The following is a 115,343-nucleotide window of genomic DNA, read 5'->3' as shown; positions in this document are numbered from 1 at the left end:
CTGGTGCCCGAGCCGTCCGAACGGTGAACAACCGCGATCGCGGTGGCCGGCAGGTCGACATTGGGGTTGAGCTTCTTGATCGCTTCGTCGTTCCAGGTCGTGATCTTGCCCTGGAAGATGTCAGCCAGCGTCTGGCCGTCGAGCGTGATGTCGCCCGGCTTGATGCCCGGGAGATTGATGATCGGAACGACGCCGCCGATGACGGTCGGGAACTGGACCAGACCGGCCTTCTCGAGCTCTTCCGGCTTCAGCGGGGCATCGGACGCGCCGAAGGTCACCGTCTTGGCCTTGATCTGCTTGATGCCACCGCCCGAACCGATGGACTGGTAGTTGAGACCGATGCCGGTCTCCTTCTTGTAGGTGTCAGCCCACTTTGCATAGATCGGATACGGGAAGGTCGCGCCCGCTCCGGAGATATCGGCCGCCTGGGCCGAGCCGAAGCCGATAGCGGCAGCGACAAGACCTGCCGCCATGACGATATTCGAGAGTCTCACCTGACATCTCCCTGTTGAGGGTTCCGCGACTTAAATTTCGCCTGCGACGACCCTTCCGGATCAAGCCGCGTGCGGAACCTAGAGGCTGCAGGTAATGCTTCTATGACACATGGGCCACAGTTTTATGACAACGTAACCTATTGTCAGGTCTTGTCGTTTTTCTCTTCGACCGGATTGGAGATCAAAGCCGGCGCCGGAAACTCGACATTGAAGGATGCGCCCTCGCCCGTCGTGCTCTCGATGCGCAATCTGGCCTTGTGGCGATTGACGATGTGCTTGACAATCGCGAGGCCGAGGCCGGTTCCGCGCTGGTTGCGGCTTTGGCTGACATCGGCACGATAAAACCGCTCCGTCAGCCGTGGCAAGTGCTCGGCCGCGATTCCAGGGCCGAAATCGCGCACCGAGACCGTGATCACCTCGCGTGAGGCGGAGCTTGCCAGCGTCACCACCACACGCTTGCCGGACTGTCCATATTTGCAGGCGTTCTCGACGAGGTTCTGGAAGACCTGAACGAGTTCGTCGCGATCGCCCTTCACGATGACGGGCGCATCCGGCAGTTGCAGCTCGATCGTCACGCCGAGATCGCGGGCGAGCGGCTCCAGCGCATCGACGACGCCGCGCAGCACAGCAACGAGGTCGACCGGGTCCTCCGGGCGCATGTGGGCCTTCATCTCGATGCGAGAGAGCGAGAGCAGATCGTCGATGAGACGGCTCATGCGTGTCGCCTGCTCGTGCATGATGCCGAGGAAGCGCTCACGCGCCGCGGCATCCTCGCGCGCCGGCCCCTGCAGCGTCTCGATGAAGCCGGCGAGCGAGGCGAGCGGCGTGCGCAGCTCGTGGCTGGCATTGGCGACGAAATCGACGCGGATTTTCTCGCTGCGCCGCCGTTCCGTCATGTCGGAGAAGATCAGCACCACGAAGCCAGAACGGTCCTCGCCGTCGCGGGGCTGCATCGTCGCAAACCAGGCGCTGTACCAGCGCTCCGTCGGGACGCGCTCGAGAAAGTCCACGCGCTCCGGCCGCCCGCCGGCCGCCACGCGCTCGAACGCGGCGACGAAATCGGGCGCTCGCAGCCGGAATGTGAGGGGATCGCCCGGCCGTGTCGGAAAGGTGGCTTCGGCGAGCGCATTCGCATAGCGCACGACGCCGCGGCGATCGAGGATGATGCAGGGCTCCGGCAGCGCGTCCGCCATGCGCTTGACGCCGGTGTCAGGCCAGACGGAAGGCGGCTGTCGGCGCGCGAGACGAGCCGGTGCATCGCCATGGACGCGCGGGAACAGGCCGCTCAGCACGGCAATGACGACCCAGAGCCCCAGCGCCGGCCCGGCCGCGATCAGCCGCAGCAGGCAGAAGAGCAACAAAACGGCCGCGACGGCGAGCAGAAGCCCCCGCGCATCGGCCAGGCGGGCGACGAAGCCGGGCGGGCCAGCCGGCGCATCGTCATCATTCGTCTTCTGCTCAACGTCATCCATATCGCCGTCCAGGATGGATCCTCATGCGTGCTTCGCCATCGTACCGACTAAATCCTGAAGGGATGATCGTATGCGAAGCGGGACAAATCGATGACGTCTGTGACAGAATCGCCCGTTCATAGAAAGACCATGCGAGGGAGCGGGACGCTCATGGCCCAGTCGGAGAAGAAGAAGGCGAAGGCGGAAGCCAAGGCCGCGGCCGGCGCGACGTCCGAAAGCGCGCCCGCGAGCACGGCAACGTCGAAGCCCGAAGGGACCGCTGGCGGGCCCGTTGCCCCGGCCACCCCTGAGCCTCAGCCGCCCTCGAACACGCTGCCCAAGCAATTGCAGCCGACCGTCGATGCGGCGCCGATCGACACCAAGCTCGGCAGCTTCGATCTCGACGACCCCGTCCTGCCGGCCTGGATCGAGGAAAGCGCCTTCAAATCGGGCGGCTATCCCTATGACAAGCCGCTGAAAAGCAGCAAATATGACGAGGATCTCCAGGCACTGCAGATCGAGCTCGTGAAGCTTCAGCATCACGTGATCGAGAAGGGACTGAAGCTCGTCCTCGTCTTCGAAGGCCGCGACGCGGCCGGCAAGGGTGGCGCGATCTTCGCCTTCCGCCAGTATCTCAATCCGCGCGTCGCGCGCGACGTGGCATTGCCGAAGCCGACCGAGACCGAGCGCGGCCAATGGTATTTCCAGCGCTATGTCGCCGAACTGCCGACTGCGGGCGAGATCGTGACGTTCGATCGCTCCTGGTACAATCGCGCCGGCGTCGAGCCGGTGATGGGCTTCTGCACGCCGGAGGAGAACAAGCAGTTCCTGAGCCAGGCGCCGCGCTTTGAAAGCCTGCTCGTCGAAAGCGGTACGATCCTGTTCAAGTTCTGGCTCGATATCGGGCAAGAAATGCAGATGAAGCGTTTTCATGAGCGACGGCACAATCCGCTCAAGATCTGGAAATTGTCGCCGATGGATTACGCGGCGATCGGCAAGTGGAAGGAGTACTCCAAGGCGCGCGATACGATGCTGGAAGCCTGCCATCACCAGGCGGCGCCGTGGACCATCGTGCTCGCCAACGACAAGAAGCGCGCGCGGCTCAATCTCATTCGCCACGTTCTTGATCGAGTTGACTATCCCGGCCGTGACCGTGATGTCATCGGCAAGCCGGACCCGCTCGTGGTCGGCCAAGGCCTGCCGTTCCTGAAGCGGAATTGAATGCGGCTCCGCCATATGTTGCGGTTTCGTCCTGAATGCTATGCATAGGCGCAAATTCGACGCCCTGCCCTTGACCCGGATCTCATGTCGCAACTAGACGCGGTTCTGCGCCGATCGATCGCGCATCTCGACCCCGCCGATCGCAGCGGGCGCGAACGCGTCTTTGCAAGCGCGCGCGACGCCATGCGCCGCCTGCTGCTCTCCTATGATCCACCGCTGTCACCGGACGATATCGACCGCAAGACGGCCGAGTTCGAGGTGATCGTCGATCTGATCGAGGCCGAGCTGCGGCGATCCCACAGCGCGGCCTCCCGCCTGCTGGCCGACCGGCCCAGCCTGCTTTCGACCGCCGCGAAAGGGACACCCCCGCTCACCTCCCCGCTCCTGGCCCCCCTCGCCAAGCCTATTCCGACGAAGCCCCTTCCCACCGAGCCCCTGCCGGTCAAGGAGGAAGAGGTGGCGGTGGATGAGGATGAGCCGGAGGAGGACGGCGATTATGCCGATGATCCGGACTACGCCTATGACGAAGAAGGCGATGACCGGGACATCGATGCCGCGCCGTTCGAGGATGAGGACGACGGCTATGATGATGACGACTATGACGAGCTGGAGCCACGCCCCGGCCTGATGGGCTGGCTGGATGGCCATCGCGCCCAGGCTATCGGCATCGCCGCCGCCATCGGCGCGCTCGTGCTGGTTCTTGTGGTGGGGGGCTTCTACCTGCATGGCCGCTCGATGACCACGGCGACAGCACCCGCGCCCAGCGTGGCTGAGGCCGTAACGCCGCCCGCTGAGCCGGCAGCACCGTCGCCCGCAGCCGCGCCGTCACCATCCCCCGCAGCCAGTACGCCGTCCGAACCCGCCACGGCCGCCCCGCCGTCCGCGGCGCCGGCAGCCCCCGCCGAGCCGGCGCAGCCGGTTGCTTCCGGTGCCCTGGCGCTCGAGACGATCGTGCTCTTCGACGGCCGCGACCCGAGCGTTTTCCAGTCGGCACCCGACAATCCCGTGCATTTCGAGGGCGACACGACCGGCGGCTATGCGCAGATTTCGTCTTCGACCGGCTCGACGGGCGCACGCCTTCTGGTCGGGCGCGGCGTCTATGAGCGCATTGCGGGCCGGACGATCCGCATCGTGCTCGTCGCCCGCGCCGCCAAGGACGCCCCGGCCACCACGCTGCGCTTTTCCTACCAGAACGGCCGCAATGTGAGCCCCTGGACGGACCTCACGCTCAGCCCGGACTATGCGCCGCTCTCCTTCGAATGGACCGTGCCGAAGGTGCGCGGCGGCCCCGAAAGCGACGCGCTCTTCATCGAGCCCGGCATTCCCGGCGACCAGACGGCCGCCGACATACGCTCGGCGCGGATCGAGATCCTGAAATAGCCCTTCCGCAGGAGGCCCGCGCGTCGTGAGGCCCGCGCGTCGTCAGGCGGCTGAATAGCCGCGCTCGATCAGATAGTCGACGATCCGGTCCGCCTGCGCCTCGGCGTCGCCAATCGACGTATCGAGGCGGATATCGGGCGTCAGCGGCGCTTCATAGGGGCTGTCTATGCCCGTGAAGTTCTTGATCTTGCCCTCGCGCGCCTTCTTGTAGAGCCCCTTGACGTCACGCGCCTCGGCAACCTCCAGCGGCGTATCGACGAAGATCTCCACGAACTCGCCCTCGGCCACCAGATCGCGCGCAAGCTGCCGCTCCGCCCGAAACGGCGAGATGAACGAGACCAGCACGATCAGGCCGGCATCGACGAAGAGCTTCGCGGTCTCGGCCACGCGGCGGATGTTTTCGACACGGTCGGCATCGGTGAAGCCGAGGTCACGGTTGAGGCCATGGCGGACATTGTCGCCATCGAGCAGATAGGTGTGCCGCCCCATCAGGTGCAGCTTCTTCTCGACCAGATTGGCGATGGTCGATTTGCCAGAGCCCGACAGGCCGGTGAACCAGAGCACGGCCGGCTTCTGCCCCTTGGCGCCGGCCCGCGCCGCCTTGTCGACGTCGAGCGCCTGGCGATGGATATTCGTCGCCCGGCTGAGGCCGAAGCGGATCATTCCAGCGGCGACCGTCGCATTGGTGAAGCGGTCGATCAGGATGAACGCGCCCGTCGTGCGATTATCTTCATAGCTGTCGAAGGCGATCGGCTCGGCGAGCGACAAATTGGCGAAGCCGATATCATTGAGCGCCAGCGTCTTGGCCGCGAGCGGCTTCAGCGTCTCGATCTCGACCTTGTGCTTGAGCTCGGTGATCGCGGCGCCGACCGTGCGCGTCCCGATCTTCATCAGATAGGGGCGACCGGGCAGCATGGCCTCGTCCGCCATCCAGATCAGATGGGCGGCGAACTGGTCGGAGACATCGGGCCGCGCCGCGGGCGTTGCGAGGATGTCGCCGCGCGAGAGGTCGATCTCGCGGTCGAGCGTCAACGTCACCGCCTCGTCGGCCGAGGCGGAGCGGACGTCGCCATCATAGGTCACGATGCGCGATACGGTCGCCTGCTGGCCCGTACGCGCCACGACGATGTCGTCGCCCGCGCGGATCGTGCCGGCCGCAATGGTGCCGGCATAGCCGCGGAAGGTCAGGTCCGGCCGGTTGACCCATTGCACCGGGAAACGGAACGGGCGCGACGCCGTCACGTCGACGCTGAGATCGATCCCTTCCAGATGCTCCAGCAGCGTCGGGCCGCGATACCAGGGCATGGATTCGCTGCGCTCGCCGACATTATCGCCATGGCGGGCGGAAATCGGGATCGCGACGCGGCTCGCAAAACCGTAGTGGCTCGCATCGGCATCGAAGGCGGCCACGATGCGGTCGTAGACGACGCGGTCATAATCGACGAGATCGATCTTGTTGATCGCCAGCACGACATGGCGGATGCCGAGCATCGCGGCGATCGTCGCGTGACGGCGCGTCTGGTTCAGTATGCCCTTGCGCGCATCGATCAAAAGAACCGCGAGGTCCGCCGTCGAGGCGCCCGTCGCCATGTTGCGGGTATATTGCTCATGGCCGGGCGTGTCCGCGACGATGAACTTGCGCTTCTCCGTCGCGAAGAAGCGATAGGCGACATCGATCGTGATGCCCTGCTCGCGCTCGGCCTCCAGCCCGTCGACCAGGAGGGCGAGGTCCATGTCGTCGCCGACCGTGCCGAAACGGCGCGAGTCCTTTTCGAGCGAGGCGAGTTGGTCGTCGAACAGTTTCTTGGTGTCGAGGAGCAGACGGCCGATCAGCGTCGACTTGCCGTCATCGACGCTGCCGCAGGTCAGGAAGCGGAGAATGCCCTTGTCGGTCTCGACCGGAACCGGCCGGGCGGCGTCATCGTGCGGGCGGAGGGCAACGATCTCGGCCATCAGAAATATCCCTCGCGCTTCTTCTTCTCCATCGAGCCGGATTCATCGTGATCAATGAGCCGGCCCTGGCGCTCCGATGTCGTGGCGAGGAACATTTCCTCGACGATGGCATCCAGCGTATCGGCATCGGACTCCACCGCCGCGGTGAGCGGATAGCAGCCGAGCGTGCGGAAGCGGACGCGGCGCATCTCGACTTTCTCGCCCGGCAGCAGGCGCATGCGCTGGTCGTCGGCCATGATCAGCTGGCCGTTCCGCGCCACGACCGGCCGTTCGGCGGCGAAATAGAGCGGCACGATCGGAATGTTCTCGGCGGCGATATATTGCCAGATGTCGAGCTCGGTCCAGTTCGAGAGCGGGAACACGCGGATCGTCTCGCCCGTCCTGATCCGCGTGTTATAGAGCGACCAGAGCTCGGGGCGCTGGTTCTTCGGGTCCCAGCCATGATGGGCCGAGCGGAACGAGAACACGCGCTCCTTGGCGCGGCTCTTCTCCTCGTCGCGGCGCGCGCCGCCAAAGGCCGCGTCATAGCCGCCGGCATCGAGCGCCTGCTTCAGCGCCTCGGTCTTCATCACCTGGGTATAGTTGGACGAGCCGTGATCGAACGGATTGATGCCGGCCGCCTTGCCCTCCTGATTGGTGTGCACCTTGATGTCGAGGCCGAGCCGCTTCACCGTCTCGTCCCGGAACGCGATCATCTCGCGGAATTTCCATGTCGTATCGACATGCAGGAGCGGGAAAGGCGGCTTCGCCGGATGGAAGGCCTTCATCGCCAGATGAAGCATCACCGAAGAATCCTTGCCGATCGAATAGAGCATGACAGGATTTTCGAAATTCGCGACGACTTCACGCATGATGAAGATCGCCTCGGCTTCGAGGCGGCGAAGATGCGGGGGCAGTTGTGCGGGCATGGAAAACTCCGAGGACAGGGGGAAACTAGTCCTCGGCGCCGAGCCATACCAAGCATGGGCGTCGCGTTTATCAGCCTCGTTTTTCGGAAGCTTCGCGCAATATCGTCATTTCCCGAAACTTGATTTCAGAAAATTCGATCAACTTACTCGTGATTAAGCCATCACAGCAAATTGGTTGCTGCCGCGGGCAACGAACCAGGGATTGGCATAGGCCATAAGGCCCGGCACATCGCGCGGGCCATAGACGAGGGGATCGCCATCCACGGTCGAAACCAGGCCACCGGCGGCGCGCAGCACGGCATCGCCCGCCGCCGTATCCCATTGCATGGTCGGTCCCATGCGCGGGTAGAGGTCGGCCTCGCCCGCCGCCATCAGGCAGAATTTGAGCGAAGAGCCGGCCGAGACCAGCGAAGCGCCGGGATAGCGGCCGATGAAATGATCCGTCTCGGCCGTACGGTGCGACCGACTGCAGATGATGCGCGGCGGTATCTCGGGCGGAGCGGCGACGTGGATCGGCCGGCGCGCCTCGATCACGCCATGCGCGATCGAAAGCCGCTCCGCGCCATGACCCAGGCGGCCGACGAACAGGCAGCCATGGACGGGCGCATAGACGATGCCGAGCACGGGGAGGCCGGCGCGGATCAGCGCGATGTTGACCGTGAAATCGCCATTGCGGCAGATGAATTCGCGCGTGCCATCGACGGGATCGACAAGGAAGAACTCGTCGTGAACCGCCGGGATGCGTCCGGCGCAGCAGGATTCCTCGGCGATGACGGGAACACCCGGCGCCAGCTTGCGCAGCTCGGCGAGGATGATCTCCTCCGCCTGCCTGTCCGCCTCGGTTACCGGCGAGGCATCCGCCTTCTCGTCGACGGAGAAATTCTGGCGGTAGACGTTCATCACGGCGACGCCGGCGGCCATGGCTGTCGCAATCAGCCCGTCCTGCAGCGAAGCGTCGTTCTCGATCGGCATATGAGCCTCGTACGGGCGTTGGCCCGTCCCTTAAAGCACGAGGACCGGCCACGCCGGTCCTCTTTCATGAAGCGTCCTTGGACCTATCGATATACCACCGACAAGCCCGAACACCAGACCTCAGGCTGCAACGCTGGTCGCCGGATCCGCAAAGGCGATGCCGAGGCTTTCGGCGACGGCACGATGCGTGATGCGGCCGCGATGCACGTTGAGGCCATTCCTCAGATGGGGATCGCGGGCCACCGCCGCCAGCCCGTAATCAGCAAGCGCCAGACCGAAGGGCAGCGTCGCATGGTTGAGCGCATGGCTCGATGTCAGCGCGACGGCACCCGGCATGTTGGCGACGCAATAGTGGATGACGCCGTCGACCACATAGGTCGGGTCGGCATGCGTGGTCGCATGCGAGGTCTCGAAGCAGCCGCCCTGGTCGATCGCGACATCGACCATGACCGCGCCACGCTTCATCTTCGGCAGCATGGCGCGGGTGACGAGCTTCGGTGCCGAAGCGCCGGGGATGAGCACGGCGCCGATCACGGCATCGGCGGAGAGCACTTCCTTTTCCAGCGTGTCGAGGGTCGAGAACAGAGTCCGGACACGGCCGCCGAACTGCTCGTCGAGCTGGCGCAGGCGCGGGATCGAGCGATCGAGGATCGAGACCTCGGCGCCGAGGCCGGCCGCCATGCGCGCGGCATGCATGCCGACGACACCGCCGCCAATGACGACGACCTTGGCCGGCGCCACGCCCGGCACGCCGCCGAGCAGGATGCCGCGGCCGCCATGCGGCTTTTCCAGCGCCGTCGCGGCGGCCTGGATCGAGAGACGGCCGGCGACCTCGCTCATCGGCGCCAGCAGCGGCAGGCCGCCATGGGCGTCCGTCACAGTCTCATAGGCGACAGCCGTGACGCCCGAGGCCATCAGGCCACGCGCCTGATCGGGATCGGGAGCGAGATGGAGATAGGTGAAGAGGATCTGGCCCTCGCGAAGCTGCGCCCATTCGGAGGGCTGCGGCTCCTTGACCTTCACGATCATGCCGGCTTTGGCGAAGATTTCGCCGGCCGTGGCGACGATCGTGGCGCCCGAGGCGATATAGGCCGCATCGGGCGCGTCGATGCCGTCGCCGGCACCGGTCTCGATCATGACCTGATGGCCGTGGGCCACATATTCGCGCACCGCAGCCGGCGTGAGGCCGACGCGGAATTCATTGTTCTTGATCTCTTTCGGAACGCCGACGAGCATGATGAAATTCCCCTGGGTTTTTGCTTATCGCGGGAGAATAATGCCGCTCAAAGTCCATTTTCTTGCGATTTCATGTTCGCCATTCGGAATCTCTGCATTGATCATGCGTCATGGCTGCTTTGGGAGCATATTTCGTGCAACTCGATGAATTCGATCGCAAGATCGTCGGCCATCTCGCCCGGGAAGGCAGGCTTTCCGCCGTCGAACTGGCCGATCGCATCGGCCTTTCGCCGTCGGCCGCGACGCGACGGCTCCAGCGGCTCGAGGCCGAACGCGTCATCAACGGCTATCGCGCCGTGATCGATCCCGGAGCGATCGGGCTCGGCATCACGGCCTTCGTAGAGATATCGCTCGACCGGCAGAATGACGAGGCGCTGAAAGCCTTCGAGGCGGCGGCGCGCAAATGCCCGAACATCCTTTCGCTCTATCTGATGTCGGGCACGAGCGACTATCTGCTCAGGATCGTCGCCCGCGACCTGCCGGATTTCGAGCGCCTGCACGCCAATGTCCTCGGCCACCTGCCGGGGGTGGCGCGGATCGAATCCAAATTCGCGCTGCGCGAGGCGATCGAACGCCCGCTTGTGCCCATCGGCTGAACCATCCTCTTCGTCGCATCGACGCTGGGCGAACGGCGTGCGATCTTCGATTTGATCATCGCCCGAGGGTTTCCGATTGCCGCGATACGACGTCGTCATCATCGGTGGTGCCGTTCATGGCGCCTCCGCCGCCTATCATCTCGCATCCCATCCCGGCTTCACCGGCAGCATTCTTCTCGCCGAGAAGGACCCTTCCTTCCAGCAGGCGGCAAGCGCGCTCTCGGCGGCCTCGATCCGGCAGCAATTCTCCTCGCCCGTGAATATCCAGATGTCGCTCTTCGGCATCGAGTTCCTGCGCGGGATCGGCGACACGCTGGAGGTCGATGGCGATCGGCCCTTCATCAGCCTCGTCGAGGGCGGCTATCTCTTCCTGGCGACCGAGGCCGGCGTGCCGACGCTGACCGAGAACCATGCTCTGCAATCCGAACTCGGCGCCGATATCGCCTTCTTCAATCCCTCCGAAATCGCCGAGCGCTTCCCCTATCTTGCCCTCGACGACATCGTGGCCGGCGCGTGGGGAGCGACGGGCGAAGGCTGGTTCGATGGCTATGGGCTGATGCAGGCGTTCCGCAAGAAGGCACGCGCCTTGGGCGTCGAGGCGGCGAGCCGGACGGCGGTGGAAATCATCGCGGATCGTGGCCGGGCGACCGGCGTGCGCTTCGCTGACGGCGAGATCGTCGAGGCCGGCACGGTGATCGTCGCGGCCGGTACGGGCGCGCGGGCGCTGATCGAGCCGCTCGGCTCGCCGCTGCCCGTCGAGGCGCGCAAGCGCTGCATCTTCACCTTCGCCTGCAAGGACAAGCTGCCGGCCTTCCCGATGCTGATCGACCCGACCGGCGTCTATTGCCGCCCCGAAGGCGAGCTCTTCCTCTGCGGCTCGGCGCCGGAGGAGTCGAACGACCCGCTGGCGACCGATTTCGACGTCGATTACAGCCTGTTCGAGGAGATGATCTGGCCGATCCTCGCGAGTCGTGTTCCGGCTTTCGAGGCGATCCGGCAGGCCCGCGCCTGGGCCGGCCATTACGACATGAACCTCTTCGACCACAATGCGATTGTCGGCCGTGTGCCGGGCTTCGACAACCTCCTGATTGCCAACGGCTTCTCCGGACATGGCCTGCAGCAATCGCCCGCCGTAGGACGCGGCCTGTCGGAACTCGTCGTCGATGGCGAATACCGCACGCTCGACCTCTCGCCGCTCGGCTATGAGCGCATCCTCGAAAACCGGCCGCTGATCGAGAAGAACATCGTGTGAGCTTGCGCGATCGGCCCGCCAGGATTATAGGCGGCAGTGGGTCAGCAGTTCACCCAGGCGTCACCGTCTCCGCAAGGAGAAGCTAAACCTGCATCGGAAAGATGAAGCGACACAGCCCTCGTGCCGGGTCGAAGACGGTGACCACGACAATCCCTTGGATCGGCACAGCGAGGATTGGTCATGACCCGTATTCCTGTTCCCTTCGCCGTCGACGACATCTCGACCTTCGCGAAAACACTGCGCAAGCAGTTCGAGGCGCGCGATGCGCCTCCAAGCCACGTCGAATTGCTCAACATGCTCGCGCGATCCGTCGGGCATCGCAATTTCCAGCAGTTGCGTGCGCGCGCCAAGATCGAGCCGACCGATCCGGCACCACCGTCACCCGAGCCTCAGGCCGATCTTGCGCGCGTCGAGCGCGTGTTGCGCCATTTCGATGGCGAGGGGCGATTATTGCGATGGCCGTCGCGCCGCAGCCATCAGGAATTCGCGCTCTGGGCGCTCTGGAGCCGGTTCCCGGCCAGTGTCAGCCTGGATGATGCTGCGGTGAAGGCCTTCCTCGCGACCCGGCACGCATTCGGCGACCACGCGCTGCTGCGCCGCGAGCTCGTCGATGCGGGCCTCGTGATCCGGACCGCCGACGGTCGCGACTACAGGCGCGTCGAGCGTCGGCCGCCGCCTGACGCGCTTGCTCTGATCGCCCGGATTGCGACCCGTTCCGAGGCGGTCTCGGCCGAACACCAGCCATCCTGAAACGAAGAAGCCGGGCGCACGCCGCCCGGCTTCCACTTCGACAATGCGCGTCGACAGCCTTACTTCAGGCCGGCCGCGTCGGTGACGGCATGCGTCCAGGCGCCCGTGGGCTCCTTGGTGATGACGGGCGTCTCGCCGCCGGCCGAGAGCAGCGTGGTGACGGTGCGCTTGTAATCCGCCTCGTCGAGCACGCCGTTCGAGCCTTCGGTGAGCTTGTTGACTTCGCCGATCATGAACTTCTGGTGCGCTTCGGTCTGCGCGCCGGTCTCGTCATTGTCGAGGACGATCTTGGCGGCTTCGTCCGGATTGGCGCGGGCATAGTCCCAGCCCTTCTCCGAGGCCTTGACGAACTTCGCCATCTTCTCGACGAAGGCCGGATCCTTCAGCTTCTCCTCCATGACGTAGAGGCCGTCTTCCAGCGTCGCGACGCCCTGGTCCTCATATTTGAAGACGACCAGTTCGCTCTCCGGAATGCCGGCATCCAGCACCTGGCCGAACTCGTTATAGGTCATGGTCGAGATGCAATCGGCCTGCTTCTGGATCAGCGGGTCGACATTGAAGCCCTGCTTCAGCACGGTGACGCCATCCGGGCCGCCATCGGTCTTGAGGCCGAGCTTGGCCATCCAGGCGAGGAAGGGATATTCGTTGCCGTAGAACCAGACGCCGAGCGTCTTGCCCTTGAAATCGGCGGGAGACGAAATGCCGGTCTCCTTGCGGCAGGTCAGCATCAGGCCGGACTTCTTGAAAGGCTGGGCGATGTTGACGAGCGGAACGCCCTTTTCGCGCGAGGCGAGCGCCGCCGGCATCCAGGTCGTGATCACATCGGCACCGCCGCCGGCGATGACCTGCTCGGGAGCGATATCCGGGCCGCCCGGCTTGATCGTGACGTCGAGGCCTTCCTCGTCGTAGAAACCCTTGGCCTTGGCCACATAGTAACCGGCGAACTGGGCCTGGGTGACCCATTTCAGCTGGAACGTTATCGGATCGGCCGCGAAGGCCGAGGCGCTGGTCATGAGCCCAGCCGCGAGCGCGAGCGCGCCGATCATCAGTTTCTTCATTGACCCCTCCGTTCGGGTTCTTTTCCGTCCTCAGGTGCGGAAGGACGGATGCCAGAAAGTCGCGGCGCGCTCGATGAGCGCCACCACGCCGTAGAACACGGAGCCGGCGAGCGCCGCCACCGCGATTTCAGCCCACACCATGTCGATGTTCATGCGACCGACTTCGGTGGAAATACGGAATCCCATGCCCACGATCGGCGTGCCGAAGAATTCAGCCACGATGGCAGCAATCAGGGCGAGAGTCGAATTGATCTTGAGCGCGTTGAAGATGAAGGGCATCGCTTCCGGCAGGCGAAGCTTGAAGAGCGTCTGCCAATAGTTCGCCGCGTAAGTGCGCATCAGGTCGCGGCTCATCGGTTGCGAGGCGGCGAGGCCCGTCACCGTGTTGACCAGCATGGGAAAGAAGGTCGAGACCACGACGACGGCCGCCTTGGACGGCCAGTCGAAACCGAACCACATCACCATGATCGGCGCGATGCCGACGATCGGCAGCGCCGAGACGAGATTGCCGATCGGCAGCAGCCCGCGCTGCAGGAAAGGCACGCGGTCGATCAGGATCGCGACCAGGAAACCGGATGCACAGCCGATCGCATAGCCGGCGATGACCGCCTTCAGGAACGTCTGGCGAAAATCGGCGGCGAGGATCGGGATCGAGGTGATGAGCTTGGCGCCGATCGCCGAAGGCGGCGGGATCAGCACGAAAGGCACCTTGAAGGCGAGGACGATCACCTCCCAGATGATCAGAAGCCAGACGCCGAAAATGAGCGGCACGACGATCCTGAGGAAGGCGCCATCGAAGCCGGTCTGACGCGGGATCGCCGCCAGCACCGAAACCAGGCACCAGGCGAGCAGCCAGGATGTGAGGAACAGCGCCCAAAAGGCCGGACCGGCATGACCGGCGACGCTCGGCAGCAACTGCAGCGTGAACCAGCCGCCCAGGGCGGCGGCAATCGCGAGCAGGACGCCGGCGAGGCCGCTCCGCTCGGCGCGGATGACCGCCACGAGCGCTGCCGCCATCGCGACGATGACGACCCAGGCGAGTGGCCCTTCACGGGGCAGCATGCGCTCGGGGTCAAGGCTGTCCAGGGGCAGGCTGACGGCCGCGAAAAGCCCGATGAAGGCGAGCCATGGCTGGAGGAGACCGCGAGCGTTCATCGCGCCATCCCCATCCGCTTGACCACGGCACGGCCGCCGAGGCTGACCATCCAGACGAGCAGCGCGGCGAGGATCGAGGCGGCGAGCAGCGCCGCCCAGATCTGTACCGTCTGCCCGTAATAGGAGCCGGCGAGCAGCCGCGCCCCGATGCCGGCCGAAGCACCGGTCGGCAACTCGCCGACGATCGCGCCGACGAGGCTGATCGCGATCGCCACCTGCATGGAGGTGAAGAGATAGGGCATCGCCGCCGGCAGGCGCAGCTTCCAGAAGGTCTGGGCCCGCGAGGCTGAATAGGTCCGCATCAGGTCGAGATGGATCGGATCGGGCGAGCGAAGCCCTTTGACGAGGCCGACCGTGACCGGGAAGAAAGAGAGATAAGTCGAGATCATCGCCTTGGCGATGAAGCGCGACAGATCGGTCGACAGCCCCATCTGTCCGTTCATGAGGTTATAGCCGACGACGACGATCATCGGCGCGATGGCGACGATCGGGATCGTCTGCGAGGCGACGATCCAGGGCATCAGGCTCTTGTCGAGGCTCGAGACATGCACGATGCCGATCGCGAGCAGGATGCCGAGCAGCGTGCCGCTGACGAAGCCGGCGAGCGTCGAGGAGAGCGTGATCCAGCTGTGATAGACGAGGCTGCGCTTGGAGGTCACGGACTGGTCGACCGTCGTCTTCCAGAGTTCGACGGCGACCTGGTGCGGCGCCGGCAGCAGCGGCCGATCCATCGCCCAGGTGGCAGCGACGAGTTCCTGCGCCGTCGGCTCCTTCTTCTGCCGCGCGAACTGGTCGCGGGCGAGCTGGGCATTCAGGAAATAGGCGCCGACATACCAGACCGCCAACAAGGCGAGCGAGACGATCAGCACCGGAAAGAGAATGCCAGGCTTCTTGAGGGAGCGGGGTTTCCTGAGAGCGGGGGACTTGGCGGCGATCGCGGTCATGACGGCCTCTCCCCTTGCCGCACGAGCGCGCCGCGCCTGCGCTGGAATTTGCCGCGGGGGCCTGTCATGCTCGGAGCGGCATCTCGGGAGGATCCACCATGACCACGACAGAAATGGCTACCTGCCGCCTCGTCCGGCCCAGCAGCACCTATGCCGGCAAGCAGGGCTTCGACTATATCGAGGGCATCACGGCGGAATCGGTCGGTGCGAGCGCCATCTGCATGATGGTCCTCACAATCCCGCCCGGCGGTCGCGCCAAGGCTCACATGCATGCCAACCACGAGACCGCGATCTACGCCGTCTCCGGCGAGACGCAGTGCTGGTACGGCGAGAAGCTGGAAAACCACGTCGTCGTCCGCGCCGGCGACATGTTTTATATCCCCGCCGGTGTACCGCATCTGCCAACCAATCTCGGCCCGGAAACCGCGGTCGCGATCATCGCGCGCACCGACCCGAACGAGCAGGAAAGCGTCGTGCTGCTGCCGGAACTGGAGCAATACGTGCCGCGCTGAGGTGGCTTCATGGCGACGGCCGTTCGGGTCTCTCCTGAAAGACAGAGCCCTACGCCGCCCCCTCCCTAGCCCTCCCCCCAGCGGGGAGAGGGAACGGGGCGGTGTGATTGCGCAAGCTTCGATGAAAACCTCGGCCGGCCCTCTCTCCCCGAAGGGGCGAGAGTTGGAGAGGGGGTTCCGGCCGCGAGCGTGTTCGCGCTTGCCAGATAGAACCTGACGCCGCCCCCTCCCTAGCCCTCCCCCCTGCGGGGAGAGGGAACGGGTCAGCGTGATCGCGCAAGCCGTGATGAAGACCTCGGCGGGCCCTCTCTCCCCGAAGGGGGGAGAGTTGGAGAGGGGGTTCCGGCCGCGAGCGTGTTCGCGCTTGCCAGATAGAACCTGACGACGCCCCCTCCCTAGCCCTCCCCCCTGCGGGGAGAGGGGACGGGTCAGCGTGATCGCGCAAGCCTTGATGAAAACCTCGGCCGGCCCTCTCTCCCCGAAGGGGGGAGAGTTGGAGAGGGGGTTCCGGCCGCCAGCGTGTTCGCGCTTGCCAGATAGAGCCTGACGACGCCCCCTCCCTAGCCCTCCCCCCTGCGGGGAGAGGGAACAGGCCCGCGCTTCATGAACAACACAGCGCGCGCTAGTCCTCATAGGAGTGCCCTGCCCTCAGGCCATGGCGCACGCGCGCGGCGATCTCGAGGAATTCCGGCGTCTCGCGGATGTCGAGCGTGCGATCGCGCGGAAAGCCGCATTCGATGATGTCGGTGACGCGGCCCGGTCGCGGCGACATCACCACGATCTTGGTCGAGAGGAACACGGCCTCGGGAATCGAATGGGTGACGAAGACGACTGTCTTCTGCGTCTGCGCCCAGAGCTTCAGGAGCTGTTCGTTCAGATGGTCGCGGACGATCTCGTCCAGCGCGCCGAAGGGCTCGTCCATCAGCAGCAGGTCCGGCTCGACCGCAAGCGCGCGAGCGATCGAGGCGCGCTGCTGCATGCCGCCGGAAAGCTGCCAGGGGAATTTCTGCTCGAAGCCGGCGAGGTTCACCAGCGCGAGGTTCTCCGCGATGCGCTTCTCGCGCTCTGCCCTGGAGAGGCCCATGATCTCCAGCGGCAGGGCGACGTTCTTGGCGATGGTCCGCCAGGGATAGAGCGCCGCCGCCTGGAACACATAGCCATAGGCCCGCGCTAGCCGCGCTTCTTCCGGCGAGACGCCATTCACCGTGATCGAGCCGCCGGTTGGCTGCTCGAGATCGGCGATGACGCGCAGAAGCGTGGTCTTGCCGCAGCCGGACGGGCCGATGAACGAGACGAACTCGCCCCGCTGCACGTTCAGATCGATGTTGGACAGGGCCTGAACCGGCCCGTCATTGGTCTCGAAGGTGAGCGAGAGACCGCGAATGTCGATCGCGGTCCCTTCCTTCGTGCTGGCGTGAGCTGCCTCCCCGTCGCTCATGCGCTGATCACACGCCGATCGGCATATGTTCGGCCGAGCGCGTCACGGCGCGCGGCGCGGTCAGCTCCTTCCACTTGGAAAGGGCAGCGTTCGCAGCCGGGAAGGGCTTGCGCTTGATGAACTTGCCACGGCCCGGCTGCGGCTGCGAGTTCTGCCCGTCGGCCCAGACCACCTCGCCCCGCGAGAGCGTGTAGCGCGGCAGACCGTTGACCTTGAAGCCCTCGAACACGTTGTAGTCGATGATCGACTTCTGGTTCGAGGCCGAGATGGTCTTGGAGAGCTTCGGATCCCACACGACGAGATCGGCGTCGGAGCCCGGCAGGATCGCGCCCTTCTGCGGATAGATGTTCAGGATCTGTGCGATATTGGTCGATGTCACGGCGACGAACTCGTTCGGCGTGAGCCGGCCCGTCTCGACGCCCCTGGTCCAGAGCACGGACAGGCGGTCCTCGATGCCGCCGGTGCCGTTCGGGATCTTGCGGAAATCGCCGAGGCCCATGCGCTTCTGTTCAGTCGTGAAGGCGCAATGGTCGGTTGCGACCACCTGCAGCGAGCCGGCGGCGAGGCCTGCCCAGAGGCTGTCCTGATGGCTCTTGTTGCGGAAGGGCGGCGACATCACGCGGCGGGCGGCATAGTCCCAGTCGCGATTGAAATATTCGCCCTCGTCGAGCGTCAGGTGCTGGATCAGCGGCTCGCCATAGACCCGCATGCCCTTCTGGCGGGCGCGGCGGATCGCTTCATGCGACTGCTCGCAGGAGGTATGAACGATATAGACCGGGACGCCGGCCGCATCGGCGATCATGATCGCCCGGTTCGTCGCCTCACCCTCGACTTCCGGCGGGCGCGAATAGGCATGCGCCTCGGGGCCGGACGTGCCGTCGGCCATGTATTTCTGCTGCAGAGCCGCGACGATATCGCCGTTCTCGGCATGGACGAGCGGCAGCGCGCCGAGCGCCGCGCAACGCTGGAACGACGCGAACATCTCGTCGTCATTCACCATCAGCGCGCCCTTATAGGCCATGAAATGCTTGAAGGTGTTGATGCCGCGCGCGACGACCTTCGGCATCTCGTCGAAATGCCTCTCCGACCAACCGGTGACGCACATGTGGTAGGAATAGTCGCCCGAAGCCTGCCGCGTCGCCTTGGATTCCCATGCGTCCATCGCGGCCAGCATGCCGTCTTCGCCCGGAATGACGAAATCGACCACCATGGTCGTCCCGCCGGCAAGGCCGGCAAAGGTCCCGCTCTCCCAGGTCTCTGCCGCCGTCGTGCCCATGAAGGGCATTTCCAGATGGGTGTGCGGGTCGATGCCGCCCGGCATGATATAGGCGCCGGACGCGTCGACGACCGTGTCGCCCTTGAGATCCGGCCCGATCGCCTTGATCGTCTCGCCCTCGATCAGGATATCCGCCTCGTAGCTGCGGTCGGCCGCTACGATCGTTCCGCCTTTGATCACCGTCGACATTGCAATTTCCCTCTGGTCTGTTGGCCGGCTTCAGTCGGCGATTTCGGCCGTTTCCAGAACGGCATGAAGAAGAACATCGGCGCCCGCCGCCGCCCACTCCGGCGTGATGGTCTCGTCCTCATTATGGCTGAGGCCGTCGACGCAGGGGCACATGATCATCGTGGTCGGCGCAACCTTCGCCGTCCAGCACGCGTCGTGGCCCGCGCCTGAGATGATGTCCATATGGCTGTAGCCGAGCCGCTCGGCAGCGGTGCGCACGCTCGTCACCAGCTTCGGATCGAAGGTGACCGGATCGAAATGGCCGACAGCCTCGATGGCGCAGCCGACGCCGAGGGCCGCGGCGATCACCGGCGCCTGTTCCTCGATCTGCGCGCGCATGCCGTTCAGCTTGTCGAGATCGGGGCTGCGGATGTCGATGGTGAAGACCACCTTGCCCGGCAGCACATTGCGCGAGTTCGGCGTGAAGAACACCTGACCCACGCCGCCGACGGCACCCGGCTGGTGCTCCATCGCCACGGCCTGCACCATCTCGATGATGCGGCTCATGGCGAGGCCGGCATTGACGCGCATATTCATCGGCGTGGAGCCGGTATGCGCTTCCTTGCCGGTCAGGGTGACTTCGAGCCACCACAAGCCCTGGCAATGGGTGACGACGCCGATCTGCTTTTCCTCGGCCTCGAGGATCGGGCCCTGCTCGATGTGATACTCGAAATAGGCGTGCATCTTGCGCGCGCCGACCTCCTCGTCGCCGAGCCAGCCGATCCGCCTCAGCTCCTCGCCATAGGTCTTGCCCTCGGGATCCTTGCGGCCATAGGCGTAATCGAGCGTCAGTTCGCCGGCGAAGACGCCGGAGGCGAGCATGGCGGGCGCAAAGCGCGCGCCCTCCTCGTTCGCCCAATTGGTGACGACGATCGGGTGCTTCGTCCGGATGCCGAGATCGTTCATGGTGCGCACGGCTTCGAGGGCGGCGAGGACGCCGAGCACGCCGTCATACTTGCCGCCGGTCGGCTGCGTATCGAGATGGCTGCCCATATAGACCGGCAGCGCGGTCGGGTCGGTGCCGGGACGGGTCGCGAACATCGTGCCCATCTTGTCGACGCCGACGCTCATGCCCGCCGCCTCGCACCACGTCTTGAAGAGGCTGCGCCCCTCGGCATCGGCGTCGGTGAGCGTCTGCCGGTTATTGCCGCCCCGAAGGCCCGGCCCGATCTTGGCCATGTCCATCAGGCTGTCCCACAGCCTTTCGCCATTGATACGGAGATTGTCGGTCGGGGCGGTCATTTGGGTTCTCTCAATTGTCAGATATGGCCGTCATCCCGGGCGGAGCGAAGCGGAGACCCGGGACCCATTCGACCATGAATTATCCTGGTTGGATGGGTCCCCGCTTGCGCGGGGACGACGGGGCCTTGAACGTCACGAAAACAGGAAACTCACATCGTCGGGAAGTTGAACACCGCTCCCGACTTGATGCCGTCCGGCCAGCGACTGGTGACCGTCTTGATGCGGGTATAGAAGCGCACGCCTTCCGGCCCGTAGATCGCGTGATCGCCGAAAATCGACCGCTTCCAGCCACCGAAGGAATGGTAGGCGACCGGAACGGGGATCGGCACGTTGATACCGACCATGCCGGCCTCGACCTTGTCCGCGAACGAGCGCGCGGCGTCGCCATCGCGCGTGAAGATCGCGGTGCCGTTGCCGAATTCGTGGGCATTGATGAGCTTGAGTGCTTCGTCATAAGTCGGGGCGCGCAAGACCGAGAGGACAGGACCGAAGATCTCCTCACGGTAGATCGTCATTTCCTTGTCCACTTGATCAAAAAGCGTGCCACCTACGAAATAGCCGCCCTCATAGCCCTGCAGCTTGAAGCCGCGGCCGTCGACGACCAGCTTCGCGCCTTCGGCCACGCCCTTGTCGATATAGCCGACCACCTTGTCGTAATGCGCCTTGGAGACGAGCGGCCCCATCTCGGCGTCGCGATCCGTCGCCGGGCCGATCTTGAGCGCACGCACGCGCGGCGCCAGCGTCTCGATCAGCGCATCGGCCGTCTTCTGGCCGACGGGAACCGCGACCGAGACCGCCATGCAGCGCTCGCCGGCCGAGCCGTAGCCCGCGCCCATCAGCGCATCGGCGACCTTGTCCATGTCGGCATCGGGCATGACGACCATGTGGTTCTTGGCGCCGCCCAGAGCCTGAACGCGCTTTCCGGCTGCCGTGCCGGTCGCATAGACGTAAGACGCGATCGGGGTCGAGCCCACGAAGGAGACGGCCTTGATGTCGGGGTGATGCAGGATCGCGTCGACGACCTCCTTGTCGCCATGCACGACATTGAGCACGCCGGGCGGCAGGCCGGCCTCCCAGAGCAGTTCGGCGACGACCATGGCGGCCGTCGGGTCCTTCTCGGAAGGCTTCAGGATGAAGGTGTTGCCGCAGGCGATCGCCACCGGATACATCCAGAGCGGCACCATGCAGGGGAAGTTGAACGGCGTGATGCCGGCGACGACGCCGAGCGCCTGACGATCGGAATAGGTGTCGATCGACGGGCCGACATTCTTCGAATATTCGCCCTTCAGCAGATGGGGAATGCCGCAGGCGAATTCGACCACCTCGAGCCCGCGCTGGACTTCGCCGAGCGCGTCGTCATGCGTCTTGCCGTGCTCGAGCGAGATCGCCTTGGCGATCCGGTCGGCGTTCTTCTCCAGCAGATCCTTGAAGCGGAACATGACGCGCGCACGCTTCAGCGGCGGGGTATCGGCCCAGGCCGGGAAGGCCGCCTTGGCGACGGCGACCGCCGCATCGAGCTCGGCGGCGGTCGAGAGCGGCAGGTCGGCCGTCTTCTCGCCCGTCGCGGGATTGTAGATCGGCGCCGTGCGCGTCGAAGCCGAGGGGACGGGCTTGCCGCCGATGAGATTGGTAATCGTGGTCATGGACGTTTCCTCTGGCCTCAGTCGATCTGCTTCAGGACGTTCGCGAGCGTGCCGAAGAGCTGGTCGATGTGGCTCTTTTCGATGATGAGCGGCGGCGAGAGCGCAATGATGTCGCCGGTCGTGCGGATCATCACATTGCTCTCGAACGCCTTAAGGAAGGCCGAAAAGGCCCGCTTGGTCGGGGCACCGGGGATCGATTCCAGTTCGATCGCGCCGATCAGACCGAGATTGCGCAGGTCGATTACATGCGGCAGCCCCTTGAGGCTGTGCACCGCGTCTTCCCAATAGGAGGAGAGTTCGGCCGCGCGGGTGAGCAGGCCTTCTTCCTCATAGGTGTCGAGCGTCGCGAGCGAGGCGGCGCAGGCGACCGGATGGGCCGAATAGGTATAGCCGTGGAACAGCTCGATCATGTTCTCCGGGCCGGACATGAACGTCTCGTAGATCTTCGACGAGGCGAAGACGGCGCCCATCGGGATCGTGCCGTTGGTGATGCCCTTGGCGGTGCAGACGAGATCCGGCACGACGCCGAAATAATCGACCGCGAACGGCGTGCCGAGACGGCCAAAGCCGGTGATGACTTCGTCGAAGATCAGCAGGATATCGTGCTTGTCGCAGATCTCGCGCAGGCGCTTCAGATAGCCCTTCGGCGGGATCAGGACACCCGTCGAACCCGCGACCGGCTCGACGATCAGCGCGGCGATGGTCGATGCGTCATGGAGAGCGATCACGCGCTCCATCTCATCGGCGAATTCGGCGCCATATTCCGGCTCGCCCCGGGTGAAGGCGTTGCGCGACAGATCGTGGGTGTGGCGGATATGATCGACGCCGGTCAGCATCGTGCCGAAAGTCTTGCGGTTGCCGGAAATGCCGCCGACGGAGATGCCGCCGAAGCCGACGCCGTGATAGCCGCGCTCGCGGCCGATCAGGCGATATTTCTCGCCCTTGCCGCGTGCCCGCTGATAGGCGAGCGCGATCTTGAGCGCGGTATCGACCGATTCCGAGCCGGAATTGGTGAAGAACACATAATCGAGCGGCGTCGGCATCATCGCCGAAAGGCGCGAAGCGAGCTCGAAGGCCTTGGGATGGCCCATCTGGAAGGCCGGAGCATAGTCGAGTTCGGCGACCTGCTTCGACACGGCCTCAATGATCTTCGGCCGCGCATGGCCGGCATTGACGCACCACAGTCCCGCGCTGCCATCGAGCACGTCGCGGCCATCGGCGGTCTTGTAATACATGCCCTCTGCGCCGACGAGGAGACGGGGATTCTCCTTGAACTGGCGGTTCGCCGTGAACGGCATCCAGAAGGCGTCGAGATTGTTCGGACGAGGCGAAACGGTCATGTCGTGAAAGGTCCCTGTTCCGTTGGCTGTTTTGTCCAACCGGTCATTTTTCTGAACGTATCCCCGCGCTATAGGCCGGTCAATTCGTTGCCCGCGTTAAGAATGTTCTTTATGTTGAACACATGAACGCTAGAAATTTTGATCTGGACGTCGGCGCCAGGCTCCGCGAACTGAGAGTTCGCGAGGGGCTCTCGCAGCGCGCCCTCGCCAAGCGCGCGGGCGTATCCAATGCCACCATCTCGATGGTCGAGGCGAACCGCATCAGCCCGTCGGTCTCGGGCCTGCGCCAGATCCTTTCCGGCATTCCGCTCAGTCTGTCCGAGTTCTTCGCGGAGGCCAAGGGGGAGGCCGACAAGGTGGTCTTTCGCGCCGGCGAGCTGAAGGAAATCGCAGGCGGCCCGATCTCGTTCCGTCAGGTCGGCACCAATCTGGAGGGCCGATCACTGCAGATGATGCATGAGCGCTACCAGGCGGGCGCGGTCTCCGGCAAGGCGATGCTGTCGCATCAGGGCGAAGAAGCCGGTCTCGTCATTCGCGGCCGCATGCTGCTCGAGGTCGACGGATCACGCTACGAACTCTCCGCCGGCGACGCCTATTTCTTCGACAGCCGCAAGCCGCACGCGTTCAAGAATATCGGCGAGGGCGAACTCGAACTCGTCTCGGCCTGCACGCCGCCCACCTTCTAAGCCGGAGGGGCCGCAAGCTCCTGCCGCATTGAGCTTGCCCGCAAATTGGTCAAAACTGTCGACTGAATGGTCAAGAAATTGCTTGGCCATTTGGACATTGCCGGACACGACGTACACGTGGACCGACGATAAATATCGAGAACTGGAAGGCCTGCCCCCCGCAATGACCCCCGTCGATACCGCTCGCGCGCGCCAGACGAAGAAGCGCACGCGCATCCAGGAAGAAAACGAGGAGCGTATTCTCGATGCGGCGCTCGAGATCTTCTCGAGCTATGGCTTTCGCGGCGCCACTGTCGACCAGATTGCCCAAAGCGCCGGCATGACCAAGCCGAACCTGCTCTACTATTTCCGCCGCAAGGACGACATCTATCTCGCCGTGCTGCGCCGGACGCTGGAAGACTGGCTGCAGCCTCTGGAGGCGCTCGGCGCCAGCGACGATCCGGCCGAGGAGATCAAGGCCTATATCGATCGCAAGCTGGAGCTTTCGCGCGAGAATCCGAAGGCCTCCCGGCTCTATGCCATGGAGATCATGCAGGGCGCGCCCGTCATCGGGACGGTGCTCAACACGCGGCTCAAGATGCTGGTCGACGAGAAGACCAGCGTGATCACCCGCTGGATCGCCGAGGGGCGGCTCGCTCCGGTCGATCCCTACCATCTCATCTTCATGATCTGGGCGACCACGCAGCATTATGCCGATTTCGATGTTCAGGTCCGCGCCATGCTGGGCGACGAGACCGCCGATAACGGGCATTTCGCGATCGCGACGCGGACGCTGGAGGATGTCTTCCTGAAGGGTCTGCTGCCGGACCGATAGCCCCGCCTGCCCGCCATTGGCGCACGACGCGCGGTGGCTCGCGAATTGCATGCAATTTGCCGTGCAATATCGTGGGGGTGTCCATGTTGTCGAGCAGTCCGAGCGCCATCGATCCGTACGCCCAGCCATCCGGTTCCGACGGACTGGTCGCCGATTACCTCGCTGAACTGCATTTCCGCATCAGCCGCCTCTCCGGTGGCAATGTCGCGACGTATATCCCCGAACTCGCCAAGGCCGATCCGAAGCTCTGCGGCATCGCCATCGCCACCATCGACGGCAAGACCTATACGGCCGGCGACGCCGATTACGAATTCACCATCCAGTCGGTATCGAAACCCTTCGCCTATGGCTATGCGCTGGAGCGCTATGGCCGCGAGGCCGTGCTGCAACGGGTGGGCGTCGAACCAACGGGCGAAGCGTTCAACTCCATCATCCTCGACGAGGTGCATAACCGCCCGTTCAATCCGATGGTCAATGCGGGCGCGATCGCCATTGCCGAGACGATCAAGGGCGCGACCGGCGAGGAACGGGCCGAGACCATGCTCACGCTGTTCTCGCGTCTCGCCGGGCGGCGCCTCAGCATCGACGAGGCCGTCTTTCGTTCCGAACAGCAGACCGGCCATCGCAACCGCGCCATCGCCTATATGATGCTGAATTCCGGCATGATCCGCGGCGTGCCGGAAGACATACTCGACGTCTATTTCCGCCAGTGCTCCGTGCGCGTCACCTGCCGGGACCTCGCCGTCATGGCGGCGACGCTGGCCAATGACGGCGTCAATCCGCTGACGGGCGAACGCGCCATCGCGGCCGAATTCGTCGCCGACGTGCTGACCGTCATGAACACCTGCGGCATGTATAATTATGCCGGCCAATGGTCCTACGATGTCGGCATTCCCGCGAAGAGCGGCGTCGCCGGCTCGATCCTCGCGGTGATTCCGGGCCAGCTCGGCATCGCCGTCTTCTCGCCGCCGATCGACCAGCACGGCAACAGCGTGCGCGGCGTCGCCGCCTGCAAGGAGATCGCGCAGGACTTTCGCCTCAACATCTTCCGCAGCCATGTCTCGACGGCCACGGCGATCCGCCGCGAGCTCCATGGCGACGTCATTCATTCGAAGCGCGCGCGCAACCCGCCGGAGCGCAAGCTGCTCAAGGAAACGGGCCGCCGCATCTGCCTGGTCGAGGTTCAGGGGCCGCTCTTCTTCGGCTCGGCCGAGAGGCTCATTCGCCGGATCGGCGAGATCGACCCTCGACCGAGCCACATGATCCTCGATTTCCGCCGCGTGCCCTATGCCGACGAAGCGGCGTGCAAGCTGCTCGCGCGGCTCGCGACCTCCTTCGTCGAGGAGGGGCGTCGGCTTCTGGTGACGCATCTCGGCCAGGATTCATCGCTCGCGCCGCTGCGCGCGACCTTCGAGGACATCCTGCCGGGGCAGATCTTCGATCATCGCGACGCCGCGCTCGAACTCTGCGAAAACGCGATCATCGCCGAGGCCGGCATCAGCTATGACGCGACGCGCTTCGCGCTCGCCGAGCTCGACATCTTCAAGGGGCTGGCGCGCGAGGATCTGAAGCTGCTCGAAATGCTGGCCCGGCCGATGGTGTTCGAGGCCGGCGACCGGATCATTCGTGCCGGCGATCCGGCGCTGCTCTTCTTCGTCGTCGCACGCGGCACCGTGACGGTCGAACTCCCCGACAGGGGCACGGGCCAGACGCTCCGGCTCGCTTCGATGGGACCCGGCCTCACCTTCGGCGAAATGGCGCTGCTCGATGGTGGCCGCCGCTCGGCCGACGTGGTCGCGAGCGAGCGGGTCGTCTGCTACGGCTTCTCCGTCGAGGCGATCCACGATCTCGGCCGCACAGCTCCGCATATATTGACGACGATCTACGCCAACATGATGCGCGACTTCTCCGAGCGGCTGCGCCGGGCCAATGAGGAAATCCGCGCGCTCGAACATTGAGCGCCGGGTCTGCAGCCGGGCCGCCGGCGCGGGCATGGTTCCTTCAGACGTCGCATCCTACATAGGCCGTTCGGACACGAAACGGGCGAGGCATCATGGAAGGCTCAGGCGAGGCGGCGGCGGAGCAATCCGTCGCGAGCGGCAACGACATTACGCCGACCCGCAATCCGAACGTCGCGGTCAAGGTCGATATCGTCGTCATCGGCGCCGGACAGGCCGGGCTCTCCTCGGCCTATCATCTGAAGAAGCTCGGCATTGCCCCGCAGACCGGCTTCCTCGTGCTCGACCATGCGGCGCAAGCGGGCGGCGCCTGGCAATATCGCTGGCCGACGCTGACGCTCTCCACCGTCAACCGCATCCACGACCTGCCCGGCATGCGCTTTTCCGACGCCGTCGATACGAGCGCGGGCCAGGTCCAGGCATCGGTCGCCGTGCCGGAATATTTCGCCGCCTATGAGAAGGCCTTCGCGCTGCCGATCTACAGGCCCGTCAACGTCAAGGTCGTGTGCGATCGCGGAGAACGCCTCCGCATCGAGACGGACCGGGTCAATTTCGCCGCGCGCGGTCTGATCAATGCGACGGGCACGTGGGAAACGCCCTATATTCCGGACTATCCTGGCGCTGCGCGTTTCAAGGGGCGCCAGCTCCACACGCGCGACTATCGCACTGCCGCCGAATTTGCCGGCCAGCGCGTCGTGATCGTCGGCGGCGGCATTTCGGCGCTGCAGCTTCTCGACGAGATCTCGCATGTCGCGACGACGATCTGGGTCACGCGCCGGCCGCCGGAATTCCGTGAGGGGCCCTTCAATGACGAGGCCGGCCACGCCGCTGTCGCTCTGGTGGAAGAGCGCGTGCGGCGGGGCGAACCGCCGACCTCCGTCGTATCCGTGACCGGGCTGCCGGTGACACCGGCAATAATCGCCATGCGCGAGCGCGGTGTGCTGAAACGCCTGCCGATGTTTGCCGAGATCACCGAACAGGGCGTGCGCTGGGCCGACGGCAGCGAGCAGCAGGCCGACGTCATTCTCTGGTGCACCGGCTTTCGCAGCGCGCTCGACCATCTGGCGCCGCTGCAACTGCGCGAGGCCCCGGGCGGTGGCATCAAGATGACCGGGCGCCTCGCAACCCAGGTAGCGAAGGACCCGCGCATCCATCTGGTCGGCTACGGCCCCTCCGCCTCGACGATCGGCGCCAACCGCGCCGGCGCAGCGGCGGCGCGGGAGCTCGCTCCGTTCCTGGGACTGCTGAGGTAGAGGAGCCTGCCAGCGATACAGCGCCCCGCATTTTCTTGGTAAACGATGCGTAGAACTACTCCTGTTTGATGGAGGGCTGATACGAACTGCGGGAAAAGGCGCTCGAACGATAGCCAACTGCGATTTGCGCCATTGACGTAAGGTCATTTTCTTACGCAGTATTACTCAATTGTTGAAATAGGGGACCGCGAGTGGCCGAAAACTATGAGATAGACGACCTCACCACCGAAGAAGAAAATGAGGAGACTCCATTTGTCGAATTCGATATCTCGGTTTCTCCGTCTGATCCTACGCTTGAGCTTCTCGCTTCCCAAGTACAGCGCGGTGACATTATCATCCCCTTCTACCAACGCAGGTATGTTTGGAAAATCGAGCAAGCTTCTAAGCTGATTGAGTCTTTTCTTATGGGACTGCCGGTCCCACAGGTTTTTCTTTATGTAAATATTGAGGATCAACTTGAAGTTATTGATGGGCAACAGCGCATCATGTCAGTTAAGTATTTTCTAGACGGCTTTTTCGGTGAGCCTGACAACCAAAATCGTAGACAGATATTCAAGCTAAAGGGTTTGTCGGAACGCTCCGAATACAACGGAAAGACGTTTTTGGAGCTTTCGCAAAGAGATCAGCGCAAGCTGCGGAATTCGACACTGCGTGCAATAAATATAAAGCAGCTAAAACCAAGCCTTCGAAACGACAGCGTTTTTCATATTTTTGAGCGCCTTAATACAGGCGGCACACAGTTGAAGCCGCAGGAAATTCGCAACGCAGTATATAGAGGAAAAATCGTTGATGAGCTCAAGGCGCTCAATCTTACACCAGGATGGCACAAAATCCTTGGAATCAAGAAGCCCGACAAGAACCAAAAAGACATCGAGCTCATACTAAGGTTATTCGGACTATTCGAGGTTTGGGCCGACTATGAAAAGCCAATGTTACAGTACCTGAATGGCCAAATGGACTCGAACCGTGATTTTTCTTCTGAGCGCGCCGCGCGATTTAAGAATACATTTCCACTTATCGTCAATAAAGTTAACAACGCCTTGGATAACCCATTCCGGCCAAAGCGCGTAATTAATGCCGCAGTCTTGGAATCCGTAATGGTAACTCTATTGGAAAATAGTTACATATCAGCAGATGACCTTAGATCGCGATATACCGAACTTCTACGGGATTCATCGTTTACAGAGCACATAAGCGGCGGAACGACAGATACCTTGGTCTTGCGGTCTCGGCTCGAAGCAGCACGGAAAATTCTGACCCATGCCTAGAGCCGATTTGGACAGACACTTCAATCGTATCGAGCAGTTGGTCAGCGAGATTCGACAACATGTACCCGTCGATCGAATCGACGCGGGGCAGCTTCGCGCCGATCTGGCCGGCCTCTTGGTTGTTTCAATAGCGGCTTCCTACGAAACCTGCGTTAAGGAGACGCTATTCAACTACGCAAATAAACATCACGCCGCATTCGGAAATTTCACCTTCAATAATTTCAAGAAACTGAACAGTAGAATTTCCATACCGGACTTATATAAATACACTGAGACTTTTGATTCTGACGTGAATATCAGGTTCAAGTCATTGATTTCTAAGCGAAGAAAGAATATTGATAAAAAGATTGGTAAAAATATTGAGTCCAATTATACGCAAATATTGAATTGGCGACACGCATTTGCTCATGCCTGGGCCAGAAATACGACAATAGAAGAAGCTATAGTTACGCATCGCCTAGCTAAGCGTGTATTATACTCCTTCGATGAAGCCTTCAACGGAAGGTGATGCGGCGAGCTGCCATCTATAGACCGCTTACAGCGCAAATGACGGTCAAGTCTAGCACACAGAGCCTCTCACATTATGACCCAAATCGCCCGCGCTAATCATCTTGAGGGCCGGCCAAAACCTCATCGTGGTTTTGAAGAGGGGGGGGGTCCTGCGTCTCAGGATACAACTAAGTCAGGCGTAATTACCTGCCCCCCCGAAACGCACACGCGTTTTTTTCTACCTTCCTTGGGGGGAGTGTTGAGGACAAGCGGCGCGGGCGCCCCCCCCCTACTCCGCCGGCTCCGCCACGACAGCCACGGGCTTTGCCATCGGATTATTGGGATGGGTCGTCCAGTTGGCGTATTCGTTCGAGATCGGGAAGCCGGTGCGCGGATCGGTGCCCGAGGTCATCGGCTCCATCGTGATGCAGTTCTCGATCGGGCAGACATTGACGCAGAGATTGCAGCCGACGCATTCCGCGTCGATGACCTCGAAATGGCGCTTGCCGTCGAGCATCGACGTGATCGCCTGGTGCGAGGTGTCCTCGCAGGCGATGTGGCAGCGGCCGCACTTGATGCAGAGATCCTGGTCTATCTTGGCCTTGGCGACATAGTTCAGGTTCAGATACTGCCAGTCCGTGACATTGCCGACCGCACGGCCGACGATCTCGTCGACGGACGAGAAGCCGTGCTTGTCCATATATTCGGAAAGGCCAGTGATCATGTCCTGCACGATGCGGAAGCCATAGGTCATGGCCGCCGTGCAGACCTGCACATTGCCGGCGCCGAGAGCCATGTACTCGACCGCGTCGCGCCAGGTGGTGATGCCGCCAATGCCGGAGATCGGCAGGCCGTGCGTTTCGCGGTCGCGGGCGATTTCCGCCACCATGTTGAGCGCGATCGGCTTGACCGCCGGGCCGCAATAGCCGCCATGGCTGCCCTTGCCGTCGACGGTGGGGATCGGGGCGAAATTGTCGATGTCGACGCCGATGATCGAATTGATCGTGTTGATCAGCGATACGGCATCGGCGCCGCCGCGCATCGCGGCGCGGGCCGGCTGGCGGACATCGGAGATGTTCGGCGTCAGCTTGACGATGACGGGCATGCGCGAATGCTGCTTGCACCAGCGCGTGACCATCTCGACATATTCCGGCACCTGGCCGACGGCAGCGCCCATGCCGCGCTCGCTCATGCCGTGCGGACAGCCGAAATTGAGCTCGACGCCATCGGCCTCGGTTTCCTCGACCTTGGCGAGGATGTCCTTCCAGTAGTGCTCCTCGCAGGGGACCATCAGCGAGACGACCAGCGCCCGATCAGGCCAGTCGCGCTTCACCTGCTTGATTTCCTGGAGGTTGATGTCCAGCGGACGATCGGTGATCAGCTCGATATTGTTCAGGCCGATCAGGCGCCGGTCATTCGAATGGATCGCGCCATAGCGCGGGCCCGAAACGTTGACGACGGGCGGATCGGTGCCGAGCGTCTTCCAGACGACGCCGCCCCAGCCATCCTTGAAAGCGCGGACGACATTATAGGCCTTGTCCGTCGGCGGCGCCGAAGCGAGCCAGAACGGGTTGGGCGATTTGATACCGATGAAATTGGACGCGAGATTGGCCATGGGAACGTCCTTCCTCAGGCTGCGGTGAGCGCGCGATGAATGGACTCGGCCGCAATGCGGCCGTCGGCGACGGCGGCGACCGTCAGATCCTCGCCGGTGGCGGCGCAATCGCCGCCCGCCCAGACGCCGGAGATCGATGTCCGCCGCTCCTCGTCGACCTTGATCTTACCACGATCGAGCGCGATCGCATCGGCCGCGCCGTTGAGCGCCCCCGGCACGAAGGTCTGGCCGATCGCCTTGAAGACCATGTCGGCGGACAGATCGAAGGTCTCGCCCGTCCCGACGAGCCGGCCATCCTGGTCGGCGGTCTTCTCGAAGGTCATGCCGATGACGCGGCCATCCTCGACCTTGAGGGCGGCGGGCTTGGCATGGTGGCGGATGACGACGCCGCTGGTGGCTGCCAGTTCCTGCTCGTAGAGCGAGGCGCCCATCTTGTCCTGGCCGCGACGATAGACGATCGTCACCTCGTCGGCGCCGAGCCGCTTCGACTGCACGGCGACGTCGATCGCCGTCATGCCGCCGCCGACGACGACAATTTTGCCGGCTACGGGAAGACTGCCGAGATCCTTCGCCTGGCGCAGCTCTGCGATGTAGTCGACCGCATCCGCGACACCGGGCAGCGCTTCCTCCGCGAGGCCGAGCGCATTGACGCCGGCAAGGCCCATGCCGAGGAAGACGGCGTCATAGGACTGCTTCAGCTCTCCGAGCGTGATGTCGCGGCCAAGCGCCTTGCCATGCTCGACGGTGATGCCGCCGATCGAAAGCACGAAATCCACCTCGGCCTGCGCGAAATTGTCGGGCGCCTTATAGGCGGCGATGCCGTATTCGTTGAGCCCGCCCGCCTTCTCGCGCGCATCGTAAATGACCACGTCATGGCCATGGCGGGCGAGGCGGTGGGCGGCGGAGAGGCCGGCCGGGCCGCCGCCAATGACCGCGACGCGCTTGCCGGTCGAGGGCGCGCGCTCGAAGGGCTGCTCGCCCTCTTCTTCCATCAGCGTATCGGTGGCGTAGCGCTGCAGCAGGCCGATCTTCACCGGCTTGCCCTCGGCTTCCTCGCGCACGCAGGCTTCTTCGCAGAGCGTCTCGGTCGGGCAGACGCGGGCGCACATGCCACCCAGAATGTTCTGCTCGAAGATCGTCTCGGCGGAGCCGATCGGATTATGCGTCAGGATCTGGCGGATGAAGAGCGGGATGTCGATCGATGTCGGGCACGCCTTCACGCAGGGCGCATCATAGCAGAAATAGCAGCGATCCGCCTCGACCAAGGCCTGGTGCTGGTCGAGCGGCGGATGGATGTCGTTGAAATTGGCGGCATATTCGGCAGGCGACAGGCGACCTGCGGCAATATCGGGAGCGCTCGACGGCATGCTCTCTCCTCCCTCGCGGCCGAAACGGCCCTGGGTCGATGACGAGACCATGCCCATGCGCCCGCAAGAGACGCGGCGTCGGACACGGCCCCCGTTTCCGTGGCACGCCGCCCTCTGGTTTTTCAGGCTTTCGGCGCGCCGTCGGAAAACTCTTGATCATTTGGACAAATTCTTGAACGAGCGTCAAGACGGTCCTTTGAGCAATTCCAATCTACTCTTGCACAAATCGGGAGCATGCAGCGCGGAAATGCAGGGCGGCCAATCAGGTACGGCCGCCCGCGCGCTTCAACGCGCCGGCGCAGCGACGATGGCGGCAACCAGACAACGCACCAGAGGCAGGATCATGAGCAGCACGGGAAAGGCGATGAACCAGGACAGTAGCCAGGCCGAGCCCCAACGACTGAGGAAATCCGGTGTGAGACCGAATCCCCTCAGGGTCGACACAGCCGAAACCATGCCGCACATGAAGATGGAGAGAATGAACGGGAAAGCGACCGCATGATAGCGCGCGGGCAGCTTGCCGAACGAACGATTGGACGAAGATGACGTCATGATAGTTTCCGTGAAACAGGCCGTGCGCTCGCCTCAAGAGGCGGGACCCACGGCTTATGGTGGGTCTTGTGAGCGCGTTGGTTCACGGTAACGCTTACGGCTCTCGACACAGTCGGTGTCGGAACGACGCTTTCTATCGCGAAGGGCGGCTCCGCGGCAAGCCCTCCCTGTGGCGCAGCGCTATTTCTCGCGCAGGCTCAGTATGTCGGCGAGCGAGACCGGCGCGGCGCTTCGTTCCGTCAGGTCGAGGCCATCGACCAGATCGGCGATGTGCTCGGCCATCAGAGTGGACGCCTCCGTCGCATTGCCGGCGGCGAGCGCGGCGATCAGGGCGCCATGGGCCGGCGTCGCGCAGGTCGCCTCGCGGCGGCGCCAATAGAGCGACAGGATCAGCGCCGAGCGGACCACGAGCTCACGTACGAAGCCGGCGAAGATCGGCTGTCCGGCAATCGCGGCGATCGAATTGTGAAAGTCGCCGGAGAGAACGATCGCGCGGCGATGGTCGCCCGAATGGAGCGCGGCATGCTCCTCGTCGACCTGCTGCCGCAGCATGGCAACATCGGCCGCGCTCGCGCGCAGCGCCGCCGTCGCGGCGACGCGCGGCTCGATCAGCTGCCGCGCCTCGAAGATCGAGCGCGCCTCGGCGACGGTCGGATGAGCCACCATCGCGCCGCGGTTCGGCTCGATATTGACGACACCCTCATGCGACAGCGCCTCGAGCGCCGAGCGCACGATCGTCCGGCTCGCACCATAGACCGCGCCGACCTCGTCCTCGGGCAGGCGCGTCCCGGGCGCGAGACGATGATCGACGATCGCCGCCAGCAGCTCGCGATAAATCGTCGTGGCGCGCGCGCTGCGAAGCGGCGTGCGACTGCTGATGACGGAAGGCGCGGCATCGGCGGCCGCGCGGGCTGGTCCTGGCATTCTCGCAATATCCACGGGGCGGACGCGGCCGGAAAATGCCGGCGGCGCGAACCACCGAAGCCCAGACTAGCCCACGGCCCAAACGAAGCAAGACCAGGATCGTATACAAAAATATGCAGACATTGTGCTCGCGCGATTAAACTTTGTGCATCCGAAATTGGCAGCCCCTCCATGACCCGAAAAGTGGCATAGCGATCTTTCATCAATTATTTCAAACCGTTAACTTGCCCTCCCCTGCTGCAGCTCCTGTTGGCACATGAATTGCGATCATCGTTCTGGTCCACACGGAGACGACGATGGCACGAGCAGCCGATCTGGAACTGGCTTCCGTCACCAAGCGCTACGGCGACACGACCGCGGTCGATGCGATCGACCTGAAGATCAAGGCGGGAACCTATTGCTGCCTGCTCGGCCCATCGGGCTGCGGCAAATCCTCGACGCTGCGCATGATCGCAGGCCATGAGAGCGTCTCGGATGGCGACATCGTGCTGGGCAATGACGTCGTGAACGACCTGCCGCCGGCCAAGCGCGGCACGGCGATGATGTTCCAGTCCTATGCGCTGTTTCCCCATCTCTCGGTTCGCGACAATGTCGCCTTCTCGCTCAAGATGAAGGGCGTCAACAAGGTCGAGCGTTCGATCAAGGCGACCGAGACGCTGAAGACGGTCGACATGGAGCGCTATGCCGAGCGCCTGCCGAGCCAGCTTTCCGGCGGCCAGCAGCAGCGCGTGGCCCTCGCCCGCGCGCTCGTCACCGATCCACAGATCCTGCTCCTCGACGAGCCACTTTCCGCGCTCGATCCGTTCCTGAAGATCCGCGTGCGCGCCGAATTGAAGCGCTTCCAGCGCGAACTCGGCATCTCCTTCATCCATGTGACGCACAGTCAGGAAGAAGCGATGGCGCTCGCCGACCTGATCATCATCATGAACAACGGCAAGATCGAGCAGCAGGGCAATCCGCGCGACATCTTCAACGCGCCGGCGACCGAATTCGTCGCCCGCTTCATCGGCGGCCACAATGTGATGCCGATCGACGGGCGCAAGATCTCCGTCCGCTCCGACCGGCTTTCGGTTGGCCCGGGCGGAACCGCCGGCACGCCGGCGACCGTCCGCGACGTCGAATATCAGGGCACCGCCGTCTATGTCAGCCTCGCCACCGAGAGCGGGCTGGACATGATGGCGATCGTGCCCGAGCGCACCTTCTATGCCCGGCCGTTCGAGACCGGCGAGACCGTCAGCGTCTCATGGGACCCAGCGGACATCCACGAACTGGCCGCCTGAATCCAGTCACCTTCCGATAATGCCACCAGAGGAGAGTTCAGCCATGACCAAGACCACGACCGGCGGTATTTCCCGCCGCACCCTGCTGAAGGGGTCGGCCATCACCGCCGGCTTCATCGGCACCACGGCCGTGACCGGCTTCCCGGCGGTCCATGCGGACGAGCCGATCACGCTGCGCTATCTCTCGACGGCGACCAACCAGTCGCCCGCCATCGCCGCCAAGGCGAAGGAAGTCACCGGCATCAACGTCGAATATGTGACCGTCACCACCGACGACGTCACCAAGCGCATCATCACCCAGCCCGACTCGTTCGACCTCGTCGACAGCGAATATGCGAGCCTTCCCAACCTGATCCCGTCGGGCAACCTGATGGGCATCGACGCCAAGAAGGTGAAGCTCGTCGACAAGCTCGCCACCGTCATGACCAAGGGCGAGATCAACGGCAAGAAGATCGGCGACCAGGGCACGGCGCCGCACAAGGTGTTCTATCTCGAGAAGCAGCGCGGCAAGGAGTTCGCCAAGGAGCAGACCGAGTGGATCACCCTGATCCCGACGACCTACAATGCCGATACGCTCGGCATTCGCCCCGACCTGATCAAGCGCCCGATCGAGAGCTGGGCCGAGCTGCTCAATCCTGAGTTCAAGGGCAAGGCCGCCATCCTGAACATCCCGTCGATCGGCATCATGGACGCCGCGATGGTCAACGAAGCCATGGGCCTCGTGAAGTATGGCGACAAGGGCAACATGACCAAGGAGGAGATCGACAAGACGATCGCCACCCTGATCGAAGCCAAGAAGGCCGGCCAGTTCCGCGCCTTCTGGACCGACTTCAACGAGAGCGTCAACCTGATGGCCTCGGGCGAGACCGTCATCCAGTCCATGTGGTCGCCGGCCGTGACGGCCGTCCGCCTCAAGGGCATCCCCTGCACCTTCCAGCCGCTGAAGGAAGGCTATCGCGCCTGGGCCTCGGGCTTCGGCCTGCCCAAGACGCTGAAGGGCAAGAAGCTCGACGCCGCCTACGAATTCATCAACTGGTTCCTCGACGGCTGGGCCGGCGCCTATCTGAACCGCCAGGGCTATTACGCGGCGGTGCTGGAGACGGCCAAGGAGAATATGGAGCCCTATGAGTGGGCGTTCTGGATGGAAGGCAAGCCGGCCGAGAAGGACATTCATGGTCCGGACGGCGGCCTGCTCGAGAAGGCCGGCACGGTCCGCGACGGCGGCTCCTACGACACCCGCATGGGCGCCGTCGCCTGCTGGAACTCGACCATGAAGGAGAACGCCTACATGGTCCAGAAGTGGAACGAGTTCATCGCCGCCTGATCGGCCGGCGAAGCTCGCGCATCAATGCCCGCCGGCCCGGAAAGTGCTGCTTTCCGGGCCGGCGACGGCCTTCTCCCGATCCTGAACCCGGAAACCGCCGAACGGAGCCTGCCAGCCCATGTTGGAAGCGAAATCGCGTTGGACGCCCTATTGGCAAGCCGCTCCACTGGCACTGGTCTTCCTGATCTTCTTCATCCTGCCGCTGCTCGTGACCTTCATCGTGTCCTTCTGGACCTATACGGGCTATTCAATCGCGCCGGCCTTCGTCAGCGACAACTACCTGACCGCCTTCGACAAGTGCTTCTCGTCGCTGCCAGACCTCTGCACGACGTTCCGCACCTATCTCTCGACGCTGAAATTCTGCTTCCTGGTCTGGCTGATCACGCTCGTGCTCGGCTTCACCATCGCCTATTACCTGACCTTCGAGATCAAGACGCCGACGATGCGCATCGTGCTGGCGCTGCTGACGACGATCCCGTTCTGGACGTCGAACGTCATCCGCATGATCTCGTGGATCCCGCTGCTCGGCCGCAACGGCCTCGTCAACCAGGCGCTGATGGGCGCCGGCATTACGAGCCAGCCGATCGACTGGCTGCTCTATTCGAGCTTTTCCGTCACGCTCTCTCTGGTGCACATCAACACGGTCTTCATGATCGTGCCGATCCTGAACTCCATGTCGCGCATCGACCGCTCGCTGATCGAGGCCGCCTATGACAATGGCGCCAGCGCCTGGCAGACGCTCTGGAACGTCATCATCCCGCTCACCAAGACCGGCATCGCCATCGGCTCGATCTTCGTGATCACCGTCGTGATGGGCGACTTCATCTCCGTCGGCCTGATGGGCGGCCAGCAGATCGCCTCGGCCGGCAAGGTCATCGAAACGCAGATCACCGCGCTGCAATTCCCGATCGCGGCCGCGAACGCCATCGTGCTGCTCGCCGTCGTGCTGATGATCATCTGGACGATGCTGCGCTTCGTCGACATCCGCAAGGAGCTCTGAGGGTCATGACGGAAGGCCGCACCAAGACATTCTACGTCCTGACCCTGATCTTCGCGCTCTATGTGCTCTTTCTCTACGGGCCGACCATCACCATCCTCGTGCTGTCGTTCCAGGGACCGAGCGGCGGCATGACCTTCCCGATGAACGGGGTCTCGCTGCACTGGTTCCACAATCTGTGGAACGGCATCGGCGTGCCCAATGTCGTCGACGCGCTGATCAACTCGCTCAAGCTCGGCATCGTCGTCACGATCGTGACCGTCGTCATCTCGATCATGGCCGGCTATGCGTTCCGCAAGCGCTTCCGCGGCTCCAACCTGCTGTTCTTCACCGCGATCGCCAGCCTGATCCTGCCCTCGATCGTCGTCTCGCTCGGCATCGCGCTCGAATTCCAGCTCGTGAACCAGACGATCACCGGCTGGGGCGACACGCTGGTCGAGAACTATGTCGACATCGAAAACCCGACCGCCTGGACCAATTTCCTCGGCTGGATCGGCACCTCGATCCAGGACAATTACCAGACCCTGATGGGCCTGTTCACATCGGGCCTCGGCGCGCATCTGACCTGGACGCTGCCCTTCGGCCTTCTGATCATGTTCGCCGTCTTCAACCGCTTCAATCCGGCCTATGAAGAGGCGGCGCGCGATCTCGGCGCCTCGCCCTGGCAGACCTTCCGCTATGTGGTGCTGCCGATGATCCTGCCCTCGCTGGTCGGCGTCGCCCTTTTCGGCTTCACGCTCTCCTGGGACGAGATCGCCCGTTCGAGCCAGGCGGTCGGCTCGGCCAATACGCTGCCGCTGACCTTGCGCGGCCTGACGACCACGGTGACGACGCCGGTGATCTATGCGCTTGGAACCGTGACGACCGCGGTCTCCTTCGCCGTGATCCTGACCGCCTTCATCGCGGTGCTGATCGTCCAGGCGCGGCGCCGCCGCCATGGATCCGATGCCGGCAAGGGCGTGGTCTGAGACGTCTGGAGAATCTGATGCGTATCCTGGTGGTCAATCCGAACACGACGGCGAGCATGACGGCGAAGATCGCGGCTGCAGCGCGCTCCGTCGCAGCACCCGGGACGACGATCATCGCCGCGCAACCCGACGAAGGGCCCGTCTCGATCGAGGGCTATTTCGACGAGGCGCTGTCCGTGCCGGGCATGCTGGAGGAGATCGCGCGCGAGGATGGCGAGGATCTCGCCGGCCACGTCATCGCCTGCTTCGACGATACCGGCCTCGATGCCGCGCGCTCGCTTGCGCGCGCCCCGGTGGTCGGGATCGGCGAGGCCGCCTATCACATGGCTTCCCTGGTCGCCGGTCGCTTCAGCGTCGTGACGACGCTTTCCCGCTCAATCCCCGCACTCGAACATAATCTCCATCGCTATGGCCTCGCCTCGCGCTGCGGACGGGTCCGCGCCGCCGAAGTGCCCGTGCTGGCGCTGGAAGACCCGCATTCGGCCGCGCGCGACCGCGTTTCGAGCGAAATCGACCGTGCGATCCGCGAGGACCGCGCCGAGGCGATCGTGCTCGGCTGCGCCGGCATGGCCGATCTCGCCCGCTCGCTCTCGGGCGAGCACGGCTTGCCGGTGATCGAGGGCGTTTCGGCCGCCGTCAAGCTGATCGAGAACCTCGCCACCCTCGGCCTCTCCACCTCGAAGGTCGGCGGCTGGGCGACGCCACGGCGCAAGCCGCTTTCCGGCCGCTACGCCGTCTTTTCGGGCCTTGGCGGGGCCTGATTCCCGCGCTTCGCACGATTCCAGGGCCCCAAAGGATCGTTGCGCCCGCATCGCGCGGGCGTTCTGCGTCGCACCCCTGCCGTCTCTCGCGCCCCAGGCGGAACCAAGCTCCCATTCCGGCCGTTGCATCGCAGACGGAACAGGGGGTTGGTTAAACTGGGAAATACGCAATTATGAGTGTCTTAGCGTTTCACGATCAAGGCTATGCCGGGTTCAAGGCGCCGTCGGATGTCGTATCCGACACGGCGCTGTCAGTGGAGCAGAAGATCGAAACCCTTCGACACTGGCAACGGACCATCATGCGGCTGGCACGCCTTGCTCCGCCGAGCGAAAGGGAGGCATTCGAGTATCTGATCATTGAACTCGCCGTCTCGATCGACGCGATCGACAGGGCTTCCATTGATCAGGCTCAAGACCGCCCGCTGTCGTAAGCGATAGTCTAGTATAATCAGAGTGCGCCACCGAGGACGCCGAAAGGAGACTAAAATGTCGGGTAAGACCACGGATGGTTTGGATCTTTCTGAACAGGTCAAGGCCATCCAGGCTGAGTTGCTCGGCCTGACCGAGACGATCCGCTCGTTCACCAGCCAGAAGGCCGAGGCGGGTGCCGACGCGTTTCGCGATGCAGCCCATGCCGCGAGCGAGACGGTGCGCTCGTCTGCCGAGGATGCGCGTCGCCGTGGCGAGCATCTGGCCGAGGACATCGAAGGCCGCATCACGGCCAATCCGGTTCCCTCCGTGCTGATCGCCGCGGGCATCGGCCTCGTCATCGGCGCGCTGATAGGTCGCCGATGAGCGGGTTGCTGGAAGCGCTCGCCAGCATAGCGACAGCGACGGCGGCCCAGGCGACGGTGCGCACATTGCGCCACTTCGCCTGGAGCGCCCTTGCGGCGCTGTTCATACTGGTCGGCATCGGCTTTACGGCCTCCGCCGGCTTCGAGGCCCTGGTCATGGTCTATGGGTCGCTCGCGGCCAAGCTGATCGTGGCTGCCGTCTTCCTGATCATCGGCCTCGTGATCTTCATCGCCATGGCGATCAGCAAAAACCAGCGACGTCGCCAGGCCCCCGCCTCCAGCGACGCCACAGCATCAGCGATCGCCTTCGCGATCGGGCTGATGGGCGGCATGGGGCGCAGGCGCTGAGGTCGGACGCACCGGCCCCAGCCTCGGCACGATCTCAGGCCTTCACATGGCTTGCCGGGATATCGATGTTGCAGACGACGCCGGACGGCCGGAAGTCGAGTTCGACGGTGCCGTCCAGCGCCTGCCCGACGGTGCGCTCCAGCAGCGTGACGCCAAATCCCGTGCGTTGAGGCTTGCGTGCCTCCGGCCCGCCCTGCTCTTCCCAATGCAGGCGGAAGAGCCCGCCGTCCCGGATCGACCAGGACAGCAGAATGCGGCCGCCAGGGCTCGAGAGCGCGCCATATTTCGACGCATTGGTCGTCAGCTCATGCAGCGCCAGACCGATATTCTGCGCCGCATCGGGCTTGAGGCTCAGATCCGGACCCGTGATCGCAACCTGTCCCGAGCCCGGCTCCACCGCCTGGGCCAACTGAGCCTCGACGAGTTCGCGCAGGCTCGCCCCGTGCCATTCCTGCGCGACGAGCAGGTCCTGCGACGCCGCCATGGCGCGCAGCCGGGCTGAGAAGCGGATGACAAAGGTCTCGGGATCATCCGAGCGCGCCGCCGTCTGGCGCGCCATGGCCTGAATGACCGCGAGCAGGTTCTTCGAGCGGTGGGTCAGCTCGCGCATGACGAGCCGCAGATGCGCTTCCTGCCGATGCGCTTCCGTCGTGTCGACGGCCACGCCGGCGAGCCCGATCGGCTCATGGTCGGTGCCGAGGATCGGTTCGACCCGCACCTTGAAATGATGCTCGCTGCCACCGATCGGCAGCACAACGTCTCCTGTTCGCACTTCGCCTGATGAGAGCGCACCCTGCTTGATCGCGAGGAGCGGCGATACCTCGGGACCGTCCCACATGTCGCTGTCGCTCTTGCCGATCAGCTCATCGGCGCTGAGGCCGACCGGGGGATTGTAGACCCAGTTGTAGCGCAGCTCCGTATCCTGGCTGAAGACGGAGATGCTGGAGCCGCGCAGAGCCAGATCGAAGCGCGCATTGGCTTGAGCGAGGCTCGATGTCAGCGCGGAGAGCCGTGTCTCGTAGTCATGGCGCTCCGTGAGGTCGACCACCGCCGAGGTCAGCCCGATCGTCTCGCCCTCGGCGTCGCGCAGCGGCTCGATCGACAGGCGCAGATATTGGAGATCGCCATCCTCGGACGGGACGGCGACATTGATCGACGCGCCATGGCCCGTTTCGACCACGCCGCGCTTGGCCGACGCCACTTCGGCCGCAACGGGGGGCGGGAAGACGGCGTCGTCCGTCTTGCCGACGACATCGCCGAAGAGGCGGCCGAGGCGCGGATCATAGGCCCATGTGAAGATGAGATCGCGATCCTGCGTGAAGACGGCGATATCCGAGCCGGTCAACGCCGCCTCGAAACGCTGATTGGTCTGGGTCAGTTCGCTGGTCCGGCGGGCGACCTTCTCCTCGAGCTCGTTGCGGACATCGGTGAGCTGCCGCATTGTGTCGATATGGGCCTGGATCTCCGACTTCAGGTGCTGGTTGGCCCGCTCCATCTGCCGTGCCGATGGCAAAGCGAGCAGTTCCGGCACGACGAAGCGCGCGAGGATGGCGGCCGTGAGCGCGAGCAGCGCCGCCGCCATGGCGATGAGCCCCATCCCGCCCGAAAGCGGCAGCAGGGGATGGAGAAAGGCGGTCAGGCTCCGGATCGCCACGGCAATCAGCAGCAGAATGATCGCCAGGCCAGCCCGGCGATAAGGCGCCGGCAGATCGCCACGGCGTCGCCGGAAGCGGATCGCGGCGACCGCGATCACGATCGCGCAGATCGCGATGAGCAGATCCGGCCAGCCATAGAGCAGCGCATCTGTCCACGATACGGGATCCGGCGGCAACGGCCTGCCGGGTCCAAACAGAAACCCAAGTATCGCGCTCATCTCACTCTCCTCGGGTTCGTCGGGGCCGGCGCACGCTTCTCGTCATCCCTGATGGCGCGATCATCGCCTGCCTCCGGACAGGGACGATCGCTGGCCGATCAGGGGATGAAGAGATGACGTTCGGCGAGCACGCATGCACGAAAGGGTCGAAAGCGAAACGCGTTCGCTTTCGACCCGAAAACAGGTTCGTCGGTGCCGAATCTGGCAATTGGCGGCGTCAGGCCGCCAGCGAGGCAGCCGAATTGAAGAACAGGACCTGGCTGATCGCGGCCTTGACGGTGCGCGGATCGAACGGCTTGGTGAGAAGGAAGGTCGGCTCGGGCCGTTCGCCGGTCAGAAGGCGCTGCGGGAAGGCGGTGATGAAGATCACCGGCACGCTGAAGCCCGACAGGATATCCTTGACGGCATCAATGCCGGAGGAGCCATCGGCGAGCTGGATATCGGCGAGGACGAGCCCCGGCTGCTCCTGCCCGGCGGCGCGGACCGCCTCCATGCGCGTCCGGGCGACCGCGGCCACCTCGTGCCCGAGTTCCTGGACGATGCTGGCGAGATCCATCGAGATCATCGGCTCATCCTCGATGATGAGGACGCGGGTGCGCGTCTGCCGCTCGACTTCCGACAGCGCCTCTGTGACGAGCGCCTGGATGGAACTTTCGGGGACCTGCATGACCAGCGCAGCATCGGCTTCCGAGAAGCCCTCCATCGCCGTCAGGAGCAGGGCCTGCCGGCTCTCCGGCGTCATGGCGGCGAGGCGCTGCTGCGCCGTCGATTCCTGGCGGCTCAGACCCTCGATGGTTTCGTCGGCGCCAACCTGCGTTCCGGACCAGATCGCATGGAAGAGCCGATAGAGGGCGACCTTGGGGTGCAGGTCGCGGTCGATCACCGAAGGCTCGTTGACGATGGCCTGAAGACAGGCCCGGACATAGGCATCACCACTCTTCTGTCCACCCGTGAGCGCGCGCGCGTAACGGCGGAGGAACGGCAGGTGCGGCGCCAGGGCCTGCGATAGACCATCGGACATAGAGATTCCCTTCCTGAAGCGGTCAGTCTTTCAACCTAGAATGCCGAACCTCGAAATCGGTTCCATGCGATGGGAACCGATTTGTCATCATTGCATTAAGAAGCATCAGCCGCGTGCCCAAGCAAGGTGGGGCGTGACATTGGCCTAGGTCGGGACGAATGCAGTGAGCAATGACGATAAGGATACGAAGGGGCTGAGGGCCCCGCACTCTTTGGCTGTGGCCGATAGCCAGGGCAAGAAGGAAGACTGGATCGGCCGCCAGCTGCGCCGCGTGTTTGACGATGCCCTGAACGAGCCGCTCCCCGACGACATCATGTCGTTGCTCGAGCGCATCGACGAGGAAACCTCCGATCCGTCGAAGCCCGCACCCGGCGCTGCCTGACGTCCGTCCCATGCCCCAAGGCGTCTGATCGCCAAGGAGACAGCCATGAAGAACGAATTGGTCGAGGCCTTGCCCATGTTGCGCGCTTTCGCGCGCTCGCTCTCGGGCAATCGCGACCGCGCCGACGATCTCGTCCAGGAGACCGTGATGCGCGCACTCGCCAATCGCGACAAGTTCCAGGAGGGCACCAATCTTCACGCCTGGCTGGTGACCATCCTGCGTAACCAGTATTATTCGGAAGGCCGCAAGCGTCGCCGCGAAGTCGAGGATGCGGAAGGCCTGCATGCAGCGCGCCTTTCGGAGGGCGCCGCCCAGTCGGGCCATCTCGAGCTCGACGACTTCCTGCGCGCCATGCAGCTTCTGCCAGATGAACAGCGCGAGGCGCTGGTCCTGATCGGCGCCAGCGGTTTCTCCTATGAAGAAGCAGCCGAGATCTGCGGCGTCCGGGTCGGCACCGTCAAGAGCCGCGTCTCGCGCGCTCGCGCCCGCCTGCAATCGGTGATGGACGGGGCCGAGCCGCTGCCGCCCGAGGAGAGCGCCAAGAGCTCGATCGAGGAAATCCGTCAGGCGATGTCGATCCGCGCCTGACATCCGGCCCGGTCGTTTCCGGCCTGAAGACACAAAAAAACCCCGCCTCGATGAGGCGGGGTTTTTTGTTGAAGCCGATCAGGCTCTTCGCATCAGGTGCATGACACCGGAGATCAGGAAGAGAACGATCGCAACGATAAAGATGATCTTGGCGATGCCGATCGCCGTGCCGGCGATACCGCCAAATCCGAGAACAGCTGCGACAAGCGCCACAACCAAAAAGAAAATCGCCCAGCTCAGCATCCTGGCCTCCTTCAGCCTCATGCGGTTTCGTCCGCTGGAGGAGCAATGCGGATGGCCCCGGCACGGTTCCGTTACCGGCAAAGAAGCCCCGGCCGAACGGTTCGCCGTTCGGCCGGGTCAGTGCCCGGGGAGGACGGGCGGGAGGATCAGGCGAGTTCGGGCACCCAGCCCTTATGCGCGTCGATCAGGTCGTCGACGAGATTGGCGATGTCTTCGAGCGGCAGCTCGGCCGCCGTGTGCGGATCGAGCATCGCCGCCTGCTTGACGTGATCGCGCCGCCCGGTCGCCAGCGCTTCGACCGTCAATGCCTGCACGTTGATGTTGGTCTGCATCATCGCGGCGAGCTCGACCGGCAGCTTGCCGACCTTGATCGGCTGGATGCCGTTATGGTCGACCAGGCACGGCACCTCGACGCAAGCACCCTGCGGCAGGTTGTCGATCAGGCCATTGTTCGGGACATTGCCGTTGATCACGGTCGGCACGCCGGTGATCTCGGCCATGATGATGCGCGCCGCATATTCATGGCTGCGCTTCACCTTGATGGCGCCGCCGGCGAGCAGTTCCTTCTCCTCGTCGTTCCAGCGCGCGATCTGCACCTCGCAACGGCGAATATATTCGTCGAGCGGGATGTTGAACTTCTCGATCAGCTCCGGCCGGTTCCGCTTGATGAACCAGGGCGTATATTCGGAGAAATGCTCGGAGCTCTCGGTGACGAAATAGCCGAAATGCTTCAGCACCTCGTAGCGGACGCGGTTCCAGTCCGGCACGCGACCCTCGGCATAGACGCGGTTGATCGCGGGATAGAGGTCCTCGATCGTGCCGTCGGGCTTGTGATGCTCGAACTTCAGGTAGAAGGCCATGTGGTTGATGCCGGCCGCCATGTAGCGGATCTCGTCGATCGGCACGCCGATATCTTCCGAGAGCTCCTTCGCCGTGCCCTGCACCGAATGGCAGAGGCCGACGGTGCGGATCTCAGGCACGAAGCGCGACAGCGCCCAGCAATTGATCGCCATCGGGTTGACGTATTGGAGCATCAGCGCGTTGGGGCAGAGCTCCTTCATGTCGCGGGCGATATCGACCAGAACGGGCGCGGTCCTGAGGCCGCGCATGATGCCGCCGACGCCGAGCGTATCGGCGATGGTCTGGCGCAGGCCGTATTTCTTCGGCACCTCGAAATCCGTCACGGTGCCGGGCTTGTAGCCGGCGACCTGGATCATCAGCACGACATAGTCGGCGCCGTCGAGCGCGGCGCGACGATCCGTCGTCGCCTCGATCGTCGGCGATGCACCGACCGCCTCGGCAATGCCCTGCGCCACCTTCTTCGAGGTTTCGAGCCGCTGCTCGTTGATATCCATCAGCGCGATGGTGGAGGTGGCGAGCCTTTCCTCGGACAGGATGTCACCGAGGAGGTTCTTCATGAATACCGTGGAGCCGGCGCCGATCATGGCGATCTTGGTCATGGCAAGTCTCTGGCAGGTGGGAGGTTTCGGGTTTCGTTACTCAGGCGTCGACCTCGAGGGCCGCTCGGATCAGGCGTTTCGTATAGTCCTCGCGCGGCGCGTCCATCACCTGGTCGGTCGTCCCGGCTTCGACGACCTTGCCGCCGGACATGACGATGACCTTGTGACAGAGCGCTCGCACGACCTTCAGATCATGCGAGATGAAGAGGTAGGTGAGGCCGCGCCGGCGCTGCAGATCGCGCAGCAGGTCGATCACCTGCGCCTGCACGGAGAGATCGAGCGCCGAGGTCGGCTCGTCGAGCAGCATGAATTCCGGGTTGAGGATCAGCGCGCGGGCGATCGCGATGCGCTGGCGCTGGCCGCCGGAAAACTCATGCGGAAATCGGTTCAACGCGTTGGAATCGAGGCCGACCTCCTCCAGCGTCCTGCGCACCTGCGCGTCGCGCTCCTTGGCCGAGCCCCCGAGCCCGTTCACGATCAATCCCTCCTCGACGATCTGGCGTACGGAGAGGCGCGGATTGAGCGAGGAGAACGGGTCCTGGAACACGATCTGCATATGCGGGCGGAAGCGGCGCATCTCGACCTTGGTCTTGGCGTCGATGCGCTCGCCCTTGAAGGTGACTTCGCCGCCATCGAGATGGACGAGGCGGAGGATCGCCTTGCCGAGCGTCGATTTGCCCGATCCGCTCTCCCCCACCACGCCGAGCGTCTCGCCCGTGCGCAGCTTCAGGCTGACATCGTCGACCGCGACCAGCGTGCGCGTCTTCTTGCTGAAGATGCCGCCCCAGTTCAGCTGGTACTGCACGCGGACCTTCTCGGCATCGAGCAGGATGGGCCGATCGTCGGCAACCGGGTTCGGCCGCCCCTTCGGCTCAGAGGCGATGAGCTTCTTCGTATAGGGATGCTGCGGGCGGGCGAAGATCTCGGGCGTATCACCCGTCTCGACCAATTGCCCGAGCCGCATGACGGCGACACGATCACTGACTTTCTGCACGATCGTCAGATCATGGGTGATCAGGATGACGCCCATGCGATAATTCGCCTGGATCTGGCGGATGAGCTTCAGGATTTCCGCCTGCACGGTGACGTCGAGCGCGGTGGTCGGCTCATCGGCGATCAGCAGCTCGGGATTGTTGGCGATGGCAATCGCGATCATGACGCGCTGGCGCTGGCCGCCCGAGAGCTGGTGCGGATATTGTTCCAGCCGCGCCTCGGGATCGGGAATGCGCACTTCCTTCAGCAGGTCGAGCGCGCGCGCCAGCGCCTGCCTCTTCGAAAGACCCTGGTGCAGCTGCAGCGTTTCCGCGATCTGGTCACCGATCCTGTAGACCGGGTTCAGCGACGACATCGGCTCCTGGAAGATCATGGCGATGCCGTTGCCACGGATCGCCCGCATCGGCCCGCTCGCCAGATTGTCGATCCGCGCGCCCTGGAAGAGGATCCGCGTTTGCGGCGCGACGGTCGCGTTCTTCGGCAGGAGCTGCATGATCGCGCGCGCAGTCACCGACTTGCCCGAGCCGCTTTCGCCGACGATCGCCAGCGTCTCGCCGCGATCGACATGGAACGAGGTTCCCTTCACCGCATGGACCTTGGCTGCGTCGAGCTTGAAGCGGACATCGAGGTCGGAGACTTCGAGGAGGTGCCGGCTTTCGGTGGTCGAAGACATGGCTTGGGCCTCCTCAGTTCTGATACGGGTCGATGGCGTCGCGCAGGCCATCGCCGAACATGTTGAAGCCCATCACGGTGACCAGGATCGCGCCGACGGGCGCCAGAACCCAGGGGTAGGAGCCGAGATTCTGCAGGTCGCTCGCCGCGTTCAGAAGCAGGCCCCAGCTCACCAGCGGCGGACGGACGCCAATGCCGAGGAAGGAGAGGAAGCTCTCCAGCAGCACCACCGAAGGGATCATCAGCGTGGTCGCGACGACGACATGGCTCATGACGTTCGGCAGGATGTGCTTGGTGACGATGCGCGGCGTGCGCGCGCCGATCGCCTCGGCGGCGGTGATGTAGTCGAGCTGCGCGATCGACATGGTCTTGCCGCGGATCTCGCGAGCGAGCTGCGCCCATTTCAGGCAGGCGAGAATGCCGACCAGCATGAGGAAGACCTGGAACGGATCGGCATTCCTCGGGATGATCGCGACGAGCGCGAAATAGAACGGCAGTTCCGGCAGCGCCAGGATGAACTCGACGCAGCGCTGGATCCAGTGATCGGTCGAGCCGCCGAGATAGCCCGAGACGATGCCGACGATGGTGCCGATCATCACCGAGACGGCGACGACGAAGCCCGCCATCAGCAGCGTCAGCTTTCCGCCCGTCAGGAGGCGCGAGAGCATGTCGCGGCCATCGCGATCCGTGCCGACGAGATGGAACGGGCAATCGGCCGCCGGCGTCAGCAGGTGGCGCTCCATCGGAATGCCGAGAAAGGTATATTTCCAGCCCTTGCCGAGGAATTCCGGCGTGCAGGCCTTCGTCGTGTCCTCGATCGGCTTCAGCGCGAAGGTGTCCGGGTCCATGTCGATCGTGATCGGATGGGTGAAGGGCACGATCTGGAAGCCATCCGTGCCGAAGAAATGCATCGCCTGCGGCGGCAGGTAGATGCTTTCGCGGTTGCGGGCGGTCGGATCATAAGGCGACAGGAAGCTCGAGAAGATCGTGACGAGCAGCAGCGCGGAGACCAGGATGAGGCCGATCATGCCGACGCGGTTGCGCCGGAAGCGGCGCCAGATCAGGCTCGAATAGCTGGCCGAGCGCGTCGCCGGGCCGAGCGAGGCGGCGAGCAGGCCGTCCTCGTCGACGATCGCCGGGGCTTCCAGATGCGGCTCGACAGTCGGGATCATGCTCATCGGCCGGCTCCGTGGCGAATGCGCGGATCGATCAGCGCGAGCAGCATGTCGGCCAGGAAGTTGCCGACGATCAGTATGACCGAGAGCAGCATGAAGATCGTGGCCGTGACGTAGATATCGTCGGAAATCAGGGATTTGAGCATCAGCGGGCCGATGGTTGGGATCGACAGGATAATCGCCGCCTCGAGCTCGCCCGAGATCATGTAGGGCATGATGACGCCCTGATACATGATCAGCGGATGCACGGCGTTCGGCACCGCATGCTTGAAGATCACCTTGCGCTCGGGCAGGCCCTTGGCGCGCGCCGCCTCGATGAAGGGCTGGCGCAGCACGTCGAGCAGGTTGCCGCGCATGACGCGCAGATTATAGGCGAGCCCGCCAAAGGCCGCGATCAGGATCACCGGCCAGATATGCTTGATCAGGTCGATGAAGCGGTCGATCGACCAGGGCGCGAGCACGTAATTGGCCGAGAAGAGCGAGCCGATATAGGGCGACTGCACGACGAAGGCGAGGATGTAGAGGATGACCAGCGCCATGAAGAAGCGCGGAATGGTCATGCCGAGGAAGGCGAAGACGGTTGCGGCCGTATCGCCCCAGCGATGCTGGTTGACGGCGGCGAAGATGCCGAGGCCGATGCCGAAGAAGGTCGCCAGTATGTGGCAGGTGATGGCGATGCCGAGCGTCCACCAGATGCGCTCGCCGATCACCGTCATAGCCGGCTTGTTCTGCAGGAAGGACGGCCCGAAATCGCCACGGGTGACGATGCCGCCGATCCAGCTCAGATATTGCAGCGGCAGCGGCTTGTCGAGGCCGAGGCGGATGCGCGCATCCTGCGCCATCTTCTCGGCATCGATCTCGCTCATGCCGCCACGGCTCATGGCCGTCGATTTCAGCGTGTCGCCATAGTCGCCGGGCGGCGCCTGGATGAGGACGAAGGACACGATGCTGACGACCAGGATCAGGCCAATGGCCGATATGAGCCGTCTGAACAGGAAATAGGCCATCACGGTTTCCTTGTGGTGGCGGACAACGACGTCTGGGGCCGCTCCCCGAGAATGATCGACCAGGCGGCACCACCCCCAGCGAGGGCCGTCATCCCCGCGAAAGCGGGGACCCATTCAGCCTGGGGCGACCGGATAGCCGGCGCTCTGGCTGCATGGATCCCGGGTCTTCGCTTCGCTCCGCCCGGGATGACGGAGAGGGGAATACTTCGCAGAACAATCCCGCGGGATCGGCAGTGCCCCTCTCCCATCCTGCGACGGGAGAGGGTTTTCACACGGCTCTAGTTGATGCCGGGCAGGGTCTTCGGCGCCAGCTCGGGCACCTGGCCCTGCAGGTCGGTCGGGACCCAGAAGCGCTCGCGCATCGAACCTTCCTCACCCCAGGCATAGGAGAGGATCGGCGTGCCGGGCGGCACATTGTTGAAGCGCTTGTTGACGATGATCGCGCCGGGAACCTCGATCAGACCGATCGAGTAGATGTTCTCGGTCGAGATCTTGTTGTATTCGCGGAACAATTCGCTGCGCTTGGCCGGATCGGGCTCGGTGCGCACCTTGGCGACGATGGCGAGCAGGTCCTTCTCGAAGGGGAGCAGGTTCTGCGGCGTCGTCGACGTGCCGAGATGGCGATACGGAGCACCCCAGGCGACGGGCGCAAGCTGCTCGAGATTGAGCACGGGCGCCTGGAAGGTCTTGTCGTCGCGATGCAGCCACCAATCCCAGCCACAGGACTGCACGACCGGCAGCACTTCGGCCGAGTTCGGCTGCAGCACGAGGTTGACACCGGCCTCGCGGAACATCGTCACCAGCGATTGGGCGATGTTCTGATCGGTGGTGTAGAGCGTCGTGTAGAGCAGGTTGATGTCGAGGTTCTTGCCGGCGAGCGGGCCGCCTGCGGGCCAGTTCACGATGCCGTCGCCATCCGTATCCTTGAAGCCCATCTTGGCGAGAGCCGCCTTGGCGCCTTCAATGTCATAGGGATAGTAGACGACCATTTCCGGCTTGCCGAAATCGGTCTCCTGATGCATGCCGCCGGCATAGGGCGTGATGAAGGGTCCACGGACCAGCGACTGGCCGAGCGCCTCGCGATCGACGACCTGCGTCATGATGCGACGGAAATCGACATTGCGGTTCAGTTCGCGCATCGCCTTGTCGCGATCGGAATTGACGCCGCAGACGTCGGAGAGGTTCAGGTCGATCTTCCAGTCGAGTGCGCGGGCGCCCCAGATGATCTTGTTCGGGAAATCGGGCTTCTGCGCCTGCTTCAGCGATTCCAGATAGATCGACGGATCTTCCATGTTGGCGTAGTCGGCGGAGCCGGCCACGGTCTGGATCGTGCGATCTTCCCAGGTCGAGAGCTTGTACTGGATCTCGTCCAGGTACGGCAGCTGATTGCCCTTCTCGTCGACCTCGTAGAAATAGGGATTGCGGCGCATGACCATGATCTGGTCGGGCTTGTAATCCGTGACCGTCCACGGTCCCATCGAGACCCACGGGGTCTTCTCGGGCTTCAGCGCGTTGATGTAGCTGTCATAGGTCGCATCCTTGTTATACTTCGGATGCAGCGGCTTCAGGATATGGGCCGGGCCGGGGCAGAGCTTCTGGTAGCCCATCTGGTAGAGGGTCGCGGCCGGGAAGGCATCCTTGAAGTGCCAGCGGACCGTGTTGTCGTCGACCTTCTCCAGCGTCGTGCCGACGCCGAACGCATCCGGGCGGCCCCAGGCGGGAACCTTCGGATCGGAGATGTTGTCGTCCCACATGAACATGACGTCGTCGGCCGAGAAGGGCTGGCCGTCGGACCATTTCGCACCCTCGATCAGATGCATCGTCAGTGCATGACCGTCGGCGGACCATTCCCAGGACTTGGCAAGCTGCGGCAGCGGCTCGCTCTTCTCGCCCTTCAGCATCCAGATCGGGCCGACGCGGACGAGGCACTGGTCGACGATTTCCTCGACGCCGCCCCAGGCCATGACATTGCCGGCCATCCAGTTCCAGCCCTGCGGCCGCGCACCGGAGACATGGCGCAGCACGCCGCCATAGACGCCCGTGCCTTCGACCGAAGCGGTATCGACGACGAGCGGCACCGGCGGCAGGCGATCCTTGATCGGCGGCAGCTTGCCGGCGGTGACGAGATCGGTGACCCAGGCCGGCTCGCTATAGGAAGGCAGCGCCTTCCACTGCATCAGCTTGTCATATTCGATCTGCGTCCGGTCGCCCTTCTGCAGCGACTTGCCGACCGGTACCGGCTCGGCGGGCTTCAATCCCGACGTGACGTCGTCGGCCCGTGCCGCACCAAGCGGCATCAGCCCGACGAGCGCCGCGAGGGCGGTCGTTCTCATCCAGGAATTCATCGTGTCCTCTCCTCCCAGAGTGATACGGCCGGCGCCTCTCCGCCCAGCCGTTCGCATGAGGCCGCCAGTCCTCCGTGGCGGCCTCGATCCCTTGTCGCGTTTCCTTCACGCGAACCTTCGTCCGCTTCGCTCGGAAACGCCCCAGTCAGCGACCAGGCGCCCTGATCAGGCGCCCGGCTTGAGGCCGAGCGCGGCCTCCTTCTTCTTTGCCGTCTCGCTGCGGACTTCGTCGACCGAGCGGATCTCGCGCCGCGCCGCGCCGGACCAATCCCTGGTCGCGACCGTCGACTTCGACATGCGGCGCTTGGCTTCCGGAATGGCGTGGGCGTATTGCGGCAGCCACTCGGCCTGAGCGACCAGCATCTCGTCGACCATCGCCCAGACCTCGTCGGGCGAGCAGATCGCGCCGACCAGCGGATCGTGCAGCACGGCGAGCTTCAGCAGATCGACATCGCCCGTCATCGCGGCATGGACCGACATGCGCTGGACGTTGATCGACGACATGCAGGTCGCAGCACAAGCCTCCGGCAGCGTGATGCCCGAGACCATGTTCAGGCCGAAGCGATCGACGAAGCCGGTCGATTCGATGATCGCATCGCTCGGCAGGTTGGTGATGATGCCGTTGTTCTTGACGTTGAAATGGCCGCGATAGGTCCGCCCTGTCTCGAGGCCCTCCAGGATCCAGCTCGCATGCTCGTCGGTGCGCTTCGCAACGTCGATCGGCTTGCCGGCCTCTTCGAGGAAGACCGGAAAGTCGGTCTCGAACCAGTTGCGGCTCTCGGTCGAATAGCGCAGGTAGCCGCCGGTCTCGCCATGGATCCACTCGGAGAGATCGATCCACTTCATGATCTCGCCCGGCCGCTTGCGGTACCAGGGCAGGTATTCCGAGAGATGGCCGTTCGACTCGGTCGAGTAGTAGCCGAAGCGTTTCAGCACATCGATGCGGACCTTTTCCTGCTTCGAATAGACAGGATGGCGCTCGAACGCCTCGACCAGCTCGTCCTTCTCGACCTTGCGGCCGTTCCAGCGCAGGTCGAGATACCAGGTCTGATGGTTGATGCCGGAGCAGATGAAGTCGATCTCGGACTGGTGCGCCGCGCCGAGCGCCTGGGCGATCTGGCGCCAGCCGTTCTGGACACCGTGGCAGAGGCCGATCGTATCGACCTTGCCATATTCGATGGCCGCCCATGTATTCATGGCCATCGGGTTCGAATAGTTGAGCAGCTTGGCGCCGGGCTCCGCGAAATCGCGGATATCGCGGCAGAAATCGAGGATGACCGGAATGTTGCGCTGGCCGTAGAGAATGCCGCCGGCGCAGATCGTGTCGCCGACGCACTGGTCGACGCCATATTTCAGCGGAACCTCGATATCGGACTTGTAAGCCTCGAGGCCGCCGATGCGAGTGCAGTTTATGATGTAGCGCGCGCCGTCGAGCGCCTGGCGGCGATCCGTCGTGGCGGTGACCTTGGTCGGCAGATTGTTGACCGAGACGATGCGCTCGATCAGCTGCCGGCCCATGTCGAGATTATGCGCGTTGATGTCGGTCAGCGCGAACTCGATATCCTGCAACTCCGGCACGCAGAGAATGTCGGTGACCAGCTTCTTGGTGAAGCCGATGCTGCCTGCACCGATGATGGCGATCTTCAGTTTCGACGACACGGCGTCCTCTCCCTCTTCGGGCCGGCAAGGCGGCCCCAAACTCTGGCGAGTCTCGTCCCGCGCGCCACGACAGGCGCCCGCCGGCCGCTGCCGGATTTTCGGTACGAATGGCCTTCTGACCGCGACCGGGTGATTTCCGCTCGCGCCTCCACTGTCTCGGAGGCTAGTATGCTGTTCGGATCGCCGGACCCTAGAGAGAATTTGTGCTGATATGGGTAATTCTGTGCTCTCGCAAATGAAGAGCCGCTCCCCGATCATGAAGACGGTTTCGCTGTCGCGCGGCCGTCATACGCTGCACACCATGCCGACCAGCACGGGCTATGAGACAACATCGAGCCCTGCCTATTCATGGAACGGGATGAAGCGTGGCGAGACACCGTTCACCGTGCTCCAGCATACCGTCGCCGGACGCGGCCAGCTTCTCTACGAGCGGCGCCATCATATACTTGGCGCCGGCGAAACCATGCTCGTGATCGTACCGCACAGCCATCGCTATTGGGTCGAGCCCGGCGACGAGTGGGAGTATTTCTGGATCTCGATGTATGGTCAGGAGGCGCTGCGTATCCACCGCACCATCCTGGCGCTGGCCGGTCCCGTCTTCCGCCTCCGCCCCGATACCGTCGAACGCATCGCGGCCTGCTGCCTGGCCCTGATCGACGGCCGTGGCGAGACCCCCGGCAAGGCGTCCGCCCTCGCCTATGAGGCGGCGATGGCGCTTTATGACGACGTGCTCGGGCCGCACGCCTTCGGCCGGGACCCCGCCCATGGCGACGTCATCGCGGGCATTGTCGGCCATATCCGCGCCAATCTCGACGGCGATCTCGATGTCGACCGGCTGGCGCGGCTCGCGGGCTTCAGCCGGGCGCATTTCTCGCGGCTCTTCGCGGCATCGGAGGGTCTTTCGCCGGCTGAATTCGTGACGGCGCAGCGCATGCGCCGCGCGGCTCGCCTGCTCGAGCTCGGGGAGCTTTCGATCAAGGCGATCTCGCTCGCCTGCGGCTTCCAGGACCCCAACTATTTCGCCAAGGCCTTTCGCCGCGCCTATGGCACCAGTCCGACCGAATTCCGGACGACGGGCATGTACACCGTCCAGCGCAATGGTCCCCATGACGATGTGGCGGCGCCCCGGCGGGATTGATCCGCCCCCTGGCCAACGAGCGCCCGATCAAATCGCGGTGCGGCGTCCGGCACGCTCTGGCCTAAAGCCGCAAACCTGCTTTTATGGCGGTGGCAACCGGCCGGAGAACAGGCCGCGTCCGAAAATCGACTGGGAGGTCCTCAATGCGTCTTTTGATCCTGGGAACGGGAGGCATGGCCAATCAACATGCCAAGAACTTTGCCGCGATAGACGGCGTCAGCGTCGTGGGCGGCGTCGATGTCGTTCCCGAGCGGCTGGCGGCATTCTGCGCCGAGCACACCATCGAGAAGCAGTTTTCGAGCCTCGACGAGGCGCTCGCCTGGGGCGAATTCGATGCCGTCGCCAATGTCACGCCCGATCGCATCCATTACCCCACCACCATGCAGGCGATCGCCGCCGGCAAGCATGTGTTCTGCGAAAAGCCGCTCGCGACCGATGCGAAGCTCGCGCTGGAAATGACCGAGGCGATCGAGGCCTCCGGCAAGGTCGGCATGGTGAACTTCACCTATCGCAATTCGCCCGCGCTCCAGAAGGGCCGCCAGATGGTGCTCGCCGGCGATATCGGCGCCGTGCGCCATGTCGAGGCGACGCATCTGCAGAGCTGGCTCGTATCGAAGGCCTGGGGCGACTGGAAGAGCGAGAGCAAATGGCTCTGGCGCCTTTCGAAAAAGCACGGTTCCAACGGCGCGCTCGGCGATATCGGCATCCATATCGTCGATTTCACGTCCTATGGCGCCGGTCTCGACGTCGCCCATGTGTTCGCGCGGCTGAAGACGTTCGACAAGGCGCCGCCGGAGAACCGGATCGGCGAATATGACCTCGACGCCAATGACAGCTTCACGATGAATGTCGATTTCAGCAATGGCGCGGTCGGCACCATCCAGGCGACCCGCACGGCACCGGGCCAGTTCGACCAGCTGCGGCTGCGCGTCTATGGCGACAAGGGCGCGATCGAGATGATCTACGATACGGGCGTGTCGAGCCTGCGCGCCTGCATCGGCGCGGACGTGGATACCGCGACGTGGCGCGATATCGCCTTCGAGCCGGTCGAGACCAACTACCAGCGCTTCGTCGCGGCCGTCCGCGCCGGCAAGACGCAGGAGCCGTCCTTCCGCCGCGCCGCGAACATCCAGAAGGTGCTCGACGCGGCGCAGCGCTCGGATCGCGAGCACAAGGACGAAGCGATCGTGTGACGACGATCGTCGCCTGTCCCCTCGCCCGCCTCGCGGGAGTTTGGGAACATCGCGACACTCTCGGCCCGCCCTCTCTCCCGCGAAGCGGGGGAGAGTGGGCGGGCCACGCCTTGGCGGCGGGGAAAATTCGCGATCCCGAGACCTCGGCAGCGAGCCCCCTCTCGGCCTCCCCCGCAAGCGGGAGAGGGGAAGAAAGGCCCTCTCCCACTGCGTGGGCGAGGGCGCGGTCTCAGCCTATTCCGGCTCCGGCCTTGATTATTCCGCCGTCTCGCGGCCGGTGATCTCGATGCCGAAGCCCTGCAGGCCGACATATTGCCGTTCCTGCGAGGTCAGGAGGCGGATCGAGCGCACCCTCAGGTCGCGCAGGATCTGCGCGCCGACGCCGACTTCGCGCCAGCGTTCCTTCCGCTGGCGAGCCGACATGTGCTTCTCCTCGCCATCGCCGGCGACCGAGCCATCGGGACGCACCACGGCCGGATCGCGGATCATGACGAAGACGCCGCGATCGGCGGTGCCGACCTTGCGCAGCGTCGTCTCGAGCCAGCTCTTCGAATCCGGCCCGCGCGAGACCAGATCGCTGATCGGATTGGCGCGGTGGATGCGCACGAGCACATCGGACTGCTCGGCAACGTCGCCGAAGACGATGGCGAGATGCTGCATGGGATCGAACGGCGTCTCGTAGACATGCGCTAGCGCGGTGCGGCCGCCGACCGGCGTCTGGAAACTGTCGACTTCCTTGACGAAGCTCTCGTTCCGGGCGCGATAGGCGATCAGGTCTTCGATCGAGACGATCTTGAGATTATGCTCGGCCGCAAATTCCAGCAGCTGCGGCAAGCGCTTGACCGTGCCGTCATCATTGACGACCTCGGCGAGCACGCCGGCCTGTTCGAGCCCGGCCAGGCGGGCGAGGTCGGTCGCCGCTTCGGTATGGCCGGAGCGGATCAGCACGCCGCCATCGCGCGAGATCAACGGGAAGATATGGCCCGGACGCAGGAAGTCGGTCGCCGTGCAATTGTCGTTCGAAAGCGCCTGGATCGTATTGGCGCGCTCTTCGGCCGAAATGCCGGTGGTGAGCCCGACCTTGTAATCGACGGTGACGGTGAAGGCGGTGCGCATCGGGTCGCGATTGTTGGCGACCATGGGCGGCAGGTGAAGCTGCTCGGCGCGCTCCTGCGTCACCGGCACGCAGATGATGCCGCTGGTGTGGCGGATCATGAAGGCGACCTTCTCGGCCGTCGCCTTGGACGCCGCCATGATCAGGTCGCCCTCATTCTCCCGGTCGGTGTCATCGACGACGACGACGAGTTCTCCGGCCGCTATGGCGGCAATGGCTTCTTCGATGGAATTGAGGGCCATAGGGCATCCGTTCGGCAAGACGATGGGTCGAACTTCTTATAGGTCATCGCGGGGCCGATACCAGTCAAAGCTATGCTCAAATTGGGTTGTCGCGCGGCGGTCCTGTGCTTACGAATGATGCATTCGGGAGGAACCGTGCCCACGGCACGGAACGGGAAAAGAGCAGAAGAATGGTTGATCTGACACGGTTTTCGGGGCGCGGCGCGGTGATCACCGGCGGCGCCTCCGGCATTGGCCTCAGGACGGCCGAGCGCATCGTCTCCGAGGGGGGAACAGTGTGTCTCTGGGATATAGACCCGAGCAGGATCGACGAGGCGAAGGAAAAGCTCGGTCCGAAGGCCCATGGAATCGCGCTCGACATCGCCGATCCGGCCGCGGTGGCGGCGGCGGCGCCGCAGGCGGCGGAGCATCTCGGCAAGATCGACATCCTGATCTGCTCGGCCGGCATCGCCGGCAAGAACGCCCTCGTCGTCGATTATCCGATCGAGGAATGGCAGCGCGTCTTCGCGATCAATGTGCATGGCCTCTTCTACTGCAACCGCTTCATCGTGCCCTTCATGAAGACGAACGGCTATGGCCGGATCGTCAATGTCGCCTCGATCGCGGGCAAGGAGGGCAACCCGACTGCATCCGCCTATTCGGCGGCCAAGGCGGCGGTGATCGGGCTCACCAAATCGCTCGGCAAGGAACTCGCCAAGGACAACATCACCGTCAACGCGATCACGCCGGCAACCGTCGACACGCCGATCCTGGCGCAGGTCAGCCAGGCGCATATCGACTACATGCTGTCGAAGATTCCCATGGGCCGCTTCGGCACCGTGGATGAAATCGCCTCGATCATCACCTGGCTGGCGAGCCCGGAATGCTCGTTCACGACCGGCGCCGTCTTCGACGTTTCGGGCGGCCGCGCGACATACTGATCCAGCACGAATGACGCCAGCCCGTGGCCCGCAGCTTGGCGCCACGGGCTGAGCCGGCTTAGCGTCCGGACCATGGCGGGGCGGTCTGCGGCACGGAAACTCTGGACTTTCCGGGCGGGTCAGCGGAGTTTACGGCCCGTCACCCAGCCTGCTTCGTCGCTTCGAGCGCATCGTGCCGCCCCCATGACCCTCGAAATCCTCTTTCACATCGGCAATGCGCTTGCCCTGATCGCCTTTCTCTTCCGCGACCAGATCTATCTGCGCATCGCCACGATCGTCAGCATGGCGCTGCAGGCGCTCTATTACCTGCTGATCCTGAACACGCCGCAATTCGATCCGCTGGTGTGGAAGGTGCTGACCATCATGCTCAATCTGGGCATGATCGCGCTCATCATCCGCGACCGGTTCGGCTATGGCATAGACAGCCATATCCGCCCGCTGTTCAACGCCATCCGCGTGCTCACCCCCGGCCAGTTCCGGCGGCTCGTCAAGGGAACGCATCGGATCGAGGGACCTGTGCCGATCCTGAAGCGCGGCGAAAAGCCGGCCGAACTGTTCTATCTCCTCTCCGGCGAGGCGGAAGTTTCCAAGGACGGCCGCCGGCTTGTCGTGCAGGCGGGCACGTTCCTGGGCGAGATCGCCTTTCTCTCCGGCGGCACCGCCACGGCGGACGTGGCGCTGATGGCGGGAGCTTCTGCCCTCTCCTGGCAGGTGGTGGGCCTCAAGGCGCTGATGGCGCGCGAGAGCGACATCGACATTGCGCTGCGCGGCCTCTTGAACCACGACCTCGCCGCGAAGACGGCACAGAGCCATCTGCCGGTTTCCGAGCCGGCCTGAGCGTTTCGTTTCGGGGAATTCACGGCGGATGGCGCGCGCGCCGGGGCAAGGCCACGTCGCCCGAGATGGCCGGATGGCCGCATGCCTCTTCGTAAAGTTTTGTAACGCCACCGCCATCGCCCTTGATTCGGGCGCAATTGATGCGCAGTTGGAGAGAGCGAACGTTCATTCGCACTTTGTCCACGCGCGAGGGCTCATGGCAGCGATCGTACAGCCAGAACAGGGCGAGGCCGGGAGCCGGGAGGCGACGCATGATGCGCGCCGCCACCAGATTCTCGATGCGGCGCGGCTGTGCTTCGCCCAGTCAGGCTTTCGCGGCGCCTCGATGCAGGAGATCTGCGCCGAGGCGAAGATGAGCCCCGGCGCGCTCTATCGCTATTTCCCGTCCAAGGAAGCCATCGTCGAGGCGATAGCGCAGGAACAGCATTGCGACGCCGCCGCGATGGTCGAGACGATGCGCGGGCCGGGTCCGGTGCTCGACCGGATGGTGGATTGCGCCGTGGGCTATTTCGCCTTCATGCGCGACCCCGAGGCTTCGGGCCTGATGGCGGAGATCACCGCCGAGAGCCTGCGCAATTCGGCGATCGGCCAGCGCTTCGCCCAGATCGACGAAGGGGTGCGCGACACCATCCGCACTGTCCTCACCGAGGCCATCGCCGAGGGCGAATTGCCGCCGATCGACGACATGGACGCGACGATCAGCATGACGATGGCCGCCGTGGACGGCATCGCGCTCCGACAGATCTACGATCCCGACCTTACGCCAGACCGCGTCGCGCCGATCCTGCGTCGGATGCTCGCGGGGGTCGTGCAGTTTCAATCCGAGAAGGCATGAGTGCGGCGTCAGATCGCCCGTGCCGCGTTCGAAGCTTTTTGAGGGGACGGCCGCCAGGCGGCCGACAGGACAGATGAATCGTTTGACCCGAATGGCGGCCTCGTCCGCCTTTGTGCTCGCCGTGGCCGGCATGGGCCTCGTGCTGCCCGAGACATTGTTTTCCGCAACCGCCGAGGAAGCGCCAAAGCCCGCCGTCACGGCCAAGGCGCCGGCGATCACCGTCGTGCCGGCGGCCGAGCGCGAGATCGTGCAGACCGCGATCGTGGTCGGCTCGCTGGTGCCGCGCGAGGAAGTGCTGGTCGGCGTCGATCTCGACGGCTACCGCCTGACCGAGCTTCTCGCCGAAGAGGGCGACGTGGTGAAGGCCGGGCAGGTGCTGGCGCGGCTTTCGACCGATACGCTGGAAATCCTGCTCGCGCAGAACACCTCCTCACTCGCCCGCAACGACGCCGCCATCGCGCAGGCGAAGAGCCAGATCGCCGAGGCGATCGCGACCGAGACGCAGGCGAAATCCGCGCTCGATCGCGGTGAATCGCTCAAAACCAAGGGCTTCGTGGCGCAGGACGTGCTGGACCAGCGCCAGTCGAGCGCGCAGACGGCAGTGGCGCGGCGCCAGTCGGCCGAGCAGGGCCTGACGCTCGCCGAGGCCGACAAGACGCTTACCGAGGCGCTGCGGCGCGAACTGGAACTGCGTCTCTCCAAGACCGAGATCAAGGCGCCGGCGGACGGCATCATCCTGTCGCGTTCGGCCCGTGTCGGCGCGATCGTCTCCGGCGCCGGCGAGCCGCTGTTCCGCCTCGCCCGCGACGGCTCCATCGAGCTCGAGGCGCAGGTTCCCGAAACCTCGCTCGCCCAGATCGTCGTCGGCCAGACGGTGCTGGTCATGGCGCCGGGCCATGCCACGCCGATCAAGGGCACGGTCCGCCTCGTCTCGCCGAAGATCGACGACGTGACGCGGCTCGGCAAGGTGCGCGTCGCGCTGCCCGCCGATGCGCGCGTCACCAGCGGCTCGTTTGCGCGCGGCACGGTCGAGATCGCTCGCGAGACCGGCATCGCGCTGCCCGTCTCCGCCATCGTCACCGCCAGCGGCTCACCGACGACGCAGGTCGTGGTCGACGGCAAGATCCAGACGCGCACGCTCAAGACCGGCATTTCGGGCGCGGGCTATATCGAGGTCCTGTCCGGCGTCGAACCCGGCGAGATGGTGGTCGCGCGCGCCGGCTCCTTCGTGCGCGACGGCGACGCCGTGACCCCGGTCGCCGCCGCGAGCCCGGAAATCGGGCTGAGCCAGGGAGCGAAGGGATGAACTGGAACTTCTCCTCCTGGGCGATCCGCAATCCGGTTCCGCCCATCCTGCTCTTCGTCGTGCTCTGCGCCTTCGGCATCGTCGCCTTCATGGGCCTGCCGATCACGCGCTTCCCCAATATCGACGTGCCGATCGTCTCGGTCACGGTGACCGATAGCGGCACTGCGCCGGCCGAGCTCGAGACCCAGGTCACCAAAAAGGTCGAGGACGCCGTCGCCGCCATTTCCGGCGTCAAGCACATCACCTCGACCATCACCGACGGTTCTTCCAACACGGCGATCGAGTTCCGCCTCGAGGTCAACACCGACCGCGCGCTCAACGACGTCAAGGATGCGATCGCCAAGATCCGTGGCGACCTGCCCCGCACCGTCGACGAGCCCATCGTCCAGCGCATCGATGTCGAGGGCCAGTCGATCATGACCTATGGCGCCTCGGCGCCGGCCATGTCGCCGGAAGAGCTCTCCTGGTTCATCGACGACACCGCGATCCGCGCGCTGCAGGCGCTGAAGGGCGTCGGCCGCGTCGAGCGGATGGGCGGCGTCACGCGCGAAATCGACATTCGCCTCGACCCCGACCGGCTGATGGCGCTCGGCGTCACGGCGGCCGACGTCAATCGCCAGCTCCAGATCACCAATGTCGACCTGTCCGGCGGCAAGGGCGAGGTCGGCAGCCAGGAGCAGACGATCCGCACGCTCGCCGGCGCCAAGACGCTCGACGATCTCGCCAATACGCGTATCGCGCTCTCCGGCGGGCGCGAGGTTCGGCTCGCCGAGCTCGGCACGGTGGAGGATCACTGGCAGGAGCCGAAATCCTTCGCCCGCCTCGACGGCCGCCCGGCCGTCGCCATGTCGATCTACCGCGCCAAGGGCGCCTCCGACGCCTCGGTCGCCGAACTGGTCCGCGCCAAGATCGCCGAACTCGGCCGCGAGCATCCCGACGTCACCTTCTCGCAGATCGACGACACGGTCACCTACACCTATGGCAACTACCAGAGCGCGATGGACACGCTCTATGAGGGCGCGGCGCTCGCGATCCTCGTCGTGCTGCTGTTCCTGCGCGACTGGCGGGCGACGCTCGTCGCCGCCGTTGCCCTGCCGCTCTCGGCGATCCCCACCTTCTGGGCGATCTCCATGCTCGGCTTCTCGCTCAACCTGGTCAGCCTGCTCGGCATCACGCTGGTGACAGGCATCCTGGTCGATGATGCGATCGTCGAGATCGAGAACATCGTCCGCCATACCAGGATGGGCAAGAAGCCCTATCGCGCGGCGATCGAGGCGGCCGACGAAATCGGCCTCGCCGTTATCGCCATCTCGATGACGATCATCGCGATCTTCGCGCCGGTGTCGTTCATGAGCGGCATTGCCGGGCAGTATTTCCGGCAGTTCGGCCTGACGGTGGCGGTGGCGGTGTTCTTCTCGCTGCTCGTCGCCCGCCTGATCACGCCGATGATGGCCGCCTATTTCATGCGCGTGCCCTATGTCGGCGACGGTTCGGATGGACGCCCGGTCTATACCGGCTTCCGCGCCGATGCGTGGCGCCGTCTGCGCCGGATCGTTCCCGTGGGCGCCGTGATCGGCCTCGCCGCGCTGGTGCTGCAGCTCTCCGCCGACGGGCTCGCCGGCGTGCCGCTTCTGGGCACCCTCGCCGAGCGCGTCACAGCGATCGGCTGGATCCGCATCGCCGGCTTCGCGGTCGGCGGTGCCGCCTTCCTCGCGCTATTCGGCGCCTGGCTCGGCCAGCCCCATCCGGAAGAAGAGCATGACGGCTGGATCATGCGATCCTACACCGCGCTGCTGCGCGGGACGCTCAGGCCCGGCATGCGCTGGGTGACGCTCGGCATCGGCATCGCCACCTTCGTCGTCGCGATCCAGGCCATGGGCATGCTGCCGTCGGAGTTCATCCCCGAGGCCGATGAGAGCCGTCTCGTCGTCTCGATCGAGCTGCCGCCGGGCACCCCGCTCGACGACACTGCCGTCACCACCGACGCGATCGCCGAGCGGCTGAGGGCTTTGCCCGAGATCCAGAACGTCTTCGTCATGGGCGGCACCTCGCCGACCGGCACGCTGGAGCCGCGCCGCGCCGCGCTGATCCTGACGCTGACGCCGAAAGAGGACCGCACCCGCTCGCAGAAGGAGATGAAGCCGATCATCGCCGATGCGCTGGCCGACATTCCGGACATCCGCTTCTATGTCGTGAACGATCGCGGCGACCGCGAAACCACCGTGGCCGTCATCGGCCGCGACGGCGAGGCGGTCGTGAAAGCGGCCTCGGACCTCGAGGCGGCGATGAAGTCCGACCCGATGTTCTCCAACCCCGTGGCGCTCGCCTCCTTCGCACGGCCGGAAATCCGCATCGTGCCGAAGCTCGACGAGGCGAGCGATCTCGGCCTTGCGCCAGACCGCATCTCGGAGACGATCCGCGTCGCGACCAGCGGCGATGCCGATTCCAACCTCGCCAAGTTCACGGTCGACGGCCGGCAGATCCCGATCCGCGTCCAGCTCGACGACAAGGCGCGCCAGGACCTTTCCGTGCTGGCGGCGCTTCGCGTGCCGCTCACCGCGGGCGGCTCCGTCCCGCTCGCCTCGGTCGCCGATATCGGCTTCGGCGAAGGTCCGGCGACGATCGAGCGCTATGACCGCGAGCGGCTGGTGAAGGTCGGCACCGACATGGCCAAGGGCTTCACCTCGGGCCAGGGCGGCGATCGCATCAAGACGATGGATGTGGTCAAGAGCTTCCCGGCCGGCGTCCATCTGCAGGATACGGGCGATGCCGAGGCGCAGGCCGAGGTGTTCTCCGCCTTCGGCGTGGCGATGGGCTCGGGCATCATGCTCGTCTTCGTCGTGCTCATCATCCTGTTCAACAATGTGTTCCAGCCGATCACCATCCTCGCCTCGCTGCCGCTTTCGATCGGCGGCGTGGTCGCGGCGCTGCTGCTCACCAACAATGCCTTCTCCATGCCCGTCATCATCGGTGTGCTCATGCTGATGGGCATCGTGACCAAGAACGCGATCATGCTGGTCGATTTCGCGGTCGAGCGGGAGAAGCACGGCATGGACCGCAAGGAGGCCATCATCGACGCCGGCCGCAAGCGCGCCCGGCCGATCGTGATGACCACCATCGCCATGGCGGCCGGCATGGTTCCGGCGGCGCTGGCGCTCGGCCAGGGCGGCGAATTCCGCTCGCCCATGGCAATCGCCGTGATGGGCGGACTGCTGGTCTCGACCGTGCTGTCGTTGGTCTTCATCCCCTCGGTCTACACGATCATGGATGATTTCTCGGCGCTGGTCGGCAGGGTCTTCGGCTGGGCGTTCAAGCCCAACACATCGGATGAGCGCGAAGACGAAGACCAGCATGGCGAGCCCCCGCGCGCTGTCGGGACACCCGCTATGCGGATCGCTGCCGAATAGGCCAAGGCGAGCGAGGGCCGGGTTTCGCCCCTTTGCTCGCCCTCTCCTTCCCCTCGCCCCGAGCGGGCGAGGGGCGACGCCTCAGGGCCGGCCGCCGGCCGTCACGCCCCCTCCTCGCATCATCCATCTCCCCCCAGTTCCGTCATCCCCGCGAAAACGGGAACCGATTCAGCGATGGCGTTCGCGCTCGGAGCGCCGCGGCTGAATGGGGTCCGGACTTCGGGAAATCGCCCGGCATCACCGTATCCGGACGACTTGCCCCGGCCCGGTTCATGCGTCTCGGTTGGATCGTTCCAATTCATATGACGATTTCACCCTGTTGATTTCGCCGCTCGATCTGCTTGACGCCGCCATTTCGCCTCTCTATGAATTGGAACGTTCCAAATTCGAGAGCGCCACAAGGCACCGATGAACACCAGGGAAACGCCAGGACCCGGACCACGCGTCACGATGATCGACATCGCCCGTCATGCCGGCGTGTCGAAGTCGACGGTGTCGCTCGTCCTGCAGGCGAGCCCGCTGGTGAAGGCGGAGACGCGCGAGAAGGTCGTCGCGTCGATCGAACAGCTCGGCTACGTCTATAATCGCGGCGCCGCCAATTTGAGGAGCGCCCGCTCCAACATTGTCGGCATGGTGATCAACGATCTCGCGAACCCGTTCTTCGCCGAGCTCGCCGTCGGCATGGAACATGTGTTCCACACCGCCGGCTATATTCCCTTCATCGCCAATACGACCGAGAACCCGAAGCGCCAGGCCGAGGTGCTGCGCTCCATGTCGGAGCACGATATTGCCGGCCTGATCATCTGCCCGGCGCGCGGGACCAAGCCGGCCGACATCGAATCCCTCGCCGGCCTCAGCGTGCCGATCGTGCTCGCCATGCGCCGCCTCGCCGGTCGCAAGTTCTCATCCGTGACGCCGGACAATCTGCGCGGCGCGCGGCGGGCGACGGAGCATCTGATCGCGCTCGGCCACAAGCGCATCGCCTTCTTCGGCGGCTATTCCGACATGATCGCGCAGAATGATCGCTGCGGCGGCTTTCAGGCGGCCTTGATCGCCGCCGGCCTGCCGATCGAGCCCGATCTCATCATCGAGGGGCCGCCGAACCGCGAATGCGGCCTCAATGCCGTCGGCCGCGTGCTCGACAGGGCCGAGCCTGCCACGGCCGCGCTCTGCTTCAACGACGTCGTCGCCTTTGGCGCGCTTTCCGGCCTCGAACGGCGCGGCCTCACCGCCGGACGCGATTTCGCGCTGGTCGGCTTCGACGATGTTTCGGAGGCGCGCCACACCAATCCGCCGCTCACCACGGTTCATGTCGATACCGCAGCGCTCGGCGAGCGCGCCGCGCATCAGGTGCTGCGCATGATCCATGGCGATACACGGCCGGAAGAGTTCGTTTCGGATGTCGACCTCGTCGTCAGGGCGAGTTGCGGCGCCGAGGGAGGGAGAAGACAATGACGATACGCTGGGGCCTGATCGGCGCCTCCAATATCGCACGCGAATATGTGATCAACGCGATCCGCCACAATGATGGCGAGACGGTCGCGGTCATGAGCGCCAGTGCTGACCGCGCCCGGGACTATGCCGCCGCCAACGGCATTCCCAACGCCACCGACGATCTCGACGCGCTGCTGGCGCGGCCCGACATCGACGCCGTCTATATCTCGACCACCAACGAGCTGCATCGCGACCAGGCGATCGCCGCGGCCAAGGCCGGCAAGCACATTCTCTGCGAGAAGCCGCTGGCGCTGACGCTCGCCGACGCCCATGCGGCCGTCAATGCCGCCAAGGCGGCGGGCGTCGTATTCGCCACCAATCATCATCTGAGGAATGCGGGCGCGCACCGCGCCATGCGCCATGCGATCCAGGACGGACGGATCGGCCGGCCGCTCGCCGCGCGCGTGTTCCACGCCGTCTATCTGCCGCCGAGCCTGCAGGGCTGGCGCATCAACGCGCCGGCGGCCGGCGGCGGCGTCATCCTCGACATTGCCGTGCACGACGCCGATACGCTGCGCTTCGTGCTCGACGACGAGCCGGAGAGCGTCGTCGCCATCACGCAGTCGTCCGGCATGGCGAGCGCCGGGCTGGAAGACGCCGTCATGACGAGCGTCACCTTCCGCTCTGGCCTGATCGCGCAGACGCATGATGCCTTCACCGCCCAATATGCCGGCACCGGCTTCGAGGTGCACGGCACGGAGGGCTCGCTGATCGCGCATGATGTGATGACGCAGAAGCCGATCGGCTCGGTCATGCTGCGCAACAAGGACGGCGAACATCCGCTGCCCTTCGACCATAACGACCTCTATGTCCGCGCGCTCGGCGCCTTCCATGCCGCCATTCGCGGCGAGGGCCAGCCGGCCGCGACCGGCGAGGACGGTATCCGCTCGCTCGCCTTCGGGCTGGCGGTCGCGGAGGCCGCGCGCACCGGCATGGCGGTCAAGGTGGAGACCGGGCTGTGATGAGCGCTCTGTCTTCAATGCTTGGGCAAAAATTGGAACGTTCCAACGAATTCGGCCTTCCTCGCTCGGAAAGAGGCGACGCGGCTGAACTGCTTCACTGGACGGTGTCGGCATGAAATCGAAAGTCATCACCGCGCTCGAGGCTGCGGCACTCATTCCCGATAATGCGATCGTCACCGTCTCCTCGGCGAGCGCGCTCGGCTGCCCGGACGCGACCCTCGCCGGCATCGGCGCCCATTTCGCGACGACCGGCCATCCGAAGAACCTGACGATGCTGCATCCAATCGCCGCCGGCGACATGTATGGCGTCAAGGGCATCGACCATATCGCCAGGCCTGGCCTGCTCGGCAAGATCCTCGCTGGTTCCTACCCCTCCGGCCCCTCCTCGTCGGAGCCGCCGGAAATCTGGAAGATGATCGGCGCGAATGCGATTCCCGCCTACAACATCCCTTCCGGCATCCTGTTCGACATGCACCGCGAGGCGGCGGCCAAGCGCCCCGGCGTCATCACCAAGGTCGGGCTCGACACCTTCGCCGATCCCGATCGCCAGGGCTGCGCCATGAACGACGCCGCCGCGGCCGAGCCCGTCGTGGAGAAGATCCAGTTTCGCGGCGAGGAATGGCTGTTCTTCCCGTCCGTGATCCCCAATGTGGCGATCATCCGCGCCACCACGGCCGACGAGCGCGGCAACCTCACCTTCGAGCATGAGGGCGCCTATCTCGGTCCGATGGACCAGGCGCTTTCGGTCCGCAACAATGGCGGCATCGTCATCGCCCAGGTGAAGCGCATCACCGAAGCCGGCACGCTGAAGCCGCTCGACGTGCATGTGCCGGGCATCCTCGTCGACCATATCGTCGTCGCGCCCGACCAGTGGCAGACCTGCCAGACGCCTTACGAGCCGGCGATTTCGGGCGAGATCTTCCGCCCGATGTCGAGCTTCGAGGTGCCCGCCTTCGACATTGCCAAGGTGATCGCGCGCCGCGTCGCGCTCGAACTGCACCAGGGCTGGGCGGTCAATATCGGCTTCGGCATCTCGGCCAATGTGCCGCGCATCCTGATCGAGGAAGGGCGGCACGGCGACGTCACCTGGATGATCGAGCAGGGTGCAGTCGGCGGCGTGCCGCTGCTGGATTTCCAGTTCGGCTGCGCCTCCAACGCCGAGGCGATCGTGCCCTCCCCGCACCAGTTCGTCTATTTCCAGGGCGGCGGCTTCGATTGCTCGCTGCTCTCCTTCCTGCAGATCGATCAATCCGGCTCGGTCAATGTCTCCCGTCTCGCGGCACGTCCCCATGTGACCGCCGGCGCCGGCGGCTTCGTCGACATCACGGCGCGGGCCAGGCGGATCGTCTTCTCAGGCTATTTCAATGCCGGCGCGAAGTTCTCGATCGAGGACGGCGCGGTCGCGATCGAGAAGGAGGGCAAGGTCAAGAAGCTGGTGCCCGAGGTCGAGCACGTCTCCTTCTCCGGCCGTCGCGCCATCCAGCAGGGGCAGGACGTCACCTATGTGACCGAGCGCTGCGTGATGAAGCTGACGCCCGAAGGCGTCATGGTCACCGAGATCGCGCCGGGCTTCGACCTCGAGCGCGATATTCTCGGCCAGTCGGAATTCCCGCTTCTGGTCGCGAAGGATCTGAAGACCTCGCCCGCCCGCCTCTACCAGCCGGGTCTGATCGGCCTCAAGCTCGATCGGGTGGTCCATGGCTGAGACTCGTATCCGCTCCACGATCGAAGGCCCGGTCGCGATCCTGACGCTCGATCGGCCCGAAAAGCTGAACGCGCTCGACCAGGACATGATCGGGGCAATCGAAGACTGGGCTGAGGCAACGGAACGCAACAAGAGCATCCGTGTTGCCATCATCACAGGCAACGGCGAGAAGGCGTTTTCGGCCGGCGGCGACATCGCCGCCTGGGCGGGACTCGATCCGATCAGCTTCATGCGCGACTGGATCCGCACCGGCCACCGCGTCTTCGACCGCCTCGCCAGGCTGCGCCAGCCGCTGATCGCGGCGCTGAACGGCCATGCCTTTGGCGGCGGACTGGAACTCGCCGCCACCGCCGACATCATCATTCTGGAGGAGCATGGCCGGATGGGCCTGCCCGAGACGGGCCTCGCCATGGTGCCGGGCTGGTCGGGTACGCAGCGCCTCGTGCGCCGCTTCGGACCCCGCCTGGTCAAGCGCATGACGCTGACCGGCGAGATGTTCTCCGCCGCCGACGCGCTGGCAAAAGGCATGGTCGACCAGATTGTCCCGAAGGGGCAGTCGCTCGGCGAAGCCCTTCGAATCGCCGAGAAAATCGCTGCGCGCGGGCCCGTTGCCGTGCAGGTCGCCAAGCAGCTCGTCAATGCCGCCGAGGGCGAGGAGCAAGCGACCGCGCTCGAAGCGATCGCCGGCGCGCTCGTCGCCTATACCGATGATCTCAAGGAGGGTGCCGCGAGCTTTCGCGAAAAGCGCCCTGCTCTCTATGAGGACCGCTGACATGACGCTTCATATCGATCCGGCCTCGATCGCCGAGGCCAGGAATGGACCCACCCGCTACCAGATGCTGATCGGCGGCGAATGGGTCGACGGCGCGATCGGCCTCGAAGGCGAGCGCGTCAGCCCCGGGCACGGCGTCGTGGTGAGCCGCTATGCCTTTGGTTCCGAACAGGATGTCGAGCGCGCCGTAGTTGCCGCCCGCCGTGCCTTTCATCGTGGACCCTGGCCGAAAATGAAGGCCTCGGAGCGTGCCGCCGTGCTGCTCAGGACCGCCGATCTGATCGAGGCGAATCTGGAGCGGATCGCCCGGCTCGATGCGATCGAGAGCGGCAAGCCGATCCGGCAGGCCCGCGGCGAAATCGCCGGCGCCGCCGATATCTGGCGCTACGCCGCCTCGCTCGCCCGCACGCTGCACGGCGAGAGCTACGCCAATCTCGGTGATACCATGCTCGGCGTGGTGCTGCGCGAGCCGATCGGCGTCGTCTCGATCATCACGCCATGGAACTTCCCGTTCCTGATCGTTGCGCAAAAGCTGCCTTTCGCGCTCGCTGCCGGTTGCACGGCGGTGGTGAAGCCGAGCGAGATGACGTCGGCCTCGACCGTCGTTCTCGGTGAGCTGCTGATCGAGGCCGGCATCCCCGAGGGCGTGGTCAACATCGTGCTCGGCACCGGCCCCGAGGTCGGCGCCCATATGGTCGCGCACCCTTCCGTCGACATGGTCTCCTTCACCGGCTCGACGCGGGTCGGCAAGGCGACAGTGGAAGCCGCCGCCAAGACCTTGAAGAAGGTCTCGATGGAGCTCGGCGGCAAGAACGCGCAGATCGTCTTCCCCGACGCCGATCTCGAGGCGGCCGTCGACGCGGCGGTGTTCGGCGCCTTCTTCAATGCCGGCGAATGCTGCAATGCCGGCAGCCGGCTGGTGATCCACCAGGACATAGCCAAGGACTTCCTGGCTGCCTTCGCCGAGCGCGCGAAGCGGGTCAAGGTCGGCGATCCGCTGGACGAGGCGACCGATGTCGGCGCGATCATCACGCCGGCCCATCTCGCCAAGATCGCCAATTCCGTCAGCGATGCGGCGATCGACGGCGCCAGCATCCTGATCGGCGGCGAGGCGATCGCGACCGGCGCCGGCCAGTACATGGCGCCGACCGTCGTCGCCGGCGTGAAGCCCGAGATGACGATCGCGCGCGAGGAAGTCTTCGGCCCGGTTCTCTCCGTGCTCGAATTCGCGCGCGAGGACGAGGCGATCCGCCTGGTCGAAATGACCGATTACGGTCTTTCGGCCGGTGTGTGGAGCCGCAACATCGACACGGCCATGCATGTCGCCCGCTCGGTCCGCACCGGCACCGTCTGGGTCAATACGTTCATGGATGGATATCCGGAGCTTCCCTTCGGCGGCATGAAGCAAAGCGGGATCGGTAGAGAACTCGGCAAGAATGCTGTAGAAGATTATTCGGAGGCCAAAACAATTCAATTCCATCGGGGTCCGCGAACCGCTTGGTGGGTCGGAAACTGAGGAAGGCAAGGCAATCGCTCTGGAGGGGCGATTGAGTTCAACTCGGGAGGAGAACCGAATGCGTAAGTTGTTCATGGCGACGGCCTTTTTGGCCGCGTCGGCGCTGACCGCTCATGCGGACGACGTCAAGGAAGTGCAGATGCTGCATTGGTGGACGTCCGGCGGCGAGGCCGCGGCGCTCAACGTGCTGAAGCAGGATCTGGCCAAGGAAGGCTATGCCTGGAAGGACGTGCCGGTTGCCGGCGGTGGCGGCGACGCCGCGATGACCGCGCTGAAGGCGATGGTTGCGGCTGGCAATTATCCGACCGCCTCGCAGATGCTCGGCTACACCGTGCTCGACTATGCCGCTGCCGGCAAGATGGGCGACCTGACCGAGACCGCCATCGCCGAGGGCTGGGACAAGGCCGTTCCGGCGGCGCTGCAGAAATTCGCCGTCTATGACGGCAAATGGGTCGCCGCGCCCGTCAACGTCCACTCCGTCAACTGGCTCTGGATCAACAAGGCCGTGATGGACAAGATCGGCGGCACCGAGCCGAAGACCTTCGACGAGTTCATCGCGCTGCTCGACAAGGCCAAGGCAGCCGGCGTGACGCCGCTCGCGCTCGGTGGCCAGAACTGGCAGGAAGCCACCATGTTCGACAGCGTCGTGCTGTCGACCGGCGGCCCCGAATTCTACAAGAAGGCCTTCAACGAGCTCGACGAGGAATCGCTGAAGTCCGACACGATGAAGAAGTCCTTCGACAACCTTGCCAAGCTCAAGGAATATGTCGATCCGAACTTCTCGGGCCGCGACTGGAACCTCGCCACCGCCATGGTCATCAAGGGCGATGCCCTGGTGCAGGTCATGGGTGACTGGGCGAAGGGCGAGTTCAAGGCCGCCAACAAGGTGCCGGGCACGGACTTCCTCTGCTACCGCTTCCCCGGCACCGACGGCAGCGTGATCTACAACTCCGACATGTTCGGCATGTTCGACGTTCCCGCCGACCAGAAGGCCGCCCAGATCGCGCTCGCCAAGGCGACGCTGTCGAAGAGCTTCCAGTCGGCCTTCAACGTCGTGAAGGGCTCGGTTCCCGCCCGCACCGACGTGCCTGATACGGATTTCGACGCTTGCGGCAAGAAGGGCATCGCCGATCTGAAGGCGGCCAATGACGGCGGCACGCTGTTCGGCTCGCTCGCCCAGGGCTATGGCGCACCGCCCGCGGTTGCCAATGCCTACAAGGACGTCGTGTCGAAGTTCGTGCACGGCCAGATCACGACCTCGGAAGAAGCTGTGAACCAGCTCGTCCAGGCGATCGACGACGCGAAGTAAGACGCGTCCAGACGAAAGCCCTCTCCCGCCGAGGCGGGAGAGGGGAACAAGCTCGTCGTCATTGCCGGCCAAGCCGGCAATCCGGACTTCCTCCGAACACCCGTCACCGGCCGCTGCCATGAGCAAGGCCGGATCGCCCGGTCGAACCCGGCGATGACGAGCGTTTCGAAGGCCTGCCGAATGTCATTCTGGAGGCCGCCGCCCATGGCGCTGACAACCGCAACCAGTACCAAGACGTCATCGACCGGCGAGAGCGTGTCGACGAAGTCGCCGCGCGCATGGCTACAGCAGGCGCTGCCGAAGATCGTGCTCGCGCCGAGCTTCGCCATCACGGTGATCTTCGTCTACGGCTTCATCATCTGGACGATCTACCTGTCGTTCACGAACTCCAAGGCGTTCCCGAATTATGTGCTCACCGGCAGCCGCGCCTATCAGCGGCTCTGGCGCTGGACCTTCGAGAGTGACCCGCCCTCGTCCTGGTACACCTCGATCACCAATATGGGGATCTTCGGCGTCCTCTATGTCGTGATCTGTCTGGCGCTCGGCCTGTTCCTGGCGATCCTGCTCGACCAGAAGATCCGCGGCGAAGGCATATTGCGGCCGATCTATCTCTATCCGATGGCGCTCTCCTTCATCGTGACCGGCGTCGCCTGGAAGTGGTTCCTCGATCCCGGCCTCGGCCTCGAGCAGACGCTGCATCAATGGGGCTGGACGTCGTTCCATTTCGACTGGATCAAGAACAAGGACTTCGTCATCTACACGGTCGTGATCGCCGGTGTCTGGCAGGCGTCCGGCTTCGTGATGGCGATGTTCCTGGCCGGCCTTCGCGGCATCGACAGCGAGATCATGAAGGCGGCGCAGATCGACGGCGCCTCGACGCTGCAGCTCTATCGCCGGATCATCATTCCGCTGCTGCGGCCTGTCTTCCTCTCCGCCTTCATCGTGCTCGCCCATATGGCGATCAAGTCCTACGACCTCGTCGTGGCCTTGACGAGCGGCGGCCCCGGCGGCTCGGCCTGGCTGCCTTCGAACTTCATGTACGAATACACCTTCAAGCGAAACGAGATGGCGGTCGGCTCGGCATCGGCTGTGATCATGCTCATGACCATCAGCGCGATCATCGTGCCCTATCTCTATTCCGAGCTGCGGGAGAAGAACAAATGAGCGCAGCTGTTTCCGCCCGTCCGGCCGGCGCCTCGACCATGAATCGCATCGTGATCTATGGCCTGCTCGCGATCTTCGCCGTGATCTACCTGATCCCGCTCTTCGTGATGCTGGTGACATCGTTCAAGACGATGGACGAGATCCAGAACGGCAACATGCTCGCCCTGCCGCAATCACCGACCGTGGCGCCGTGGGTCCGCGCCTGGGGCGAGACCTGCGTCGGGCTCACCTGCGCCGGGATCAAGGGCTATTTCTGGAACTCCATCAAGATGGTGGTTCCCGCGGTCGCAATCTCGACCCTGCTCGGCGCGCTCAACGGCTATGTGCTGACCAAATGGCGCTTCAAGGGCCACAAGCTCGTCTTCGGCCTGATGCTCTTCGCCTGCTTCATCCCGTTCCAGTCGGTGCTGCTGCCGATGGCGACGATCCTCGGCCAGTTCGGCCAGTTCGGCAAATTCCTCTACAACAGCACCGGCCTCACCTTCGGCTTCGGCAACCCGACCGTGAACCTCGTCTTCGTCCACGTCGTCTACGGCCTCGGCTTTACGACGCTGTTCTTCCGCAATTATTACGAGGCCTTCCCGACCGAACTGGTGAAGGCGGCTATGGTCGATGGCGCGAGCTTCTTCCAGATCTTCCGCCGCGTATTGCTGCCGAACTCGCTGCCGATCATCGTCGTCACCGTCATCTACCAGTTCACCAATATCTGGAACGACTTCCTCTTCGCCTCCGCCTATGCCGGCTCGGGCGACGTGATGCCGATGACGGTGGCGCTCAACAATGTGGTCAACACCTCGACCGGCGTCGTCGAATACAACGTCAACATGGCGGCCGCGATGATCGCGGCGCTTCCCACCCTCCTCGTCTACATCCTCGCCGGCCGCTACTTCGTTCGCGGTCTGATGGCGGGCGCCGTCAAGGGATAAGCGATATGGCGTTTCTCGAAATCGATCGTCTCGTGAAGCGGTTCGGCGCGACGGAGGTGCTGAAGGGCATCGACCTCTCCGTCGAGGAAGGCGGCTTCCTGGTGCTCGTGGGCCCGTCCGGCTGCGGCAAGTCCACGCTGCTCTCCATGATCGCCGGCCTCGACACGATCTCGGACGGTGAGGTCCGGATCAATGGCCGCCGCGTCAACGAACTGCACCCCTCGCAGCGCGACATCGCGATGGTGTTCCAGTCCTACGCGCTCTATCCGAACATGACGGTGGCCGAGAACATCGCCTTCGGCCTCGAAATGCGCGGCGTGCCCAAGGCCGAGCGCGAGGTGGCGGTGGCGAAGGTGGCCGAGACGCTGCAGATGGGCCACCTGCTGAAGCGCAAGCCGAGCCAGCTTTCCGGCGGCCAGCGCCAGCGCGTCGCCATGGGCCGCGCCCTCGTGCGCGATCCGCAGGTGTTCCTGTTCGACGAGCCGCTCTCGAACCTCGACGCCAAGCTGCGCGTCGACATGCGCACCGAGATCAAGCGCCTGCACCAGCGCATGGGCACGACGATCGTCTATGTCACCCACGACCAGATCGAGGCGATGACGCTGGCGACGAAGATTGCGGTGCTGAAGGACGGCGTGCTGCAGCAATTCGGCACGCCGGCCGAGGTCTACAACAACCCGGTCAACGTGTTCGTCGCCGACTTCATGGGCTCGCCCTCGATGAACATCATGCCGGCGGCGATCCGCTCCGAGAACGGCAAGACGGTGGTGGCGCTCGCCCGCAAGGACGAGGACGATCTCGTGCTCGATCCGGGCCCGGCCTCGGAAAGGCTCGGCGGCTCGATCGGCCAGACCGTGCTCTTCGGCATCCGTCCCGAGGCAATCACCGACCATGACGGCGCCGACCGCAATGCGCGCACCCTGGTCGATGTCGATTGCCATGTCGACGTGGTCGAGCCGGCCGGCTCCGACACCTTCGTGGTGACGAGCCTCGGCGGCAAGCACGTCATCGCTCGCATGCGCTCCGATGCGGCCGTGAAGAGCGGCGGGCGGGCGCCCTTCTCCTTCAACATGGACAAGGCCGTGTTCTTCGACCCGAAGACCGAGAAGCGGGTGGCGTGAGGATGACAGCGCATCACGAGACGCAGCCCGGCCCTCTCTCCCGCGATAGCGGGGGAGAGATGGAGAGGGGGCTCGCAGACGCGGCCTTGGTGTCAGCTTTCCAGCTGATGGGGCGGGGTGCGCGAGCCCCCTCCCTGACCCTCCCCCCTTCGGGGAGAGGGAATAGGAAGAGCACGTCCGGGACATGCTCATGACCCCCGATATCGTCATCATCGGCTCGGGCATGGGCGGATCGACGCTGGCGGCCGGGCTTGCCGGATCGGGCGCCAAAGTGTTGATCCTGGAAAAGGGCCGTCAGCTCGCCGACCGGCCCGAAAACCGCGACGCGCGCGCCATTTTCCAGCGCGGCTTTTTCCGGCCGAAGGAGAATTGGTACGACGCGGCGGCGAACAACGCGCCCTTCAATCCGGGCAATTACTACTATGTCGGCGGCAATTCGAAATTCTATGGCGCGGTGCTGATCCGCTATCGCGCCGAGGATTTCGAGGCCATGGAGCATGATGGCGGCGTCTCGCCGGCCTGGCCGATCTCCTATGCCGAGATGGAACCCTATTACAGCCGCGCCGAGCAGCTCTATCGCGTCCGCGGCGAACTCGGCGACGACCCGACGGAGCCGCATCACTCGAAACCCTATGCCTTCGCAGCGATCAAGGACGAGCCGGCTTTGGCAGCCGTGCGCGCGCGCCTCAAGAAGGTCGGCCTGCATCCGGCTTCCTTGCCGCTCGGCGTCGATATCGACCAATGGCTCAAAAAGGCCAGGACGCCTTGGGACGCTTTTCCCGATGCGCGGACCGGCAAGATGGATGCCGAGACATGCGGCCTCGCGACCGCGCTCAAGGACCCGAACATCACCATCGAGACCGGCGCGGAGGTGACGCGGCTGATCGCCGGCCCGGACGGGCGGATCGCGACGGTCGCCTATACGCAGGATGGCGAGAAGAAGACCGTCTCGCCCGCCATCGTCGTTCTGTCGATGGGCGCGGTGAAATCCGCCGCGATGCTGCTCGCCTCGAAGAGCGACGCCTATCCGAACGGTCTCGCGAACGGCTCGGATTCGGTCGGCCGCTATTTCATGAGCCACAACATGACGGCGATGATCGCCGTCGATCCGCGCTTCACCAACGACGCGATCCACCAGAAGACCTTCGGCTTCAACGATTTCTACCTGTCCGATGGCAAGGGCGGGAAACCGCTCGGCAACATGCAATTGCTCGGACGCGTTTCCGGCACGATCCTCAAGGCGAACGTGCCTATCGCGCCGGAATGGTCGCTCGACCTGCTTTCGCGCCACGCGGTCGATTTCCTCGCCATGAACGAGGACCTGCCCGATCCGGAGAGCCGCATCCTCGTCGATGGCGAGCGCGTGATCATGCAGTGGCAGCGCTCCAACATGGAGGCGCATCGCAAATTGATCCGCGTGATGAAGGAGCGCTTCCACGCGGCCGGATTCCCGCTCGTGCTCACCCATCATTTCGACGGGCGCACGCCCTCGCATCAATGCGGCACCGTTCGCTTCGGCACGGACCCTCGGGAATCGGCGCTCGACATCTTCTGCCGCGCGCATGACCACAAGAACCTCTTCGTCGTCGATGCGAGCTTCCTGCCGACCTCCGCCGCCGTGAACCCGGCGCTGACCATCGCCGCGCAGGCACTCAGAACGGCCGACCATATGATCACGACAGGATTTTCGGCATGACGATCTCTTCATCCAACCGGCCGGTCGCGCTCGTGACCGGCGCCCGCCGTGGCATCGGACTCGCCATCGCCGAGGCGCTGGCCGCTGCCGGGTACGACATCGCGCTGACCGGGACGCAGCACGACGCGGAGGCCGAGGCGGCCGTGGCGAAGGTCACCGCGCTCGGCGCGCGGGCGCTGTTCTCCGCCTTCGACCTCGCCGACCTGCCGGCCCACGCCGCCGCACTCGACGAGATCGAACGAGAACTCGGCCCGATCGACCTGCTCGTCAACAATGCCGGGATCGGGGCGCCGGTGCGCGGCGATCTGCTCGATCTCGAGCCGCAGAACTTCGATATCGTGATCGGCGTCAACCTGCGCGGCACGCTGTTCCTGACCCAGGCGGTGACAAAGCGCATGCTCGCGCGGCAGGCCGTCCTTCCGCGCGCCGTCGTCACCGTTTCCTCGGTGTCGGCGGCGCTCGCCTCGCCGGAGCGGACGGATTACTGCATCTCGAAGGCCGGGCTCGCCATGTTCGTCCAGAACCTCGCTTTGCGCCTGGCGAAGACCGATATCGGCGTCTTTGAGGTGCGGCCGGGCGTGATCCGCACCGACATGACCGCCGGCGTCGCCGGCAAATATGACCGGCTGATCGAAGGCGGCCTCGTGCCGGCTGGCCGATGGGGCGAGGGCAGCGATGTCGCCCGCGCCGTCGTCGCGCTCGCCTCGGGCGCGTTCGCCTTCTCGTCGGGTGCCGTGATCGAGGTGGATGGCGGCCTCGCCATCCCGCGTCTTTAGGCCCCTATTTTGGAACGTTCCAATCTTGTCCACTCGGACGAGAACGGGAGGAGGAAGAGAGATGGTCGACTATATCGTCGTCGGTGGAGGGCCGGCCGGCTGCGCGATCGCGGCGCGGCTTTCGGAGGATCCGGCGGTCAAGGTGCTGCTGCTGGAAGCCGGGGGCGAAGACAGGAACCCGCTCTATCACTGGCCGGCCGGCTTCGCCAAGATGACCAAGGGCATCGGCTCCTGGGGCTGGTCGACCGTGCCGCAGAAGCACATGAACGGCCGCGTGCTGCGCTATACGCAGGCAAAGGTCATCGGCGGCGGCTCGACCATCAACGCGCAGCTCTACACCCGCGGCAACCGCCTCGATTATGACGAATGGGCCCAGGCCGGGTGCCGTGGCTGGTCGTATGAAGAGGTGCTGCCCTATTTCAAGCGCGCCGAGGACAATCAGCGCTTCAACGATACCTTTCACAGCTATGGCGGGCCGATCGGCGTCTCCATGCCGGTCGCGCCGTTGCCGATCTGTGACGCCTTCATGCGGGCGGCGCAGGAACGCGGCATTCCCTACAATTTCGATTTCAACGGCGCGCGCCAGGCCGGCATCGGCTTCTACCAATTGTCGCAGAAGCATGCCCGCCGCTCCTCTGCCGCAACGGGCTATCTGAAGCCGGCGCGCGGCCGCGCCAATCTCACCATTCGCACCGGCGTGCAGGTCCTGCGTATCTTGGTCGAGAAGGGCCGGGCGATCGGTGTCGAGACGATCGAGGGCGGCACGAAGCAGACCCATCACGCCGGGAGCGAGGTGATCGTTTCGAGCGGCGCGATCGGCTCGCCCAAGCTGCTGCTGCAATCGGGCATCGGGCCGGCCGCTCATCTTCGATCCGTCGGCGTGCCGGTCGTCCACGATCTCGCCGGCGTCGGCGGCAATCTGCAGGACCATCTCGATCTCTTCGTCATCGCCGAATGCACCGGCGACCATACCTATGACGGCTACGCCAAATGGTATCGCTCGGCCTGGGCCGGGCTCGAATATCTCCTGTTCAAGCAAGGGCCGGTCGCCTCCTCGCTCTTCGAGACGGGTGGGTTCTGGTATGCCGATCCCGAGGCGCGCTCGCCCGATATCCAGTTTCATCTCGGCCTCGGCTCCGGCATCGAGGCCGGCGTCGCCAAGCTGAAGAATGCCGGCGTGACGCTGAACTCCGCCTTCCTCCGCCCCCGCTCGCGCGGCACGGTGCGCCTCGCCTCGAGCGATCCCGCCGCCGCCCCGCTGATCGATCCGAATTACTGGGCCGACCCCTATGACAGGGCCATGTCGCTCGAGGGGCTGAAGCTCGCGCGCGAAATCATGCAGCAGAAGGCGCTTTCCCCCTTCGTCATGGCCGAGCGGCTGCCGGGCCCGAATGTCCTCTCGGACAAGGACCTCTTCGACTATGGCTGCCGCCATGCCAAGACCGATCACCACCCGGCCGGCACCTGCAAGATGGGCATTGACGATCTCGCCGTGGTCGATCCGGAGTTGCGCGTGCGCGGCCTTGCGGGCCTCCGGGTCGCCGATTCCTCGATCATGCCGATGGTGAATTCGTCCAACACCAACGCCCCGAGCATCATGATCGGTGAAAAGGCGGCTGATCTTATTCGTGGCGCGACGCCCCTGCCCCGGGTTACGGTCGAAGCGATCGAAGAATCACGGCCAAAGGCCGCCTAAGCATCAAGGGACAGGAAAGCTCGATGATCAGCCATTGCGTCTTCATCAACTATCGCGCCGACACGACCGATGGGATGAAGGACGATATCTATAACGCCTTGCAGGCACTGAAGCCGCGCGTACCTGGCCTGACCGGGATTGTGATTGCCCCGAATTCGAGCCCGGAAGGTCTCGACAAGGGCTTTTCGGAAGGCTTCATCGTGACGTTCCGCACGGCCGCGGCGCGCGACCAATATCTCGCCGACGAGGAACACGCCAAGGTCGGCGCCAAGATCGTCTCGGCGGCCGAGGGCGGCATTGACGGCCTGCTGGTCTACGATCTCGAATATTGATCGGCCTCTATCGCGTGTCAGGCGGGCCGGACAGATGTCCGGCCTCACGCGATGGCTCTGGCCAGATCGTCAATGGAAATCCCTTGATTTCGGGATGACGCGGACATTGCGCGGATGGCTCGCGCTGCGCGGATATTGCGGATGGACGATCTCGTCGGCGCGGGAGGGATCGAGCTTCGGCCGCCGGTCTTCGGCGAGGTGACGCAGATCGTCCGTGCGATCGACGAGATTGCGCGCGACCAGATGAACGACGTTTTCGGTGCTCCGCTGGATCGCGCCCTCCACCAGCACGAGCTTGGCACCGATGATCGTGCGGCGGAACTTGTCGAAGAGCTTGGTCCAGACGACGACATTGACGATGCCGGTCTCGTCTTCCAGCGTCATGAAGACGACATTCCCCTTGCCCGGCCGCTGGCGCACGAGCACGACGCCGGCCATCCGGGCTCGCGTGCCATCGCCGAGCGCGGTCGTGGCCGCCGCGGACAAAATGCCCTCGCGGGTCAGCCTTTCGCGCAGGAAGCTCATCGGATGTGCCTTCAGCGAGAGCCGAAGCGTCTGGTAATCGGCGACGACATGCTCTGAAAGCGGCATAAGCGGCAGCGGCGCATCGCGCTCGACGCCGAGTTCCGCCGCGTCGGCGGCTGCGAAGAGCGGCAGCACATCCGAACTCGGCAGGCGGCGCACTTCCCAGAGCCCCTGCCGCCGGTCGAGGTCCAGCGAGCGCAGCGCATCCGCATCGGCGAGCTTCTCATAGGCGCGCCGCTCGAGGCCGGTATGGCGGACGAGATCATCCATAGCGGCAAAGCCCACGCCCCGCGCCGCGGTGATCCGCGCCGCCCAGTCCTCGCGAAAGCCATCGATCTGGCGAAAGCCGAGCCGGAGCGCGAGGCCGGCCCCGGTCGGCTCCAGAGTATTGTCCCAGAAGCTCGCATTGACGTCGACCGGATGAATCGGCACGCCATGCTCGGCCGCGTCGCGCACGATCTGCGCCGGGGCGTAGAAGCCCATGGGCTGCGCATTCAGAAGCGCCGCCGCGAAGGCCGCGGGATGATGGCATTTGATCCAGGCGGAGATGTAGACGAGCTTGGCGAAGCTCGCGGCATGGCTCTCGGGAAAGCCATATTCGCCGAACCCTTCAATCTGCGAGAAGCAGTTCTCGGCAAAGGCCGGCTCATAGCCGCGCGCGATCATGCCATCGACCATCATCGCCTTGTATTTATGGATGGTTCCCAGATTGCGGAACGTCGCCATGGCCTTGCGCAGGCCATTGGCCTGATCGCCCGTGAACCGCGCAGCGACCATGGCGAGCTTCATGGCCTGCTCCTGAAAGATCGGCACCCCGAGGGTTCTGGAGAGAACCTCCTGCAATTCGTCGGGATCGCCATGCTCCGGCGAGGGCGAGGGGTAGCTCGGCTTTTCCAGCCCGGCCCGGCGCTTCAGATAGGGATGGACCATGTTGCCCTGGATCGGGCCAGGCCGAACGATCGCGACCTGGATGACGAGGTCGTAGAATTTACGCGGCTGCAGGCGCGGCAGCATGTTCATCTGCGCGCGGCTCTCGACCTGGAAAACGCCGACCGAGTCGCCCTTGCAGAGCATGTCGTAGACCGCCGGATCCTCGACCGGGACGGTATGGAGTTCATAATGCTCGCCGCCGGCACCTTCGATCAGGTCGAACGCCTTGCGGATACAGGTCAGCATGCCGAGGCCGAGAATATCGACCTTCATCATCTTGAGCGTCGCCACATCGTTCTTGTCCCATTCGATGAAGCTACGGTCCTCCATCGCCGCCGGACCGCTCGGGACGAGATCGCTCAGCAGCTTGCGCGTCAGCACGAAGCCGCCGACATGCTGCGACAGATGGCGGGGAAAGCCCCGCAGCTCCATCGCCAGCCGAACCACGCGCTCGATCGCCTTGTTCTTCGGATCGAGGCCGGATTCGCGGATGTGCTTCTGCTGGATCTCCGAGCCCCAGCCACCGCCCCAGACGGTACCGCCCAGAGCCAGGATTGCATCCTCGGAAAGGCCGAGCGCCTTGCCGACCTCGCGAACAGCGCTCTTCGTGCGGTAGGAAATGACGGTCGCGCAGATCGCGGCCCGCAGCCGCCCATAGCGGCGATAGATATACTGGATGACCTCCTCGCGCCGCTCATGCTCGAAGTCCACGTCGATATCCGGCGGCTCCTTGCGCTCGGTCGAGAGAAACCGCTCGAACAGGAGCTTGTGGCGCATCGGGTCGACGGCGGTCACGCCGAGGCAGAAGCAGATGACGGAATTCGCCGCCGATCCGCGCCCCTGGCAGAGAATGCCCATATCATTCGCATATTCCACGATGTCGTGGACCGTGATGAAATAGGCCGGATAGTCGAGTTTCCGCACGAGCAGCAATTCGTGCTTGATCTGCTTGCGGATCGCGGGCGGTATCTTGACGGGATAGCGTCTGGCCGCCCCGCGAAAGACCAGTTGCTGCAGATAGCGATGCGGGCTCATGCCCCGGGGCACCGGCTCGCGCGGATATTTGTAGGCGATCTCATCGAGCGTGAAGCGGATCAGACCGAGGAAACGTCCGGTCTCCGAGATCGCATCGGGGCAATCGCGAAAGAGCCGCGCCATTTCCACGCCGCTCTTCAGATGGCGCTCGGCATTGGCCTCGAGCAATCGCCCGGCCTTCTCGATCGTCGTCTTCGCGCGGATGCAGGAGAGTACGTCCTGCAAGGGTCGCCGCTCCGGCGCGTGATAGAGCACGTCGTTGACCGCGATGAGCGGCACGCCGGCGCTGGTCGCCCGATCGAACAATCCGGCCAGGCGGCGGCGATCATCGCCCTTGCGATACATCACCGCGCCCAGCCATGTGCGCCCCGGCGCAAGAGCGGCCAGGCGCTTCAAGGCGGGCGCCACATCGGGCTCGGACTGGCGGGGCGGCATCAGGATGAAAAGCGAGCCCTCCGCACAGGCCGCGAGATCTTCGAAATCGAGATGGCATTCGCCCTTCGGCGCCCGCTTCTTGCCGAGGCTGAGCAGATGGCAAAGCCGGCTATAGGCGGCAAGATCGGTCGGGTAGGCGAGGATATCCGGCGCACCATCCCTGAAGACGAGACGCACGCCGACGACCAGCCGGAAGCCTGCGGCGCGCGAGTTTCCACTGTCCTCGTCGCACCAGGCGTGATGCGCGCGAACAATGCCGGCAAACGTATTGCGATCGGCAATGCCGATCCCCGACAGGCCGAGCGCATGCGCCTGAACGACCAGTTCGGACCCATGCGACCCACCCTCGAGAAAGGAGAAGTTGCTCATGACGGCGAGTTCCGCATAGGCGGTCATGCGAAAAGCCCATGCAGATACCAGCGCGGGCCGGGTTGCTGCTCTTGATAAAGCCCCTCGCGGAACAGCCAGAAGCGGCGGCCCTCCCGGTCTTCGACGCGGTAATAGTCGCGCTCGCGCGTATCGTCGTTCGCCCGCCACCATTCCGGCGCGATGCGCTCGGGGCCTTCCGCGCGCGCAACCTGATGCAGCACGCGGCGCCAGCGAAAACTGAGCGGCGGCCCGTCCGGCACACCCGCCAGGGCCTCCACCGGCTCGGGCGGGTTGAACAGGCTGAGCGGACGTTGCGGCGGCTCGCCCGACAGGAAGCCCTCGTCCCAGCCCGGGCACGACGGGTCGTCCAGGCTGAGAGCCGGCACGGCCCGGGCACGGCGCTCGGGAATATGCGTATCCTCCGGCACGAAGCGCAGCACCCGCTCCACACCGAAACGGGCGCCGAGCCGATCCACCAGATCGGACACGGCGTCATCATCGAGCGCATGGCCATCGAGGCTGGATTGAGCCTCGAGGAACGGCTCGGTCCGGAACGCACCGAGCCGGATCAGGTCAAAGCCGAAGCCGGCCTCGAGCGGGTCCGACAGCGCATCGAGCTTTTCATGGAAGAGGCGCGCAATCGCGACAGGATCGCGATTGGGACGCGCGGTCGCGACCGAAATCCGCCTGACGAGCCCATCGACACGATAGAAGCTCGCCTCGAAGGCCCGGCCGCCTTCGCCGCGCGTCTGCAGGAGGGCGGCGATATCCGCAGCCAGCGCCCGGAGAGAGGCATTCATGTCGTCCGCATGCGCGATCGGCTCGAAGAAGATGCGCTCGGCCAGAACCGCCGGCACGAGGCGGCGCGGCGAGACCGGGTGCTCGGCCCTGCCGATCAGTCGCTCGAGCCGATCGACGCAATCGGCGCCGAAGCGCGCGGCGAGCGGCGCGCGCGGCCGCTCCACCAGATCGCCGATCGTCTTCAAGCCGGCGCGTGTCAGGGCGAGCGTTCGCGCTTCATCGAGATCGAGCGCGGTGACGGAGAGCGGGCGGACGGCCTCCGCCTCCCGTCCCGGCTCCACGATCATCGTCCGCCCGATCCGCACGAGCGCGCGCGCCGTATCGGGCGTCCCGGCGATGACGCCATAAGCGGACAGGCCGAAGGTGGCGAGGCGCGCCATGACATCGGCGAGAAGCGCGGCCTCGCCCCTGAAGAGATGTGCCGCGCCGGTAATATCGAGGATCAGCCCGTTCGGACCATAGCGGGCGACGAGCGGCGTATAGCGATCGCACCAGTCGGCGATCCGCTCGATCAGCGCCTCATCCGCGACAGGATCATGATCGGCCACCAGCAGATTGGCAATCCGCGCCCGCGCTTCGGCGAGCGACAGGTCGGTGCCCAGGCCGAGCTTAAGCGCCTCCGGATCGGGCGCGACGATCCGGAGCGCGCCCTTCACCTTCTCGACGATCAGGAGCGGTTCTGCGCTCGAACGGAAGAACGGCGCCCTCGGCAGCCGCTTCAGGCGGTCCGAGCTCAGAAAGGGCAGCAGAATGGCGCAATAGCGCCTGATGCTTGAAGAGTTGGGCATCGCGGTTCCACTCCAGGCGCCAGGGTCCGCCGGGGGGGCCGTGCCGATGGCGCAACAAGGTCAGGTCGAAAGTCGGATGGCCGGGCGCATTCATGGGCAGCGCCGCTGCGGGACCCGCGCGCACGAGCCACCGTGTCTCGGCGCTGCCGGGCAGGGGCTGCGCGCCCGGCCGCAGCAGGAAGATCGTCACGCCGGAGGCTTCGGCTGCGAGCACGAGCCGGCGCTGCGTCGTCAGATCGAGCGCTTTCGGCTCGCCCCAGACCTCGACGATGATAGCGCCGAGTGCGGCACAACGCGCGACCTCGATGCCCGCCCGCAGTACCGCCACCGGATCGCGCAGCTTGACCAGGATGAGCCGCGCCGGATCGAGGCCGAGCGCCGCCAGCCCATCGGCATGCAGCGCGCCATTCTCCCGCTCGGCATAATCCTGCCGGATCCAGATGACCGGCCGATCCTGCGGCGCGGCCCTGAGCACGAGTGCGGCGGCGAAACCGCTCGCTGCCGCATTATCGGCACCGGCGGCGGCATGGATCTCGTGCAACGCGCCACAGGCAAGCCCGCCACCCAGCGCCGCATCGACTTCGCCCTGGTCGAGCCCGACGATCCGCGCGGCCTCGCGCCCCTCGGTTTCACCCGAAGCCTCGATCGCCGCCACGCGCCGCCGCAGGGCAGCAAGGGTCGCCTTTGCCGTATTCATTCTCACGCGTCGCTGTCACAACCAACCAACTGTTCCCGATTTGTTCTATAACGACTCCGGACGATGAAAGAGTCAATCGACATGAGTCGGCTCATCCCAATGGCTTGATAAAACAGGTGTTTTTGGCTTGTGGAGCGGTCCCGTTTCCCTGGAATTACACGCCAGCGGATCAATCGCCCGGCGCGACGACGTCCCGCCGTCATTGGGGGAGAGATCGGCTTCACCCCTTCCTACTCCGACCCGCCGAGACTAGGGTTTCACGCCATGAAACCCTTCCTGAGGTCGACCATGAAGCCGCTCGTCATCGTCCCGCAAAAGCCCGATAAAGCCGATCACGAAGCGATTCTCGACGCTCTGGTGCGCTATAATGATGCGACGTCCGGGCCGTCTGGCTATGAGGATGTCGCCGTTCTTCTCCGCGATCCCGACAGCGGGGAAACCATAGGCGGGCTCTGGGGAACCCTCTCTTATGACTGGCTCTTCATCGCGCTGCTGTTCGTGCCGCAGCAACTGAGAGGCCAGGGTCTCGGAACGAGCCTGATGCGGGAAGCCGAGCAAATCGCAAGACAGCGAAACTGCGCTGGCATATGGCTCGACACGTTCGGCTTTCAGGCTCCCGATTTCTATCGCGGCCTCGGCTATGAGCTCTTTGGCGAACTTCCGGATCACCCGCGCGGAACCAACCGCTTTCTCCTGCGAAAGATCATCGTCCCGACGACTGAATCGGCAAAACCTGCTTAAGAATCGCCACAAATCGCGTTATCATCATACCTAACGGCGCCCGGACCTTCTTCCTCTTCCGGACACGTTCATCGCCCCGCTCAAAGCGCCGCGACGTTCGATCACCCGCCTGCCTCCGAGACCGCCATGTTCCGCTTTTTCGAAGAACGGATTCCGGCCACCGCCCGTGGCATGCCCGGAGAGCCGCCCGATCGCCTCGCCGCCTTCTACTGGTTCTTCGTCGGCCAGGTCCGATGGTATTTCGTGGCCCTGCTCGGCGCCGGCCTGCTGGTCGCCCTGCTCGATGCGACGATCCCGGTCTTCATCGGCCGATTGATCTCGCTCTTGACCAACACCACGCCCGAGGCGCTTTTCCGCGACGACTGGCACATACTGGCCGGCATGGCGCTTTTCGTGCTTCTGGTGCGCCCCTGCGCGATCTTCCTGCAGAATCTCATTACCAACCAGATCATCGCCTCGGGCTTCACCAATCTCGTCCGCTGGCAAAGCCATTGGCATATCGTCCGCCAGAGCTGGACGTTCTTCCAGCATGATTTCGCCGGCCGGATCGCCGCCCGCGTCATGCAGACCGGCGTCTCGGTGCGCGACAGCGTCGTCGCCTCGATCAACGCCGTCTGGTACATCGCCATCTACGGCGCCAGTGCCATGATCCTGATGAGCCAGAGCAGCCCCTGGCTGATCATCCCGACCGTGCTCTGGATCCTGGCCTATCTGACGCTCTTGCGCATTTTCGTGCCGCGGCTGCGCGGCCGCTCGGTCGAGATGTCCGAGGCGCGCTCGCTGATCACCGGCCGCATCGTCGACAGCTACACCAACATCATCACGGTCAAGCTGTTCGGGCGAGCGCGGGAGGAGGATGACTATGTCCGCGAGGCGGTCGACCAGCACACCGACGCCTTCCGCGGCCAGCTCCGCCTGATCACGATGTTCGGCCTGCTGCTCGCCACGATCAATGCGATGCTCGTCGTGGGAACCGGCGCCATCGCGGTGCGGCTCTGGTCGCTCGGCATCGTGCAGGTCGGCATCGTCGCCATGGTGCTGCCGCTCACCTGGCAGATCGCCAACATAGCCGGCTTCGTCGCCCAGCAGGTGACCGCCATCTTCGAGAATATCGGCGCCGTGCAGGAGGGCATGATGTCGATCGCGAAGCCCCTGCGCCTCACCGACCGCCCCGGCGCCGAGACGCTGAAGGTGACGAAGGGCGAGATCACCTTCGACCACATCAATTTCAACTATGGCCGCTCCGGCGGCATCATCGAGGACCTGACGCTCACCATCAAGCCGGGCGAGAAGATCGGGCTGGTCGGCCGTTCCGGCGCCGGAAAGTCCACACTCGTCAACCTGCTGCTGCGCTTCTTCGATCTCGAAGGCGGCAAGATCATGATCGACGGGCAGAACATCGCCAATGTCACGCAGGAGAGCCTACGCGAGCAGATCTCGGTCGTGACGCAGGATACGTCACTGCTGCACCGCTCCATCCTCGACAATATACGCTACGGCCAGTCGCATGTGACGCTGAACGGCGTCGAGGAGGCGGCGCGGCGCGCCCATGCGCATGAGTTCATCGGCGATCTCGTCGATTGGCGCGGCCGCAAGGGCTATGAGGCCGAAGTCGGTGAGCGCGGCATCAAGCTCTCCGGCGGCCAGCGCCAGCGCATTGCCATCGCGCGCGTCATCCTGAAGAACGCGCCGATCCTCGTGCTCGACGAAGCGACGTCGGCGCTCGATTCCGAGGTCGAGGCCGCGATCCAGGAGCAGTTCGAAACGCTGATGGCGAACAAGACCGTGATCGCGATCGCGCACCGCCTTTCCACCATCGCCCGCATGGACCGGCTGATCATCCTCGATCGCGGCCGCATCATCGAAAGCGGGTCGCATGAGGAGCTTCTGGCCCTGAACGGCCACTACGCCTCGCTCTGGCGGCGCCAATCCGGCGGCTTCCTGGCGGAAGAGGCGGCCTGAGGCCGCCACTTCCGACCTCTCAGCCGATCACCACGTCCACCATGATCAGCTCGTGATCGGAGATCGCCGCGCCGGCATCGTCGACCGCCGGGATCGTGGCGGGGTTCGAGGCAACGAGGCCGCGCGTGAACAGCCAGTCGATCTTGCGGAACGGCGGCAGCGGCTTGCCGTCGGGCAAGGTGCGCAGCGTCGGCTCGGGCGCATTGCAGGCGCGCCAGTCGAATCCCGCTTCCGCCATCAGTCCGAAGAGTGGCTCATGGGCCGCCGCGTCGGCGATCGCCTCGGCCCCATCGAAGGGAACGTCCTTGGTGTTCAGATCGCCGCCAATGACGACCGGCAAATCGCCGGCCAGCCCATTGATCGTCTCGATCAGGCGCGCGATCTGCCTGGCCCGATCGTCCGCATCCGACTTGCTTTCCAGATGGACAACGACCGCCAGAAGCGGGCCCTCGCTAGTCTCGATCCGCGCCGCGATCGCCATGCGGAAGCCGAGCCGGCGCTGATCGTCCTTCGCCTCCAGCCACCAGACGGCGCCATCGTCGAGGCGGATCAGCGCGACATCGGAGAGCGGCAGGCGCGACAGCAGCGCATTGCCGTGAAAGCCGACCGCGTTGGTTTCGCCGCGATGCCAGGCGCGCTCGCGCTCGTCGCCGAGGCCGAGCTCAAGGAACTCGACGCCATAGGCGTAGCTGAAGCCAAGCGCCTCGGCGAGATCGGCCACGGTGTGGCGGTTGCCCGCCCGCGCCATGCCGAGATCGGCCTCGGAGAGAAGCAGCACATCCGGCGCGACGCTTGCCACCAGTTCGACCGAGGGCGTGTGGTGTTTCAGCCGTTCCGCGTTCCACGCGGCGATGCGGACCGGCCCTTCGGCCGGCTCCGTCATGGCGGCGTGGTGGATCTCGAGCGCGTTGAAGGCCGGCAGATCGAGCGCCAGCCTGTCATGCTCGGCCTTGGTGAGCGCCGCGGCCGCCGCCGCCTCGAACAGGGCGGCGGGCGGCGGCGGCAGATGCGGCACTGTCGCCGTCACGACATGGGAGGCGGTCGCCGCCGCTTCGTTGCGAGACATGGTGGCGTCGTCCCGGTTCAGGCCGCGATCGCCGCATGGCGCGCATTGATGCGATCGGCGAGCTTGCGGGCGCGCTCGATCGACTCCGCGCGGTCAGCGTCGAAGCGCTCGCCGATCTCCATGATCAGCGCGGTGCCGGGCAGCACGTCGATCGTGTCGAACAGCGTCTCCCACGGAATATCGCCCCAACCAAGCGGCAGGTGCAGATCGCCAATGCCGAGCGCGACGGCTTCGCTCGGCTGGTAGAACTTCGTCATCGTGTAGGGACGGCCGAAGCTGTCATGGACATGCAGGTGGCCGGCGACCGGACCCATCGCCTTCATCTCGTCGATGAAGTTCGCGCCGGTGCGGGTGGTCTCGATATAGCCGTGGCTGAAATCGATCGTGCCGACGAGGTTCGGATGATTGATGGCGCGGATCGTGTCGGCGACCTCGGACGGCATCTGGCGATATTCGTCGTCATTGACGGCGAAGATGTTCTCGAGCGCGACGCGGACGCCGTGCTTGCCGGCAAGGTCCGCGAGCCAGGTGAGCGCATCCTGCTGCATCTGGTCATAGCCGACGAGGATGCGCTTCGGGCCCATCGGCGCATGGCCGGCATGGTGGACGAGGATCGTCGAGCCGACGCGCGAGCAGAGCTCCAGCATGGCCGCGGCGGCGGCCTTCTGGAATTCGAGGTTCCGCGCATCCATGAAATTCGAGACGATCAGTCCGTGCACCGTATAGCGCAGCGGGAACTTGGCACAGATATCGGCGAGGCGGCGGGCGCGCGCTTCGAGGACGCGACCGCCGGCGATCAGGTCTTCGCTGCAGAGGCCGAGTTCGGCGACATCGGCGCCGAGTTCCACGATCCGTGCCAGCGAGGCTTCGAGATGGTTCAGATCGCCAATGCCCGCCGTGGTGGCGAAGCCGACATGGGAGATGCTCGGGGTCTGGCTCATGGAAGCCTCCTTGCGAAAAGTCAGTTGCTGTTGGCGGGGGCCGCGATTCCGGCGGCGAATTCGATGCGAAGGCCCGTCTCGATCGAGAACAGGTGCACATCGCGGGGGTCGATGGCGATGCCGACCGGCGTGCCGGCCGGCATGACGTTCGGGGTCGAGAGAGAAACCGCGAAGGAGAGCCCGTCGAGATCGGTATGAACGACGCGCCCCGCGCCGAGCTCCTCGACGAAATCGACCGTCGCGGGGATCGAGCCCGCCGTGCCCGGCTCCACCAGCCGCGCGGCCTCGGCGCGCACGCCGAGCGCGACCTTGTGGCCGACGAGACGGGCATCGAGCGTCGCCGGAATCGGGATCTGCCGCTCCGCGTCATAGACGAAGACGCCGTGGCGATCGATCGTGCCTTCCATGAGGTTCATGGCCGGCGAGCCGACGAAGCTCGCGACGAAGCGGCTGGCGGGACGGTTATAGACTTCGGCCGGCGAGCCAACCTGCTCGATGCGGCCGCCATTCATGACGACGAGGCGATCGCCGAGCGTCATGGCCTCGACCTGGTCGTGCGTCACGAAGATCGAGGTGGCGCCGAGGCGGCGATGCAGGCGGCGGATCTCGGCGCGCATCGCGACGCGGAGCTTGGCGTCGAGGTTCGAGAGCGGCTCGTCGAACAGGAACACCTTCGGCTCGCGCACGATGGCGCGGCCCATGGCGACGCGCTGGCGCTGGCCACCGGAAAGGGCGGCCGGGCGACGATCGAGATAGGCTTCGAGGCCGACGATCTTGGCGGTCGCTTCCACGCGGCGGCGACGCTCATCCTTCGGCACGCCAGCAACCTTCAGCGCGTAGCCGATATTCTCGGCGACCGTCATATGCGGATAGAGCGCATAATTCTGAAACACCATGGCGCAGCCGCGCTCGCGCGGCTCGAGATTGTTGACGACCCTGCCGTCGATCGCGATCTCGCCGCCGGATATCTCCTCGAGCCCGGCGACCATGCGCAGCAGCGTGGACTTGCCGCAGCCCGAGGGGCCGAGAATGACGATGAACTCGCGCGATGCGATGTCCAGATCGACGCCGTGCACCACGGCATTCTTGGCGTAGGCTTTCCTGACGCCGCGGATTGCGATCGATGCCATGAAGCTATCCTTTCAAAGGAAGTTTTGCGTCATCCCGGGCTTGACCCGGGATCCATGACAGACTGTGACGGCTCAGGCCCTCATGGATCCCCGCTTTCGCGGGGATGACGCCAGCTCGTGGAGCAGCCCTGCCTGCCATCGCTATTTCTCCGTCGAGATGAGGCCGCGCACGAACCAGCGCTGCATGAAGATGACGAGGATCAGCGGCGGCGCCATGATGACGAGCGTTCCCGCCATGGCGACGTTCCAGTCCGGCAGCCCGAATTCGGACGGGATCAGGGTCTTCAGCTGCGTCACCGCGATGCCGAAGCTCGGATCGGTCGTGACGAGGAGCGGCCAGAGATACTGGTTCCACGCCCAGACGAACATGATGGTGAAGAGCGCGATCATGTTGGGCCGCGACAGCGGCAGCAGGATATCCCAGAAGAAACGGATCGGGCCCGAGCCATCCATCTTGGAGGCCTCGGCCAGTTCGTCCGGCACCGTCAGGTAGAACTGGCGATAAAGGAAGGTGCCGGTCGCGGTCGCGACCATGGGCAGGATCAGGCCGGGATAGGAATTGAGCAGGCCCCACTGCAGGTTGACCTCGATGCCCGAGACGGCATGGATCAGCCAGTTGATGCCCGTCACGTTCAGGATCGCTTGGAACGGCGCCAGCGCGTTGGCGGCGACCGCATAGGTCGGCACGATGCGCACTTCGAGCGGCAGCATCAGCGTCAGGAAGATCGCCCAGAACAGGATCGACCGGCCGGGGAAGCGGAAATAGACGATGGCGAACGCCGCCATGGAGGAGAGCGCGACCTTGCCGAAGGCGACCGCCGTGGCAAACAGGATCGAATTGAACAGCTTGTGGCCGAGATCGGCCCGATGCCAGGCCTCGCGGACATTGTCGAGGAAATGGCTGCCCGGCGTCAGCGGCATCGGCACGATGTTCACGGCGCGGATGTCGTGGGTCGAGGCGATGATGACGATCGCGAAGGGCAGCAGCGCCACGATGAGGCCGACCAGCAGGATGAACTGGCAGATCGCGTTGAAGATGGGGGTACGTTCGACCATGGTTCCCGCCCCTATTTGTAGTGCACGCGCCGCTCGATGAAGCGGAACTGCACGAAGGTGAGCAGGATGACGAGCACCATCAGGATGATGGACTGCGCGGCGGCGCCGGAATAATCGAGACCTTTGAAGCCGTCGAAATAGATCTTGTAGACCATCAGCTCGGTGGCGCGCGCCGGACCGCCCTGGGTCATGATGTCGACGATGCCGAAGCTATCCTGGAAGCTCTCGGTGATGTTGATGACGAGCAGGAAGAAGAGCGTCGGCGTCAACAGCGGCAGCTGGATATCCCACATGCGGCGCGCGGGGCCGGAGCCGTCCATCGCCGCCGCCTCGATCAGCGAGCGGGGAATGGACTGCAGCGCCGAGAGGAAGAAGATGAAATTGTAGCCGATATATTTCCACGAGAAGGCGATGATCACGGCGATCATCGCATCATTGCCGTCGAGCGCCGGATTCCAGATGCCGGGCCAGACCTGGTTGATCAGCGAGAGCAGGCCGGCTTCCGGCGCGAGGATGAAGCGGAAGGCGAGGCCGAGCGCGGGCGCCGCGATCGCATAGGGCCAGACGAAGATCGAGCGATAGGCGCCATGGCCGCGCAGTTCGCGATCGGTGAAGAGCGCCAGGATCAGCGCCATGCCCATGGCGATCGCCGTCGAGCCGAGGCCGAAGATCATGCTGCGCGAGATCGAGTTCCAGTAGACCGGATCGCTCAGCAATTGCTGGAAGTTCTGGAAGCCGACCCAGCGGTTGCCGCCGCCCCAGGGCTGCTCGAGCGTGAAGGCCCAGAAGAGGGCCTGTCCGCTCGGCCAGTAGAAGAACACGAAGATCAGCACGAGCATCGGCAATGCGAACAGGATGCCGATCGTCGTGGAGGAGAAAGTCGCGCGCTTTTCCATAGGGGCTCGGTCGGTTTGAAAGAAGAAGCCCTCGCCCGGCAAGCGGGCGAGGGTCAGGGCATGTCGGCGCCAGGACTACGGCAGGGTCTTGCCCTGGTAGGTCTGCTCGAACTTGCGCAGGATCTGGTTGCCGCGAGCGGCAGCCTCGTCGAGCGAAGCCTGGACGTCTTCGTTCTTGATGAAGATCGCCTGCAGGCCGTTCGACATTTCCTGGCGGATCTGCAGCAGGCCGCCGAGACGGATGCCCGGGAGCGAGCCCTGCTCGGTGGTGGCGGCGGTCAGGCTCTTGATCGCCAGTTCACGGCCGGCATAGGGAGCCTTCTCGTAGAAGCCGTTCTTGACGAGATAGTCATAGCCCGACTGGCGGACCGGGATGTAGCCGGTCACGGTCGACCAGGTCAGCGCTTCTTCCGGCTTCGCGATGAAGTTGAAGAAGGCGGCGGCGGCCTTGTATTCGGCCTCCGACTTGCCGGCGAGCACCCAGAGCGAGGCGCCACCGACGAACGAGCTCTTGCGCTCGGTGCCGGCATAGACCGGGAGCATCGCGACGCCCCAGTTCATGCCTTCCTTGGCGGTGCGGCCGATATTGCCGTGGTCGCCGACCGAAGTGAGGATCACCTGGCAATCGCCGGCGGCAAATGCCTCGACGAAGGTCTGGCCGGTTTCCTTCGACTTGATGACGGCTTCGCCATTGTCGTACCAGCCCTTCAGGTCCTTGATGAACTGGACCCACTTGCCCTTGTTGAAGACCAGCTCGGCGTCGAGGCCTTCATAGCCGTTCTTCTTCGTGGCGATCGGCTCGCCGTGGACGGCGAGGAACTGCTCGCCATACTGCCAGATTTCGTCGCGCGAGATATTGAAGCCGAGCGGGCAGCTATAGCCGGCAGCCTTCAGCGCCTTGAAATCAGCCGCAGCTTCTTCCCAGGTGGCCGGAGCATGATCCTTGCCGATCTTGGCGAAGGCGTCCTTGTTCCAGTAGAGCAGCGCGGTCGACGAATTGAAGGGGAACGAATACATGTCGCCCTTCGAAGTCGCGTAATAGGAACGGATACCCGAGAAGTAATCGCTCCAGTCGACCGTGTAGCCCATGTCGGCCATCAGCTTGTTGGCCGGGTAGTAGGCACCGGAAAGCATGATGTCGAGCGTGCCGGCGTCAGAGACCTGGGCGATCGTCGGCTGCTGGCCGGCGCGGAAGGCCGCAATGGTGTTCTGCAGCGAGGCGTCATACGAGCCCTGGCTGGTGCAGACGACCTGGTAGTCGCTCTGGCTGGCATTGAAGCGGTCGCACTGCTCCTGGACGCGCTTGGCGATATCGCCCGAATTGCCGAACCAGAAGTCGATCTTGGTCTTGTCAGCCGCGGCCGGACCGGCCAGCAACGCCGCAACGGCAAACATGCCGACGGCGCCGAGAAGCTTGGCGTTCATGAGAACCTCACGAATGATGTGGAGCGCCAATCCCGGCGCGACGGGCATCCGCTTAGCCCATGAGCCGTGACGCTCGCATGACATGCCGGCTAATAGTACGACGGCTTATTATCACCTGAAGAGCACCTTGCCACCCAGCGCGACGCGCTTCGGCCTCGAGGCTGCGATCGGCACGCCGCGTCAACCCTTGCTCCGGCTCGGGAGCGGTGCGCCCGCCGCCCGCTCGGGCGCAGCGACCAGCGTGGGACGCGCCGACGACGTGGAGCGATGCCCCCGGCCCGATCGCTGGAGCGCCTCGAACCGCCCGATCGGCGGCAATATCCACCTCTTTCGCAATGCGCACCCTTGCGGGGAAGGCTTCCGGCGCGTGACAGTCACGAAAAGACCGACTGGAAGCCCTCGATCGATGAAGAAGCCCGTCCCCGGCGCCAGGCGCGTGCCATTCGACCGTCTCATCGAGTGCCTGACCGGCATTTTCGAGCGCCATGGCTGTTCCGCCTCCGTCGCCGCCATCCTCGCCGAGAACTGCGCCTCGGCCGAGCGCGACGCGGCGGAGAGCCACGGCCTCTTCAGAATGCCGGGCTATGTCTCGACGCTGCGATCCGGCTGGGTCGATGGCCGCGCCCTGCCCGTCGTCGAGGATGTGGCGCCGGGCTTCGTACGCGTCGATGCGCAAAACGGCTTCACCCAGCCCGCGCTGGCCGCCGGGCGGGCGCTGCTCATCGAGAAGGTACGGACGAACGGCATCGCCATCATCGCGATCCGCAATTCGCATCATTTCGCCGCCCTGTCGCTCGATGTCGAACCGTTCGCCAGCGAAGGGTTCGTCGCCCTCGCCTTCATCAATTCCATGGCCGTGGTCGTGCCGCATGGCGCCAAGGCGGCCGTGTTCGGAACCAACCCGATCGCCTTCGCCTCGCCGCGGGCCGACGGGCCGCCGGTCGTCTTCGACATGGCGACCTCCGCCATGGCGCATGGCGATGTCTCGCTCGCCGCGCGCGAGAACCGGCCGGTCCCCCCCGGCATCGGCGTCGACAGTGCGGGCCAGCCGACGACGGACGCGGCCGCCATTCTCGGCGGCGGCGCCCTGCTGCCCTTTGGCGGCCACAAGGGCTCGGCCATCGCCATGATGATCGAGATCCTGTGCGCCGCGATCGTCGGCAGCCGCTTCTCCTACGAGGTCGACTGGTCGAGCCATCCCGGCGCGAAGACGCCGAATACCGGCGAGACCATCATCGTGATCGACCCCAACCGGGGCAATAGCGGCCTCGCCCCCTTCGCGGCGCGCGTCGAGGAACTGATCGGCGAGATGCAGGAAGCCGGGCAGGAACGCCTTCCCGGCGACCGCCGGCAGGCCGCCCGGCGCGAGCGCCTGCGCGAGGGCATCCCGCTCTCGCCGGCCGCCATCGCCATGATCGAGGAACTCGGCGGCCATCTCTGAACGGGCGGGACAGACCCAGCTCGCGCGCCCCGGTCTTCGGCCGTTTCACCCTTGCCGTCCCAGGCGTTCTGCGGCAAGAAGCGCGCCCGCATGGAAATCCCGGTGGCGCCGATGGTTGATCTCTATCCGAGCATCGAACCCTTTGAACGCGGCATGCTCCCCGTCGGCGACGGCCACGAAATCTATTGGGAGGTCTGCGGCAATCCCAGGGGCAAACCGGCGCTCGTGCTCCATGGCGGGCCGGGCTCGGGCTCGTCGTCCACTGTACGGCGCTATTTCGATCCAGAAGCCTATCGCATCGTGGTCTTCGACCAGCGCAATGCCGGCCGCAGCACACCGCATGCGAGCGAACGGACGATCGACCTCGCCACCAACACCACCGCCCACCTCCTCAGCGACATCGAGCAGCTGAGGCGATATCTCGGTGTCGAGCGCTGGCTCGTGCTCGGCGGTTCCTGGGGCTCGACACTGGCGCTGGCCTATGCCGAGGCCCATCCGGAGCGGGTGACCGAACTCGTGCTCAACAGCATCGCCACCACCACGGCGCGCGAGATCGAGTGGATCACGCGCGGCGTCGGCGCTTTCTTTCCCGAGGCCTGGTCTCGCCTTCTCGATGGCGTCCCGCCTTCGGAGCGTTCCGGCAATCTGATCGACGATTATCATCGCCTGCTGATGCATGCCGACCCGGCCGTGCAAGACAAGGCGGCGCGCGACTGGTGCGACTGGGAAATGGCGATTGTCGCGGTGCGATCCGATCACACACCGCACCCGCGCTACCTCGACCCGGCCTTCCGGCTCGGCTTCGCCCGCCTCGTGACGCATTACTGGCGCCATCGCGGCTGGCTCGCGGAAGACCAGTTGCTTCATGGCGTCGGGCGGCTGGCCGGCATTCCCGGCGTGCTGATCCACGGGCGGCTCGACATTGGCGGCCCGCTCGTCACGCCCTGGCAGCTCGCGCAGCATTGGCCCGGCAGTGAACTCGTCATCGTCGATACGGCCGGCCATGATGCGCGCGACCCGGGCATGGCCGAGAGCATCGCCGCCGCCACGGATCGCTTCCGGCGGCAGGGCTGCTAGACCGGAGCAGCCGCAGCATATGCTGCCAGAATATGGCATCATGGCCCGATATCTGGAAAGCCATTGATGTCACGCTCGGAACGCCTGCTCGATCTCCTGCAATTGCTGCGGCGCCATCGCCAACCGGTGAGCGGTGGTGCGCTCGCGGCCGAGCTCGGCATTTCCATCCGCACGCTCTATCGCGATATTGCCAGCCTGCAGGCTCAGGGCGCGATGATCGAGGGCGAGCCCGGCATCGGCTATATCCTCAAGCCCGGCTTCATGCTGCCGCCGCTGATGTTCTCGGAGGACGAGATCGAGGCGCTGGTGCTCGGCCAGCGCTGGGTGGCGAAGCGCGCCGATAGCCGCCTCGCGCGCGCCGCCGGCGATGCGCTGGCCAAGATCGCCGCCGTTCTGCCGGCTGATCTGCGCGAGGGCCTCGACACCTCGACATTGCTGGTCGGTCCAAAGGACCTCGCGCCGGCCAATACCGTCGATCTCGGCACGATCCGCAAGGCGATCCGCGCCGAGCGCAAGCTTACCATCGCCTATGAAGATCAGAGCGGCGCGGCCTCGGACCGCGTGGTCTGGCCCTTCGCGCTCGGCTTTTTCGAACGCGCCCGCGTGCTCGTCGCCTGGTGCGAACTGAGGCAGGATTTCCGCCATTTCCGCACCGACCGGATCAGCCGGCTCGATCTATCGGATATCCGCTATCCCCGCCGCAGGCAGGTGCTGCTGAAGGAATGGCGGCTCATCGAGGGCGTGCCGCCAAGCTGAATTCGATACTGCCATAAACTGGCAGCATACCGCGCTAGATCTTCTCCTGCCCCAAACAGGAGACCATCTCATGGCAAGCCCCAATCTCTTCCTTCTCTATGTCGAAGACACCCCGAAGAGCGTCGCCTTCTATACCGGCCTTCTCGGCCGGGAAGCGGCGGTCGCCTCGCCGAATTTCGCCTCCTTCGCCCTCGACGGCGGTGGCGCGCTCGGCCTTTGGGCCCGACACAAGGCCGTGCCGCCCGTCGCGCAGGCCGGCACCGAAGGCGAGATCGCCTTCATGGTGAAGGACAAAGCCGCGATCGAAGCGCTCTATGCCGATTGGACCGCACGCGGCCTCGCCATTGCGCAGGAGATCACGACGCTTGATTTCGGCCCGACCTTCGTCGCCCTCGATCCCGACGGCCACCGCCTTCGCGTCTGCCTCTTCGACGAATGAGGCCGGCATCATGACCAACCATTGGGTCGCGGTCGCCTCGGCGGAGCATGTCCGCCGGGGCCGGTCGGAGGGCTTCATGCAGGTCTGCCACGGCAAGGCCGCACCGCTCAGGCGGATCAAGCCAGGAGATTGCGTCGCCTATTATTCGCCGACGATCGGTTTTGGCGGCGCGGACCGTCTCCAGGCCTTCACCGCGATCGGACGCGCGCGGGATGGCGATCCCTACATCTTCGACGCGGGCGGCTGCTTCCGGCCCTATCGCCGCGATGTCGACTGGCTGGCGGCGGCCGAAACGCCCATTCGTCCCTTGCTCGACCGGCTCGATTTCACGGCCGGCAAGCCGAACTGGGGCTACCAGCTCCGCTTCGGCGTCATCCCGGTCAGCGCCTTCGACATGGAGACGATCACCGAAGCCATGGGGCTTGCGCCTGACGCGCTCAAAGCGTGACGCCCAGGCGCTCCGTCCAGACGAGGCCTTCGACGGTGTCGCCGCGGGGCTTGTATTCGCAGCCGATCCAGCCTTCGTAGCCGAGCTCTTCGAGCGCGAGAAAGATCGCCGGATAGGAGATCTCGCCCTCGTCGGGCTCGGCGCGGCTCGGGACGGCCGCGATCTGGACATGGCCGATCAGCGGCATGAAGGTTGTGAGCCGCGTCAGCACGTCGCCGGTCGCCACGCCGACATGATAGACGTCGAACAGCAGCTTGACGTTCGGCGTGCCGATCCGCTCGAGGATTTCAGCCGCCTGCTCGATCGTGGAATAGAAATAGCCCGGCTTGTCGCGCGGGTTGATCGGCTCGATCAGCAGCGTCAGGCCGGCGCGCTCGGCCTCGGCGCTGGCATGGCGGAGATTGGCGACGAAGGTCGCGCTCGACCGCGCGTCGAAGGGGACCACGCCCGCCATGGCGTGGATCATCGTGGCGCCGGTCGCCCGGCAATAGGCGATCGACTGGGTGACCGCAGCCTCGAACTCCGCCTCGCGCCCCGGCAGGGCGCCGAGGCCGAATTCGCCCGCCTTCAGATCGCCCGGCGCCGTATTGAGGCCGGTCAGGACGATATCGGCGGCATCGCAGGCCGCGGCGACCGCCGCGGCCGGGACATCATAGGGCCAGTGCAATTCGATCGCGCGGAAGCCGGCGCGCCCGGCCGCCTCGATGCGATCGAGCAGCGGCAGCTCGGGCCAGAGGAAGCCGAGATTGGCGGAAAAGCGCAGCATGGAACGGCTCCCTCTTGTCTGGATCAGGTAACGATTCTTCTCTCGATCAGGCGACGAACGTGCCGCCGAGCTCGTCCTCGATATGGGCATGGACGATCTCATCGAAGCTCTTCTCTGCCACGAAGCCGAGCTCGCTCGCCCGCTTCGCGTCAAACGCCGTGGCCCAGCCGTCGACGATACGGATGATCGTCGGATCGGGAACGCGCTTGATGCGCGCCACGACATTGTCGCCCGCGATGCGGCGGAGCGCATCGATCTCGTCGGCGACCGTGCAGGAGAGCCCCGGCAGGGAAATCGCCCGGCGCGGCCCGATCGCATCGCCCGACAGCGTAGCGGCATGCTTGAGGAAGCCGACCGCCGCGCGCGGCGAGGCAAACCAGTGGCGGACGCTCTCGGCGACGGGCAACACCGCCTCCTGGCCGTTCAGCGGTTCGCGGATGATGTTGGAGAAGAAGCCGGACGCCGCCTTGTTCGGCTTGCCAGGGCGCACGCAGATCGTCGGCAGGCGGATCGCGATGCCGTCGAAGAAGCCGCGGCGGGAGTAATCGGAGAGCAGCAATTCGCCGATCGCCTTCTGCGTGCCATAGCTCGTCAGCGGCGTCGTGAAATATTCGTCCGGGATGGTGGCGGGAAACGGCGCGCCGAATACGGCGATCGACGAGGTGAAGACGACGCGCGGGCAATAGCCGTCGCCGATCAGGCGGATCGCATCGAAGAGATAGCGCGTGCCGTCGAGATTGATCCGGTAGCCCTTGTCGAAATCGGCTTCCGCCTCGCCGGAGACGATCGCAGCCAGATGAAAGATCAGGTCCGGCCGGCCGGCGACGAGGCGCTCCGCCGTGCCCGGCTCGGAGAGATCGGCGGCCAGCGTCTCGACCTTGCCGGAAAAGCCGGCCGGCACGGGCGCCTCGATGACGTCGACCAGCGACAGCCGGTCGATCGGCTTTGCGCCGATGCCGCCATCGGCCACCAGTGCGTCAGTCAGCTTGCGACCGACCATGCCGGCAGCCCCGATGATCAGAATATGCATGAACAATCTCCTCCCCGATCTTGTTTCCTCGGGTTCATCACAGGCGCGCCCCCGGCGCAAGGGCCTCGCGCGGCTTTCGCGCTATCGCCACATGCCGCGCATGCGCGCCGCAATGTCCACGGGCGGCCGCGGCGCGCTGGCGGCAGCTTCCTGAGCCGTCAAAGGCGGCCAGATCCGCTGGTCGAACAGGCCGATGATCGCTGAGGGAATGAAACGCGTGCGCGTCGCATAGACATGGCGGTCGCCGCCCCTCGCCTGCTGGTGCACGAAGAAGCGCTGCGGCATGACCAGATGCAGCTGATCCTTGGCGCGCGTCATCGCGACATAGAGCAGCCGCCGCTCCTCCTCGATCTCCTCGGCGCTGCCGGTCGACAGATCGATCGGCATGCAGCCATCGATCGTGTTGAGCACGAAGACCGATTTCCATTCCTGCCCCTTGGAGGAGTGGATCGTCGAGAGGATCAGATAATCCTCGTCGCGATGGGGCACGCCGGCCTCGTCGCTGGTCGCATCCGGCGGATCGAGGGTCAATTCGGTCAGGAAGCGCTCGCGCGAGGCATAGCCGCCGGCAATCTGCTCCAGTTGCACGAGATCGGCGAGCCGCATAGCGGCATCTTCGTGGATGCGATCGAGATGCGGCTCATACCAGTTGCGCACCGCCTCGACCTCGGCAGGCCAGCCGGCCTGGCGCGACCGCAACGCGGTGATCAGCGCGAGAAAGGCCGGCCAGTCCTCGGAGGCACGGGCCGGCGGGGCGAAGCCCTTCAGCGCCTCGAGCGGATCGATCGCGCCGGCAACGGCATCGAGCAGGCGCCCGGCAATCATCGGCCCGACACCCGGCAGCAGTTGGACGACGCGGAAGCCGGCGACGCGGTCGCGCGGATTCTCCGCAAAGCGCAGCACGGCGAGCAGGTCCTTCACATGCGCGGCGTCGAGGAATTTGAGCCCGCCGAACTTCACGAACGGAATGTTGCGCCGGGTCAGCTCGACCTCGAGCGGGCCGCTGTGATGGGCGGCGCGGAACAGCACGGCCTGCGCCTTCAGGGCCACGCCCTGCTCGCGGTTCTCCAGGATCGTCTCGGCGACATAGCGCGCCTGCTCGCTCTCGCCCCGGACGGTCACGAGGCGCGGCCGGTCGCCCGCCGTCCGCTCGGTCCAGAGGTTCTTGGTGAACCGTTCGCTCGCCAGCCCGATGACGCCATTGGCGGCAGCGAGGATCGGCTGGGTCGAGCGATAATTGCGCTCCAGCGTCACCACGGACGCCTTCGGGCTGAAATGGCCGGGGAAATCGAGGATGTTGCGAACGGTCGCCGCGCGGAAGGAATAGATCGACTGCGCGTCGTCGCCGACCACGGTCAACCCTTCGCCCGAGGGCTTCAGGCCAAGCAGGATCGAAGCCTGCAGGCGGTTCGTGTCCTGATATTCGTCGACCAGCACGTGATCGAAACGCGCCGCGATCTCCCCGGCGATCGTCGGCTCGGCCATCATCTGCGCCCAGTAGAGCAGCAGATCGTCGTAATCGAGCACGTTCTGCGCCTGCTTCGCCTCGACATAGGCGGCAAACAGGCCCCTGAGCTGGTCCTTCCACATGGCGCACCAGGGAAAGACGCCGACCAGCACCTGATCGAGCGGCATCTCGGCATTGACCGCGCGGGAATAGATCGCGAGACAGGTTCCCTTGGCGGGAAAGCGGCTCTCGGTCTTGGAGAGGCCGAGTTCATGCCGCACGAGGTTCATCAGATCGGCCGAATCCTCCCGGTCGTGGATCGAGAAGGCCGGGTCGAGGCCGATCCAGGCGGCATGCTCGCGCAACAGCCGCGCACCGACGCCGTGGAACGTGCCGGACCAGTTGAGCGCATCGGTCATGGCGACGGCCTTGTCGCCCATGACGCCGGCGGCGATGCGCTCGACGCGATGGGCCATCTCGCTGGCGGCGCGGCGCGAAAAGGTCAGCAACATGATCCGTCGCGGATCGGCGCCATTCAGGATCAGATGGGCAACCCGGTGGGCAAGCGTGTTGGTCTTGCCGGAACCGGCACCGGCGATGACCAGCAAGGGGCCCTTCTCGGCGGTGGTGACGCCGAATTCGACCGCGCGGCGCTGATCGACATTGAGCCTCTGGAGATGGGCGGCAGTCATGATCGCGGCGGCTCTGCGGTTCGAATCAACGGCTTCGTCGAGCGACAGAGGAGCATGTTTCCCGTTTTGTTCGCAATCATTGCGACAGGAGCCAAGGCCCGATTGACAGCAGCACGCGCGTGCTCCACCGTTGGTTGCACCATCATGTGACTGTTCCGGGGGGCACGGTCCAATGCTGAACAGCCAGACTATGATCGGCGATCTGCCGAAAACCGCTGCCAGCCGCTCGGCGCCGCGCGTCGATCGTCCCGCATCGGCCGACGGCTTCGATCCGATGCGGCTCTTCCGGCTGATCCGGCGGCAACTTCCCATCTTCGGCCTCGTCGTGCTGATGGTGAACGGTCTCGCCCTGCTGATCGCGCTGCAATTGGCGCCGATCTATCGCAGCTCCGCGCTGCTGATCGTCGAGCCTCATCCGATGTCGTTCCTCGACAACGATCCGCCGCAGGCGCCCCGACCCGCCGATGGGGCGCGCGTGGAGAGCGAGGTCGAGATCCTGCGCTCGCCCGCCATGTTGCTGAAAGTGGTCGATGCGCTCGATCTGACGCAGGACCCTGAACTCGGCTTTCGGCCATCCTGGCGCCACCGCATCGAAGCCCTGCTCGGCATCGCCGTTCCCGTCATTTCGGCGGAGGAGATGGTCAAGCAGACGCTCGATCGCCTGCGGCGCACCGTGGCGATCAACCGCCGCGGCACCACCCAGGTGATCAGCGTCGACGGGCGCTCGCGTGATCCGGCCCGCGCGGCCCAGCTCGCCAATGCGCTGGCCAAGGCCTCGATCGACGCGCAGACCAGCGCCAAGATCGCGCTCGCCGCCGATGTCGAGCAGCGGCTCGCCCGACAATTGGACAATGCGCGGGCGGCCCTGCGCGGCGCCGACGGACGGCTCGACACCTTTCTCGACGACAGCATCCGGCAGATCCGCGACCCCGATCTCCGCGCCGAGCTCCTGGAACTGCGCGACGGCATCAAGGCGACGACGGACACCAGCCAGCGTTTTGCGGCGCTGGCTGACCGGGCCCGCGACCGGATCAAGGCCGGCGACTGGGACGCGCTGATCGCCGAGCTGAATTCCGACCGGCTCGTGGCGTTGAACCGGAGCCGGATCGATACGAGCGCGGAGCTCGCCGCCGCGACACGCCCGGCCGACATGCGCGATCTTCGCGCCCGACTCGTCGAGATCAATCGCCAGATGGACCAGGAGGCGGCGTCCGTCGTAAACCGCGTCGCGGCCGAAGCGGATAATGCGGGTGCGCGGGAAGGCGAGTTGCGCCAGAGGCTGAGCCGCCGTCTCGCCGATCGCGATATCCCCTCGGATCTGGTCCTGCGCTTTCGCGAGGTCGAGGGCGAGGTGAACGCGCTGAGCGGCGTTGTCGACAGGCTGACCACCAGTGCGAAATGGGCGGCCGCCCAGATGGACCTGCAACTGCCGGATAGCCGCATCGCCGCGCCGGCTCTGCCGCCAGCCGCACCGATCTCGCCCGACAAGCCGATGCTGTTGTCGATCGCCGCCGTTCTTTCGTTCATCCTCGCGGTCGTGGCGGCGCTCGTGCGTGACCGCCATTTCGGAGGCCTTGCGAGCCGCGAGCAGGTTGAGTCGACAACCGGCCTCGCCGTCATCGGGGACATCCCGAACATCGAACGACGCGGCGCCGCCGCCGGACACGACCCGCAGCTGACGGCGGCACAGATAGTCGACCACCCCACCTCGGCCTTCAGCGCCGCGATCAACACGGTGCGGCTTGAGCTGGAGATGGCGGCACTGGAGCCGGATCGCCAGGACATGACGCCCGTGATCCTGGTGACGTCGACCTTGCCGGGCGAGGGCAAGACGCTGATCGCCCTCTCACTGGCCCGCGCACTCAGCCTCGCCGGCCGAAGAACGTTGCTCATCGAGGGCGGCCGCCACGCTGCGCTCTACGAAGCAGCCGGGCTCGAAACGCGCCAAGCCCTTGCAGTGCAGCTTGCCGCACAGTCCGATGCCACGGCCGTTGAAGGTGTGATCAGAGATCGGACCGCCAATCTCGATCTCATCGTGAGGATCCCGGGCGGCCGCAGCGTTGCCGACATCGTCCAGCACGCATCGAAAATCCGCCAGACACTGCCCGCGTGGCGACGCGCCTATGACGCGATCATCATCGACGGAACAGCGCTTTCTGGCGGTGCCGAAACGCGTTTCCTTATCGGCCATGCCGATGATATTGTGTTTGTCGTGGCCGCCAGTCAGACAGGTCAAAGAAAAATTCGAGACGCGCTGGCAGATATCTTGCGGTTTCGACGGGCGGATGCGACCTGCCGCACGATCATCAATCGCGCATCCCCCATCTGACCCGCAGCCAAGAGAGCATTAATGCTGCGTTGCGATATTGTTGTTGCGCCGCATTGAAATCATGCTGCCCGCCGTGCAAACTGATAAGGCAGAGAGCTGGCGGGCGCGATCAGGACGCCAACAGGATTAGAGCAGAGGTTGCGATGACTGTTTCGAAGATCGTTCCGGTGATTCTGGCTGGCGGATCTGGCACGAGGCTCTGGCCAATCTCGCGGGACAGTCTCCCGAAGCAGTTCCTCGGTCTCGGCTCGGACCACACCTTCTACCAGGAGACCTTGCTGCGCCTGCCGAAGGCCGGACCGTCGGTGACGGCGCCCATCGTTGTGACGAGTGAGGATTTCCGCTTCTTCGCTCGTCGCCAGGCCACCGAGATCGGGATCGAACCGACGATCATCCTGGAGCCGGCGCGCCGCGATTCGGCCGCGGCCATGGTTATCGCCTCCCGCTTCGCCGTCGAGCGCTATGGTGAGGATGTCCTGGTCCTCGCGCTCGCCGCCGACCATCTCGTTCCCGATGCCGACCTCTTCCGCGAGGCCTGCCTTGCCGCCGCAACGGTGGCGGAGGAAGGCTATATCGTCACCTTCGGCATCACGCCGACCGAGCCGCGCACGAGCTATGGCTACATCAAGCCCGGCAAGCCCCTCGGCACGCCCGGCGCCTTCGCGGTCGCCTCCTTCGTCGAGAAGCCGGACCGCGCCACGGCGGAGACCTATGTCGCCGAAGGCTATCTCTGGAACTCGGGCAACTTCATCTTCCCCGCCACGCTCATGCTGTCGGAAGCCGAGAAGTTCGAGCCCGAGATCAGCGCGGCCGCGATCGGCGCCATCGCCGGCGCGACCGAGGATATCGGCTTCATCCGTCTGAACAAATCGGCCTTCCTGTCCATTCCGGCCAAGTCGATCGACTATGCCGTGCTGGAGCGCACCGATCGCGCCGCCGTCATCGAGGGGCGCTTCGCCTGGTCCGATATCGGCAGTTGGGACGCGGTGCGCGAGATGAGCACGGCCGATGCGAATGGCAATGTCACCCATGGCCCGGTTTCGCTGCTCGACAGCACCAATGCCTTCATCCATTCGGAGGGCCCGCTGGTTACCGGCATCGGCCTCGACGGGTTCACGGTCGTCGCGTCCGAGGATGCCATCCTGGTCATGCCGTCTTCGCGCAGCCAGGACGTCAAGCACCTCGTCGCCGGCCTCAAGGCCGAAAAGCGCAACGAGGCCAATGAACACATCAAGATGCACCGCCCCTGGGGCACCTATCAGACGATTTCGCGCGGCGACCGCTTCCACGTGAAGAAGATCATCGTCGAGCCGGGTGCGATCCTGTCGCTGCAGAAGCATCATCACCGCGCCGAGCATTGGGTGATCGTGAAAGGCACGGCCGAGGTCACGCAGGGCGGCCGCACCTATATCGTCAACGAGAACGAGTCGACCTATCATCCGGTCGGCGAGATCCACCGCGTCGCCAATCCGGGCAAGATCCCGCTCGAACTGATCGAGGTGCAGACCGGATCCTATCTCGGCGAGGACGATATCGTCCGCTATGAGGACGTCTACGCTCGCGTCTAGGCCCGGATTGACGACCACGAGTCTTTGCAGCCTGCTTTTCGGCGAAAGCGTGGGAAGCGGACTGCAGTTTTGCCCCGAAGGCGCCGGAGTTTCGGCTGGCGCCTCGATCCGGCGATCATGTGCTTGCGGGCGCGGCCGAGCCTACCCGACCCTGCCATAGTGATAGGCGCGGCTCGAAGGCCTGACGCCAAATTCCAGCTCGAGGATCAGGCGGCGCTCGCTCCGGCAGCGCGAGCCGGTATGGAAGACGAACGGATCCTCGGCAAAGCCCGAGCCGGCCGGGCCCAGGATCGTCAGGAATTTCTCCGGCGCAAAGGATCGCTCCAGCTCATCGAGCGATTGCCCGACCTTCAATGTGAGCTGCTGCCGTAGCGGACGCGAGCGGTGCGTGCCGGCGACACAGCGATGCGGCCCGGCATCGAGATCGACCGGCGTCAGGTAGAAGAAGAATTTCACCGAGCGCCAGGCGTTCATATCGAAATGATACTTGTCCTGCGCGGTATCGTGCAGATCGTCATCGTCGACCCGGGCGCCGGGAAAATTCCACCAGAGACGCGTGCGCGTCGGCATGACGGCGCCGCCGAGATAGGCGGTCGCGATGGCGCGGATGCCGGGATCCTGTCGCAACGCGACAATCGCCGGACAATCCTCGACGGCATCGAAATATTGCGCCGAGATGATATCGCGCTCCGAGCGCGCATTGACGGCGGCGATCTCATCGGCAAGGAAGCCGACTTCCGTACCGTTGCGGGCGAAACAGCGCCGCGTTCGCGCAAACTCATGGATCGACTGAACGATCTCGGGGGGAAGTTGAAGCCCCGTCGCGACCCCGTCGGTCACGAGGCGCTGCACAACGGCCGCCGGATCGAGACCATCGAGCACCACGCTACCTTCGGCACGCGGCAGCGAAGCCGGCGGACGGCGGAACAGCCGTTCGACGCGACGACCAAGCATGGTGCGCGCGAAGACGATCATGAGCGGCCATGAGGGATTGTCGCGCGTATAGGCCCAGTAGATCGGCATGCGGCGTGCGACGCGCCGAACGATCGACGGATTGTCGATGGCAACCATGGCTCGTTTCGGCCCCCTGCCGTCGGCCGAGCTGGCCGCGCTACCCTGGCGATGATGGATCGCTCCCGGCCGGACGGAGCCCGATAAAGCCCGTCACAGCCAAAGCCGACTTTGGCCGGAATCCCTTAATGCCGCGATAAGGCGCGCGGCCAATGGCGCTGCAACGGATCGCCTCAGGGGACGGCGATCCGCGGCCGGAATGGGGCTTATTTCTCAAGCCTCGCAATCAGGCTCGACGTATCCCAGCGCTGGCCGCCCATGGCCTGGACGTCGCCATAGAACTGATCGACCAGCGCCGTCAGCGGCAGCTTGGCGCCGTTCTTCCGCGCCTCGTCGAGGCAGATGGCGAGATCCTTCCGCATCCAGTCGACCGCGAAGCCGAACTCGAACGTGCCGGCGTTCATTGTCTTGTAGCGATTTTCCATCTGCCAGGACTGCGCCGCGCCCTTCGAGATCACCTCGACGACCGCTTCGACGTCGAGACCGGCGCGCTTGCCGAAATGCAGCGCCTCGGCCAGCCCCTGGACAATGCCGGCAATGCAGATCTGGTTCATCATCTTGGCGAGTTGGCCCGAGCCCACCGGCCCGAGCAGGCGGCAGGCGCGCGCATAGGCGGCGATCACCGGTTCGACCCGCTCGAAGATGCCGGCCTCGCCGCCGCACATGACGGTCAGGACGCCGTTCTCCGCTCCTGCCTGTCCGCCGGACACCGGCGCATCGACGAAGCCGAAGCCGCGTTCCTGCGCCGCGGCATGGAGCTCGCGGGCCACTTCGGCCGAGGCCGTCGTGTGGTCGACGAAGACGGCGCCGGCGGCCAGCCCCTCGAAGGCCCCGTCGGCCCCGATCGTGATCTCGCGCAGATCATTGTCATTGCCGACACAGGCGAAGACGATCTCCTGACCTTCAGCGGCCGCCTTCGGCGTCGGCGCCGAGCGGCCGCCGAATTCGGCCACCCAGGCCTCGGCCTTGGCAGCCGTCCGGTTATAGACCGTCACCGCGTGACCCTTGGCCTTCAGATGGCGAGCCATCGGATAACCCATCACGCCGAGGCCGAGAAACGCCACGTTCGCCATTGCCTTGTCCTTCTGATCCAGATGCCGATGCGGGATGCCTTCCTAAACCAGATCGGACCGTGCTGGATACTGTGCTCGGCAGCCACGGACCATATGCGCCAATCCGCACATGCATGGTCCGAGCCGCCCGGATAGGCAGCGGCGCCGGATCAAGCGGCAGCATGCCTGTCCGACGCGGCCAAACCTCCACCCAGGCTGCGCCCCGCCATCGCGGCACGCATCTTGCGTAACCATATCTCTTTGGCTGCGCGTCTTACGCCGGGCCGTATCTCGCTCTGGAGCGAGAAAGTGAGGATGGACATTATGTTGAGCCAAGCCGCCGGGCGAAGCCTGCGGGATGACCGCGACGAGATCCCCGAGGTCGACGCCGCGGGTTTTCGCATGTCGATGCGCCATCTCGCCGGAGCGGTCAGCGTCATCACCGTTGGGGTGGGTGCAGACCGCACCGGCTTCACCGCGACGTCGGTTTCCTCGCTTTCGGCCGAGCCGCCGGCGATCATGGTGGCCGTCAACCGCACTTCCTCGTCCTGGCCCGCCCTCCAGCGCCACCGCGCCTTTTGCGTCAATGTCCTCGCCGACGACCAGCAATTCGTCGCCGAGCGCTTCGCGGGGCGCGATGGAGCGAAAGGGGCGGAGCGCTATGACGGTGCCGCATGGCGGCCGCTCGCCACCGGCGCCCTCGCGCTTGTCGACGCACTGACCACTATCGACTGCGAACTCGAGGAAGCGATCGAACGGCATTCGCATGCCATCCTGATCGGCCGCGTCAAGGCCGTGACGACACGAACCGGAGCCCAGCCTCTGCTCTATTGGCACGGCGCCTACCGCCACATCTCCAACCATACCGGCTGAAGCGTTTCCGAGCGGGTGGGCGCCGGTCGGCGCAGAGGAAACGCAACAACTCAAATGGACAAGTCATTTCATCGTTTCCGTGAAACGATCGAAAGCGCTGACAAGGGAGCGGATCGCCTCCTCGCGCGTTGACCCATGTTGTCGACAAGGGAGTATCGATCCATGAGCACGCTTGAAACCGCTATTCCGCACCCCGCCGAAGAGCTTGCCGCACCGCACATGACCGAGACGCCGGAGACCGTGCGGGCCGCCGGACTGGCCACCTTGCGCCTTCTGCGCGAGGCGCGTGGCCTGAGCACCGTCGATCTCGCCCGCCTGTCGGGGCTCAGCCGCGACGAGATCGTTGCGCTGGAAAACGGAGCCTCGTTCACGATCGACCAGATCCATGCGCTGGCCGCCGCTCTCGAAGTTCGGCCGGAACAACTCACCACATGACCGCGCGGGACCAGGTTCCGCCTAGTGCCGGGGCTTCGGTGTCTTCAGGCCCGACCAGGTCGCGTTGATTTCGGCACCGATCAGCACGACCAGCGCGGTCAGCCAGAGCCAGAGCAGGAAGACGACGGGGCCGCCCAGCGAACCATAGGTCACGTCATAGGTCGCGATGCGCGTGACATAGACCGAGAAGAGCGAGCAGCCCGGCAGCCAGATCAGGGTTGCCGCGATGGCACCCGGCAGGATCCGCCGCACCCGCCGCCACGGGCCGCCGCCCTTGCGGTGGGGCACCGCGAAATAGATCGTCGCGATCGAGGCGAAAGCGATCAGGGCGAGCAGCGGCCAGCGGATCAGCAGGAAGGCCGTCGCCTGCGCATGCGGAACCTGCAGCAGAGAGAGCGCCACCGGCACGGCCGCGATCACCGCGAGCGTCAGCACGGCGAAGACGATCGCACCGACCGTGACAGCGATGGATATTCCGACCGCGACCAGAATGTTGCGATCATCCTTCACCTCATAGGCGAAGTTGATGCCGCTCATCAGCGCCGCGATGCCGGCGCGCGCGCTCCAAAGACCAATGCCGAAGCCCAGAAGAAGACCGGTATTGATCCGGGCGGGACCCCGCTTGGCGAGCGCGGTCAACAGGTCGAGGATGATCGGTCGCGCCTCTTCGGGCAGGATCGACGCGATCTCCTCCACATGCTGGGTGACGCCGTTGACGTCGAAGATCATGCCATAGAGCGAAACCAGCACGGCGAGCGCCGGGAAGACAGCGAGAAAGCCGTAAAAGGCAACGCCAGCGGCAATCAACGCATCGTCATGGGCAATGAAACGAACGGCAACGCTCGAGACCAGCGTCCATGCGGTCAGATGCGGCTTCGTCTCGACAACATGATCAACAGGGTCGGCAGGATCCAGGGTCACGTCGCCATCCGTCATCCTGCCGCCTGCTCCCGCCATGACCGGACACACCGCCGACGCGCCAATCATCAACTCTGTGCGCGCCAGACAACTCCAGCGCGCACGTTCGCCGCGACCGCCGACAGGATTATGACAGGCGACGCCGCGATGTCACGCCATGTAACGAACGGACGGCGATCCGGTTCAATCGCGCAGGCGTGCCATGCCCTCTTCGGTCAGCACGTAGCCGGAGACGCGCGTCTTGACGAGGCCGAGTTCGATCAGGCGCTGCACGGCCTTGCCGTTCAACCCGACATAGGGGCCGGGGCGCGAAACGCGGGCCAGTGTCTTCAGTTCGATCGCGGAAAGGTCGGACTTCGCGACCTCCGTCTTGTCGGTGCTCATATGGCACTCCTTGTGTTTCCTGAGGGGCGGCGACCATAGCGAATTTCCCGGCGCCTGAAAGAGACAATCGGCGCCGGGCGGTCCGGGTGGTCCCGATGATAGCCGCAAGACCCTCTCGAAGACACCACCCAACCGGTCCGCCGTCCTAGTCGCCCTCAGCGAGCCCACGCTTCCGGAGAAGCGCGGACGGATCGGGATCGCGGCCACGGAAGGCGCGATACGCTTCGTCGGGCTTTCGCCGATTTCCGGCCGAATAGACGAAGGTATAGAGCTTGGCGGCAACGTCCGGCGCAAATATATCGCCCGCTTCCTCGAACGCGCCAAAGCCGTCCGCATCCAGCGTCTCGGACCAGAGATAGCTGTAATAGGCCGAGGAATAGCCATCGCCGGCGAAGACATGCTGGAAGTGCGGCGTGCGGTGGCGCATCACCATCGCCTCTGGCATGCCGATCTCTTCAAGCACCTTCTTCTCGAAGGCCGTCGAATCGAGGCCGTCCGCCTTGTCGAGCAGATGAAGCTCCAGATCGACGAGGGCCGACGAGACATATTCCACCGTGGCGAAGCCCTGGTTGAAGGTCCGGCTCGCCTGCAGCCGCTCGAGCAGGGCGGCCGGCATCGGCTCGCCGGTCTGGTAATGAACCGCGAAGCGCTCCAGGATTTCCGGCCGCTCGAACCAGTGCTCGTAGAGCTGGGAGGGGAACTCCACAAAATCGCGCGCGACGCTGGTGCCGGCGAGCGAAGGATAGGTCACGTCGGACAGCAGGCCATGAAGGCCATGGCCGAATTCGTGGAAGAGCGTCCTCGCATCGTCATAGGAGAGCAGCGTCGGTTGGCCGTCCGCCGCCTTGGCGAAGTTCATCACATTGACGATGATCGGCCTGATATCGCCGATGAGCCGCTCCTGCCCGCGATAATCGCTCATCCAGGCACCGGAGCGCTTGGACGGCCGCGCGAAATAATCGCCGAGGAAGAGACCGACCGGTGCGCCGGCCGCGTTCTTGACCTCGAAGACGCGGACATCGGGGTGATAGGCCGGCACGTCGAACCGCTCGGTGAAGGTCACACCAAAGAGCTTCGAAGCCGTGTCGAAGGCAGCCTCGATGACCTTGTCGAGCTGGAGATAGGGCTTCAGCTGGCTCTCATCGAGATCGAACTCCGCCTTGCGGCGCTTCTCCGAATAGAAGCGCCAGTCCCAGGCCGCGATCTCGAAATTGCCGCCCTCCGCGCGCACCAGCGCCTGTAGCGCCTCGCGCTCCTCGATCGCCCGCTCGCGCGCCGGCGTCCAGACCGAGCGCAGCAGGCCCATCGCGGCCTCGGGCGTCCTGGCCATGGAATCGTCGAGCCGGAAATGGGCGAAGCTCTTGAAGCCGAGCAATTTCGCCTCTTCCGCGCGAAGTGCAACCGTCTCCGCGATGATGCCGCGATTATCCGTCTTGCCGGCCTCGCCGCGGGCAATCCACGCCGCAAAGGCCTTCTCGCGCAGGTCGCGCCGGGCGGAAAACTGCAGGAACGGTTCGATCGACGAGCGCGACAGCGTGATCACATATTGGCCGTCGAGGCCGCGCGCCCGCGCCGCTTCCGATGCGGCGTCCTTGAGGAAGTCCGGAAGACCGGCAAGGTCGTCGCCCTCTTCGAGAACCAGGCTCCAGCTCTTTTCGTCGGCCAGCACGTTCTGCCCGAAATTGGTCCCGAGTGTCGCGAGGCGTTCGGAGATCGCCGCGAGACGCTCCTTGCTCGCCGCAGGCAAGCCGGCGCCGGACCGCACGAAACCGATATGATAGCGCTCCAGCACGCGCTGCTGCTCGGCGTCGAGGCCCGATTGATCGCCCTTGAACAGCGCATCGACACGGGCGAAGAGCGCGTCGTTCAGGTAGATCGCGCTGCGATGGCGCGACAGGATCGGCGCGATCTCGAGCGCGATCGCCTCCAGCTCGTCATTGGTGTTGGCGCCCGTCAGGTTGAAGAACACGGAACCGACGCGGTCGAGCGTGCGGCCGGCGCGTTCCATTGCCTCGATGGTGTTGGCGAAGGTGGGCGCCTCCGGATTGCCGATGATCGTGGCAATCTCGCGCTCATGCTCCGCGATCCCCGCCTCGAAAGCGGGCTTGTAATGCTTGGTCTCGATCTCCGCGAAGGGCGCTATGCCGAAAGGCGTGGTCCAGGGCTGGAGCAGGGGATTGTCGGAGGTCATGTGACGCCTCGAAAAGGAAAGCCGACGCCTGACATGGCGCGGGACGCGGCTGCGTTCAAGCTTAATACGAACACCGTTCCTCTCTATACGGGACAGGTCAGTCAGCTTCGCGATTCGAGACCATTTCATGCCGCCTTCCGCCCTTCCCCATCCCCGCGTTCTCGTCGTCGGCGACGTGATGACCGACGTCATCGTCCGCCCCGAAGGGCCCTTGGTCATAGGCTCGGACAGGCGGGCCAAGATCGGGCTCTATCCGGGCGGATCGGCGTGCAACCAGGCGGCATGGCTCGCATATTTCGGCATTCCGGTCGCCTTCGCCGGACGCGTCGGCAAGCGCGATCTCGCGACGCAGGAGGAGGCGTTGCGTGAGGCCGGAGTCACGCCACTGCTCGCCGCGGGAGAGGGCGAGAATACCGGCATGCTGATCGCCATCATCTCGGAGACCGGCGAGCGCAGCTTCCTGACCGATCGCGGCGCCAATGACGGACTTTCGGCCGCCGACCTTCCCTTCTCGCTGCTCGACGGGCTCGAACTGCTGCATGTCTCGGGCTATGCGCTGTTCACGCCCGGACCACGCGCGGCCGTCATGGCGCTGATGGCCGTGGCACGCGCGCGCGGCATCACCGTCACCGTCGATCCCGCCTCGGTCGGTTTCCTGGAAGAAGTCGGCCCATCGAATTTCCTCGGCTGGACGAGCGACGCGACGATCATGTTCCCGAATGCGGAGGAGGCCGCCTGCCTCGCCGGCACCAGCGACCCGGCGGCGCAGATCCGCTTCCTGACGGCGCGCTACGAACTCGTAGCGATCAAGCGCGGTGCCGAAGGCGCGGAGATCGCCAGCAAATCCGTCCGCCTGCGGGCCGCTGCGCCGGACGTGGCGGTCGTCGATACGACGGGCGCGGGCGACGCGTTCCTCGCGGCCTTCCTGGCCGCCCGCCTCGAAAACATGCCGATCGACAAGAGCCTCGAGCGGGCCGTCAGGGCCGGCGCGCGCGCGACGACGATGCTCGGCGGTCGGCCGGCGAAAGGATAGCGCAGACCCGTCCCCCTCTCCCGCTTGCGGGGGAGGGTTAGGGAGGGGGCGTTCTGCCGGGACCTCGGGCGAGAAGTCGGCCTGCAAAAAGTCGGATGGGTTTGAGCGAGCCACCCCCTCTCCCACTCTCCCCCGCTTCGCGGGAGAGAGGGCGGGCTGTGCGCTTCGTCCTCCCGCTTCCTTCTCCTCTCCCGCTTGCGGGGGAGGTCGGGAGGGGGTTCGCACGCTCAGGCCTTGGGGTTGCATTCCCATGCCACGGCACTCAGCCTG

Annotated in this window: 99 protein-coding genes (1 of these 99 running past the window's edge); 54 read left to right on the top strand and 45 right to left on the bottom strand. The window is 64.9% G+C overall.

The genetic code is table 11. From position 1 onward, the window contains the following. Positions 1-473: the beginning of a phosphate ABC transporter substrate-binding protein PstS gene (gene pstS / locus QO014_RS23865; protein WP_266351374.1), read on the bottom strand. Its footprint begins 556 nt before the window's first position; the window shows 473 of its 1,029 coding nt (coding positions 1-473); the start codon lies at positions 471-473; its stop codon lies off the left edge, out of view. Between the two features lie 164 nt (positions 474-637). Then, complete coding sequence (locus QO014_RS23860) at positions 638-1,966, bottom strand: ATP-binding protein (protein WP_266351283.1); 1,329 nt, start codon at positions 1,964-1,966, stop codon at positions 638-640. 150 nt (positions 1,967-2,116) lie between these two features. On the opposite strand from QO014_RS23860, the gene ppk2 reads away from it, so the two are divergent. Then, complete coding sequence (ppk2, locus tag QO014_RS23855) at positions 2,117-3,166, top strand: polyphosphate kinase 2 (RefSeq protein ID WP_266351282.1); 1,050 nt, start codon at positions 2,117-2,119, stop codon at positions 3,164-3,166. Between the two features lie 84 nt (positions 3,167-3,250). Beyond that, positions 3,251-4,546, top strand: a complete 1,296-nt coding sequence (locus QO014_RS23850) for a hypothetical protein (protein ID WP_266351281.1) — start codon at positions 3,251-3,253, stop codon at positions 4,544-4,546. Positions 4,547-4,588: 42 nt separating this feature from the next. Here the strand turns inward: QO014_RS23850 and cysN are convergent, their stop codons facing one another. From cysN to ald, 4 genes are all read right to left on the bottom strand, one after another. After that, positions 4,589-6,499 carry a sulfate adenylyltransferase subunit CysN gene (gene cysN / locus QO014_RS23845; protein WP_266351280.1) on the bottom strand — a complete coding sequence of 637 codons (1,911 nt, stop codon included), beginning with the start codon at positions 6,497-6,499 and terminating at the stop codon, positions 4,589-4,591. Then, positions 6,499-7,407 (bottom strand): sulfate adenylyltransferase subunit CysD, encoded by a 909-nt coding sequence (gene cysD / locus QO014_RS23840; RefSeq protein ID WP_266351278.1) that lies wholly within the window; start codon positions 7,405-7,407, stop codon positions 6,499-6,501. The genes cysN and cysD overlap by 1 nt, the downstream gene beginning before the upstream one ends. Before the next feature lie 153 nt (positions 7,408-7,560). Continuing rightward, positions 7,561-8,379 (bottom strand): 3'(2'),5'-bisphosphate nucleotidase CysQ, encoded by an 819-nt coding sequence (gene cysQ / locus QO014_RS23835; RefSeq protein ID WP_266351277.1) that lies wholly within the window; start codon positions 8,377-8,379, stop codon positions 7,561-7,563. 120 nt (positions 8,380-8,499) lie between these two features. Beyond that, positions 8,500-9,615, bottom strand: a complete 1,116-nt coding sequence (gene ald / locus QO014_RS23830) for an alanine dehydrogenase (protein ID WP_266351276.1) — start codon at positions 9,613-9,615, stop codon at positions 8,500-8,502. A gap of 134 nt (positions 9,616-9,749) precedes the next feature. Between ald and QO014_RS23825 the strand changes: the two genes are divergently transcribed. The 3 genes from QO014_RS23825 to QO014_RS23815 all read left to right on the top strand — a co-directional run bounded on the left by QO014_RS23825 (position 9,750) and on the right by QO014_RS23815 (position 12,213). Then, the gene (locus QO014_RS23825) at positions 9,750-10,211 is read left to right on the top strand and encodes an Lrp/AsnC family transcriptional regulator (protein WP_266351275.1); all 462 of its coding nucleotides are present in this window, start codon (positions 9,750-9,752) and stop codon (positions 10,209-10,211) included. Positions 10,212-10,287: 76 nt separating this feature from the next. Beyond that, positions 10,288-11,463, top strand: coding sequence for an NAD(P)/FAD-dependent oxidoreductase (locus QO014_RS23820; protein ID WP_266351274.1), 1,176 nt, complete (start codon positions 10,288-10,290; stop codon positions 11,461-11,463). Positions 11,464-11,643: 180 nt separating this feature from the next. Continuing rightward, positions 11,644-12,213 carry a DUF2087 domain-containing protein gene (locus tag QO014_RS23815; RefSeq protein WP_266351273.1) on the top strand — a complete coding sequence of 190 codons (570 nt, stop codon included), beginning with the start codon at positions 11,644-11,646 and terminating at the stop codon, positions 12,211-12,213. Between the two features lie 59 nt (positions 12,214-12,272). On the opposite strand, the gene QO014_RS23810 is transcribed toward QO014_RS23815, so the two are convergent. The 3 genes from QO014_RS23810 to QO014_RS23800 are packed head-to-tail and all read right to left on the bottom strand — an operon-like array spanning position 12,273 to position 15,370. Beyond that, the gene (locus QO014_RS23810) at positions 12,273-13,271 is read right to left on the bottom strand and encodes an ABC transporter substrate-binding protein (protein WP_370877206.1); all 999 of its coding nucleotides are present in this window, start codon (positions 13,269-13,271) and stop codon (positions 12,273-12,275) included. A 30-nt stretch (positions 13,272-13,301) separates the two neighbouring features. Continuing rightward, the gene (locus QO014_RS23805) at positions 13,302-14,426 is read right to left on the bottom strand and encodes an ABC transporter permease (RefSeq protein ID WP_266351272.1); all 1,125 of its coding nucleotides are present in this window, start codon (positions 14,424-14,426) and stop codon (positions 13,302-13,304) included. Next, positions 14,423-15,370 (bottom strand): ABC transporter permease, encoded by a 948-nt coding sequence (locus tag QO014_RS23800; protein WP_266351271.1) that lies wholly within the window; start codon positions 15,368-15,370, stop codon positions 14,423-14,425. The genes QO014_RS23805 and QO014_RS23800 overlap by 4 nt, the downstream gene beginning before the upstream one ends. 98 nt (positions 15,371-15,468) lie before the next feature. Between QO014_RS23800 and QO014_RS23795 the strand changes: the two genes are divergently transcribed. Then, positions 15,469-15,882, top strand: a complete 414-nt coding sequence (locus QO014_RS23795) for a cupin domain-containing protein (RefSeq protein WP_266351270.1) — start codon at positions 15,469-15,471, stop codon at positions 15,880-15,882. Positions 15,883-16,504: 622 nt separating this feature from the next. On the opposite strand, the gene QO014_RS23790 is transcribed toward QO014_RS23795, so the two are convergent. The 5 genes from QO014_RS23790 to aptA form a co-directional block, all read right to left on the bottom strand. Continuing rightward, positions 16,505-17,320 (bottom strand): ABC transporter ATP-binding protein, encoded by an 816-nt coding sequence (locus tag QO014_RS23790; RefSeq protein ID WP_266351269.1) that lies wholly within the window; start codon positions 17,318-17,320, stop codon positions 16,505-16,507. Positions 17,321-17,327: 7 nt separating this feature from the next. Next, positions 17,328-18,785, bottom strand: a complete 1,458-nt coding sequence (gene hydA / locus QO014_RS23785; RefSeq protein WP_266351268.1) for a dihydropyrimidinase — start codon at positions 18,783-18,785, stop codon at positions 17,328-17,330. A gap of 30 nt (positions 18,786-18,815) precedes the next feature. After that, the gene (locus tag QO014_RS23780) at positions 18,816-20,066 is read right to left on the bottom strand and encodes a Zn-dependent hydrolase (RefSeq protein WP_266351267.1); all 1,251 of its coding nucleotides are present in this window, start codon (positions 20,064-20,066) and stop codon (positions 18,816-18,818) included. Between the two features lie 149 nt (positions 20,067-20,215). After that, positions 20,216-21,709, bottom strand: a complete 1,494-nt coding sequence (locus QO014_RS23775; RefSeq protein WP_266351266.1) for a CoA-acylating methylmalonate-semialdehyde dehydrogenase — start codon at positions 21,707-21,709, stop codon at positions 20,216-20,218. Between the two features lie 17 nt (positions 21,710-21,726). Further along, complete coding sequence (aptA, locus tag QO014_RS23770; protein WP_266351265.1) at positions 21,727-23,049, bottom strand: omega-aminotransferase AptA; 1,323 nt, start codon at positions 23,047-23,049, stop codon at positions 21,727-21,729. A 122-nt stretch (positions 23,050-23,171) separates the two neighbouring features. On the opposite strand from aptA, the gene QO014_RS23765 reads away from it, so the two are divergent. The 6 genes from QO014_RS23765 to QO014_RS23740 all read left to right on the top strand — a co-directional run bounded on the left by QO014_RS23765 (position 23,172) and on the right by QO014_RS23740 (position 29,536). Beyond that, positions 23,172-23,735, top strand: coding sequence for a cupin domain-containing protein (locus tag QO014_RS23765; RefSeq protein WP_266351264.1), 564 nt, complete (start codon positions 23,172-23,174; stop codon positions 23,733-23,735). Between the two features lie 163 nt (positions 23,736-23,898). Continuing rightward, positions 23,899-24,549: a TetR family transcriptional regulator C-terminal domain-containing protein gene (locus tag QO014_RS23760; protein WP_266351263.1), complete on the top strand. Its 651-nt coding sequence runs from the start codon at positions 23,899-23,901 to the stop codon at positions 24,547-24,549. Between the two features lie 83 nt (positions 24,550-24,632). Next, positions 24,633-26,507, top strand: a complete 1,875-nt coding sequence (gene glsA / locus QO014_RS23755) for a glutaminase A (protein ID WP_266351262.1) — start codon at positions 24,633-24,635, stop codon at positions 26,505-26,507. Between the two features lie 95 nt (positions 26,508-26,602). Continuing rightward, entirely contained in the window at positions 26,603-27,760 is a 1,158-nt protein-coding gene (locus QO014_RS23750; RefSeq protein WP_266351261.1) for an NAD(P)-binding domain-containing protein, read from the top strand. 191 nt (positions 27,761-27,951) lie between these two features. Further along, a complete protein-coding gene (locus tag QO014_RS23745) occupies positions 27,952-29,028 on the top strand; it encodes a GmrSD restriction endonuclease domain-containing protein (RefSeq protein ID WP_266351260.1) in 1,077 nt (358 codons plus the stop codon). After that, the gene (locus QO014_RS23740) at positions 29,021-29,536 is read left to right on the top strand and encodes a HEPN domain-containing protein (protein WP_266351259.1); all 516 of its coding nucleotides are present in this window, start codon (positions 29,021-29,023) and stop codon (positions 29,534-29,536) included. Before QO014_RS23745 ends, QO014_RS23740 begins: the two co-directional genes overlap by 8 nt. Positions 29,537-29,806: 270 nt before the next feature. Here QO014_RS23740 and preA read toward each other — a convergent pair whose 3' ends face one another. The 4 genes from preA to QO014_RS23720 all read right to left on the bottom strand — a co-directional run bounded on the left by preA (position 29,807) and on the right by QO014_RS23720 (position 33,975). Then, on the bottom strand, positions 29,807-31,132 hold the full coding sequence (gene preA / locus QO014_RS23735; RefSeq protein WP_266351258.1) for an NAD-dependent dihydropyrimidine dehydrogenase subunit PreA: 1,326 nt from the start codon (positions 31,130-31,132) through the stop codon (positions 29,807-29,809). Between the two features lie 14 nt (positions 31,133-31,146). Beyond that, positions 31,147-32,499: an NAD(P)-dependent oxidoreductase gene (locus tag QO014_RS23730; protein ID WP_266351257.1), complete on the bottom strand. Its 1,353-nt coding sequence runs from the start codon at positions 32,497-32,499 to the stop codon at positions 31,147-31,149. A gap of 285 nt (positions 32,500-32,784) precedes the next feature. Beyond that, positions 32,785-33,051, bottom strand: a complete 267-nt coding sequence (locus tag QO014_RS23725; RefSeq protein ID WP_266351256.1) for a DUF2798 domain-containing protein — start codon at positions 33,049-33,051, stop codon at positions 32,785-32,787. Positions 33,052-33,231: 180 nt separating this feature from the next. After that, on the bottom strand, positions 33,232-33,975 hold the full coding sequence (locus QO014_RS23720) for a GntR family transcriptional regulator (RefSeq protein WP_266351255.1): 744 nt from the start codon (positions 33,973-33,975) through the stop codon (positions 33,232-33,234). Positions 33,976-34,271: 296 nt separating this feature from the next. On the opposite strand from QO014_RS23720, the gene QO014_RS23715 reads away from it, so the two are divergent. The 8 genes from QO014_RS23715 to QO014_RS23680 all read left to right on the top strand — a co-directional run bounded on the left by QO014_RS23715 (position 34,272) and on the right by QO014_RS23680 (position 40,447). After that, positions 34,272-35,255: an ABC transporter ATP-binding protein gene (locus QO014_RS23715; RefSeq protein ID WP_266351254.1), complete on the top strand. Its 984-nt coding sequence runs from the start codon at positions 34,272-34,274 to the stop codon at positions 35,253-35,255. A gap of 43 nt (positions 35,256-35,298) precedes the next feature. Next, complete coding sequence (locus QO014_RS23710) at positions 35,299-36,579, top strand: ABC transporter substrate-binding protein (protein WP_266351253.1); 1,281 nt, start codon at positions 35,299-35,301, stop codon at positions 36,577-36,579. A 118-nt stretch (positions 36,580-36,697) separates the two neighbouring features. Then, entirely contained in the window at positions 36,698-37,579 is an 882-nt protein-coding gene (locus tag QO014_RS23705; protein ID WP_266351252.1) for an ABC transporter permease, read from the top strand. A gap of 5 nt (positions 37,580-37,584) precedes the next feature. Then, positions 37,585-38,544, top strand: coding sequence for an ABC transporter permease (locus tag QO014_RS23700; RefSeq protein WP_266351251.1), 960 nt, complete (start codon positions 37,585-37,587; stop codon positions 38,542-38,544). Positions 38,545-38,561: 17 nt separating this feature from the next. Continuing rightward, a complete protein-coding gene (locus QO014_RS23695) occupies positions 38,562-39,305 on the top strand; it encodes an aspartate/glutamate racemase family protein (protein WP_266351250.1) in 744 nt (247 codons plus the stop codon). Positions 39,306-39,559: 254 nt separating this feature from the next. Then, the gene (locus tag QO014_RS23690) at positions 39,560-39,736 is read left to right on the top strand and encodes a hypothetical protein (protein ID WP_266351249.1); all 177 of its coding nucleotides are present in this window, start codon (positions 39,560-39,562) and stop codon (positions 39,734-39,736) included. Between the two features lie 55 nt (positions 39,737-39,791). Next, positions 39,792-40,100: an ElaB/YgaM/YqjD family protein gene (locus tag QO014_RS23685; RefSeq protein WP_266351248.1), complete on the top strand. Its 309-nt coding sequence runs from the start codon at positions 39,792-39,794 to the stop codon at positions 40,098-40,100. Next, complete coding sequence (locus QO014_RS23680; RefSeq protein ID WP_266351247.1) at positions 40,097-40,447, top strand: hypothetical protein; 351 nt, start codon at positions 40,097-40,099, stop codon at positions 40,445-40,447. Before QO014_RS23685 ends, QO014_RS23680 begins: the two co-directional genes overlap by 4 nt. A 34-nt stretch (positions 40,448-40,481) precedes the next feature. Here QO014_RS23680 and QO014_RS23675 read toward each other — a convergent pair whose 3' ends face one another. Together QO014_RS23675 and QO014_RS23670 are read right to left on the bottom strand one after the other, a co-directional pair. Further along, positions 40,482-42,320 (bottom strand): sensor histidine kinase, encoded by a 1,839-nt coding sequence (locus QO014_RS23675; protein WP_266351246.1) that lies wholly within the window; start codon positions 42,318-42,320, stop codon positions 40,482-40,484. A gap of 217 nt (positions 42,321-42,537) precedes the next feature. Next, positions 42,538-43,341: a response regulator gene (locus QO014_RS23670; RefSeq protein WP_266351245.1), complete on the bottom strand. Its 804-nt coding sequence runs from the start codon at positions 43,339-43,341 to the stop codon at positions 42,538-42,540. Positions 43,342-43,504: 163 nt separating this feature from the next. On the opposite strand from QO014_RS23670, the gene QO014_RS23665 reads away from it, so the two are divergent. After that, positions 43,505-43,723: a NepR family anti-sigma factor gene (locus QO014_RS23665; RefSeq protein WP_266351244.1), complete on the top strand. Its 219-nt coding sequence runs from the start codon at positions 43,505-43,507 to the stop codon at positions 43,721-43,723. A 45-nt stretch (positions 43,724-43,768) separates the two neighbouring features. Beyond that, positions 43,769-44,311 (top strand): sigma-70 family RNA polymerase sigma factor, encoded by a 543-nt coding sequence (locus tag QO014_RS23660; RefSeq protein WP_266351243.1) that lies wholly within the window; start codon positions 43,769-43,771, stop codon positions 44,309-44,311. Positions 44,312-44,389: 78 nt separating this feature from the next. On the opposite strand, the gene QO014_RS23655 is transcribed toward QO014_RS23660, so the two are convergent. From QO014_RS23655 to QO014_RS23625, 7 genes are all read right to left on the bottom strand, one after another. Next, entirely contained in the window at positions 44,390-44,554 is a 165-nt protein-coding gene (locus QO014_RS23655) for a DUF1328 domain-containing protein (RefSeq protein WP_266351242.1), read from the bottom strand. Between the two features lie 146 nt (positions 44,555-44,700). Further along, positions 44,701-46,014 carry an alpha-glucosidase/alpha-galactosidase gene (locus QO014_RS23650; RefSeq protein WP_266351241.1) on the bottom strand — a complete coding sequence of 438 codons (1,314 nt, stop codon included), beginning with the start codon at positions 46,012-46,014 and terminating at the stop codon, positions 44,701-44,703. Positions 46,015-46,054: 40 nt separating this feature from the next. Next, on the bottom strand, positions 46,055-47,680 hold the full coding sequence (locus QO014_RS23645) for an ABC transporter ATP-binding protein (protein ID WP_266351240.1): 1,626 nt from the start codon (positions 47,678-47,680) through the stop codon (positions 46,055-46,057). A 13-nt stretch (positions 47,681-47,693) separates the two neighbouring features. Then, positions 47,694-48,857, bottom strand: coding sequence for an ABC transporter permease (locus QO014_RS23640; protein ID WP_266351239.1), 1,164 nt, complete (start codon positions 48,855-48,857; stop codon positions 47,694-47,696). Further along, on the bottom strand, positions 48,854-49,861 hold the full coding sequence (locus QO014_RS23635; RefSeq protein WP_266351238.1) for an ABC transporter permease: 1,008 nt from the start codon (positions 49,859-49,861) through the stop codon (positions 48,854-48,856). Before QO014_RS23635 ends, QO014_RS23640 begins: the two co-directional genes overlap by 4 nt. 278 nt (positions 49,862-50,139) lie before the next feature. After that, positions 50,140-52,194 carry an ABC transporter substrate-binding protein gene (locus QO014_RS23630; RefSeq protein WP_266351237.1) on the bottom strand — a complete coding sequence of 685 codons (2,055 nt, stop codon included), beginning with the start codon at positions 52,192-52,194 and terminating at the stop codon, positions 50,140-50,142. Positions 52,195-52,371: 177 nt separating this feature from the next. After that, entirely contained in the window at positions 52,372-53,865 is a 1,494-nt protein-coding gene (locus tag QO014_RS23625; protein ID WP_266351236.1) for an alpha-glucosidase/alpha-galactosidase, read from the bottom strand. A gap of 211 nt (positions 53,866-54,076) precedes the next feature. Here QO014_RS23625 and QO014_RS23620 point away from each other — a divergent pair, with 211 nt between their 5' ends. After that, on the top strand, positions 54,077-55,003 hold the full coding sequence (locus tag QO014_RS23620) for an AraC family transcriptional regulator (RefSeq protein ID WP_266351235.1): 927 nt from the start codon (positions 54,077-54,079) through the stop codon (positions 55,001-55,003). 143 nt (positions 55,004-55,146) lie between these two features. After that, positions 55,147-56,196, top strand: a complete 1,050-nt coding sequence (locus QO014_RS23615; protein WP_266351234.1) for a Gfo/Idh/MocA family protein — start codon at positions 55,147-55,149, stop codon at positions 56,194-56,196. Between the two features lie 255 nt (positions 56,197-56,451). Here QO014_RS23615 and ribB read toward each other — a convergent pair whose 3' ends face one another. Then, positions 56,452-57,552, bottom strand: coding sequence for a 3,4-dihydroxy-2-butanone-4-phosphate synthase (gene ribB / locus QO014_RS23610; RefSeq protein WP_266351233.1), 1,101 nt, complete (start codon positions 57,550-57,552; stop codon positions 56,452-56,454). Between the two features lie 170 nt (positions 57,553-57,722). Between ribB and QO014_RS23605 the strand changes: the two genes are divergently transcribed. The 18 genes from QO014_RS23605 (at position 57,723) to QO014_RS23520 (ending at position 80,326) form a co-directional block, all read left to right on the top strand. Then, on the top strand, positions 57,723-58,472 hold the full coding sequence (locus QO014_RS23605; RefSeq protein WP_266351232.1) for an SDR family NAD(P)-dependent oxidoreductase: 750 nt from the start codon (positions 57,723-57,725) through the stop codon (positions 58,470-58,472). Positions 58,473-58,655: 183 nt separating this feature from the next. Continuing rightward, positions 58,656-59,309, top strand: a complete 654-nt coding sequence (locus QO014_RS23600) for a cyclic nucleotide-binding domain-containing protein (RefSeq protein WP_266351231.1) — start codon at positions 58,656-58,658, stop codon at positions 59,307-59,309. Between the two features lie 28 nt (positions 59,310-59,337). Beyond that, a complete protein-coding gene (locus tag QO014_RS23595; RefSeq protein WP_266351230.1) occupies positions 59,338-60,144 on the top strand; it encodes a TetR/AcrR family transcriptional regulator in 807 nt (268 codons plus the stop codon). A 73-nt stretch (positions 60,145-60,217) separates the two neighbouring features. Next, positions 60,218-61,450, top strand: a complete 1,233-nt coding sequence (locus QO014_RS23590; protein ID WP_266351229.1) for an efflux RND transporter periplasmic adaptor subunit — start codon at positions 60,218-60,220, stop codon at positions 61,448-61,450. Next, complete coding sequence (locus tag QO014_RS23585) at positions 61,447-64,857, top strand: efflux RND transporter permease subunit (RefSeq protein ID WP_266351228.1); 3,411 nt, start codon at positions 61,447-61,449, stop codon at positions 64,855-64,857. The genes QO014_RS23590 and QO014_RS23585 overlap by 4 nt, the downstream gene beginning before the upstream one ends. A 408-nt stretch (positions 64,858-65,265) precedes the next feature. Further along, positions 65,266-66,312 (top strand): LacI family DNA-binding transcriptional regulator, encoded by a 1,047-nt coding sequence (locus tag QO014_RS23580; RefSeq protein ID WP_266351227.1) that lies wholly within the window; start codon positions 65,266-65,268, stop codon positions 66,310-66,312. Then, positions 66,309-67,313 (top strand): Gfo/Idh/MocA family protein, encoded by a 1,005-nt coding sequence (locus QO014_RS23575; protein WP_266351226.1) that lies wholly within the window; start codon positions 66,309-66,311, stop codon positions 67,311-67,313. Before QO014_RS23580 ends, QO014_RS23575 begins: the two co-directional genes overlap by 4 nt. Positions 67,314-67,425: 112 nt before the next feature. Next, complete coding sequence (locus QO014_RS23570) at positions 67,426-69,018, top strand: acyl CoA:acetate/3-ketoacid CoA transferase (RefSeq protein ID WP_266351225.1); 1,593 nt, start codon at positions 67,426-67,428, stop codon at positions 69,016-69,018. Then, the gene (locus tag QO014_RS23565; RefSeq protein ID WP_266351224.1) at positions 69,011-69,790 is read left to right on the top strand and encodes an enoyl-CoA hydratase/isomerase family protein; all 780 of its coding nucleotides are present in this window, start codon (positions 69,011-69,013) and stop codon (positions 69,788-69,790) included. Before QO014_RS23570 ends, QO014_RS23565 begins: the two co-directional genes overlap by 8 nt. A 1-nt stretch (position 69,791) precedes the next feature. Further along, positions 69,792-71,306: an aldehyde dehydrogenase family protein gene (locus tag QO014_RS23560; protein WP_266351223.1), complete on the top strand. Its 1,515-nt coding sequence runs from the start codon at positions 69,792-69,794 to the stop codon at positions 71,304-71,306. 58 nt (positions 71,307-71,364) lie between these two features. Then, positions 71,365-72,615, top strand: a complete 1,251-nt coding sequence (locus QO014_RS23555) for an ABC transporter substrate-binding protein (RefSeq protein ID WP_266351222.1) — start codon at positions 71,365-71,367, stop codon at positions 72,613-72,615. 204 nt (positions 72,616-72,819) lie between these two features. Further along, positions 72,820-73,779 (top strand): carbohydrate ABC transporter permease, encoded by a 960-nt coding sequence (locus QO014_RS23550; RefSeq protein WP_266351221.1) that lies wholly within the window; start codon positions 72,820-72,822, stop codon positions 73,777-73,779. Further along, positions 73,776-74,705, top strand: a complete 930-nt coding sequence (locus QO014_RS23545; RefSeq protein ID WP_266351220.1) for a carbohydrate ABC transporter permease — start codon at positions 73,776-73,778, stop codon at positions 74,703-74,705. Before QO014_RS23550 ends, QO014_RS23545 begins: the two co-directional genes overlap by 4 nt. Positions 74,706-74,710: 5 nt before the next feature. Then, positions 74,711-75,826, top strand: a complete 1,116-nt coding sequence (locus tag QO014_RS23540; RefSeq protein ID WP_266351219.1) for an ABC transporter ATP-binding protein — start codon at positions 74,711-74,713, stop codon at positions 75,824-75,826. Positions 75,827-76,010: 184 nt separating this feature from the next. Continuing rightward, entirely contained in the window at positions 76,011-77,522 is a 1,512-nt protein-coding gene (locus tag QO014_RS23535) for an FAD-dependent oxidoreductase (RefSeq protein ID WP_266351218.1), read from the top strand. Further along, entirely contained in the window at positions 77,519-78,298 is a 780-nt protein-coding gene (locus QO014_RS23530) for a 3-ketoacyl-ACP reductase (protein WP_370877205.1), read from the top strand. The genes QO014_RS23535 and QO014_RS23530 overlap by 4 nt, the downstream gene beginning before the upstream one ends. Positions 78,299-78,359: 61 nt before the next feature. Further along, entirely contained in the window at positions 78,360-79,994 is a 1,635-nt protein-coding gene (locus QO014_RS23525; protein ID WP_266351217.1) for a GMC family oxidoreductase, read from the top strand. A gap of 23 nt (positions 79,995-80,017) precedes the next feature. Next, the gene (locus QO014_RS23520) at positions 80,018-80,326 is read left to right on the top strand and encodes a Dabb family protein (RefSeq protein WP_266351216.1); all 309 of its coding nucleotides are present in this window, start codon (positions 80,018-80,020) and stop codon (positions 80,324-80,326) included. A gap of 69 nt (positions 80,327-80,395) precedes the next feature. On the opposite strand, the gene QO014_RS23515 is transcribed toward QO014_RS23520, so the two are convergent. From QO014_RS23515 to QO014_RS23505, 3 genes are read right to left on the bottom strand one after another with little or no spacing between them, the layout of a single operon-like run. Next, positions 80,396-83,647 (bottom strand): error-prone DNA polymerase, encoded by a 3,252-nt coding sequence (locus QO014_RS23515; protein WP_266351215.1) that lies wholly within the window; start codon positions 83,645-83,647, stop codon positions 80,396-80,398. Beyond that, positions 83,644-85,077 carry a Y-family DNA polymerase gene (locus QO014_RS23510; RefSeq protein WP_266351371.1) on the bottom strand — a complete coding sequence of 478 codons (1,434 nt, stop codon included), beginning with the start codon at positions 85,075-85,077 and terminating at the stop codon, positions 83,644-83,646. The genes QO014_RS23515 and QO014_RS23510 overlap by 4 nt, the downstream gene beginning before the upstream one ends. Next, the gene (locus QO014_RS23505) at positions 85,031-85,906 is read right to left on the bottom strand and encodes an ImuA family protein (protein ID WP_266351214.1); all 876 of its coding nucleotides are present in this window, start codon (positions 85,904-85,906) and stop codon (positions 85,031-85,033) included. Before QO014_RS23505 ends, QO014_RS23510 begins: the two co-directional genes overlap by 47 nt. A 264-nt stretch (positions 85,907-86,170) precedes the next feature. Between QO014_RS23505 and QO014_RS23500 the strand changes: the two genes are divergently transcribed. Together QO014_RS23500 and QO014_RS23495 are read left to right on the top strand one after the other, a co-directional pair. Continuing rightward, positions 86,171-86,647, top strand: coding sequence for a GNAT family N-acetyltransferase (locus tag QO014_RS23500; RefSeq protein WP_266351213.1), 477 nt, complete (start codon positions 86,171-86,173; stop codon positions 86,645-86,647). 126 nt (positions 86,648-86,773) lie between these two features. Beyond that, positions 86,774-88,609 carry an ABC transporter ATP-binding protein gene (locus tag QO014_RS23495; protein WP_266351212.1) on the top strand — a complete coding sequence of 612 codons (1,836 nt, stop codon included), beginning with the start codon at positions 86,774-86,776 and terminating at the stop codon, positions 88,607-88,609. Positions 88,610-88,628: 19 nt separating this feature from the next. Here QO014_RS23495 and QO014_RS23490 read toward each other — a convergent pair whose 3' ends face one another. The 6 genes from QO014_RS23490 to QO014_RS23465 all read right to left on the bottom strand — a co-directional run bounded on the left by QO014_RS23490 (position 88,629) and on the right by QO014_RS23465 (position 95,123). Continuing rightward, positions 88,629-89,675 carry an endonuclease/exonuclease/phosphatase family protein gene (locus tag QO014_RS23490; protein WP_266351211.1) on the bottom strand — a complete coding sequence of 349 codons (1,047 nt, stop codon included), beginning with the start codon at positions 89,673-89,675 and terminating at the stop codon, positions 88,629-88,631. Positions 89,676-89,692: 17 nt separating this feature from the next. Next, positions 89,693-90,616, bottom strand: coding sequence for a TIM barrel protein (locus tag QO014_RS23485; RefSeq protein ID WP_266351210.1), 924 nt, complete (start codon positions 90,614-90,616; stop codon positions 89,693-89,695). Between the two features lie 20 nt (positions 90,617-90,636). Beyond that, complete coding sequence (gene ugpC, locus QO014_RS23480) at positions 90,637-91,746, bottom strand: sn-glycerol-3-phosphate ABC transporter ATP-binding protein UgpC (RefSeq protein ID WP_266351209.1); 1,110 nt, start codon at positions 91,744-91,746, stop codon at positions 90,637-90,639. Between the two features lie 141 nt (positions 91,747-91,887). After that, entirely contained in the window at positions 91,888-92,802 is a 915-nt protein-coding gene (locus QO014_RS23475; RefSeq protein WP_266351208.1) for an ABC transporter permease subunit, read from the bottom strand. 11 nt (positions 92,803-92,813) lie between these two features. After that, positions 92,814-93,698 carry a carbohydrate ABC transporter permease gene (locus QO014_RS23470; RefSeq protein WP_266351207.1) on the bottom strand — a complete coding sequence of 295 codons (885 nt, stop codon included), beginning with the start codon at positions 93,696-93,698 and terminating at the stop codon, positions 92,814-92,816. A 75-nt stretch (positions 93,699-93,773) separates the two neighbouring features. Beyond that, complete coding sequence (locus QO014_RS23465) at positions 93,774-95,123, bottom strand: extracellular solute-binding protein (protein WP_266351206.1); 1,350 nt, start codon at positions 95,121-95,123, stop codon at positions 93,774-93,776. Between the two features lie 406 nt (positions 95,124-95,529). Here QO014_RS23465 and QO014_RS23460 point away from each other — a divergent pair, with 406 nt between their 5' ends. The 5 genes from QO014_RS23460 (at position 95,530) to QO014_RS23440 (ending at position 99,284) form a co-directional block, all read left to right on the top strand. After that, positions 95,530-96,564, top strand: a complete 1,035-nt coding sequence (locus QO014_RS23460; protein ID WP_266351205.1) for an Ldh family oxidoreductase — start codon at positions 95,530-95,532, stop codon at positions 96,562-96,564. A gap of 111 nt (positions 96,565-96,675) precedes the next feature. Further along, positions 96,676-97,641 carry a prolyl aminopeptidase gene (gene pip / locus QO014_RS23455; RefSeq protein WP_266351370.1) on the top strand — a complete coding sequence of 322 codons (966 nt, stop codon included), beginning with the start codon at positions 96,676-96,678 and terminating at the stop codon, positions 97,639-97,641. 66 nt (positions 97,642-97,707) lie between these two features. After that, positions 97,708-98,397 (top strand): helix-turn-helix transcriptional regulator, encoded by a 690-nt coding sequence (locus QO014_RS23450; RefSeq protein WP_266351204.1) that lies wholly within the window; start codon positions 97,708-97,710, stop codon positions 98,395-98,397. A gap of 70 nt (positions 98,398-98,467) precedes the next feature. After that, on the top strand, positions 98,468-98,836 hold the full coding sequence (locus tag QO014_RS23445; protein WP_266351203.1) for a VOC family protein: 369 nt from the start codon (positions 98,468-98,470) through the stop codon (positions 98,834-98,836). A gap of 10 nt (positions 98,837-98,846) precedes the next feature. Continuing rightward, positions 98,847-99,284, top strand: a complete 438-nt coding sequence (locus tag QO014_RS23440; RefSeq protein WP_266351202.1) for an EVE domain-containing protein — start codon at positions 98,847-98,849, stop codon at positions 99,282-99,284. Here QO014_RS23440 and QO014_RS23435 read toward each other — a convergent pair. The 3 genes from QO014_RS23435 to QO014_RS23425 all read right to left on the bottom strand — a co-directional run bounded on the left by QO014_RS23435 (position 99,274) and on the right by QO014_RS23425 (position 103,219). Further along, on the bottom strand, positions 99,274-100,050 hold the full coding sequence (locus tag QO014_RS23435; RefSeq protein ID WP_266351201.1) for a hydroxypyruvate isomerase family protein: 777 nt from the start codon (positions 100,048-100,050) through the stop codon (positions 99,274-99,276). The two genes, QO014_RS23440 and QO014_RS23435, sit on opposite strands and share 11 nt — an antisense overlap. A 46-nt stretch (positions 100,051-100,096) precedes the next feature. Continuing rightward, entirely contained in the window at positions 100,097-101,080 is a 984-nt protein-coding gene (gene denD, locus QO014_RS23430; RefSeq protein ID WP_266351200.1) for a D-erythronate dehydrogenase, read from the bottom strand. Positions 101,081-101,161: 81 nt separating this feature from the next. Continuing rightward, on the bottom strand, positions 101,162-103,219 hold the full coding sequence (locus tag QO014_RS23425) for an ATP-dependent helicase (protein ID WP_266351199.1): 2,058 nt from the start codon (positions 103,217-103,219) through the stop codon (positions 101,162-101,164). Positions 103,220-103,391: 172 nt separating this feature from the next. Between QO014_RS23425 and QO014_RS23420 the strand changes: the two genes are divergently transcribed. Together QO014_RS23420 and QO014_RS23415 are read left to right on the top strand one after the other, a co-directional pair. Then, a complete protein-coding gene (locus QO014_RS23420; protein ID WP_266351198.1) occupies positions 103,392-105,548 on the top strand; it encodes a GumC family protein in 2,157 nt (718 codons plus the stop codon). Positions 105,549-105,691: 143 nt separating this feature from the next. After that, entirely contained in the window at positions 105,692-107,116 is a 1,425-nt protein-coding gene (locus QO014_RS23415) for a mannose-1-phosphate guanylyltransferase/mannose-6-phosphate isomerase (protein ID WP_266351197.1), read from the top strand. A 141-nt stretch (positions 107,117-107,257) separates the two neighbouring features. Here the strand turns inward: QO014_RS23415 and QO014_RS23410 are convergent, their stop codons facing one another. Beyond that, positions 107,258-108,187 (bottom strand): phytanoyl-CoA dioxygenase family protein, encoded by a 930-nt coding sequence (locus QO014_RS23410; protein ID WP_266351196.1) that lies wholly within the window; start codon positions 108,185-108,187, stop codon positions 107,258-107,260. 206 nt (positions 108,188-108,393) lie between these two features. Next, positions 108,394-109,260 (bottom strand): NAD(P)-dependent oxidoreductase, encoded by an 867-nt coding sequence (locus QO014_RS23405; RefSeq protein ID WP_266351195.1) that lies wholly within the window; start codon positions 109,258-109,260, stop codon positions 108,394-108,396. Positions 109,261-109,563: 303 nt separating this feature from the next. Here QO014_RS23405 and QO014_RS23400 point away from each other — a divergent pair, with 303 nt between their 5' ends. Next, positions 109,564-110,112, top strand: coding sequence for a flavin reductase family protein (locus tag QO014_RS23400; protein ID WP_370877204.1), 549 nt, complete (start codon positions 109,564-109,566; stop codon positions 110,110-110,112). A gap of 162 nt (positions 110,113-110,274) precedes the next feature. Further along, entirely contained in the window at positions 110,275-110,547 is a 273-nt protein-coding gene (locus QO014_RS23395; protein ID WP_266351194.1) for a helix-turn-helix transcriptional regulator, read from the top strand. Positions 110,548-110,568: 21 nt separating this feature from the next. Here QO014_RS23395 and QO014_RS23390 read toward each other — a convergent pair whose 3' ends face one another. The 3 genes from QO014_RS23390 to QO014_RS23380 all read right to left on the bottom strand — a co-directional run bounded on the left by QO014_RS23390 (position 110,569) and on the right by QO014_RS23380 (position 114,040). Beyond that, entirely contained in the window at positions 110,569-111,468 is a 900-nt protein-coding gene (locus tag QO014_RS23390; RefSeq protein WP_266351193.1) for a YihY/virulence factor BrkB family protein, read from the bottom strand. A gap of 180 nt (positions 111,469-111,648) precedes the next feature. Beyond that, positions 111,649-111,849 (bottom strand): hypothetical protein, encoded by a 201-nt coding sequence (locus tag QO014_RS23385; RefSeq protein WP_266351192.1) that lies wholly within the window; start codon positions 111,847-111,849, stop codon positions 111,649-111,651. A 145-nt stretch (positions 111,850-111,994) separates the two neighbouring features. Next, the gene (locus QO014_RS23380; protein ID WP_266351191.1) at positions 111,995-114,040 is read right to left on the bottom strand and encodes a M3 family metallopeptidase; all 2,046 of its coding nucleotides are present in this window, start codon (positions 114,038-114,040) and stop codon (positions 111,995-111,997) included. Positions 114,041-114,167: 127 nt separating this feature from the next. Here QO014_RS23380 and QO014_RS23375 point away from each other — a divergent pair, with 127 nt between their 5' ends. After that, positions 114,168-115,073 carry a carbohydrate kinase family protein gene (locus tag QO014_RS23375; RefSeq protein WP_266351190.1) on the top strand — a complete coding sequence of 302 codons (906 nt, stop codon included), beginning with the start codon at positions 114,168-114,170 and terminating at the stop codon, positions 115,071-115,073. Positions 115,074-115,343: the final 270 nt, after the last annotated feature.

The organism is Kaistia dalseonensis, assembly GCF_030814715.1.
In the GTDB taxonomy this organism is placed as follows: domain Bacteria; phylum Pseudomonadota; class Alphaproteobacteria; order Rhizobiales; family Kaistiaceae; genus Kaistia; species Kaistia dalseonensis.
The sequence above is the reverse complement of the archived record's forward strand: the minus strand, read 5'-3'. Positions and strand labels throughout refer to the sequence as shown.

Excerpts from the sequence above, each read along its gene's own strand:
- QO014_RS23860 (WP_266351283.1), bottom strand. The coding sequence starts at position 1,966 with ATGGATGACGTTGAGCAGAAGACGAATGATGACGATGCGCCGGCTGGC.
- ppk2 (WP_266351282.1), top strand. The coding sequence starts at position 2,117 with ATGGCCCAGTCGGAGAAGAAGAAGGCGAAGGCGGAAGCCAAGGCCGCG.
- QO014_RS23850 (WP_266351281.1), top strand. The coding sequence starts at position 3,251 with ATGTCGCAACTAGACGCGGTTCTGCGCCGATCGATCGCGCATCTCGAC.
- cysN (WP_266351280.1), bottom strand. The coding sequence starts at position 6,499 with ATGGCCGAGATCGTTGCCCTCCGCCCGCACGATGACGCCGCCCGGCCG.
- cysD (WP_266351278.1), bottom strand. The coding sequence starts at position 7,407 with ATGCCCGCACAACTGCCCCCGCATCTTCGCCGCCTCGAAGCCGAGGCG.
- cysQ (WP_266351277.1), bottom strand. The coding sequence starts at position 8,379 with ATGCCGATCGAGAACGACGCTTCGCTGCAGGACGGGCTGATTGCGACA.
- ald (WP_266351276.1), bottom strand. The coding sequence starts at position 9,615 with ATGCTCGTCGGCGTTCCGAAAGAGATCAAGAACAATGAATTCCGCGTC.
- QO014_RS23815 (WP_266351273.1), top strand. The coding sequence starts at position 11,644 with ATGACCCGTATTCCTGTTCCCTTCGCCGTCGACGACATCTCGACCTTC.
- QO014_RS23810 (WP_370877206.1), bottom strand. The coding sequence starts at position 13,271 with ATGAAGAAACTGATGATCGGCGCGCTCGCGCTCGCGGCTGGGCTCATG.
- QO014_RS23805 (WP_266351272.1), bottom strand. The coding sequence starts at position 14,426 with ATGAACGCTCGCGGTCTCCTCCAGCCATGGCTCGCCTTCATCGGGCTT.
- QO014_RS23800 (WP_266351271.1), bottom strand. The coding sequence starts at position 15,370 with ATGACCGCGATCGCCGCCAAGTCCCCCGCTCTCAGGAAACCCCGCTCC.
- QO014_RS23795 (WP_266351270.1), top strand. The coding sequence starts at position 15,469 with ATGACCACGACAGAAATGGCTACCTGCCGCCTCGTCCGGCCCAGCAGC.
- QO014_RS23790 (WP_266351269.1), bottom strand. The coding sequence starts at position 17,320 with ATGAGCGACGGGGAGGCAGCTCACGCCAGCACGAAGGAAGGGACCGCG.
- hydA (WP_266351268.1), bottom strand. The coding sequence starts at position 18,785 with ATGTCGACGGTGATCAAAGGCGGAACGATCGTAGCGGCCGACCGCAGC.
- QO014_RS23780 (WP_266351267.1), bottom strand. The coding sequence starts at position 20,066 with ATGACCGCCCCGACCGACAATCTCCGTATCAATGGCGAAAGGCTGTGG.
- QO014_RS23775 (WP_266351266.1), bottom strand. The coding sequence starts at position 21,709 with ATGACCACGATTACCAATCTCATCGGCGGCAAGCCCGTCCCCTCGGCT.
- aptA (WP_266351265.1), bottom strand. The coding sequence starts at position 23,049 with ATGACCGTTTCGCCTCGTCCGAACAATCTCGACGCCTTCTGGATGCCG.
- QO014_RS23765 (WP_266351264.1), top strand. The coding sequence starts at position 23,172 with ATGAACGCTAGAAATTTTGATCTGGACGTCGGCGCCAGGCTCCGCGAA.
- QO014_RS23760 (WP_266351263.1), top strand. The coding sequence starts at position 23,899 with ATGACCCCCGTCGATACCGCTCGCGCGCGCCAGACGAAGAAGCGCACG.
- glsA (WP_266351262.1), top strand. The coding sequence starts at position 24,633 with ATGTTGTCGAGCAGTCCGAGCGCCATCGATCCGTACGCCCAGCCATCC.
- QO014_RS23750 (WP_266351261.1), top strand. The coding sequence starts at position 26,603 with ATGGAAGGCTCAGGCGAGGCGGCGGCGGAGCAATCCGTCGCGAGCGGC.
- QO014_RS23740 (WP_266351259.1), top strand. The coding sequence starts at position 29,021 with ATGCCTAGAGCCGATTTGGACAGACACTTCAATCGTATCGAGCAGTTG.
- preA (WP_266351258.1), bottom strand. The coding sequence starts at position 31,132 with ATGGCCAATCTCGCGTCCAATTTCATCGGTATCAAATCGCCCAACCCG.
- QO014_RS23730 (WP_266351257.1), bottom strand. The coding sequence starts at position 32,499 with ATGCCGTCGAGCGCTCCCGATATTGCCGCAGGTCGCCTGTCGCCTGCC.
- QO014_RS23725 (WP_266351256.1), bottom strand. The coding sequence starts at position 33,051 with ATGACGTCATCTTCGTCCAATCGTTCGTTCGGCAAGCTGCCCGCGCGC.
- QO014_RS23720 (WP_266351255.1), bottom strand. The coding sequence starts at position 33,975 with ATGCCAGGACCAGCCCGCGCGGCCGCCGATGCCGCGCCTTCCGTCATC.
- QO014_RS23715 (WP_266351254.1), top strand. The coding sequence starts at position 34,272 with ATGGCACGAGCAGCCGATCTGGAACTGGCTTCCGTCACCAAGCGCTAC.
- QO014_RS23710 (WP_266351253.1), top strand. The coding sequence starts at position 35,299 with ATGACCAAGACCACGACCGGCGGTATTTCCCGCCGCACCCTGCTGAAG.
- QO014_RS23705 (WP_266351252.1), top strand. The coding sequence starts at position 36,698 with ATGTTGGAAGCGAAATCGCGTTGGACGCCCTATTGGCAAGCCGCTCCA.
- QO014_RS23700 (WP_266351251.1), top strand. The coding sequence starts at position 37,585 with ATGACGGAAGGCCGCACCAAGACATTCTACGTCCTGACCCTGATCTTC.
- QO014_RS23695 (WP_266351250.1), top strand. The coding sequence starts at position 38,562 with ATGCGTATCCTGGTGGTCAATCCGAACACGACGGCGAGCATGACGGCG.
- QO014_RS23685 (WP_266351248.1), top strand. The coding sequence starts at position 39,792 with ATGTCGGGTAAGACCACGGATGGTTTGGATCTTTCTGAACAGGTCAAG.
- QO014_RS23680 (WP_266351247.1), top strand. The coding sequence starts at position 40,097 with ATGAGCGGGTTGCTGGAAGCGCTCGCCAGCATAGCGACAGCGACGGCG.
- QO014_RS23675 (WP_266351246.1), bottom strand. The coding sequence starts at position 42,320 with ATGAGCGCGATACTTGGGTTTCTGTTTGGACCCGGCAGGCCGTTGCCG.
- QO014_RS23670 (WP_266351245.1), bottom strand. The coding sequence starts at position 43,341 with ATGTCCGATGGTCTATCGCAGGCCCTGGCGCCGCACCTGCCGTTCCTC.
- QO014_RS23660 (WP_266351243.1), top strand. The coding sequence starts at position 43,769 with ATGAAGAACGAATTGGTCGAGGCCTTGCCCATGTTGCGCGCTTTCGCG.
- QO014_RS23655 (WP_266351242.1), bottom strand. The coding sequence starts at position 44,554 with ATGCTGAGCTGGGCGATTTTCTTTTTGGTTGTGGCGCTTGTCGCAGCT.
- QO014_RS23650 (WP_266351241.1), bottom strand. The coding sequence starts at position 46,014 with ATGACCAAGATCGCCATGATCGGCGCCGGCTCCACGGTATTCATGAAG.
- QO014_RS23645 (WP_266351240.1), bottom strand. The coding sequence starts at position 47,680 with ATGTCTTCGACCACCGAAAGCCGGCACCTCCTCGAAGTCTCCGACCTC.
- QO014_RS23640 (WP_266351239.1), bottom strand. The coding sequence starts at position 48,857 with ATGAGCATGATCCCGACTGTCGAGCCGCATCTGGAAGCCCCGGCGATC.
- QO014_RS23635 (WP_266351238.1), bottom strand. The coding sequence starts at position 49,861 with ATGGCCTATTTCCTGTTCAGACGGCTCATATCGGCCATTGGCCTGATC.
- QO014_RS23630 (WP_266351237.1), bottom strand. The coding sequence starts at position 52,194 with ATGAGAACGACCGCCCTCGCGGCGCTCGTCGGGCTGATGCCGCTTGGT.
- QO014_RS23620 (WP_266351235.1), top strand. The coding sequence starts at position 54,077 with ATGGGTAATTCTGTGCTCTCGCAAATGAAGAGCCGCTCCCCGATCATG.
- QO014_RS23615 (WP_266351234.1), top strand. The coding sequence starts at position 55,147 with ATGCGTCTTTTGATCCTGGGAACGGGAGGCATGGCCAATCAACATGCC.
- ribB (WP_266351233.1), bottom strand. The coding sequence starts at position 57,552 with ATGGCCCTCAATTCCATCGAAGAAGCCATTGCCGCCATAGCGGCCGGA.
- QO014_RS23605 (WP_266351232.1), top strand. The coding sequence starts at position 57,723 with ATGGTTGATCTGACACGGTTTTCGGGGCGCGGCGCGGTGATCACCGGC.
- QO014_RS23600 (WP_266351231.1), top strand. The coding sequence starts at position 58,656 with ATGACCCTCGAAATCCTCTTTCACATCGGCAATGCGCTTGCCCTGATC.
- QO014_RS23595 (WP_266351230.1), top strand. The coding sequence starts at position 59,338 with ATGGCGCGCGCGCCGGGGCAAGGCCACGTCGCCCGAGATGGCCGGATG.
- QO014_RS23590 (WP_266351229.1), top strand. The coding sequence starts at position 60,218 with ATGAATCGTTTGACCCGAATGGCGGCCTCGTCCGCCTTTGTGCTCGCC.
- QO014_RS23585 (WP_266351228.1), top strand. The coding sequence starts at position 61,447 with ATGAACTGGAACTTCTCCTCCTGGGCGATCCGCAATCCGGTTCCGCCC.
- QO014_RS23580 (WP_266351227.1), top strand. The coding sequence starts at position 65,266 with ATGAACACCAGGGAAACGCCAGGACCCGGACCACGCGTCACGATGATC.
- QO014_RS23575 (WP_266351226.1), top strand. The coding sequence starts at position 66,309 with ATGACGATACGCTGGGGCCTGATCGGCGCCTCCAATATCGCACGCGAA.
- QO014_RS23570 (WP_266351225.1), top strand. The coding sequence starts at position 67,426 with ATGAAATCGAAAGTCATCACCGCGCTCGAGGCTGCGGCACTCATTCCC.
- QO014_RS23565 (WP_266351224.1), top strand. The coding sequence starts at position 69,011 with ATGGCTGAGACTCGTATCCGCTCCACGATCGAAGGCCCGGTCGCGATC.
- QO014_RS23560 (WP_266351223.1), top strand. The coding sequence starts at position 69,792 with ATGACGCTTCATATCGATCCGGCCTCGATCGCCGAGGCCAGGAATGGA.
- QO014_RS23555 (WP_266351222.1), top strand. The coding sequence starts at position 71,365 with ATGCGTAAGTTGTTCATGGCGACGGCCTTTTTGGCCGCGTCGGCGCTG.
- QO014_RS23550 (WP_266351221.1), top strand. The coding sequence starts at position 72,820 with ATGGCGCTGACAACCGCAACCAGTACCAAGACGTCATCGACCGGCGAG.
- QO014_RS23545 (WP_266351220.1), top strand. The coding sequence starts at position 73,776 with ATGAGCGCAGCTGTTTCCGCCCGTCCGGCCGGCGCCTCGACCATGAAT.
- QO014_RS23540 (WP_266351219.1), top strand. The coding sequence starts at position 74,711 with ATGGCGTTTCTCGAAATCGATCGTCTCGTGAAGCGGTTCGGCGCGACG.
- QO014_RS23535 (WP_266351218.1), top strand. The coding sequence starts at position 76,011 with ATGCTCATGACCCCCGATATCGTCATCATCGGCTCGGGCATGGGCGGA.
- QO014_RS23530 (WP_370877205.1), top strand. The coding sequence starts at position 77,519 with ATGACGATCTCTTCATCCAACCGGCCGGTCGCGCTCGTGACCGGCGCC.
- QO014_RS23525 (WP_266351217.1), top strand. The coding sequence starts at position 78,360 with ATGGTCGACTATATCGTCGTCGGTGGAGGGCCGGCCGGCTGCGCGATC.
- QO014_RS23520 (WP_266351216.1), top strand. The coding sequence starts at position 80,018 with ATGATCAGCCATTGCGTCTTCATCAACTATCGCGCCGACACGACCGAT.
- QO014_RS23515 (WP_266351215.1), bottom strand. The coding sequence starts at position 83,647 with ATGACCGCCTATGCGGAACTCGCCGTCATGAGCAACTTCTCCTTTCTC.
- QO014_RS23505 (WP_266351214.1), bottom strand. The coding sequence starts at position 85,906 with ATGAATACGGCAAAGGCGACCCTTGCTGCCCTGCGGCGGCGCGTGGCG.
- QO014_RS23500 (WP_266351213.1), top strand. The coding sequence starts at position 86,171 with ATGAAACCCTTCCTGAGGTCGACCATGAAGCCGCTCGTCATCGTCCCG.
- QO014_RS23495 (WP_266351212.1), top strand. The coding sequence starts at position 86,774 with ATGTTCCGCTTTTTCGAAGAACGGATTCCGGCCACCGCCCGTGGCATG.
- QO014_RS23490 (WP_266351211.1), bottom strand. The coding sequence starts at position 89,675 with ATGTCTCGCAACGAAGCGGCGGCGACCGCCTCCCATGTCGTGACGGCG.
- QO014_RS23485 (WP_266351210.1), bottom strand. The coding sequence starts at position 90,616 with ATGAGCCAGACCCCGAGCATCTCCCATGTCGGCTTCGCCACCACGGCG.
- ugpC (WP_266351209.1), bottom strand. The coding sequence starts at position 91,746 with ATGGCATCGATCGCAATCCGCGGCGTCAGGAAAGCCTACGCCAAGAAT.
- QO014_RS23475 (WP_266351208.1), bottom strand. The coding sequence starts at position 92,802 with ATGGTCGAACGTACCCCCATCTTCAACGCGATCTGCCAGTTCATCCTG.
- QO014_RS23470 (WP_266351207.1), bottom strand. The coding sequence starts at position 93,698 with ATGGAAAAGCGCGCGACTTTCTCCTCCACGACGATCGGCATCCTGTTC.
- QO014_RS23465 (WP_266351206.1), bottom strand. The coding sequence starts at position 95,123 with ATGAACGCCAAGCTTCTCGGCGCCGTCGGCATGTTTGCCGTTGCGGCG.
- QO014_RS23460 (WP_266351205.1), top strand. The coding sequence starts at position 95,530 with ATGAAGAAGCCCGTCCCCGGCGCCAGGCGCGTGCCATTCGACCGTCTC.
- pip (WP_266351370.1), top strand. The coding sequence starts at position 96,676 with ATGGTTGATCTCTATCCGAGCATCGAACCCTTTGAACGCGGCATGCTC.
- QO014_RS23450 (WP_266351204.1), top strand. The coding sequence starts at position 97,708 with ATGTCACGCTCGGAACGCCTGCTCGATCTCCTGCAATTGCTGCGGCGC.
- QO014_RS23445 (WP_266351203.1), top strand. The coding sequence starts at position 98,468 with ATGGCAAGCCCCAATCTCTTCCTTCTCTATGTCGAAGACACCCCGAAG.
- QO014_RS23440 (WP_266351202.1), top strand. The coding sequence starts at position 98,847 with ATGACCAACCATTGGGTCGCGGTCGCCTCGGCGGAGCATGTCCGCCGG.
- QO014_RS23435 (WP_266351201.1), bottom strand. The coding sequence starts at position 100,050 with ATGCTGCGCTTTTCCGCCAATCTCGGCTTCCTCTGGCCCGAGCTGCCG.
- denD (WP_266351200.1), bottom strand. The coding sequence starts at position 101,080 with ATGCATATTCTGATCATCGGGGCTGCCGGCATGGTCGGTCGCAAGCTG.
- QO014_RS23425 (WP_266351199.1), bottom strand. The coding sequence starts at position 103,219 with ATGACTGCCGCCCATCTCCAGAGGCTCAATGTCGATCAGCGCCGCGCG.
- QO014_RS23420 (WP_266351198.1), top strand. The coding sequence starts at position 103,392 with ATGCTGAACAGCCAGACTATGATCGGCGATCTGCCGAAAACCGCTGCC.
- QO014_RS23415 (WP_266351197.1), top strand. The coding sequence starts at position 105,692 with ATGACTGTTTCGAAGATCGTTCCGGTGATTCTGGCTGGCGGATCTGGC.
- QO014_RS23410 (WP_266351196.1), bottom strand. The coding sequence starts at position 108,187 with ATGGTTGCCATCGACAATCCGTCGATCGTTCGGCGCGTCGCACGCCGC.
- QO014_RS23405 (WP_266351195.1), bottom strand. The coding sequence starts at position 109,260 with ATGGCGAACGTGGCGTTTCTCGGCCTCGGCGTGATGGGTTATCCGATG.
- QO014_RS23400 (WP_370877204.1), top strand. The coding sequence starts at position 109,564 with ATGTTGAGCCAAGCCGCCGGGCGAAGCCTGCGGGATGACCGCGACGAG.
- QO014_RS23395 (WP_266351194.1), top strand. The coding sequence starts at position 110,275 with ATGAGCACGCTTGAAACCGCTATTCCGCACCCCGCCGAAGAGCTTGCC.
- QO014_RS23385 (WP_266351192.1), bottom strand. The coding sequence starts at position 111,849 with ATGAGCACCGACAAGACGGAGGTCGCGAAGTCCGACCTTTCCGCGATC.
- QO014_RS23380 (WP_266351191.1), bottom strand. The coding sequence starts at position 114,040 with ATGACCTCCGACAATCCCCTGCTCCAGCCCTGGACCACGCCTTTCGGC.
- QO014_RS23375 (WP_266351190.1), top strand. The coding sequence starts at position 114,168 with ATGCCGCCTTCCGCCCTTCCCCATCCCCGCGTTCTCGTCGTCGGCGAC.